108 protein-coding genes, 5 tRNA genes, 1 rRNA gene and 6 pseudogenes (2 of these 120 cut by a window edge) are annotated in these 115343 nt (G+C 35.3%); 62 read left to right on the top strand and 58 right to left on the bottom strand.

The genetic code is table 11. The features are described from left to right. Positions 1 to 322 carry the start of a rod shape-determining protein RodA gene (gene rodA, locus EA652_RS06465; protein ID WP_121721680.1) on the bottom strand. It extends 782 nt beyond the left edge of the window, so 322 of the gene's 1104 nt are visible here — the first part of the coding sequence; it begins with the start codon at positions 320 to 322; its stop codon lies off the left edge, out of view. Positions 323 to 375: 53 nt separating this feature from the next. Continuing rightward, entirely contained in the window at positions 376 to 1842 is a 1467-nt protein-coding gene (locus tag EA652_RS06460) for a proton-conducting transporter transmembrane domain-containing protein (protein WP_006280124.1), read from the bottom strand. Between the two features lie 64 nt (positions 1843 to 1906). On the opposite strand from EA652_RS06460, the gene EA652_RS06455 reads away from it, so the two are divergent. The 3 genes from EA652_RS06455 to virB9 all read left to right on the top strand — a co-directional run bounded on the left by EA652_RS06455 (position 1907) and on the right by virB9 (position 3647). Continuing rightward, positions 1907 to 2221 (top strand): NADH-ubiquinone oxidoreductase subunit NDUFA12 family protein, encoded by a 315-nt coding sequence (locus EA652_RS06455; RefSeq protein WP_007548590.1) that lies wholly within the window; start codon positions 1907 to 1909, stop codon positions 2219 to 2221. A 2-nt stretch (positions 2222 to 2223) separates the two neighbouring features. After that, the gene (gene mlaD / locus EA652_RS06450; protein ID WP_007548591.1) at positions 2224 to 2679 is read left to right on the top strand and encodes an outer membrane lipid asymmetry maintenance protein MlaD; all 456 of its coding nucleotides are present in this window, start codon (positions 2224 to 2226) and stop codon (positions 2677 to 2679) included. A 185-nt stretch (positions 2680 to 2864) separates the two neighbouring features. Further along, on the top strand, positions 2865 to 3647 hold the full coding sequence (gene virB9, locus EA652_RS06445; protein WP_006280123.1) for a P-type conjugative transfer protein VirB9: 783 nt from the start codon (positions 2865 to 2867) through the stop codon (positions 3645 to 3647). A 3-nt stretch (positions 3648 to 3650) separates the two neighbouring features. Here the strand turns inward: virB9 and EA652_RS06440 are convergent, their stop codons facing one another. The 4 genes from EA652_RS06440 to EA652_RS06425 form a co-directional block, all read right to left on the bottom strand. Beyond that, positions 3651 to 4247: a ribonuclease HII gene (locus tag EA652_RS06440; protein WP_012673407.1), complete on the bottom strand. Its 597-nt coding sequence runs from the start codon at positions 4245 to 4247 to the stop codon at positions 3651 to 3653. A 6-nt stretch (positions 4248 to 4253) separates the two neighbouring features. Further along, positions 4254 to 5234 (bottom strand): phospho-N-acetylmuramoyl-pentapeptide-transferase, encoded by a 981-nt coding sequence (gene mraY, locus EA652_RS06435; RefSeq protein ID WP_007548592.1) that lies wholly within the window; start codon positions 5232 to 5234, stop codon positions 4254 to 4256. A gap of 580 nt (positions 5235 to 5814) precedes the next feature. Continuing rightward, complete coding sequence (locus tag EA652_RS06430; RefSeq protein WP_006279362.1) at positions 5815 to 6357, bottom strand: demethoxyubiquinone hydroxylase family protein; 543 nt, start codon at positions 6355 to 6357, stop codon at positions 5815 to 5817. Further along, the gene (locus EA652_RS06425; protein ID WP_369689571.1) at positions 6332 to 6751 is read right to left on the bottom strand and encodes a disulfide bond formation protein B; all 420 of its coding nucleotides are present in this window, start codon (positions 6749 to 6751) and stop codon (positions 6332 to 6334) included. The genes EA652_RS06430 and EA652_RS06425 overlap by 26 nt, the downstream gene beginning before the upstream one ends. Here EA652_RS06425 and EA652_RS07335 point away from each other — a divergent pair. After that, positions 6717 to 6839: a hypothetical protein gene (locus EA652_RS07335; RefSeq protein ID WP_256359309.1), complete on the top strand. Its 123-nt coding sequence runs from the start codon at positions 6717 to 6719 to the stop codon at positions 6837 to 6839. The two genes, EA652_RS06425 and EA652_RS07335, sit on opposite strands and share 35 nt — an antisense overlap. Before the next feature lie 10 nt (positions 6840 to 6849). Here EA652_RS07335 and der read toward each other — a convergent pair whose 3' ends face one another. Continuing rightward, positions 6850 to 8175 carry a ribosome biogenesis GTPase Der gene (der, locus tag EA652_RS06420; RefSeq protein ID WP_012673406.1) on the bottom strand — a complete coding sequence of 442 codons (1326 nt, stop codon included), beginning with the start codon at positions 8173 to 8175 and terminating at the stop codon, positions 6850 to 6852. A 131-nt stretch (positions 8176 to 8306) separates the two neighbouring features. Here der and EA652_RS06415 point away from each other — a divergent pair, with 131 nt between their 5' ends. After that, positions 8307 to 8516 carry a hypothetical protein gene (locus tag EA652_RS06415; RefSeq protein WP_012673405.1) on the top strand — a complete coding sequence of 70 codons (210 nt, stop codon included), beginning with the start codon at positions 8307 to 8309 and terminating at the stop codon, positions 8514 to 8516. A gap of 9 nt (positions 8517 to 8525) precedes the next feature. Here the strand turns inward: EA652_RS06415 and EA652_RS06410 are convergent. Both EA652_RS06410 and EA652_RS06405 read right to left on the bottom strand, forming a co-directional pair. After that, positions 8526 to 9661 (bottom strand): annotated as a pseudogene (locus tag EA652_RS06410) (transposase). A 296-nt stretch (positions 9662 to 9957) separates the two neighbouring features. After that, positions 9958 to 10350 carry a TraR/DksA family transcriptional regulator gene (locus EA652_RS06405; RefSeq protein WP_007548336.1) on the bottom strand — a complete coding sequence of 131 codons (393 nt, stop codon included), beginning with the start codon at positions 10348 to 10350 and terminating at the stop codon, positions 9958 to 9960. 106 nt (positions 10351 to 10456) lie between these two features. Between EA652_RS06405 and EA652_RS06400 the strand changes: the two genes are divergently transcribed. From EA652_RS06400 to EA652_RS06270, 27 genes and pseudogenes are all read left to right on the top strand, one after another. Then, entirely contained in the window at positions 10457 to 11104 is a 648-nt protein-coding gene (locus tag EA652_RS06400; protein WP_007548333.1) for a heme exporter protein CcmB, read from the top strand. A gap of 563 nt (positions 11105 to 11667) precedes the next feature. Next, complete coding sequence (locus EA652_RS06395; RefSeq protein WP_007548332.1) at positions 11668 to 12690, top strand: IS110-like element ISWen2 family transposase; 1023 nt, start codon at positions 11668 to 11670, stop codon at positions 12688 to 12690. Positions 12691 to 12980: 290 nt separating this feature from the next. Beyond that, on the top strand, positions 12981 to 14807 hold the full coding sequence (locus EA652_RS06390) for a phage terminase large subunit family protein (protein ID WP_007548331.1): 1827 nt from the start codon (positions 12981 to 12983) through the stop codon (positions 14805 to 14807). Continuing rightward, positions 14797 to 15021 (top strand): gpW family head-tail joining protein, encoded by a 225-nt coding sequence (locus tag EA652_RS06385; protein ID WP_007548330.1) that lies wholly within the window; start codon positions 14797 to 14799, stop codon positions 15019 to 15021. Before EA652_RS06390 ends, EA652_RS06385 begins: the two co-directional genes overlap by 11 nt. Next, positions 15018 to 15713 carry a glycoside hydrolase family 25 protein gene (locus tag EA652_RS06380; protein ID WP_006280957.1) on the top strand — a complete coding sequence of 232 codons (696 nt, stop codon included), beginning with the start codon at positions 15018 to 15020 and terminating at the stop codon, positions 15711 to 15713. The genes EA652_RS06385 and EA652_RS06380 overlap by 4 nt, the downstream gene beginning before the upstream one ends. After that, positions 15713 to 17143 (top strand): phage portal protein, encoded by a 1431-nt coding sequence (locus EA652_RS06375; protein WP_039963649.1) that lies wholly within the window; start codon positions 15713 to 15715, stop codon positions 17141 to 17143. Before EA652_RS06380 ends, EA652_RS06375 begins: the two co-directional genes overlap by 1 nt. 21 nt (positions 17144 to 17164) lie before the next feature. Next, positions 17165 to 18226, top strand: a complete 1062-nt coding sequence (locus tag EA652_RS06370; RefSeq protein WP_039963648.1) for a S49 family peptidase — start codon at positions 17165 to 17167, stop codon at positions 18224 to 18226. A gap of 112 nt (positions 18227 to 18338) precedes the next feature. After that, entirely contained in the window at positions 18339 to 19802 is a 1464-nt protein-coding gene (locus EA652_RS06365) for an AAA family ATPase (RefSeq protein WP_238514241.1), read from the top strand. A 66-nt stretch (positions 19803 to 19868) separates the two neighbouring features. Further along, entirely contained in the window at positions 19869 to 20240 is a 372-nt protein-coding gene (locus EA652_RS06360) for a head decoration protein (RefSeq protein WP_007548326.1), read from the top strand. A 51-nt stretch (positions 20241 to 20291) separates the two neighbouring features. Then, a complete protein-coding gene (locus tag EA652_RS06355) occupies positions 20292 to 21293 on the top strand; it encodes a major capsid protein (protein WP_007548325.1) in 1002 nt (333 codons plus the stop codon). An 82-nt stretch (positions 21294 to 21375) separates the two neighbouring features. Further along, positions 21376 to 21681: a head-tail joining protein gene (locus EA652_RS06350; RefSeq protein ID WP_007548323.1), complete on the top strand. Its 306-nt coding sequence runs from the start codon at positions 21376 to 21378 to the stop codon at positions 21679 to 21681. A gap of 99 nt (positions 21682 to 21780) precedes the next feature. Further along, a complete protein-coding gene (locus EA652_RS06345) occupies positions 21781 to 22977 on the top strand; it encodes an outer membrane protein assembly factor BamB family protein (protein WP_012673404.1) in 1197 nt (398 codons plus the stop codon). 87 nt (positions 22978 to 23064) lie between these two features. Then, a pseudogene (locus EA652_RS06340) lies at positions 23065 to 23574 on the top strand (phage tail protein). Then, positions 23574 to 23768, top strand: a pseudogene (locus tag EA652_RS06335) (hypothetical protein); the annotation flags it as partial. The pseudogenes EA652_RS06340 and EA652_RS06335, both read left to right, overlap by 1 nt. Before the next feature lie 272 nt (positions 23769 to 24040). Continuing rightward, entirely contained in the window at positions 24041 to 25375 is a 1335-nt protein-coding gene (locus tag EA652_RS06330) for an IS110-like element ISWpi13 family transposase (RefSeq protein ID WP_012673403.1), read from the top strand. Positions 25376 to 25389: 14 nt separating this feature from the next. Then, positions 25390 to 25665: pseudogene (locus tag EA652_RS06325) on the top strand (hypothetical protein); the annotation flags it as partial. Beyond that, positions 25652 to 26116, top strand: a complete 465-nt coding sequence (locus EA652_RS06320) for a phage baseplate assembly protein V (RefSeq protein WP_007548312.1) — start codon at positions 25652 to 25654, stop codon at positions 26114 to 26116. The pseudogene EA652_RS06325 and the gene EA652_RS06320, both read left to right, overlap by 14 nt. Before the next feature lie 135 nt (positions 26117 to 26251). Continuing rightward, positions 26252 to 27084 (top strand): IS5-like element ISWpi1 family transposase gene (locus tag EA652_RS06315; RefSeq protein WP_094189578.1). Its coding sequence is split into 2 segments (ribosomal slippage): positions 26252 to 26621 and positions 26621 to 27084, totalling 834 coding nucleotides; the frame shifts between segments, so codons are not numbered across the junction. Next, a complete protein-coding gene (locus EA652_RS06310) occupies positions 27077 to 27292 on the top strand; it encodes a PAAR domain-containing protein (RefSeq protein ID WP_044471308.1) in 216 nt (71 codons plus the stop codon). The genes EA652_RS06315 and EA652_RS06310 overlap by 8 nt, the downstream gene beginning before the upstream one ends. Positions 27293 to 27294: 2 nt before the next feature. Continuing rightward, a complete protein-coding gene (locus EA652_RS06305; RefSeq protein WP_007548437.1) occupies positions 27295 to 27630 on the top strand; it encodes a GPW/gp25 family protein in 336 nt (111 codons plus the stop codon). A 2-nt stretch (positions 27631 to 27632) separates the two neighbouring features. Then, positions 27633 to 28442, top strand: coding sequence for a baseplate assembly protein (locus EA652_RS06300; RefSeq protein WP_012673402.1), 810 nt, complete (start codon positions 27633 to 27635; stop codon positions 28440 to 28442). Continuing rightward, the gene (locus tag EA652_RS06295; protein ID WP_012673401.1) at positions 28442 to 29602 is read left to right on the top strand and encodes a phage tail protein; all 1161 of its coding nucleotides are present in this window, start codon (positions 28442 to 28444) and stop codon (positions 29600 to 29602) included. Before EA652_RS06300 ends, EA652_RS06295 begins: the two co-directional genes overlap by 1 nt. Before the next feature lie 167 nt (positions 29603 to 29769). Beyond that, complete coding sequence (locus EA652_RS06290; protein WP_007548441.1) at positions 29770 to 30582, top strand: ankyrin repeat domain-containing protein; 813 nt, start codon at positions 29770 to 29772, stop codon at positions 30580 to 30582. A 271-nt stretch (positions 30583 to 30853) separates the two neighbouring features. Next, positions 30854 to 31078 carry a hypothetical protein gene (locus tag EA652_RS06285; RefSeq protein ID WP_238514240.1) on the top strand — a complete coding sequence of 75 codons (225 nt, stop codon included), beginning with the start codon at positions 30854 to 30856 and terminating at the stop codon, positions 31076 to 31078. Next, the gene (locus tag EA652_RS06280) at positions 30987 to 32453 is read left to right on the top strand and encodes a recombinase family protein (RefSeq protein ID WP_244942331.1); all 1467 of its coding nucleotides are present in this window, start codon (positions 30987 to 30989) and stop codon (positions 32451 to 32453) included. The genes EA652_RS06285 and EA652_RS06280 overlap by 92 nt, the downstream gene beginning before the upstream one ends. A 45-nt stretch (positions 32454 to 32498) precedes the next feature. Then, positions 32499 to 33881: an IS66-like element ISWen3 family transposase gene (locus tag EA652_RS06275; protein ID WP_007548562.1), complete on the top strand. Its 1383-nt coding sequence runs from the start codon at positions 32499 to 32501 to the stop codon at positions 33879 to 33881. A 119-nt stretch (positions 33882 to 34000) separates the two neighbouring features. After that, positions 34001 to 34333 (top strand): hypothetical protein, encoded by a 333-nt coding sequence (locus EA652_RS06270; protein WP_039964312.1) that lies wholly within the window; start codon positions 34001 to 34003, stop codon positions 34331 to 34333. A gap of 54 nt (positions 34334 to 34387) precedes the next feature. Here the strand turns inward: EA652_RS06270 and ispH are convergent, their stop codons facing one another. Then, on the bottom strand, positions 34388 to 35317 hold the full coding sequence (gene ispH, locus EA652_RS06265; RefSeq protein ID WP_012673399.1) for a 4-hydroxy-3-methylbut-2-enyl diphosphate reductase: 930 nt from the start codon (positions 35315 to 35317) through the stop codon (positions 34388 to 34390). Between the two features lie 20 nt (positions 35318 to 35337). Between ispH and EA652_RS06260 the strand changes: the two genes are divergently transcribed. Continuing rightward, positions 35338 to 36885, top strand: a complete 1548-nt coding sequence (locus EA652_RS06260) for a peptidoglycan D,D-transpeptidase FtsI family protein (RefSeq protein ID WP_012673398.1) — start codon at positions 35338 to 35340, stop codon at positions 36883 to 36885. Between the two features lie 2 nt (positions 36886 to 36887). Here EA652_RS06260 and EA652_RS07495 read toward each other — a convergent pair whose 3' ends face one another. Next, positions 36888 to 37196, bottom strand: coding sequence for a hypothetical protein (locus EA652_RS07495; protein ID WP_039963709.1), 309 nt, complete (start codon positions 37194 to 37196; stop codon positions 36888 to 36890). Positions 37197 to 37371: 175 nt separating this feature from the next. Beyond that, on the bottom strand, positions 37372 to 38097 hold the full coding sequence (elbB, locus tag EA652_RS06250) for an isoprenoid biosynthesis glyoxalase ElbB (RefSeq protein WP_007548447.1): 726 nt from the start codon (positions 38095 to 38097) through the stop codon (positions 37372 to 37374). A gap of 118 nt (positions 38098 to 38215) precedes the next feature. Between elbB and EA652_RS06245 the strand changes: the two genes are divergently transcribed. Further along, positions 38216 to 39253: a hypothetical protein gene (locus EA652_RS06245; RefSeq protein WP_121721669.1), complete on the top strand. Its 1038-nt coding sequence runs from the start codon at positions 38216 to 38218 to the stop codon at positions 39251 to 39253. Between the two features lie 44 nt (positions 39254 to 39297). Here EA652_RS06245 and EA652_RS06240 read toward each other — a convergent pair whose 3' ends face one another. The 10 genes from EA652_RS06240 to EA652_RS06195 all read right to left on the bottom strand — a co-directional run bounded on the left by EA652_RS06240 (position 39298) and on the right by EA652_RS06195 (position 49060). Continuing rightward, positions 39298 to 39849, bottom strand: coding sequence for a 5-formyltetrahydrofolate cyclo-ligase (locus EA652_RS06240; RefSeq protein ID WP_006280381.1), 552 nt, complete (start codon positions 39847 to 39849; stop codon positions 39298 to 39300). Then, entirely contained in the window at positions 39833 to 40453 is a 621-nt protein-coding gene (locus EA652_RS06235; RefSeq protein ID WP_006280380.1) for a ferredoxin reductase domain-containing protein, read from the bottom strand. Before EA652_RS06235 ends, EA652_RS06240 begins: the two co-directional genes overlap by 17 nt. Before the next feature lie 87 nt (positions 40454 to 40540). Continuing rightward, the gene (locus EA652_RS06230) at positions 40541 to 41686 is read right to left on the bottom strand and encodes a SurA N-terminal domain-containing protein (RefSeq protein WP_007548451.1); all 1146 of its coding nucleotides are present in this window, start codon (positions 41684 to 41686) and stop codon (positions 40541 to 40543) included. 184 nt (positions 41687 to 41870) lie between these two features. Then, a tRNA-Ser gene (locus tag EA652_RS06225) sits at positions 41871 to 41961 on the bottom strand. A 202-nt stretch (positions 41962 to 42163) separates the two neighbouring features. Beyond that, positions 42164 to 42316 (bottom strand): hypothetical protein, encoded by a 153-nt coding sequence (locus EA652_RS07010; RefSeq protein ID WP_153801321.1) that lies wholly within the window; start codon positions 42314 to 42316, stop codon positions 42164 to 42166. 35 nt (positions 42317 to 42351) lie between these two features. Further along, the gene (gene ppa, locus EA652_RS06220; protein ID WP_012673395.1) at positions 42352 to 42867 is read right to left on the bottom strand and encodes an inorganic diphosphatase; all 516 of its coding nucleotides are present in this window, start codon (positions 42865 to 42867) and stop codon (positions 42352 to 42354) included. A gap of 69 nt (positions 42868 to 42936) precedes the next feature. Then, positions 42937 to 44160: a WD1261 family protein gene (locus tag EA652_RS06215; RefSeq protein WP_012673394.1), complete on the bottom strand. Its 1224-nt coding sequence runs from the start codon at positions 44158 to 44160 to the stop codon at positions 42937 to 42939. Positions 44161 to 45109: 949 nt separating this feature from the next. Further along, on the bottom strand, positions 45110 to 46222 hold the full coding sequence (gene mnmA, locus EA652_RS06205; protein WP_007548792.1) for a tRNA 2-thiouridine(34) synthase MnmA: 1113 nt from the start codon (positions 46220 to 46222) through the stop codon (positions 45110 to 45112). Between the two features lie 316 nt (positions 46223 to 46538). After that, entirely contained in the window at positions 46539 to 47615 is a 1077-nt protein-coding gene (locus EA652_RS06200) for a rod shape-determining protein (protein ID WP_007548791.1), read from the bottom strand. Positions 47616 to 47638: 23 nt separating this feature from the next. Further along, the gene (locus EA652_RS06195) at positions 47639 to 49060 is read right to left on the bottom strand and encodes a gluzincin family metallopeptidase (protein WP_007548790.1); all 1422 of its coding nucleotides are present in this window, start codon (positions 49058 to 49060) and stop codon (positions 47639 to 47641) included. A gap of 275 nt (positions 49061 to 49335) precedes the next feature. Between EA652_RS06195 and EA652_RS06190 the strand changes: the two genes are divergently transcribed. The 4 genes from EA652_RS06190 (at position 49336) to EA652_RS06175 (ending at position 53969) form a co-directional block, all read left to right on the top strand. Beyond that, the gene (locus EA652_RS06190) at positions 49336 to 49815 is read left to right on the top strand and encodes an OmpA family protein (protein WP_007548789.1); all 480 of its coding nucleotides are present in this window, start codon (positions 49336 to 49338) and stop codon (positions 49813 to 49815) included. 184 nt (positions 49816 to 49999) lie between these two features. Further along, on the top strand, positions 50000 to 51295 hold the full coding sequence (gene tilS / locus EA652_RS06185; RefSeq protein WP_007548788.1) for a tRNA lysidine(34) synthetase TilS: 1296 nt from the start codon (positions 50000 to 50002) through the stop codon (positions 51293 to 51295). Between the two features lie 12 nt (positions 51296 to 51307). Continuing rightward, positions 51308 to 53146 (top strand): ATP-dependent zinc metalloprotease FtsH, encoded by a 1839-nt coding sequence (gene ftsH / locus EA652_RS06180; RefSeq protein ID WP_012673393.1) that lies wholly within the window; start codon positions 51308 to 51310, stop codon positions 53144 to 53146. 154 nt (positions 53147 to 53300) lie between these two features. Then, entirely contained in the window at positions 53301 to 53969 is a 669-nt protein-coding gene (locus tag EA652_RS06175; RefSeq protein ID WP_007548786.1) for a hypothetical protein, read from the top strand. Here the strand turns inward: EA652_RS06175 and tmk are convergent. Beyond that, positions 53962 to 54552, bottom strand: coding sequence for a dTMP kinase (tmk, locus tag EA652_RS06170; protein WP_015589469.1), 591 nt, complete (start codon positions 54550 to 54552; stop codon positions 53962 to 53964). The two genes, EA652_RS06175 and tmk, sit on opposite strands and share 8 nt — an antisense overlap. A gap of 108 nt (positions 54553 to 54660) precedes the next feature. Between tmk and EA652_RS06165 the strand changes: the two genes are divergently transcribed. Both EA652_RS06165 and EA652_RS06160 read left to right on the top strand, forming a co-directional pair. Continuing rightward, positions 54661 to 55233 carry a thioredoxin family protein gene (locus EA652_RS06165; protein ID WP_007548785.1) on the top strand — a complete coding sequence of 191 codons (573 nt, stop codon included), beginning with the start codon at positions 54661 to 54663 and terminating at the stop codon, positions 55231 to 55233. A 5-nt stretch (positions 55234 to 55238) separates the two neighbouring features. Continuing rightward, positions 55239 to 56957 carry a monovalent cation:proton antiporter-2 (CPA2) family protein gene (locus EA652_RS06160; RefSeq protein WP_010963130.1) on the top strand — a complete coding sequence of 573 codons (1719 nt, stop codon included), beginning with the start codon at positions 55239 to 55241 and terminating at the stop codon, positions 56955 to 56957. A 30-nt stretch (positions 56958 to 56987) separates the two neighbouring features. On the opposite strand, the gene EA652_RS06155 is transcribed toward EA652_RS06160, so the two are convergent. Genes EA652_RS06155 through EA652_RS06140 form a run of 4 tightly spaced genes read right to left on the bottom strand, consistent with a single transcriptional unit; the run spans position 56988 to position 59266 of the window. Further along, entirely contained in the window at positions 56988 to 57605 is a 618-nt protein-coding gene (locus EA652_RS06155; RefSeq protein ID WP_006280475.1) for an SURF1 family protein, read from the bottom strand. Between the two features lies 1 nt (position 57606). Continuing rightward, positions 57607 to 58083: a bacterioferritin gene (bfr, locus tag EA652_RS06150; RefSeq protein WP_121721706.1), complete on the bottom strand. Its 477-nt coding sequence runs from the start codon at positions 58081 to 58083 to the stop codon at positions 57607 to 57609. A 59-nt stretch (positions 58084 to 58142) separates the two neighbouring features. Further along, complete coding sequence (locus EA652_RS06145; protein WP_012673391.1) at positions 58143 to 58628, bottom strand: RDD family protein; 486 nt, start codon at positions 58626 to 58628, stop codon at positions 58143 to 58145. Next, a complete protein-coding gene (locus tag EA652_RS06140) occupies positions 58628 to 59266 on the bottom strand; it encodes an HAD family hydrolase (protein WP_012673390.1) in 639 nt (212 codons plus the stop codon). Before EA652_RS06140 ends, EA652_RS06145 begins: the two co-directional genes overlap by 1 nt. A gap of 167 nt (positions 59267 to 59433) precedes the next feature. Between EA652_RS06140 and EA652_RS06135 the strand changes: the two genes are divergently transcribed. From EA652_RS06135 to EA652_RS06125, 3 genes are all read left to right on the top strand, one after another. Further along, the gene (locus EA652_RS06135) at positions 59434 to 60258 is read left to right on the top strand and encodes a hypothetical protein (protein WP_007549088.1); all 825 of its coding nucleotides are present in this window, start codon (positions 59434 to 59436) and stop codon (positions 60256 to 60258) included. A gap of 857 nt (positions 60259 to 61115) precedes the next feature. Continuing rightward, complete coding sequence (locus EA652_RS06130) at positions 61116 to 61646, top strand: phospholipase D family nuclease (RefSeq protein ID WP_007549087.1); 531 nt, start codon at positions 61116 to 61118, stop codon at positions 61644 to 61646. 109 nt (positions 61647 to 61755) lie between these two features. After that, positions 61756 to 62298 (top strand): hypothetical protein, encoded by a 543-nt coding sequence (locus EA652_RS06125; RefSeq protein ID WP_006279913.1) that lies wholly within the window; start codon positions 61756 to 61758, stop codon positions 62296 to 62298. Between the two features lie 338 nt (positions 62299 to 62636). Here the strand turns inward: EA652_RS06125 and rnc are convergent, their stop codons facing one another. The 18 genes from rnc to EA652_RS06035 all read right to left on the bottom strand — a co-directional run bounded on the left by rnc (position 62637) and on the right by EA652_RS06035 (position 81693). Continuing rightward, entirely contained in the window at positions 62637 to 63335 is a 699-nt protein-coding gene (gene rnc, locus EA652_RS06120; protein ID WP_006279914.1) for a ribonuclease III, read from the bottom strand. A gap of 90 nt (positions 63336 to 63425) precedes the next feature. Then, the gene (locus EA652_RS06115; protein ID WP_007548704.1) at positions 63426 to 64493 is read right to left on the bottom strand and encodes a quinone-dependent dihydroorotate dehydrogenase; all 1068 of its coding nucleotides are present in this window, start codon (positions 64491 to 64493) and stop codon (positions 63426 to 63428) included. A gap of 121 nt (positions 64494 to 64614) precedes the next feature. Continuing rightward, positions 64615 to 64686: transfer RNA gene (locus EA652_RS06110), tRNA-Cys, on the bottom strand. Positions 64687 to 64691: 5 nt separating this feature from the next. Then, complete coding sequence (locus EA652_RS06105) at positions 64692 to 65588, bottom strand: class I fructose-bisphosphate aldolase (protein WP_039963886.1); 897 nt, start codon at positions 65586 to 65588, stop codon at positions 64692 to 64694. A gap of 58 nt (positions 65589 to 65646) precedes the next feature. Beyond that, positions 65647 to 66657, bottom strand: coding sequence for a hypothetical protein (locus EA652_RS06100; protein WP_007548702.1), 1011 nt, complete (start codon positions 66655 to 66657; stop codon positions 65647 to 65649). Between the two features lie 58 nt (positions 66658 to 66715). After that, a complete protein-coding gene (locus EA652_RS06095; RefSeq protein WP_007548701.1) occupies positions 66716 to 69022 on the bottom strand; it encodes an AAA family ATPase in 2307 nt (768 codons plus the stop codon). Between the two features lie 203 nt (positions 69023 to 69225). Continuing rightward, positions 69226 to 70452, bottom strand: coding sequence for a DEAD/DEAH box helicase (locus tag EA652_RS06090; protein WP_039963884.1), 1227 nt, complete (start codon positions 70450 to 70452; stop codon positions 69226 to 69228). Positions 70453 to 70487: 35 nt separating this feature from the next. Continuing rightward, positions 70488 to 70739, bottom strand: a complete 252-nt coding sequence (locus EA652_RS06085) for a cold-shock protein (protein WP_006279919.1) — start codon at positions 70737 to 70739, stop codon at positions 70488 to 70490. A 174-nt stretch (positions 70740 to 70913) separates the two neighbouring features. Further along, positions 70914 to 72248, bottom strand: coding sequence for a TldD/PmbA family protein (locus EA652_RS06080; RefSeq protein WP_010081974.1), 1335 nt, complete (start codon positions 72246 to 72248; stop codon positions 70914 to 70916). Positions 72249 to 72266: 18 nt separating this feature from the next. Next, a complete protein-coding gene (gene atpG / locus EA652_RS06075; protein WP_007548693.1) occupies positions 72267 to 73130 on the bottom strand; it encodes an ATP synthase F1 subunit gamma in 864 nt (287 codons plus the stop codon). Positions 73131 to 73328: 198 nt separating this feature from the next. After that, positions 73329 to 74549, bottom strand: a complete 1221-nt coding sequence (locus tag EA652_RS06070; RefSeq protein WP_007548692.1) for a hypothetical protein — start codon at positions 74547 to 74549, stop codon at positions 73329 to 73331. Further along, positions 74546 to 75277, bottom strand: coding sequence for a hypothetical protein (locus tag EA652_RS06065; protein WP_012673388.1), 732 nt, complete (start codon positions 75275 to 75277; stop codon positions 74546 to 74548). Before EA652_RS06065 ends, EA652_RS06070 begins: the two co-directional genes overlap by 4 nt. Then, the gene (locus EA652_RS06060; RefSeq protein WP_012673387.1) at positions 75270 to 76499 is read right to left on the bottom strand and encodes a lipoprotein-releasing ABC transporter permease subunit; all 1230 of its coding nucleotides are present in this window, start codon (positions 76497 to 76499) and stop codon (positions 75270 to 75272) included. Before EA652_RS06060 ends, EA652_RS06065 begins: the two co-directional genes overlap by 8 nt. 133 nt (positions 76500 to 76632) lie before the next feature. Then, positions 76633 to 77922: a sugar phosphate nucleotidyltransferase gene (locus tag EA652_RS06055; protein ID WP_006280310.1), complete on the bottom strand. Its 1290-nt coding sequence runs from the start codon at positions 77920 to 77922 to the stop codon at positions 76633 to 76635. Positions 77923 to 78034: 112 nt separating this feature from the next. After that, a complete protein-coding gene (locus EA652_RS06050) occupies positions 78035 to 79273 on the bottom strand; it encodes a hypothetical protein (protein WP_012673386.1) in 1239 nt (412 codons plus the stop codon). Between the two features lie 84 nt (positions 79274 to 79357). Continuing rightward, positions 79358 to 79714 (bottom strand): succinate dehydrogenase, hydrophobic membrane anchor protein, encoded by a 357-nt coding sequence (sdhD, locus tag EA652_RS06045; protein WP_007548461.1) that lies wholly within the window; start codon positions 79712 to 79714, stop codon positions 79358 to 79360. Continuing rightward, entirely contained in the window at positions 79711 to 80088 is a 378-nt protein-coding gene (sdhC, locus tag EA652_RS06040) for a succinate dehydrogenase, cytochrome b556 subunit (RefSeq protein WP_007548462.1), read from the bottom strand. The genes sdhD and sdhC overlap by 4 nt, the downstream gene beginning before the upstream one ends. A gap of 100 nt (positions 80089 to 80188) precedes the next feature. Beyond that, positions 80189 to 81693: ribosomal RNA gene (locus EA652_RS06035) — 16S ribosomal RNA — on the bottom strand. 153 nt (positions 81694 to 81846) lie between these two features. Between EA652_RS06035 and EA652_RS06030 the strand changes: the two genes are divergently transcribed. After that, positions 81847 to 82461, top strand: a complete 615-nt coding sequence (locus tag EA652_RS06030; protein WP_007548463.1) for a hypothetical protein — start codon at positions 81847 to 81849, stop codon at positions 82459 to 82461. 801 nt (positions 82462 to 83262) lie between these two features. Here EA652_RS06030 and EA652_RS06025 read toward each other — a convergent pair. The 3 genes from EA652_RS06025 to EA652_RS06015 form a co-directional block, all read right to left on the bottom strand. Then, positions 83263 to 84114, bottom strand: a complete 852-nt coding sequence (locus tag EA652_RS06025; protein ID WP_006279814.1) for a ParB/RepB/Spo0J family partition protein — start codon at positions 84112 to 84114, stop codon at positions 83263 to 83265. Next, on the bottom strand, positions 84111 to 84953 hold the full coding sequence (locus EA652_RS06020; RefSeq protein WP_006280226.1) for a ParA family protein: 843 nt from the start codon (positions 84951 to 84953) through the stop codon (positions 84111 to 84113). Before EA652_RS06020 ends, EA652_RS06025 begins: the two co-directional genes overlap by 4 nt. Positions 84954 to 85043: 90 nt before the next feature. Further along, positions 85044 to 87527 (bottom strand): response regulator, encoded by a 2484-nt coding sequence (locus EA652_RS06015; protein ID WP_121692672.1) that lies wholly within the window; start codon positions 87525 to 87527, stop codon positions 85044 to 85046. 160 nt (positions 87528 to 87687) lie between these two features. Here EA652_RS06015 and hemF point away from each other — a divergent pair, with 160 nt between their 5' ends. From hemF to sucD, 8 genes are all read left to right on the top strand, one after another. Continuing rightward, positions 87688 to 88512: an oxygen-dependent coproporphyrinogen oxidase gene (gene hemF / locus EA652_RS06010; protein WP_007548470.1), complete on the top strand. Its 825-nt coding sequence runs from the start codon at positions 87688 to 87690 to the stop codon at positions 88510 to 88512. Between the two features lie 81 nt (positions 88513 to 88593). Further along, complete coding sequence (locus tag EA652_RS06005; RefSeq protein ID WP_006280457.1) at positions 88594 to 89730, top strand: hypothetical protein; 1137 nt, start codon at positions 88594 to 88596, stop codon at positions 89728 to 89730. Positions 89731 to 89798: 68 nt separating this feature from the next. Next, a tRNA-Glu gene (locus EA652_RS06000) sits at positions 89799 to 89870 on the top strand. 28 nt (positions 89871 to 89898) lie between these two features. Then, a complete protein-coding gene (locus EA652_RS05995) occupies positions 89899 to 90585 on the top strand; it encodes a 16S rRNA (uracil(1498)-N(3))-methyltransferase (protein ID WP_006279818.1) in 687 nt (228 codons plus the stop codon). A 218-nt stretch (positions 90586 to 90803) separates the two neighbouring features. Beyond that, a tRNA-Pro gene (locus EA652_RS05990) sits at positions 90804 to 90877 on the top strand. Between the two features lie 199 nt (positions 90878 to 91076). Continuing rightward, a complete protein-coding gene (gene rpsU / locus EA652_RS05985) occupies positions 91077 to 91277 on the top strand; it encodes a 30S ribosomal protein S21 (protein ID WP_006279819.1) in 201 nt (66 codons plus the stop codon). Between the two features lie 37 nt (positions 91278 to 91314). Then, positions 91315 to 92466 (top strand): ADP-forming succinate--CoA ligase subunit beta, encoded by a 1152-nt coding sequence (sucC, locus tag EA652_RS05980; protein ID WP_007548473.1) that lies wholly within the window; start codon positions 91315 to 91317, stop codon positions 92464 to 92466. A gap of 3 nt (positions 92467 to 92469) precedes the next feature. Beyond that, positions 92470 to 93345 carry a succinate--CoA ligase subunit alpha gene (gene sucD, locus EA652_RS05975; RefSeq protein WP_007548474.1) on the top strand — a complete coding sequence of 292 codons (876 nt, stop codon included), beginning with the start codon at positions 92470 to 92472 and terminating at the stop codon, positions 93343 to 93345. Between the two features lie 8 nt (positions 93346 to 93353). Here the strand turns inward: sucD and dapF are convergent, their stop codons facing one another. After that, on the bottom strand, positions 93354 to 94142 hold the full coding sequence (gene dapF / locus EA652_RS05970) for a diaminopimelate epimerase (protein ID WP_012673383.1): 789 nt from the start codon (positions 94140 to 94142) through the stop codon (positions 93354 to 93356). After that, complete coding sequence (locus tag EA652_RS05965) at positions 94123 to 94710, bottom strand: nitroreductase family protein (RefSeq protein WP_007548476.1); 588 nt, start codon at positions 94708 to 94710, stop codon at positions 94123 to 94125. The genes dapF and EA652_RS05965 overlap by 20 nt, the downstream gene beginning before the upstream one ends. 85 nt (positions 94711 to 94795) lie before the next feature. On the opposite strand from EA652_RS05965, the gene EA652_RS05960 reads away from it, so the two are divergent. From EA652_RS05960 to petA, 6 genes are all read left to right on the top strand, one after another. Further along, entirely contained in the window at positions 94796 to 95323 is a 528-nt protein-coding gene (locus tag EA652_RS05960) for a biotin transporter BioY (RefSeq protein ID WP_007548477.1), read from the top strand. Beyond that, a complete protein-coding gene (locus tag EA652_RS05955) occupies positions 95320 to 95709 on the top strand; it encodes a DUF1284 domain-containing protein (RefSeq protein WP_007548478.1) in 390 nt (129 codons plus the stop codon). The genes EA652_RS05960 and EA652_RS05955 overlap by 4 nt, the downstream gene beginning before the upstream one ends. 168 nt (positions 95710 to 95877) lie before the next feature. Next, positions 95878 to 96753: a tetratricopeptide repeat protein gene (locus EA652_RS05950; RefSeq protein WP_007548480.1), complete on the top strand. Its 876-nt coding sequence runs from the start codon at positions 95878 to 95880 to the stop codon at positions 96751 to 96753. 505 nt (positions 96754 to 97258) lie between these two features. After that, positions 97259 to 97331 (top strand) — tRNA-Val (locus EA652_RS05945). Positions 97332 to 97383: 52 nt separating this feature from the next. After that, positions 97384 to 100092, top strand: a complete 2709-nt coding sequence (gyrA, locus tag EA652_RS05940; protein WP_012673382.1) for a DNA gyrase subunit A — start codon at positions 97384 to 97386, stop codon at positions 100090 to 100092. Between the two features lie 86 nt (positions 100093 to 100178). Next, complete coding sequence (gene petA / locus EA652_RS05935; RefSeq protein WP_012673381.1) at positions 100179 to 100778, top strand: ubiquinol-cytochrome c reductase iron-sulfur subunit; 600 nt, start codon at positions 100179 to 100181, stop codon at positions 100776 to 100778. A gap of 9 nt (positions 100779 to 100787) precedes the next feature. Here the strand turns inward: petA and priA are convergent, their stop codons facing one another. Continuing rightward, positions 100788 to 103130 carry a replication restart helicase PriA gene (priA, locus tag EA652_RS05930; protein WP_007548482.1) on the bottom strand — a complete coding sequence of 781 codons (2343 nt, stop codon included), beginning with the start codon at positions 103128 to 103130 and terminating at the stop codon, positions 100788 to 100790. Positions 103131 to 103274: 144 nt separating this feature from the next. On the opposite strand from priA, the gene EA652_RS05925 reads away from it, so the two are divergent. Both EA652_RS05925 and EA652_RS05920 read left to right on the top strand, forming a co-directional pair. Continuing rightward, positions 103275 to 105059, top strand: a complete 1785-nt coding sequence (locus EA652_RS05925) for a hypothetical protein (RefSeq protein ID WP_012673380.1) — start codon at positions 103275 to 103277, stop codon at positions 105057 to 105059. Between the two features lie 96 nt (positions 105060 to 105155). Further along, positions 105156 to 105988 (top strand): IS5-like element ISWpi1 family transposase gene (locus EA652_RS05920; RefSeq protein WP_094189578.1). Its coding sequence is split into 2 segments (ribosomal slippage): positions 105156 to 105525 and positions 105525 to 105988, totalling 834 coding nucleotides; the frame shifts between segments, so codons are not numbered across the junction. A 55-nt stretch (positions 105989 to 106043) separates the two neighbouring features. Here EA652_RS05920 and EA652_RS05915 read toward each other — a convergent pair. The 4 genes and pseudogenes from EA652_RS05915 to EA652_RS05900 all read right to left on the bottom strand — a co-directional run. Further along, a pseudogene (locus tag EA652_RS05915) lies at positions 106044 to 106903 on the bottom strand (IS630 family transposase). A gap of 99 nt (positions 106904 to 107002) precedes the next feature. Further along, a complete protein-coding gene (gene thyX / locus EA652_RS05910; RefSeq protein ID WP_012673379.1) occupies positions 107003 to 107857 on the bottom strand; it encodes an FAD-dependent thymidylate synthase in 855 nt (284 codons plus the stop codon). A 9-nt stretch (positions 107858 to 107866) separates the two neighbouring features. Then, positions 107867 to 109144, bottom strand: coding sequence for a UDP-N-acetylglucosamine 1-carboxyvinyltransferase (gene murA / locus EA652_RS05905; protein ID WP_007549225.1), 1278 nt, complete (start codon positions 109142 to 109144; stop codon positions 107867 to 107869). Positions 109145 to 109299: 155 nt separating this feature from the next. After that, a pseudogene (locus EA652_RS05900) lies at positions 109300 to 109971 on the bottom strand (lysostaphin resistance A-like protein); the annotation flags it as partial. Between the two features lie 214 nt (positions 109972 to 110185). Between EA652_RS05900 and EA652_RS05895 the strand changes: the two are divergent. Continuing rightward, positions 110186 to 111208, top strand: a complete 1023-nt coding sequence (locus EA652_RS05895; protein WP_007548332.1) for an IS110-like element ISWen2 family transposase — start codon at positions 110186 to 110188, stop codon at positions 111206 to 111208. A 334-nt stretch (positions 111209 to 111542) separates the two neighbouring features. Here EA652_RS05895 and EA652_RS05890 read toward each other — a convergent pair whose 3' ends face one another. From EA652_RS05890 to acpP, 3 genes are all read right to left on the bottom strand, one after another. After that, positions 111543 to 112925 (bottom strand): IS66-like element ISWen3 family transposase, encoded by a 1383-nt coding sequence (locus EA652_RS05890; RefSeq protein WP_007548562.1) that lies wholly within the window; start codon positions 112923 to 112925, stop codon positions 111543 to 111545. Positions 112926 to 113173: 248 nt separating this feature from the next. Continuing rightward, positions 113174 to 114445, bottom strand: a complete 1272-nt coding sequence (gene fabF / locus EA652_RS05885; RefSeq protein WP_007549725.1) for a beta-ketoacyl-ACP synthase II — start codon at positions 114443 to 114445, stop codon at positions 113174 to 113176. 13 nt (positions 114446 to 114458) lie between these two features. After that, positions 114459 to 114719: an acyl carrier protein gene (acpP, locus tag EA652_RS05880; protein ID WP_006279836.1), complete on the bottom strand. Its 261-nt coding sequence runs from the start codon at positions 114717 to 114719 to the stop codon at positions 114459 to 114461. A 145-nt stretch (positions 114720 to 114864) separates the two neighbouring features. Between acpP and EA652_RS05875 the strand changes: the two genes are divergently transcribed. Continuing rightward, on the top strand, positions 114865 to 115343 hold the 5' portion of the coding sequence (locus EA652_RS05875; RefSeq protein ID WP_006280305.1) for a polyprenyl synthetase family protein. The gene runs 313 nt beyond the window's last position; the window shows 479 of its 792 coding nt (coding positions 1-479); the start codon lies at positions 114865 to 114867; its stop codon lies beyond the right edge, outside the window.

Here is a 115343-nt window from a genome sequence, read left to right as displayed (position 1 = left end):
CAAATTCTGATGGTTGCAAACTAATTGATCCAATTCTTATCCACCTTGCTGCACCCATTATGTGTGAGCCAAAAAAATTTACTGCTAATAGTGAAATCGCTGCTGCTATATAAAAAAAGTAGGCGTACTTCAAATAAAAATCTAGCTCTATGAATGACATAGCTATAGCGAGTAGGAAAAAGAAGGAGAATATGATCAGTTGGTGAATCGCAAATGGCACCCACTTTCCTCCAGCAGAAGAGTATTGAACAACAATGCCAACGCAAAACAGCGCTATCACGTTAATGACTAATAACCAATGAATCTTCTTCAGCCTATCCACAATAAAGACCTTATAACCTTAAAGTATAGTAAAATATGAAACAAAGATAAAAATCAAAAAACCAACTTCTCAACTACTAACCGAATTGGAGTGCTATATATTCCAGTTACTACTGTTAAAGCTGCCATAAACAATAGACAGAAAAGCATAGGAAATGGCACATCATTAATTTTGCCTAGTGTCATTCCAGTGCGTGACGTTGCATCATTTTCAAAATACATTTTCTCTACCATCTTCCACATATATATCAATGCAAGGAAAGAGCCAGCAGCAAATGTTACAAGGGAAATCCACGCATGAGATTCAATAATTGCTTTCATTATATACCACTTGCTTACAAAGCCATTTGTTAAAGGCACACCGATTAATGCTAAACTGAGTAGAGTGAACGCAAGTGCTGTATAAGGCATTGATTTCTTGAGTCCCGATAAATTCTCTATTTTTGTTGTATCAAATTTGTAAGAAATACATCCTGCAGCCATGAATAAAGATGTTTTTATTATGCTGTGGTTTACTATGTGAAGAATTGCTGCAAATACACCTGTTTTTGAGTTAAAACTCAGTGCTAAAATTATATAACCAATTTGGCTAATACTAGAGTGAGCAAGCAGTCTTTTTATGTCTTTTGCGGTTATTGCAAATATCGACCCAAATACAATAGCGCAAAGTGCGAGGATAATTATCACATTGTCCAACAGCGGCTTAAACAAGAAAAAATTTTGATGAAAAACAGTATAAAAGATTCTGATGAAAACATATATCATCACTTTTGTCACTGTGCCTGAAAAGAATATGCTAATGAAACTTGGCGCCTCACTATATGCATTAACCAGCCACCTGCTTAATGGAAACAGTGCCATTTTGATTGAGAGACCAACAAAAATGAACAACGTGCCAAGTTTTATGATGTTGTTATCGTATAATGGAACTATTCTTTCAGCCATGTCAGACATATTGAGCGTTCCAGTCATTGAATACAAGAGCCCGATGCCAAATAAATAAAATGTTGCACCTATTGTTCCACTAATTAGATATTCAAATGCTGCAACTAAGGCTTTTTTATCCCTTCCCATTGAAACTAATACATAAGAAGAAAGAGATGAAATTTCCAAGAAAACGTAAAGGTTAAATATGTCGTTTGTTACTAGAATCCCGAGCAGTCCGCTTAAGCACAGTAGAAATAGAGAGTAAAAACCAGTGATTTTGTTTTTGCTAATCTCTTTTTCGTTAATATAAAAGCTATAAAGCACACTAATCAGCGCTATAAAATTCACTAGGGTTAGAATTAAGGAATTTAACACGTCGATTCTTAACTCTATTCCATACGGAGGAGCCCAATTTCCAAGGTGATAAGTTATAATCTCGCCTCTATATGTTTTTATGAGTAGTATTGATGAAATGATAAGAGTGATTGTTGTTGCAATAAAAGAAATAAACCAAGATACCTTGTGTTTCTTGGCAAGAAAGCAAAACATTGATGCAATTATTGGGATAATAACTTGTAAGATTGGTAATTGCATTAAATTGTTGTTAATATATCGTTAAAGTATTAGTATATATAATACTTTTTGTTTTAATACCCTTATGTTATCTAAAATTTGTAATGCAATAAAACGCCTATTACGAAGAGAAGATAAATTTGTAGGAAGAGATGAAAATGGAAATTCTTACTATGAATCAAGTAAAGGAAAAAGGTGGGTTATGTATAGCAGTGTTTCTGAGCCTACAACAGTGCCTCCGGAATGGCATATATGGCTTCACTATACTGATAATGTAGTACCAGTTAATAATAAAAAAAGAAAAGTAAAACATACTCCTAATTTAACGGGTACAAAAGATGCATACTATCCAAACCAAAAAGTGAAAAATTACTATAAAAGCTGGAGTCCTGATAACTAAAGATGCGAAGGTCAAATATACTTGAAATAACCGCTGGATTATTTGTATTAATTTTTACTATTTTTCTGATTTTCTTTGCTATTGATAAGCTATCTTACATAAAGAAAAACTATAAGGATTGCTATAAAATATATGGTCTTTTTGCTAACGCTAACGGTATAGGAGTTGGTGATAGTGTCAAGATCTCTGGTGTAGATGTTGGAAGCATAACTGGTGTATCACTTGACAAAGCTACCTACGTAGCACGAATCGATATGTGTATAAGCAAAGACATAAAATTGCCAATTGATAGTTCAGCTCTGATCACTAGCAGTGGAGTTGTTGGCAGTAAATTTGTTAATATATCACCTGGATCAGATATTAAACTAATCTTGCATGGTGGTAAAATAGAGTATACTCAAGCTGAAGCAAATATGGGTGGAATAATGGACAGAATTCTTGGTATGTTTACAAAGTGAAAATGGCAGGATTCCAAGTATATCCGTTCAGGTAAAGCCTCCTGTAGTTCTAAAGTATTTAAGGAGTTTGCCTTATTTCTTGCCTTTTCTACCGCTTGCTTTGGGGTTTATAGTATAGAAAGTGCCTTAACAGTTGCAGTGCATGTCTATCAATGATAAAATAAAGATTAATTTATTTTGATATTATGATTGGTTTACTGTTTGCCGTACTGTTGTTCCTCTGTGGTAGTGATGCACTTGCAAAACAGGAGCCACGTTCAATAGCTGGAGATAATCACATAAAGGTCATAAATTATAACCCACAAGCCATACATAAGTATACGGGTTTTTATGGTTATCAGTCCAGTATATTGTTTGAACCAGGGGAGGTAATACAAAACCTTTCAATGGGTGATTCAACTGGTTGGCAACTCCTTCCTCAAGGTAACAGATTGTTTATTAAGCCTATAGATGATATTGCCGATACTAACACAACTATAATTACCAATAAAAGAGTTTATTACTTTGAATTTCATGCTGAAGAAGCAACTGGACTAGATGATCCAAGATTAGCATATGAAGTAAGGTTTCTTTATCCACTATTTAGCAGTGATGAGATTTACACAACAAATAACGGTGATATCCTCGAACAAGCTAGTCATACCATTATTCCTGATATAAACGATATTGAAGTTGTAAAGAAGGGTTTAAATTTTAATTATTCCATCTCGCACGTTAAAGGCAGTCAGTCAATAATACCAATCAAGGTTTTTGATGATGGAAAATTTACATATCTACAATTCAATAAAATAAACTCTGATTTCCCGGCAGTTTTTATGGTTGATTCTGCAGGATATGAGTCTTTAGTAAATTTCCGTACAGTTGATAACTACCTGATAATCGAAAGGGTAAGTTCAGTGTTTACCTTAAGGAATGGATCGAGTACAGTTTGCCTATTTAATGAAACCATACCTTTCAAAAAAGGGTAAAGGCTATAATGCCCGAGATATGGGTGCAAAATTTCTTCTATGATGTTCTGTAATTCCATAAAGGCCAATAGCGTTAAGGTGCTCTTTTGTCCCATATCCTTTATTTTTATACCAATTATATTCAGGATGCTTATTGTGCAATTCTTGCATAAGCCGATCTCTCGTAACTTTTGCAACGATTGAAGCTGCTGCAATTGATGTACTCAAATTATCACCATTTACTATGGATTTCACTTGCCATTTCACTTCAGGTGGTTGATTACCATCAACTAGCACATAATCTAATTCTAGGTCCAAGTCTATCAACGCACGTTTCATTGAAAGTTTTGTTGCTTGCAAGATATTGTATGAATTTATTTCTTCTACGCTTGCCATTCCTATACCAAATTTTGCAACGGATATTATTTTTTCATATAGGACTTGCCTACATTGAGGAGTCAACTTTTTCGAGTCGTTGATTCCATCAATAATTGTATTTCTATCAATAAACACTACGGCTGCGGATATTACTGGACCAGCTAGCGGACCTCTTCCAACTTCATCCACTCCTGCTATCACTCCTGATAATTTATTTTCTAATGTAAAGTCTGGGTATTTCATAGGTTTTTATAATAAGAAAGTTATAGTAAAAACTGAACAGATAATAGAAATTATCCAAAATTTCATAACGATTACATTTTCTGACCATCCCTTCTTTTCAAAGTGATGATGCATTGGTGCCATAAGGAAAACTCTTTTTCCTTCTCCATATTTAAACTTTGTATATTTAAAATATGATATCTGAATAATAACAGATAGAGTCTCTATTACAAAAATTATTCCAATAACGGCAAAAAGCATTTCTCTTTTAATTAGGACACTAGTTAACCCTAAGGCTGCGCCTACCGACAAGCTACCAACATCACCCATAAATATTTTTGCTGGATGTGTGTTAAACCACAAGAAACTTAGAATAGCTCCTATAAATGCAATGCAGAATAAAGTAATATTCATATCTGCTTGAGTTATATATGCAATTAGCCCCAAAAAAGCAAAGGAAGTGATGACTTGAGTTGCAGCAAGGCCATCCAAACCATCTGTGAGATTCACAGCATTAGAAGAGCCGACAATTACAAACGCAGCAAACGGAACATATAGATAGCCAAAATCTATTATTACTCCTTTAAATAGGGACGTTTTTGTAAAACATTCAGCAGAGTATAGCTTAAGTATAAACACACCAACCAGAGCAACAATAAACTGAATAAGTATTTTGGTTTTTGCACTTAAACCTCGATAGTGATTTGTCTTCAATTTTAAATAATCATCAATAAATCCAAGTAGAGCAAAAAATAGAGTTATCAATATCAGCAGCAAAATTTCTGGTGTTAACTGAACCCAGAGTAAAATTGGTAATAAAGAAGAAGTCAGTATTATTATTCCGCCCATAGGTGGTACATTCTTTTTTGTTATTAAATGACTTTCTGGTCCACATGATCTAATTGGTTGCCCATCTTTGCTTATTTTTTTTAGAAGCTTTATAAAATAGGGAAAAAGAATAAACCCAAAAACAAATGAGGTAAAAAATACTTTTGTAGCTAAGATCATCTGCTTACTTAAATTGACTGAGTGTCATACCACCTATAGCTAATAAAGTCAACTTCTGTCATCCTATAGCCTGACCCACAACTGTACGAACATTGTGATTTGGGCCCATCAGTAGGGTGTCATCCCAGTCTGGAATCCACAACTGTACGAACGTTGTAGTTTGGACCACCAGTGGGGTGTCATCCCAGTGCCCAGACACTGGTTCTATGCAACTTAATTAAAAACGTTTGTTTTAGTGTAAGACAATTACCTTTAGCTTATCAGCTCAGTTATAAGCAAAATTTCTGGATTCCAGACTGGAATGACACCATTTGCTGTGCAATTTACCTTCAAAAATGAATGTTCGTACAGTTGTGAACCTGTGGCAGGTATTACATAAGAGCATTTCCCTCTTCTAAATTAAAACGCACTTTTGCCTCCTTTGCAGTCTATACTTTAGATGTATTTAATTTACAAATACTAATTATTTATTAATAATGGTGATATGTAAATATAGTTATAAAATAATTGTTACACTTGAATTCCTTCCTGGTTTCTGTTGTTATCAGAACATTTAAAACACTTTAAGAAAGCTGCTTAGTTAAATTAACTTAGACAAGTAAATAGCAGTTTTGCAGCCTGTTTTTATGAATGATGATAAAATGTTGTAGCCAAATGCGCTTTCAGCATTGTGCTGAATTGCAATATCTTTGTGCTCTAACTCCTCGTCGCGAAATTTACTTATAGTTTCTCTTAATTCCCCATCTTCTAAATGTGAAACTTGCTCTTTGTAGTGCTCCCCGATAACTTCTTCAACTGCAGCAGTGCAAGCCATAGCAGCTTTTTTGCCCATAATGGCAGTTGCAACGCCAAGCGACACTCCTAAAACACGCCAAACAGGCAACAAAACAGTAGGACGAACTTTTTGCTCTTTGATTTTCTCATTAAAATAGTGAAAATGCTTTTTTTCCTGCTCTTCCATTTCAATTATTTCATTGATTATAGAAGATTTCTTAAGAATAAATTTTTGACCAGAATAAATGCAAATAGCTCCATATTCTCCAGCGTGATCTACTCTAATTGCCTGTTGCAAGAACTGATTGTTGCTGTACCTTAAATTATTTAGATTTCTTTCTTTCTCCACAATACACCTTACCTGATACGAACAGAGCTACTATGAGATAAATTAGATTCCATGTTGCTAAGGAAACACCTAGAACGTAATGAGGTCTGTCACAAGATGGAGAGTAATTAGGATTTAGTAGATTATTTCTGAGCTCTTCTATACTAACGTTACCACTTGCTTGCTCTGTACAACCTAAAACATCATGAAATAAGTGGAGTTCAAGACCTATATGATAAAAAGATATTACTGCACCTATGAGGTAGCTGCAAAACATTGCATAGATTAGAATTTTGTTGTCTTTAAGCATGCACGCTACTGCAAGTAATCCGGCGATATAGTAAACTATTCGCTCGTATGTACATAACTTGCATGGCAGCATGTTGAAAAAATATTTTAGCACATATGCAAAAATTAGAGCAGCGGCACTCGACAGCAGAAAGATTGCAGGAATTCTGGAATTATTACACATAACTTTAAGTAAATTATCCCTGAAAGTATAAAGCAGAGTATTCATTTTACATAGGGATTTTTATTTTTTTTCAAAAGCAATCTAACTGGCACACCGTCTGCAAAGAAATTTTTTCTGAGATCGTTAATTAAATAGCGTTTGTAACTTTCATCAACACTTTCAGGTATGTTACATATCAAAGAAAAAGCTGGAGGTTTAGTACCAATTTGAGCGATATACTTCATTTTAACTGCTTTGCCTTTTACAAGAGGGTGAGAATGTTTTCCTACAGCATCTATGAGCCACTTATTCAGTTTTGCAGTGCTGATCTTCTTGTTCAAGGATTCACTCACTTCAAGACACTTATCTATCACATCACCGCAGCGCATGCCTTTTAACGCAGAAATTGTTATAGTTGGCACTTCCAAGAATAACCTGGTTACTTCCTGTTGTTTGACAAATTTTATTAACCTGCTTCTGTCATCCTTACCTATTAAATCCCACTTATTTAAAACAACAATAATCCCTTTCCCTCCCTTAATTGCAGCTTCACCAATTGATAAATCCTGCTGCTCAATACCAACTAGGGAGTCTAGCATTAAAACTACCACATGAGAGCGCTTGATTGATTCCATGCTTTTCTCAACAAATCTTGATTCTAAGCCATCTACAACATTCGCCTTTCTGCGGATTCCGGCAGTGTCAATTAGAGTAATTAACTCTCCATCATGATCATATGTAATATCCACAGAATCACGTGTGGTACCTGGCTCTGAACTTGTTATTAGTCTGTTTTCTGCAAGTAAACCATTTAAAAAAGTTGATTTTCCAACATTCGGACGTCCGATGATCGCGATCCTCAGCCTACTCAGTTCATTGTTAGGTAACTCAGTGTTCTCGTTAAAATTTTCAATAACACCAGCTAATGCATCATAAAGATCAACCATGCCAAGATTATGCTCGGCAGAGATATACACCGGGCCAAGAAAATCAAAAAACTGCAAATAATCAACATTTTCGGATTTATGACTCTCGCATTTATTTGCTATCAGTATCACAGGTTTATTTATTTTTCTCTTCAGCCACTTTGCAAACTCTTTATTTCGCTCATTTTGCACTTTTGCGTCAACAAGAAAGAAAATTATGTTTGAACTGGATAAAGAAAACTCTATTTGCTCAATAACTTGCAGTGAAAAACTAGTTTGGTCGTTCCATCCTCCTGTATCTATAACTTTAAACTCCAAATCGCTAATTCTCCCCATTCCCTCTCGCCTATCCCTTGTCACTCCTGGAATGTTACTCACTACTGCTGCTTTTCTTCCTACTAATCTGTTGAATAGGGTCGATTTTCCAGCATTTGGTAGGCCTACTATGGCGATTTTTAGCATAATTCAAGGGCATGTTCTATATGAAGTAAATTATAACCGAAACTTTTCAATTTAACTATTGACTTCGTAGATTATATAAGCATACTACAGTTAGAATTTTTTTATTTCGTTATGTAAAATATGAGGTAGTTATGCTAGTGTCAGAGCAAATAGAGAGTGTAGATAGAGAAGAATTAAAGCAACAAAATCATATACATAAAGATACAGAGTGTTCGGAAGAGACGACAATATATGGGCATATTAATCAACATATGGAAAAAAACATCTCAAATACATTGCATGAAATATATGATGCTCTTATGTCATATAACGAATCGGAACAGCCAATGGCGTCAACTTAAGAACTTTCATTAGCAAACTCTCCTAAAGACATGATGGCGTTTAGGCTTATCTACTTTATTGCGGCTGTCCCGGTCGGATTTTAACTTTAGCGCGTATACTTAAAAAGGGCTTGAAAGTTTTTTGGCGCAATAAGTACCTGATAGAGTTTCTGCCTCATTACACCAAATAAAACTGAAAAATTTAAACGATACTCAGTAATTTGATCTGGGTTCCAAGGCCCTTGTGCATCACATATATGAAGCGATAATATATTGCACATGACCAAGTTTGCCCAAAATTCTTGTAATACAGCCTCTCCAGAAAAATTCTCTAACTCTGCTCCTACTTTGAGTCGTTTCCTCTATGTGCCACCTTAACACATAAGCTTTGCTCCAAAGTCTCGGTCAAAAACTCTGTTTCTCAGTTGGCTAATGTCAGCACTATAACTCTTACTTTCTGTCCTTTCATTTTATTTTTTAGCTTTTCATTTTCTAATATAAAATCAAAATCTAATTCGCCAGCGTTCCCATAGCTTACTATAATTTCTTTTTTGCAAGCGAAAAATAAAATCTACTTCCAAATCATAATGCTGCTGAATGAATTTTACTGAAGACGATCATAGATAAATAATAATTTCTCTTGATTTAATAAACGCATTTGAGTGATAACTTCGGGTAATTGCTCTGCCGCCAACGTTTGTTCACCTATATTCCAAGCTGCAAGACGAGCACTACAAATCAGCGAAGTACACAAATCAACAAACAAATTGCCAATGGTGCCTGTTGTTCCATTTGGTTCAAACTCGGATACAATTTCCCCAGAGCTGGGTAATCTCATACCAGAACCATCTGCTGCAATAAGTCTATAGCCTCTCCAACTCAGGTTCATCCTGATAGGCTGTTTGGATGCTTAAATTCTTGAAAGCCTGTATGGCAAATCTTATACCTTGCTTTAGAAAAAGCTTGCTTTGAGGGTACATGTCAATGGCTCCATAAGTTCACATTCTATTCCCAAACTTTTTTTAACTAACTTTAAAATCATAGAAAATACTGTCGAAAAAGGAAGTTTTCTTGTTCGTGTAAAACTCAACACAATGGATTTTCTGAAAAGTTTTCGAGTATATTATATTTTTAATTTGTAGAATAAGGTTTTTTCCTTTTTGCATATTTCACCTAAAAAAGACACATTTTAAACTTTTTTGTTGCAATAAAATAGAAACAAAAGTGCTGTTTCTTGCACTCTTTGGATAATTTAATGATAAAAAATTTAGAGAGAAATTTTATACACTATCGCTGATATTTTTCCTTAAGTTGACTCCATTGCCTGAACGGATACAACTTAATTTTTAATCTGCAGGAGTCAAGTTGAGAATGTCCAATTTTCCACTTTCTTTATAGCATAACATACTTCAGCGCCTCTTGCTCCTCTTGAAGTCCAATGGGCTCACCACTTATGTGTAAATTAATCGTTAATGTTGTACACGTTCTTTTCTTTTTCTACTCTCTCTTGCTCTTCAATACAATATATAGCAAGCGGATTAGCTTTAAGTCTTTCGACTCCTATTTCTTCTCCTGTTCCATCGCAGTAACCATAAGTGCCTAATTTTATTTTTTCTAACGCCTCCTTAATTTTTTCTTTTCTATCTTTTCGGCGCTTGATTAATTCCTCGTTTCCACTATCTTCATCAGAATAGTATGTATCAATACTATTATCTTCTAGTTCTTGTTTCTCTAACTCAGCGAGTATTGATTGTAACTTTAAGCTGAAGTATTCCAGTTGTTTTACGCTCATATATTCTTCATCTTCTGAAGGATTGTAATCTTCTGGTGACTTTATTTTTGGTAACTTTTCCATAATTGCATTATCAAAAAAATAATAAAACCTATATAACTTATGAACAAAAAATTATACTACCTCAAAGTAAACACTATAATTTATAATAAACATTTAAAAGCCTAGTATGATTGGCTCAGTAAAAAAATTAGTAATAGATAATAAGAACCTTACCTATGTAGTATGTATTTTTATTATAATGTTAAGTTTATCTTCATTTACACTTGAAAACAACAATAAACAAGAAGTTATGTTAACATTAACATGGATATGTGCTACATTTGTTTTGCAGATCTCTACAAATAATTTGTTTACATCTGATTATCATGATGGAATATTAGAGCAAATCTTTGTACAGCCACTTTCTTCTAGGCTTATAGTTGCTTATAAAATTTTCGCTCACTGGCTATTATTTGGATTACCAATTTCAGTGATTTCTTCCATATTCAGCTTTGCAGTTCTATGCAATAGTATTGAACACTCAATAGCAGTTGGAGTGTCTTTATTATTTAATACACTGATAATCATTAATATTTCAGCTACTGGAAATGCATTGATGATTGGTCGAAACAACTTAGCATCAGGAGTATCGCAAATTCTTGTTTTGCCAATGATAATGCCAACCTTTGTGTATTTTAAAATGCTAACTCAATTTGAAAATTTGTCCTTGAATATTTATACACTACTAATCACCATCTTAATTTTTGTCATTTTGATTGTTAACAGTACCATAACTACTCACATGGCACTAAAATTTGCTGTGGAACAGGATTGAAAAATCTTACTGTTATTCAGTAGACTTCTTGCATAACCTAGAAAAAAGGCAAATAGTTATTATAGATTTAGGTTTATCGACAATTTGAAAAACCTTCATTTCAGCATCCTTCCCTGTCATCCAAGTAGCCCTTCGTTGTCATCCCAGTGTCAAAAACTGGGATAACAGCTAACCTGACAACCGTCATCCCGCTACTTGTTAGCGGCTAAGAGATACCGTGACGGTATGACGGTTCGCGGTGGCATGACGATAAGCCTCATCATCCCGCTACGTGTTAGCGCCGCGGCGGTATGACGATTCGCAGCGGCATGACGAGAAAGGGGCTACTTGGATGATACCTTGTATCTTGAAAAAAGCATCTAGTGTTTTTAAGCTTAAGCATTAGGTGGAGAAGGGAAGAACTCTGGAAGATTCCTTAGATATAAAATCTGTAGAAAAGAAAAGAGTTCCCTTCTCAAAAGTAGAGGCTGGACGGTATCGTAGAAAGGCCTAAATGGTTCTAATTCTGTATTCACAAGGTAAGCCTTACTTTTCATTTTTAATAGTAGTATATGGAGTTATATATGATCAACAACTTTTTAGGTATAGATGTTTCAAAAGAACGCTTTGATGTTTCTCTCTCATTCATAAGTAAAAAAGGAAAGCGTGAAACTAGGAAAAGGAAATTTAAAAATGATGATACTGGGTTTCAAGGTCTACTGAACTTTCTACAAAAACATAACGTAGAAGAAGTAAAAGCTTGCATGGAATCCACTGGTTGTTATAGCGAAGCTTTGGCTGAGTTCCTCCACAACGCTGGATATTTCGTTAGTGTTGTAAACCCAGCTTGCATAAGATTTTATGCAAAAAGTAAGCTTACACGACAAAAGAATGACCAGACTGATGCAGAGATTATTGCAGATTATTGTCAAAGACAGGAACCTTCTCGTTGGACACCACCTTCTCCTGAAAAGAAAAAATTAAAACATCTTTATCGTTGCTCAAATGCGTTAAAGGATGAGTTAACATTAGCAAATAATCATTTAGAAAAGAAAGAGAGACTGCCTAAAGAAGTTGCAAATGCTTGGGAAGACCTTGCAATGAACATAGAGCAAAAAATAGAAACAATAAAAAACTCCATACGCGAACTATTAAAACAACACAAAGAATTGTTGGAAGATTTTCAACTCCTATTAACTATTCCAGGAATAGGAGAGGAAACAGCAATAGCTATTTTAGCTGAAATTCCTGGTATAAAAGCCTTTATAAATGCTAGGCAATTGGCAGCATATGCTGGAACTATACCACAAAATATAACATCAGGCTCATCCGTACATGCCAAGCCCAGATTAAGTAAAACCGGTTCACGAACATTACGTAAAGCAATGTACTTTCCTGCTATAGCAGCTAAAAAGCATAATCCTATCATTATGGCTTCTTGCGAAAGATTAAAAGAGAAAGGCAAGCATGCTATGGCCATAGTTGGTGCTGCAATGCGTAAGTTACTTCATATAGTTTTTGGTGTTTTAAGTTCAAAAAAGGCCTTTGATCCAGATCATATCAAGAACTATAGGGCTAAAAGGTTAACTGAAGGTTTAGTACTTTAAAATCAAAAAATGCTTCTAATTCATCTTATGTAAAATGGCATCTTACACAAATTTATTGAATGTTGTTGGTTAGTGGATATGTTGATAAGTAAATTTCTGCTGTTTTATATGTAACTAATTTACTTATCAACATATCCACTAACTATAATCTGTATACTGCTACACAGTTGGAAGTATTTTTTGATTTTATTATGCAATTTGGAGAATTTTTATGACTTTTTTGTTGACTAACAAGACGGTATCTTTTCTCTTAGCTGTGTAAAAGTACAAAAATTGCAGCAGATGGCATTATGATATATAGCAGTAGCTTTTATACAGGGTTAAAGCCAGATCCACTGCTCAAAGTATCAGAGTGGGCAGATAAGAACCGTCAGCTTTCGACGATAGCATCATCAGAACCAGGAAAATGGAGGACAGAGAGAACGCCATACCTCAGAGAAATAATGGATTCACTATCTTCGTCTTCACCGGCTGAAAAAGTGGTATTCATGAAAGGAGCGCAGATAGGCGGAACAGAAGCTGGGAATAACTGGATAGGATATATAATCGACCAAACACCAGGGCCAATGCTGGTAGTACAGCCAACAGTAGAAATGGGCAAGCGTTGGTCAAAGGGAAGATTTGCGCCGCTCATTGAAGATACGCCATGTTTAAGGAGTAAAATAAAAGATCCAAGGTCGAGAGATTCAGGCAACACTGTACAAAGTAAGGAATTTCCGGGAGGAACGGTAGTAGTAACAGGTGCCAACAGTCCAGTGGGTCTGCGCTCTATGCCGGTAAAATATCTTTTTTTAGATGAAGTAGATGCATATCCAGGAGATTCAGGAGGAGAAGGGGATCCAGTTCTTCTCAGTATCGCGCGAACTAATACATTTACGCGACGAAAAATCTTTTTAGTTTCAACACCAACGGTTCACGGAATAAGCAGAATAGAGAAGGAATTTGAGAGTTCAGACAAACGATACTTTTTTGTACCTTGTCCACATTGTGATCACTATCAGGTGCTGAAATGGCCACAGATAAAGTGGAAAGATAAAGATCCCTCAACAGCCCACTACGTTTGCATAGAGTGTAGGGGAGAAATAAAAAATCATCAAAAAACAGAGATGTTAGCTAGAGGTGAATGGAGGCCTACTAATCCAATAAAAGGTGAAAAAAAAGGATTCCACCTTTCAAGCTTGTATAGCCCAGTTGGCTGGTATAGCTGGAAACAAGCAGTAGAAGATTATCTGCATGCAAAGGAAAATGAACAATTACTGAAAGTTTGGATAAATACAACACTCGGAGAAACCTGGGTAGATAAAGGAGAAGTACCAGACTGGAAGCAACTATTTAACCGAAGAGAATCTTATCCGATAGGCATGGTGCCAAAAAGTGGAAAAATAGTATTGACGGCAGGGGTTGATGTACAAAAAGATCGTTTAGAAGTAGAAGTGGTAGCGTGGGGAAGAAACCGAGAAAATTGGTCAATAGACTACCAGGTATTAGAAGGTGATACTGGCAGTGGAGAAGTATGGGAAAAACTGTCAGAGCTTTTGAATCATCATTTTATCGGTGAAAATGGTCTTGAATACATGATAAGCATGATGGCGGTAGATGCTGGGTATGCAACACAAGAAGTATACAACTGGGTAAGAGGTCACCAAGGCTCTGGAAGAGTAATGGCAGTAAAAGGGGCAAACAAAGCGCTAGTGCCACTTAGCAGCCCAAGTAGAGTAGATGTAACAGTTAGCGGACAAAAGCTAAAGAGAGGAATGAAGCTGTGGCCAGTCGGGGTATCGATATTAAAGTCCGAGCTTTTCCAATTACTTAATGTTTTAACAGAAGGGGCGCCGGGGTATTGTCATTTTCCAGAGTATGCACCTGAATATTTTAAGCAGCTAACCGCAGAGCAACTAATTACCAAAGTAGTAAAAGGATATACCAAACAAGAGTGGCAAAAGATAAGAGACCGAAATGAAGTACTAGATTGCAGAGTTTACGCAAGAGCAGCATCAATAGCACTGGGAATAGATAGATGGCCAGAGAGTAAATGGGAGAGTTTAGCAGGTGAAAAGGCTAAAAAGTCAAAAAGAGTGAGAAAGAGCAAGTGGCTAAGCGAGAAAAATGTACAGTGAAGAATACTTAGCACAAGTAGAAGAAGCGATAAAGAAGCTACAGAGCGGGAAACGCGTAGTGTCGATTGCATATGGCGATCACGTGGTTAGGTACGGAGAAGTGCAGATAAATGACCTCTTGAGCTTAAGACAACGCATTAAATCTGAATTGAAAGTCGCAGGTGTGAAGCCGAAGAGAAAGATTGTTATTGCAACTAGTAAAGGAGTTATATGAGAAGTTATATGGTGGAAAATGAGTATCCGGACTTTTTAGAGCATTTAAAGTATATTATAGCTACAGGTAATATGGCATCAGGAAAGTTTATAAATGCAATAGTAGACCTCTCGCATTGGGATAGGAACATAGATTTTAAATTAGCAAAAGAAGATGGGATATTAGGCGTAATTCACAAAGCCACCCAGGGGGTAGAGTACGTAGATCCTGAATATGCAAAAAGGAGAAAAACCGCTGAGGAAGAAGAAATTCTCTGGGGAGCATACCATTTTGGAGTAGGAGAAAACGGCAAAGACCAAGCTGATCATTTTCTCGAAACAATAGGTGATAGTTCGGATGTATTGCTAGCCCTCGACATTGAGGAAAACAAAGGTGGAAAAAGCATAACAGCAAAACAAGCTGAAGACTTTGTTAATCGAGTTTATGTAGTAACGGGACGTTTACCATTAATTTATGGCAGTCCTTATTTTCTGAAAGATTTTGCAACGCCGATTTTAACTGAATGCCCACTATGGTTATCAAAATGGGGAGCAGAGCCAACATTACCAATAGGATGGAAAAAATGGACTTTATGGCAGTATACCGATGGTAAAACAGGTCCTAAACCAAATTCAGTAGAAGGCATAGGACCATGCGATAGGAACAAATTCAACGGAACATTAGAAGAATTAAAAGATTTTTGGATATCATGATGTTATTGAAATCATTCAAACAATTATTTCGGAAACCAACAAAACCAAAAAGTTCAGCATGGGATGCGTCAGGCTCAGGAAGGAGATTATTGCACTTTCAACCAGAGACAGGAAGTATAAATAGCTTACTCTCGCATAGTCTTGAAACTTTAAGAAGTCGATCACGTGACATGGTAAGAAAGAACTCCTATGCAGCAAACATCATCGATACGATAGTGAGTAATTGCGTTGGGACAGGAATAAAACCGCAGTCAAAGGCGAAAGATGCAGAATTTCGGAAAAAAGTGCAAGAATTATGGCTGAGATGGACAGATGAAGCAGACAGTAGCGGAGTAAGTGATTTTTATGGATTACAAACTCTAGTATGTAGAAGCATGATAGAAGGAGGAGAATGTTTTGTAAGACTCCGAACAAGAAAACGAGAAGATGGACTTTGTGTGCCGTTGCAACTGCAAGTACTTGAATCAGAGCATTTAGATAATAAGAGCAATCAAACCCTTGCCAACGGTAATGTAATTAGAAACGGCATTGAGTTCAATAGACTTGGGCAGAGGGAAGCATACTACCTATTTAGAGAACATCCGGGTGAAGGATCATTTGGAGAGTCAGTGAGAGTACCAGCAAATGATGTTTTACATATCTATAGACCACTAAGACCTGGGCAGATTCGAGGAGTACCATGGTTGTCCAGTGTACTGTTAAAGCTCTATGAACTTGATCAATACGATGATGCGGAGCTGGTAAGAAAGAAGACAGCAGCGATGTTTGCGGGATTTATTACCAGACTTGATCCTGAAGCGAACATCATGGGAGAAGGAGAGAGTAATGAACATGGAGTAGTGCTGTCTGGCTTAGAACCTGGGACTATGCAATTACTTGATCCCGGAGAAGATATTAAGTTCTCGGAACCATCAGACGTTGGGGGAAGTTATGAAGCATTCATGAAACAGCAGCTTAGGGCAATAGCAGTAGGCACAGGGATAACTTACGAGCAGCTAACAGGAGATCTAAGTGGTGTCAATTATTCATCAATAAGAGCTGGGTTAATAGAGTTTCGTAGGAAGTGCGCGATGTTACAGCATAACGTGGTAGTATTTCAGCTTTGCCGTCCAGTATGGGATAGGTGGCTAGAATTAGCAATACTATCTGGAGAACTGGACATAGGTGAAAATTGGGCAAAAGAAACAGCAAAAGAGGTAAAATGGATACCGCAAGGGTGTGCTTACGTAGATCCGCTAAAAGACCAGCAAGCACAGCAAATGGCGGTAAGGAATGGGTTTAAAAGCAGGTCAGAAGTAGTATCAGAGCTAGGTTACGATATAGAAGAAATCGACCAAGAAATTGCTGAAGATCAAAGGCGTGCTAGTGAATTGGGTTTAAGTTTTGACTCGGACGTCAGTAGTTTTGATTCTAATACGGAAATAATATAAGTGAGCTGGCTCAATAAACCGATGATGATAGAGCAAAGAAGCTTTGATTTATTGTCATTACATGCAGAGAAGCATCCAACGTTTAAAAATATAAAACATGCAGTAAGAAATAGTGAAAGGGGAATAAAAGTAATACCAATACATGGAATCTTGACGAAGAAGTCAGAGGCTTTTGATGATGTGTTGGGGATGACATCGTATGAGAAGATACGTGAAGAGATAGAAGAAGCTTTAATAGATGAAGAAGTAGAAACAATAATTTTGGACATAGACAGCCCCGGAGGAGAAGTAAACAGTTTATTCGATCTTTCTGACTTTATTTACGAAGCAAGGGGATTAAAAAAGATCGTAGCAATAGCAAATGATGATGCGTATTCTGCGGCGTATGCAATAGCGTCAAGTGCTGAAAAAGTATTGGTAACGAGAACTTCAGGAGTTGGAAGCATAGGAGTAATAGCAAGTCACATTGATCAAAGTGGATTTGATGAAAAGCAAGGGATAAAATATACAACTGTTTTTGCTGGAAGTCGAAAAAACGATTTAAACCCGCATGAGCCAATAACGTCTGAAAGTCTGGAAAGCTTACAAGAGGAAGTAGGCCGCCTGTATGAGATGTTTGTCGAGCTTGTAGCAAGAAATAGGAATCTTTCCACGGAAACAATCAAATCAACGGAAGCAGGGCTATATTTTGGTGAGAAAGCAATAGAGATTGGACTTGCTGATGAAGTAATAACATATTCTGAATTTATAGATAGGAGAAACAATATGAGTAAAGCTGAATTTAACTATAAGGGCCACACCATCGATGCTGATGAGTTAATGGAAGAATCAAAACGAATAGGTTATGAGAGGTGCCGCAAGGAAGTATTAGAGGTAATACGATTATGTAATTTATCAAAGATGCCAGAAAAGATAGGAGAATTTATTGAGCAGGATGTAAATGCAAAACAAGCCCAAGAAATATTAATGTCGATACTAGCAGAGAGAACAAAGAAGACAGAGATTTTGAGTACAATACCGCAAAGTACACCGGAAGACTTGATGATGCAGGTAGCGAAAAGTCGAGCAAAATCGGGCATTTGATGGTAGCCTACTCTTAACCACGGTATATAATGCTAACATACGCCGCGGTAAAATAAAGTTGATCATCTTATAACCGCGGTATATAATGCTAACATACGCCGCGGTAAATTGTATGAGTGAACCAATAATTGGTAGAGAAAAAGAAACAGCGATTCTAGAAAATAAGCTTCTTTCCCAATCAGCCGAGTTTATCGCAGTGTATGGTCGACGTCGTGTAGGAAAAACATACTTAATAAAACAATTTTTTAGCAAGCGAGATGTAGTCCTATTTGAGCAGACAGGCCTTAACAAAGGTAAATTAAAGGCGCAGCTTGAGATCTTCGTAGAATCATTGTCTAGAGCTTTTTACAATGGCATAAGAATGGCTGTACCTAAAAACTGGATGGATGCGTTACATCAATTAACTCTTTCGATTGATATATACAGAGATAAACAAGTTGTGATATTTTTTGATGAGTTGCCATGGCTTGCTGCAAGAAAATCTGGATTCTTAGTAGCACTAGAACACTTTTGGAATGTATATTGGACATACCGGAAAAAACTTATATTGGTTGTTTGTGGTTCAGCAGCTTCTTGGATGTTAGAAAATTTAATATATAATAAAGGAGGATTACATAATCGTATTACTGCAAGAATAGGATTACAGCCTTTTAACTTACGTGAAACTAAAAAGTATTTAAGATATTTAGGAGTCAATCTTAACCATCAGCAGATATTACAGATCTATATGGCAATGGGAGGAATACCACATTACCTAAAAGAAATAAGTAAAGGATTGTCAGCGACACAAAATATTAATGAGATCTGCTTTCAGAAGGAAGGTTTGTTATTTGATGAATTTGATATGCTATTCCACTCTTTGTATGAAGAACCAGAGACATATATAAATATTATTCGCACGATTGCAAAAAAGCCAAAAGGAATCAGCAGAAAAGAACTGATAAAAGCAACAAAAATCACTGAAGGAGGGTACTTAACCACAAAACTAAGGAGTTTAGAAGAAGCGGGATTTATAGGAGATTTTTTACCACTGAATAAAGCAACAAGAGGAGCATATTACAGGGTAATGGACGAATATGTGTTATTTTATCTAACGTGGATTGAACCATTCAGAGAAGTAATGAAAAAGGCAATAACAAGAGATGTTCATTATTGGGAGTTAGCAATAAAAAAACCAGCTTGGCTAACATGGACAGGACAAGCATTTGAAGCAGTGTGTTTTAAACATGCCAATACGATTAGAAGAAAATTAAATATAGAGCATATGGGGTTTATATGTGGAGATTGGCAATATCACTCAGGGAAAAACAGTAAAGAAAGTGGTGCTCAGATAGACTTGGTGTTTGATCGAGAGGATGGATGTACGACACTTTGTGAAATAAAATACAGTGATAAGCCTTATACGATAACAAAAGAATATATAGAACAATTAAGAAAAAAAGAGGCAATTTATAAAGAAAAAACTAGGTCAAAGAAACAAATATTTTGGGTACTTATTGCTGCGAACGGAGCAACTGAAAATCAGTACTTGAAAGATATAATCAATAATGTGATCACATTAGAAGACTTATTTTAATTTAACATCGAAATTTCAGAAAAACTTACACAGCTTTTTTTGAGTAACAAATATAGGAGGGAAAAAATGACAAGTATAACAGAAGGAAATAATTTAGGTGACCTATTAAAGTATGAGGCATCAAATCTATATTCAAGAGACCAAATAACAGTAGCAAAAGGGCAAAATCTAAAACTTGGTACAGTTGTTGGGTGTGATACTAAAGACGGTCTAATTAAGTCCTTAAATCCAACAGCTACAGACGGCACGCAAACAGCAATAGGTGTAATAACAAGTGATGTAAATGCAACGGAAACCACCAAAGCAGTAATCATTACTCGTATAGCAATGCTAGCCGATCATGTGGTTGTATGGCCAACAAATATCACTGAGGAGCAAAAAGCTGCAGCAATAAAGCAACTTGAAGCACGGGGCATCATCATTCGTAAGGGAGTTTAAAACTGCTCAACTGAAGAGCAAAACCAACTTAAAACACTAAAGGGGAAAAACATGCAAAATCCATTTACAAATCCAGCATTTAGTATGACGGAATTAACTAAAGCAATAAACATATTGCCGATAAATTATGGTCGAACAGAAAGCTTAAATTTATTTCCAAGTAGATCGGTAAGATTTCGACATATTACAATAGAAGAGCAAAACGGAGTATTGAGTTTATTACCAACGCAAGTTCCCGGAGCACCAGCAACAGTGGGAAAACGCGGAAAACGAAAAATAAGAACATTTACGATACCACATATTCCCCATGATGACGTAGTGTTACCTGAGGAAGTGCAAGGAATAAGGGCATTTGGGTCAGAGAATGAACTGAAAGCATTGGCTAACGTGGTAACAGATCATCTAGAATTGATGAGAAACAAGCACGCGATAACGTTAGAACATTTGCGAATGGGGGCGCTCAAAGGGATTATTCTGGATGCTGATGGCAGTGAGTTATTAAACCTTTACAACGAATTTGAAATTACGCCAAAAGTAGTAAATTTTGCACTGGGAATAGCAACCACCGATGTAAAGCGTAAGTGTCTGGAAGTATTGAGGCATGTTGAGGACAACTTAAGTGGTGAATATATGACCGGAATTCATGCCTTGGTAAGCCCAGAGTTTTTTGATGCACTAACTTCTCATGCCAAAGTAAAAGAAGCATATGAGAGATGGCAAGAAGGGGCAGCGCTGAGGAACGACATGAGGTCAGGATTTACGTTCTGTGGAATAACATTTGAGGAGTACAGAGGGCAAGCAACCGACCCTGAAGGAAATGTGAGAAGGTTTATAGAAAAAGACACAGGACACTGTTTTCCACTTGGTACAGCAAGCACATTTACTACTTACTTTGCGCCAGCGGACTTTAATGAGACGGTGAATACCCTTGGTCAGCCATTGTATGCAAAACAAGAGCCAAGAAGATTTGATAGAGGGACTGACCTTCATACCCAATCAAACCCTCTACCAATGTGCCACCGCCCAGGTATACTTGTAAAACTTGCTGCATAACAGGTGAGGTAAACAGATTGTTTTTAATACCCCGAACAGGAAGCATTATATCAACTAAAGAATAAAAAGCAACTAAAAAATTATGTTTAGAGATATTAAAAGATTATTTGCAGATTGTTTTGCACATCTAGGAGAGCAAGCGTTGTATGAGTCAAAGGATAAGTCATATATGGTGCAAATATTAAAACAACAGCCAGATAAATTATACGAGATTGGTGAAGGACAATTTGTAGGGGAGATGTTGATTTTGGAGGTGAGTGTCTTTGATATATTGCAGCCAGTAGTAGGAGATATCTTTATTATTGGTGACCGTAGATACAAAGTACACTCACCGCCACTTAGAGATAATTCTGGAATGGTATGGAAAATACATGCAGTGAGAATGTAAAATGGTTTTTAGTGTTAAAATCAAAACTAACGATAGTGAAATTGTTCAATATATCGTATCTTTAATGTGTATATAAAGTGATCTTTCTAGAAAAGTTTTATGAAACTAGCCATTTTTTTTATTGCTTTCTTATTGAGCACAAGTTGTGTTATTGCAAAAGATGGGGTAGAGCCTAGCTTAGAAATAAAAAATAAATATAGGTGTCACCCGTGGAATAATCCAAGTAGAGAGTTTTCTCAAGGTTATATACAACCAATTCCTATACACGAAAGTTATGAGCTAATTATTGGTGGTGATGGGGTATTGTACAACACAGGGTGGTACTGGAAGGATGTAGATTTATCTGGTAGTCATAAAACAATTGGTAGAATGAGTGCTACTTGCAGTGAATATTGTAGAGAAATTTACTTAGCAATAGATAATGTGCTATATGCAATAAATAGAGATAATACACAATATGAAATAAATGAAGACGCAGTTATGTGGAAAAAGGAGTTAAAGTCTTTGGTGAAAGGAAACCCTACAATTTTTAATGATAGAATAGCAATTTTGACTGTAGATAACTATTTATACATGCTGAACATAGAGAATGGTAATACAAGCTGGTTCTATCATATGTCTAATGGTAGTAATCAAATAAATTACATATCTCCTGTGGTTATACACGATAAGCTAATAGTTCCATTTTCAAATGGAGAGTTAGTAGCTTTTGACAAAGATGGGAAAAAGTTGTGGTCTTATAAGTTACCTTCTACAAATATTTTAGACACTCAGCTTGCAGATATCACAACTACTCCAGTAGTAAAGAATAACACATTAATAGCTACAAACAATTCTACCATTGTTGCGATTGATATAGGATCAGGAGATCTTTTGTGGTTAAAGGCCATGGAAGCAAAAAATATCAGTGGTGGTGGGATTATGCCATGGCTGTACCCCGATGATATAAATGGTAACGAATTTTTTGTAGTAAACACAAAGAATGAAGTTATGAAAGTTGCAATACCTGATGGTCAGATAATTTGGAGTACTAACTTAGTGGTAAATGATGAGCTAAATGATAAACTAAAAGACACATATTATGCTAGACCGGTGATAGATGGAAAATTATTTATTGTGAGCAATAAGGGAATCATGTTTCTATTAGATGAGAATTCAGGCATGATAGAAGAGATAGTCAGCATTCCAGAAGATGTGTATCATACGCCTGTAACTGATCTTGGAGTTGGGGATTACTACTTTACAACTGAGAAAAAAGGTGTGTATAGCTGCATTGATCCAAATATCAGCAGATGAAATATTGCAGGTAATAAGGAAGAGATGTGCCATAGGTAGCACCACTTAGGAGGAGTATTGTGGAAAATTCAAGCGTCAGGGGTGTAGATGCGTATTAACATCGAAGTCACCGATAGCATCGAAAAAGTTATGCAAAGCATAGATGCAGAGAAAGCGAAAGTGGAAAAAGCGACGGTGAGGGCATTAAACAAAACAGCACTATGGGTAAGATCGCAAACTGTTAAACAAGTTAGCGAAGAAAAACAAATACCAAAAAAAGCAATGAGAAAAAAGTTAAGTGTGGATAAAGCAAATAGAAAGCGTTTATGGTCGATAGTAAAGCTCAGTTCGCAGTAGATAGGAGTAGCAAAACTTGGGAGTATAAAACAGACAAAGATAGGAGCAAAAGTAGGAAGCCGTACATATGAAGGAGCATTTATAGCAACAATGAAAAATGGTCATATAGGAATATTCAAAAGAAGGTATACCACGTCTTTGCCAATAGATGAAATTAAAATAAACACGCAAGCTCGGGAAACAATGAAAGAGTTAGTTGATAATGAAGTAGAAAGAGTATTTGAGAAGTATTTTGATCAGCAAATGAGTTATATGAAATAATGTTCTGGGGAAATTTACATCAGGCAATCTGTAATAAGCTCAGGGAAGAGATACCAGCAATACAGACATGTGAAGTGTATAGAGCGGTACGTCGAGAAATAATAGCGCCAGCAGTGTTTGTAGAGCTTGCAAGTTTAGAACCAGGGAAAGATCCGGGAACAGAGGAATTAGCACTAAGAGCAAGATTTGAGGCAAGCAACGAACAGATAAAATCTGTTAAACGATGAAGAAACTCCATTACTTATGCTTTTAACAGTCTTTGAGTATAATTTTGTGGAAGCGCTTTTGCAGTTATAACCGGACTATCCAATGGTGCCATAAGTGCCCGCAGGCAAGCATGGTTTTGGAGGAAACGGTTAAACTATTGATGGAGTCTTTTAGACTACCTCGCTTAGAAGATTGTATAATCTAACCGTCCCCAAGCTGAAGCGCTTCTCCATTATAAGTTATATAGGAGGAATTTGACATGACAAAAGCAAAAAGTAAATTAGAAATAGTGAATCCGAATGCATCAGGAATAGACATTGGTTCAGCCGTACACTATGTATGCGTACCTGAGGGAAGAGATAAACAACGTGTTCAGAAATTTGGCTGCTTTACTGCAGACCTTCATAATTTGGCACGCTGGTTGAAGAAGTGCAAAGTTACAACTGTGGCAATGGAATCAACAGGAGTGTACTGGATTTCTTTATTTCAAATACTTGAATCATATGAATTCGAGGTCAAGTTGGTAAATGCACGACATGTAAAGAATGTACCTGGCAGGAAGTCTGACGTTCAAGATTGCCAATGGCTTCAACAATTGCATAGCTACGGATTGCTTCGTGGATCATTTAGACCAGATAATCAGATGTGTGTATTGCGTAGTTATGTGCGGCAACGTAAAAAACTTACTGAGAGTGCATCCACGCATGTTCTGCGTATGCAGAAGGCATTAATTCAAATGAATATTCAATTACACAAGGTTATTAGCAATATTACTGGAGTGACTGGTATGAAAATCATTGAGGCTATAATTGAAGGCGAAAGAAATCCTGAGAAATTGGCTGAATTCAGAAGCTCGAATATAAAGAATGATAAAGCTACTATAGCAAAAGCATTAACAGGAGACTATAGAGAAGAACATTTGTTTGTATTAAAACAAGAACTTGAGCTATATAATATTTACCAGGAAAAAATAGCAGAGTGTGATGAAAATATAGAGAATTACTATAAAACATTTGAAACAAAATTCTGTGGAAATAAGCAATGTAGTAAAATAAAGAATAGGTCTACAAAAAACAGGCCAAACTTTTCTATACATGAGGAATTGCATAGAGTAACAGGTATGGATTTCACTAAAGTTCCAGGGCTTGATGCATTAAGCATACAAACCATAATTTCAGAAACTGGTATAAATCACAATAAATGGCCAACAGAAAAGCACTTTTCGTCGTGGTTGGGACTCAGTCCTGCTAATAAAATTACAGGAGAAAAAGTGTTTAGCACAAGAACGTGTAGAGTCATTAATCGTGCTGCGAATGCATTTCGAATGGCTGCTCACTGTGTATCAAGAAGCAACAGCGGAATAGGTGCATATTGTAGAAGATTAAAGAAACGACTAGGTGCACCAAAAGCGATTACTGCTACGGCAAGGAAATTAGCATGTATCTTTTACAGTATGCTAAAGCATGGACAAGAGTATGTTGAGAAAGGGATTGACTACTATGAGAAACTATATAAGGAGAGAGTATTGAAAAATTTAAGCAAAAAGGCCAGTGAACTTGGTTATGTTTTAACAAAAAAACATGAACTAATATAGGGAGTTTGTTAGAAGTGATAGTTGATGGAACAGTCGAGGATTCCTCGGTGGTTGTAAGGTCACTGGCAGCGGAAATTACAAGGGTAGTGAATAAGAATACTTGGGACGTGGAAAATGTTTCAGCAGGTGAATTTATATCAGCAGGAGGGGATGATTTTAGGCCAGAATTAGATGCATATCTAGTGTGGATGGTTGAATGGGTGCATGAAATCCATGTAGGCAAGTCAATATTTTCAGGCGGAGTTACGCCACATGTTATCGAAATAGGTAAAGCACATGTTAGACCATAATTTTGCGATTGCAGAGCTAAATAGGAAGTTAGCGAATATTATCCGTATTGGGCTTATTAAAGAAGTAGATTATGAAAAGGCAAGAGTAAGGGTAAAGGTAGGGGAATTTATAACCGATTGGCTTCCGTGGATAACGGCAAGAGCAGGAGAAGATAGAAGTTGGTTTGCGCCGAATATTGATGAGCAAGTAGTAATATTTTCGCCATTAGGTGAACTATCGTTAGGAGTTATTTTGGCTGGAATATGGCAACAAAAATACCCTGCTCCGGAAAGCAAAAAAGAGGTAGATTGTTTTTTATTTGAAGACGGAACAAAAATATCATATGACAAGAAAAACCATCATTTGGAAGTATCTGTAGTTGATAAGATTACTTTTAGAGTTGGAGAATCAAGTGTGAAGATTACCAAGAGAGGCATAAAACTCAAAGCAAAGAGAATCGACCTTAATTAAGTATGGCTAAAGCTGTGGTTTGTATAGGGGATTATTGTAGTGGAATACCGGCACATGTTTGTATGAGTGGTAGTAAGAGGTTGTCCGGAAACAAGTAAAAGGCTATAATATCTGAAATTTTAGTACGGGGTAAAGATGAGAAAAAAGTATCCAACAGATCTAAGCGAAAGGGAATGGGCAAGAATAGAAAAACACTTCAGAGTATCATACAAGAAAGGAGGAAGGCCGCCAAAGTATAGCAAAAGAGAAATATTAGAAGCAATTTTCTATGTATTGCGTACAGGGTGTCAATGGCGGTATTTACCAAATGATTTTCCGCTATGGAAGACTGTGTATGAGCAGTTCAGGCAATGGAAGAAGCAGGGAATTTTTGAGAAAATGAATTATGAAATTACAAAATATAGTAGAAGAAAAATAGGAAGGAATGAGCAGCCGAGTGCCTGTATAGTAGATAGTCAATCTGTAAAGACTACAGAAAAGGGGGGATCAAAGGCTATGATGGAAGTAAAAAAGTAAAGGGTAGAAAAAGGCATATAATTACAGACACTCAGGGTTTTATACTAGGTTGTTACGTAGGCGCTGCTAACGAAAATGATAGAGATGGTATTAAAATAGCATTAAACAATATGAGAACAAAATATACTAAAGTTAAAAAAATGTGGGCTGACATGGGATACCAAGGAAGAAATTTAAAGAATCACATAAAGGAAGAATATGACATAGATATTGAAATTGTTAAAAGGCCTCCATGTAGATTTTGGGTGCACAAAGATACGCCACCTGAGCTACTACCAACAAGAGAACAAGGGTTTAAAGTACAGCCAAGAAGATGGGTTGTAGAAAGGACTTTTGCTTGGGTTAATAGGAATAGAAGGCTATCGAAGGAGTATGATTTACTCACAACATCCACTGAGAATTTCATATACCTAGCTATGAGTAGGGTTATGTTAAAGAGGGAATATGCTTGAATTTACTAGTTTCCGGACAACCTCTAACGACGTTTTTGTAAACGGTAGATCTGTGTGTCGAAAAGGAGATATCTTAACTATGGGAGAGACACTAACGCAAGGATCAAACAGCGTATTTGTTAATGATATTGGCATAACAAGAACCGGTGACTTGGCATCGTGTGGTTTTCATGTAATGAGTATTAGCAAAAATGTATTTGCGAGCTAAAAATGCGTGGGATGAGCAATAAAACGGGAAAAGAGCTTGAAGGAATAGAACATTTAAAGCAATCAATTATTGATATATTAACCACGCCGATAGGCAGCAGAATAATGAGGAGGGAGTATGGCTCAAGGTTATTTGAGTTAATTGATCGGCCAATAAATAGAGATTTTTCGTTAGAAATTTATGCAGCAACAGCGGAAGCACTGGGAAAATGGGAAAAGAGATTTAAGTTAGAAAAAGTAAAAATCACAGAAGTAAAAGAAGGGAGAGTAACATTGGATTTAGAAGGTGTCTATCTTTCAGAAGGTAAGTTCATAAATATTAATGGAGTAGTTGTTTAAAAATGCAGCAGCCAGAGATAATTGAAAAACTGAGCTACGAAGAAATATTCTCGAGAATGAAGGAAGAGTTAGTTCTTCGTGACCCAAGCTTTACTGCTCTTATTGAAAGCGATCCAGCAACAAAAATTATGGAAATAGCGGCCTGGAGAGAGCTTTTGCTAAGAAAGAGGGTTAATGAAGCAGCAAAAGCAAATCTGCTCCGTTTTGCAACAGGAATAGACCTTGATCACCTAGCTGAATTTTATGGCGTTGAGCGAAAAGGTGAAGAAGATGATGAACGATTTAGAAAAAGAATCAAGGCAAAAATAGAGGGCTGGAGCACAGGAGGTAGCAAGGAGCACTACCGCTTTCATGCGCTTTCAGCAGATAGCAGAGTTAAGGATGCGCTGGTTGAATCAAAAGTGCCAGGGAGTGTAGAGATCTCGATTTTATCCACGGAGTTATCCACAAATGGCATAGCATCTGAAGAACTACTGGATATTGTAGGAAAGCAAGTCACCAGGGATGATATAAGGGTATTAACAGATACGATAACAGTAGTTGGTTGCAATATTATTGAAATAAATATCCACAGCAGAATTAGTATTAAAAGACCAGATATTGTTGAAACAGTGAAGAAAAGATTTATAGAAAAATTTGAAACAACGAAAAGATTGGGATGGAGTGTAACAAGGGCGTGGATTATAGCAAATCTATTTATAGAAGGAGTGGAAAACGTGGAATTAATAGAGCCAAGAAAAGATGTTGTGGTAATGGGGAATGAGTGCGTTTGTTTAGGCAAGCTAGAAATCGAATTAATGGGCAAAAGCTAATGTTACTTCCACCTAATAGCACAAAAGAAGAAAGAGCCATAGTAGAGGCTATCGATTACAAAGTTGATCCAAGCAGGATAAAAGGATTTAAGTTTAATTCTAAAGATGAAATACTACCGTGGATAATAGAAGAATATGGATTGGGGGAAATTCTGCGTTGGGTAACAGACAAAAGAAAGGCGATAAAAGAAGGGATAAAATTTCAAAGACTGCGTGGCACACCAGAATCACTTAAAATAGCATTAAAATGGGCAAATATAGAAGATATTACGATCATTGAAGAGCCACCCGGTAAACACTTTTTTGAGTTGCAGGTAGGGATAAGAGATGTACCGAATGACTTCTTCGTGGATGCAGTAGTAGAACTAGCAAAACTATCATTGCCAGCAAGATCGAGGCTAATGAGGCTTTTCAATGACCACTATAATATTGGAAGATTTATTTTAGATGAAAGCTTTTTTGGCAGTTTGTTATCGGATTATTCAGGGGTAAAAGTTGAAAAAGATGGACCAGTGTTATCATTTGGAAGAGTAAATTTTTTCAGGTCTAGTGGTCCAGTTATTAGGATTATAGAGAACTATCTACGCGATCATTATGAACAAGCTTTGAGCAATGATATATATCGCCTAGATGTAGCAATACTTGGAGAAACCGAGCCTCACACAAAGAATTACAGAGGTATTTATGAAAGGAATCATGTGTGGTATAACTTCAAAGCGCTATATCCGCTACCACAGAGCTTATTACCGGCAATTAAGTTTGCTAAGGCACAAATAGTATTATCAGATAGCTGGAACTTAGGGGAAATAAACGCATGTTTTCCGGTTACTAGTATAGAAGAGGAAGGGGATAAATTTTTATTGGGAAGTAGCAAACTATCTGAACAACTGTGGAATTTAAAATATAAACCAGTTTTAGAAAGGTTTAGCGTTACTCACCACTACAAGGTAGAAGATTTTACCAACCAAAAAGTTATAAGATTTGGTGTGGCAGAGCACAATGTTCATTTTGAAAGCGATTTAAATTCAGAGCAAAAGGATTCAATACATGAACCGGAAAATTACATTTTAGTGTTTTACCCAGGTGTACTAACATGGCACGAACATCGACATTTGAACAGGTCTTGGAAAGAGACGCAAGTAATATGTTTAATGCGTTAAGCATATATATTTATATCTTCATATACTATATTAGTATTTAGTTAAAAAAGGTGTACTACACGAAAAAAGACTTGCCTTTTTATGCTAAAACACGCATAACTTAAATAGTAGCAAGTAAACATAAGAAATTTATCTTGCGCTAAAAAAGCTAATTTTGTGAGGTACATATGTTATTTACGTTAAACAAAAAACTGGAAAAATTAAAGGAGAATTCATTTCGTGGAATAAATGAAAAAGACGCAGCAGGTTGCACAATATTGCACCGAGCAGCACAAGTGTCAGACCCAGAAGTAATAAAGTTACTGATAGAAAAGGGAGCAAAAACAAATATAGAAAACAAAAGCGGAGAAACACCACTACACCTAGCAGCATTCTATGGAAAGGTAGAGAATGTAAAAGTACTATTGGAGGAAGGAGTAGATGTAAATGCTAGAAACGGTAAAAGAAATACGGCATTACATTATGCGAGTCTAATGGGGTATGAGGAGACGGTAAGGGAGCTAATAAAAGGAGGGTCAAATGTTAATACTGGGAACTACATAGGAAGGACCCCCCTACATGAAGCAGTATTTATGAGGGAAATAGGGAATGTGAGAGCGATATTAGAAGCGGGAGGTGACGTAAATGCGAGAGACCAAAAAGGATATACATCACTGCATATAGCATGCAAAACAGGAGAAGGAAGGATAACAAAAGAGATAATAAAAGAGCTAGTAAAAGCTGGAGCAAATGTAGAGCAAAAGGATAAATTTGGCAAAACAGCAATGTATTATGCGAGAACTGAAGAGTTGCTAGAAAAACTAAGGGAGTTATCGGAGCGGACAGTAGATGCGATATTGAGCCTAAACCTAAAAGAAAAAGGAGAAAGAAGGTTTGAAGAAATAAGGGAAAAGCTAGAAGAAGCACCATTGGTCAAGAAGGCACTGATGGAAGTGGAAAAAGAGCTAGAAGATATGGATGAGAAGATAAAAGAGCTATAAAAAGAGCTTTCTGTAAGAGAAGGGAGTAAAAGGTAGGCTACAAGATAATAGGAATAATATGGAAAAAAAGATCATTAGAGGGAAAAAAGGAGCTTGATGATTTGGGAGAGTGCTCAATTGATGAAAGATAGCGTATGTGTTTCTAAAATTTTGCATAAAAGCTGAGAAAAACAAGGGTTAACAGTTGCGTCTTTTTCGCAAGAGTGACTGATAAATGGATTTATGGAAAAAAAGGAGTGCCCGAACTATAAAAATATTTACAGGAGAAACTATGAGAAAAAAGGTATTAACTGTAACTTGTCGATATGAACCTGATGAGTTAGCAGAGCAACATCTAGCAGACGCTTATGAGCTGTTACTAAGATATGCGGTAAAAAGAAACAACGAAAAGGAGATGAAAGAAAATGACAACAGTAGCATTATATGCGAGAGTTTCATCGAAGAAACAAGCGCAGAACAATACAATAGAGAGCCAAATTGCCGAGCTCAAGTGTAGAATTGCTGCGGATAAACATGAGTTATTAGATGAGTATGAATTTAAGGACAATGGCATTAGTGGGTGGATTTTAGGGCGTGAAGGTTTAGAAGCGTTACGTGATAAAGTAGCAGAAGGTGAAATTGATAAAATTTATATTCATTCACCTGACCGGTTGTCAAGAAAATCTGCACACCAAGTGGTATTACTTGAAGAGTTTGAGAAAGCAGGAGTAGAGGTAATATTCTCAAATCATAAGATTGAAAATAATCCAGAGTCTAAATTATTGCTAGGAATGCAAGGATTATTGTCAGAGTACGAATGTACAAAGACTATGGAACGTAGTCGTAGAGGAAAACGCCATAGGGCAAGAAAAGGTTGTATAAGTGTAATTGGTATTGCGCCTTTTGGTTATAAACGTATGAAGCATGTAGATAGAGAAAAGACAAGTTTTGAAATCAATGAAGAAGAAGCAAAAATAGTAAGGCAAATATTCATGTGGATAGGACAAGAAAGAATAAGTATAAGGGAAGCTATACGTAGACTAAAAGATATGTCAGTAAGAACAAGAACTGAAAAGAAGGTTTGGCGTCCAATAATAATTTGGAAGATGTTAAGAAACCCAGCGTATAAGGGACAAGCAGCGTTTGGTAAGTTAAAAAGGGTTGAAAGAATATCAAGAAAAAAAAGTAAACAAAAGGTAAAAAATGTTTATGTTTATCGTACAGATGAAGAAAGTTGGATTTATATACCAGTACCAAAGATAGTTGATGAAGGATTATTTAACAAAGTACAAAAGCAACTGGATGAAAATAGAAAAAGAGCAAGAATGCAGAGAAGGGAAGAGATAAATCTACTACAAGGTCTAACTATATGTCAAAACTGCAAAAGTACGTATAGTGGTGTGCATCATAGAGATGGGGAAAAAACGTATAGCTATTATCGCTGTAGTAGTATAGTACGTATTACTGATGATGAGGAAAAATGTAACAATAAATTAGTCCGAGCAGATATGTTAGAAATAGCTGTATGGGAAAAGGTGAAAGATGTACTAAAAAACCCAGAGATGATAAAAAAGGAATACCAACGTAGAGTATTAGAAAATAAAAATGATGAATCATCAGAGAAAAAGTTTGCAAGAAGAAAAAATCAAATAAAAGAAGGTATCGAAAAATTAATGGAAGATTATTATAGTCAAGAAAATGCAGGAGAGAAAGGATATATAAGCGAGGAAGAATTTAAACAGACAATGAAAAAAATGAAGGAACGCTTACAAGGGATAGAAGAAGAGAAAAAAAAGGTAGTTGATCAGAAGGCAGTAGAAAAAGGAATAAGTCTTATTATAAATAGTATAAAGAATTTTGTATCCGTTCAGCGGAGTGGCAGAATAAGGTAGACAAGGTGATCTAAAAAGATAATCATAGAGCAAAAGTGAAATAATATGGTAAACCTTTTAGAACTTTGCAAAAATTTACAGCAAAAAATAGAAAGGTTAGAAGCAAAAATAGAAAGATTGGAAAAAGAGAATGAAAGTTTAAAAGCAGAAAATAAGGCTTTAAAGATAGAAAATGCTGAGTTAAGAGAAAGACTCGGTTTAAGCTCAAAAAATTCATCAATACCAAGTTCCAAAGAGTTGTATAAAATAAAAAAGAATAAGCCGAAAAGCGAAAGGAATATTGGCGGTCAGGTTGGTCATAAAGGAAGTTTTCGCGCCAACATGGATGCAGATAAAGTAGTAAAGATAGAGTTGCCTAATACTTGCGAATGCGGAGGAGAAATTGCAATATGTGAAAAACCATATATTCATCAGAAAGTTGATCTTCCAGAAATCAAGCCTTATGTAGTGGAATATCAGTTAGAACATGGCCGTTGTCGGAGATGCGGAAAGAGAAGAAGTAGCAAGTTACCGGAAGGTGTTACGCCAGATACATTTGGTCCAAGGGTTAAGTCAATAATTGCAGCGTTCAGCGGATTCTACAAAAATTCAAAACGCGAAATAGCGAGTGTCGTAAATGATATCTTCAATTTGAACATAAGCGTCGGTAGCATATCAAATAGTGAACATAGAGTTGCTTCAAAATGCAAAAAAATGTATGAGCAGATCGAACAAGAGATAAGTAGGAGTAAAGTTCTACATATTGATGAAACGAGCCATTATAACAAAGGTAAACTCGCTTGGTGTTGGATGTTTGCAAGCAATACGGCAAGTTTTGTAAAATTTACAGAGTCAAGAGGAATGAAAGTTTTACAAAATAGTAAATTCTGCAATCGCAATAGCTTGGTAATAACTGACAGGTATGCAGCATACAATTATTTTGCCGATAAAAACAGGCAAATCTGTTGGGCACATTTATCAAGAGATTTTGAAAGATTAGCACATAGTTGGAATATTGAAGTTAAAGTTCTGGGTTGTTACTTGAGAAACGTGGCCACTGAATTATTTGCACTAAAAAAAGCTTTACTAAAAAGTGAGATAGATGTTTTGAGGTTTGTCAGACGTGCCAGAAAATTAAGAAAACGTACAAAGTATTACTTGAAGGAGATATCTCGTTTACCTGAAGCAATTGGAGCCTCTCGAGTTGCAAAAAATGTTCTGAGATCTGAAAGAATGATGTGGAAATTTTTAGATGACCCAGAAAATATTCCGCTGACAAATAACCACGCTGAACGGCAAATTCGGCATTATGTCGTTTATCGCAAAAACTCATATTTTACACAATCAAAGCGGGGAAATACATTCCTTGAGCGGATAATTTCATTATACTTAACTTGGAAACAAAGGGGTCTCAATCCTTTCCAAAATCTCCTATCTATTGTTTCTTAAACCACTCTCCTGAACGGATACAAATTATTTGTAACCGCTCACACTTAATTCTTCAATCTCACTAATAGAAAGGCCAGTAAACTTGACAATAGTGTTAACATCAACATTATTATCTTGCTTTGTCTACCTTATTTTGCCGCTCCCCTGAACGGATACAGAATTTTTATTCTAGTGTAAAATCGAACCTGGAACAGCTAGATTGGCAAACTAAGCGCGGCATTATTAAAGCATTAATAGGACAAATTAACATTGGTCGTGATCAGGTAGAAGTAGGATTTCAGATCGAAGAACCAGAGCAGGATGGGGGAATTCTTAATTTGTATCATTGTACTACACATCATGATAAGGGGGCTGGCGGAGTTTGTCAAGCAAGTTTTTTCGTTTCTATTTCCAATAAAAGTTCGTTATATGGTTATGCAAGAAGTCTAATGAATCGCGGCATGACGTCTTAGCTATAGATGCTGGTCTGTGTGATTTCAAGAGAAGCTTAGTAGATAAGTTGTGTTTTAAACCAGATTCGGTATTTTAAACTGAACATTTTCAATAATACCACCTGGCATAACTGAAACTTCTACATTCATGCTTACTTTTAGGTAGTCCATTAATTCATCAACTAATATGTCAGGAGCAGAAGCACCTGCAGTGATCCCTATCTTTTCTACGCCCTGAAACCAGCTTTTATTCACACATCTGTAATTATCAATCAAGTAGGCTCTTTTTCCTCTAGCAGTGCACAGATCTAATAAGCGGTTTGAATTTGAGCTATTTTTACTTCCTACAACTAATACCATGTCTACAATTTCAGCTAGCTTTTTAACAGCATTTTGTCTATTTTGCGTTGCATAGCATATGTCCTTTAAATCTGGACCTGTTATGCCTGGAAACCTTAATTTTAGGGCAGCAATAATGTCACGGGTATCGTCGATGCTTAACGTGGTTTGTGTAACATAAGATAAATTATCTGGATCTTTAACCTTTAAATCATATACATCCTGCAAAGTTTGCACTAAAGTGATAGGATTGTTTACTCTTCCCCTAATTCCCTTAACTTCTGGATGGTTTTCATGCCCAATGAGAATTAATTCTTTACCACTGTTTTCATACCTTTTTGCTTCTTTATGCACTTTGTTGACTAAAGGACATGTTGCATCAATCACTTGAATACCCTTTCTTTTTGCCTCATCTTCTATATTTTTTGACACTCCGTGCGCGCTGAAGATCAGTATTCCTCCATTATCTTCAATTTCCTTGATACTGCTTACAAAAACCACTCCTTGTTTCTTAAAGTCCTCTACTATATATTTATTGTGAACAATTTCGTGTAGCACATAAACTTGGCGCTCGTTTTTGTATTTTTCTAAAGTAATAGCTAATATGTCCACAGCTCTTTTTACCCCGGCACAAAAACCTCGTGGTTCAGCTAAGATGATTTCCATTTTTGTCAAATCAAGTAAATATGCAAGCATTACTTAAAAATAAGCTCCGCTCACTGTGTTTTATAGTACCATTATTTATATTTTATATAATAATTATTTTTCGCATATTCTCTTTAACATTTGATCAACTTACTACTTCAGAAAATTTTAGAAAAGATAATATAGTACATAAACAACCCGATATTTTAGATAGAAATGGAGTGGTAATAGCAACAAATGTGCCCACAACATCACTATATATAGATGCAACCAAAGTAAAGAATCCGGAAAGTATAGCAGCACAACTGTGTTCTACTTTGCATGACCTCGAATACAAGAACTTATATAGAGTACTTACTTCAGAAAAGAAATTTGCTTGGATAAAGCGGCACTTGACTCCAAAAGAATTACTAGCGATCAAAAACGCTGGTGTACCAGGAGTAAATTTTTATGACGACATAAAGCGTATATATCCTCACAGTAATTTATTTTCACACGTGCTTGGTTACACTGACATAGATGGCAACGGTATTGCAGGAGTTGAGGCATATATAAGTAAAAATAATGAGCAAGAAAAGCCCATAATACTATCCTTAGATACACGAGTGCAAAGCATAGTGCATGAAGAGCTAACTAAAGCTGTAAGCAGATATCAGGCACTTGGCGGAGTAGGAATTGTTTTAAATGTGAGAAATAGTGAAGTTATCTCGATGGTCAGCCTACCTGATTTTAATCCCAACTTACAGAATAAGGCAGAAGACGTACAAAAGTTTAATCGCGCCAGTCTTGGGGTATATGAGATGGGGTCGGTATTAAAATACTTTACAATAGCCGCAGCGCTTGATGCGAACGCTACAAAAACTAGCGATTTATATGACGTATCAACACCAATCACCATTGGAAAGTATAAAATTCAGGATTTTCATAAATCTAAAATTCCAAAAATTACTGTGCAAGATATATTTGTAAAATCATCCAACATTGGTGCAGCAAAAATTGCAGTCAAACTAGGTATTGAAAAACAGGTAGAATACTTTAAAGCTATGAAGCTATTTTCTCCTTTGAAAATAGAAATACCAGAAAAATCCACACCGATAATCCCGGATAAATGGAGTGAAAACACTTTAATAACAGCATCTTATGGTTATGGCATAGCTGTAACTCCTATACATCTTGCACAAACTGCAGCAGCATTAATCAACAATGGGATATTTCATAACGCAACCTTGATGTTGAATAAAAGAAGTATAGGAGAGCAAATTATCTCAAGAAGAACTTCCAGGGAAATGAGAAAATTATTACGTGCAGCAGTAACAGATGGCACTGGCAGAAAAGCAAAAATAAAGGCATATTCAATAGGAGGAAAAACTGGATCGGCGGAAAAAGTTGTAGATGGTAAATATAGCAAAGATGCAAACATAGCATCATTTATAGGAGTGCTAACTATGCTTGACCCAAGGTACATAGTGCTAATTGCTATTGATGAGCCTCAAGGGATGCACCATACCGGGGGAGTAATTGCTGCGCCTATAGTAAGAAACATTATAAATAGAGTAGCACCTATACTAAATGTTACACCTGAGATGTAAAATTATGATTGCTTTACTATAATTTCAAATTTATCATTACCAAAATCCTTATTAATATACCAAGAACCATCATCTTTAGTTACAAATTCAAGACCTTTAAGGTCTTTTTTTATTGTCTTTCCATTTTGACCATCAATAGCGATATTAATATCGAATGTAATAATGTCTAGATTTATCATAGCTTCTTTCCCGCTGCACGAATTTAGACTGAACTTGCCTAACATGACATCATTAAAACTCACTTCCCCTGTATAGACATCACACTGACCGTCCACACAACACGTAGTTTCAATATAGAAAAGATCTGACATACAAAATACCTTAAAAAAAAGAACTAAACATATATGGCCACTACACCACACCGCTAACAAGTAGTAAAGCGTCGATAAACCTAAGTTACTTTAGCTACGTAGCCATAATACAGCTAGAAATGTAAAATTCAACAGTTAATTGTGTGATTAATAGAGAAGTCTTATTTAGTACACCTTATAGGAATGGCTGTTTAGTTTTTTTGTTAATCTTTTTTACCATGCTGTCAATCATATGCTTTATCCCTTGATATACAGAGTATGTACTTTCGTCGCTACGCATATAAGCAGAACAGGAAAATACATTATGTTCTTCGTCTTCTATTGATAACTCTGTATCGCATTTTATGTGCTCGCCGCCAAGCCTTTCTATCAACTGTTCTCTGTCATCTCCTATAGTTACCTTAACCTTACTTTCTTCTTTACCTATCTTGCTACTTAAAATTGAAACAATGATGGCTGGAGATATGCATATCGCTCCTATTGGCTTTTTTGTAACAAAAAATTCTGAAACTAATCTTTCAAATTCAGGCATTACTGTCACCATGTCTTTACTTTCAGCTAAGTCAGATAAATTTTTCGCAACCCCGTATCCACCAGGTACAACTAGCATGTCAAAATTTTCAGCTTTGGCTTCTTTTAAGTCATATATTTCGCCTCTTGCGATTCTTGCTGCTTCCACAAGTACATTCCTTTTTTCTTTTGTTGCCTCTTTTGTTCTATGATTCATAACTTGTGTGATATTGATATCAGGTGCAAAGCATTTAACATCCACTTCCTGCTGATCAAGCACAAGCAAACTTAAAACCGCTTCTCTTACCTCTACACCGTCAAGGTGACCACACCCTGATAAGACCACAGCAGCTTTTAATTTTTTTTCACCCATAAAGTACCTTGATTTCATATAATCTAGATATTTTAATACAAATTCTATATTTGGAAAGGGGTATGTTATATCAATTATAATATAATTAATGATTAGTATGTATAATTAGGCATATTTATAATCAACGAAGCTGAATATGGAATCTAGCAATAGTATGTTTTTTGACACTGACTATCCAGAACTAAGAAAAGCTATTTCAGATATAATAGAAAGTATTGCACAATCCTCACAAGAGGGGAAAAAAGAGTTATTTACAACCCTATCAGAACAAGTTAAAGGGATGAACCTCAAAGATTTAGGTTTAGCGATTAATGACCAAGGCTTGCAAAAGAAGGTAAATAAAGAATTATTTATAAAACTCATTGAAGAAGCACTTAAAGATTTAACTTCTGAAAATGTTGACTCAAAAATAATAGAAGAGGCGTTAAAATCTGTTAACCAACAAGCAATAAGTAATGTTATAAATAATAATAAAGGTCCACTGGACAATCTAGTCAATTATTTTAAATCAGCATCTGCAAATAAAAAAATTGGAATAGCTTCTGCCGTAATGGTATTAGGAGCAGCATTTTCTCCACTTATTGTGCTTGCTACATTAATAGCGCTTGTAGCTATTGGAGCACGTTATGTAGGAATAGGTATAGGAAGGGCGGGTGAAAAAATAAAAGAAGGTGCGATTGAAACAGGAAAAGCAGTGAAAAGTTCATATAAGGATTTAATAGATAAATTACCTACAGTTCAAGCAAGAGAGAATAACTTTAGCAGATTAAGAACAAACGTGCTTGAAACTATTGCAAACATTAGTCTTAAAGATAACAAAAACGTTGACACTAAAAAAGGTTTTGATGATGGGAAAAAAATATTAGAAATGCTTCAAAATGAAGGGCAGCGATCTGCTATACAAGAGTTAGTAAAGAATGGAACCATTCAAAATTTTTCAAAAGATGATATGAGCAGACTTCTGGAAAAGGGCCTCAGTACTCATGTAGCAGATATGAAAGCACTTAATGACCTTATAAATAAATTTCAACCTGTAATTATGGCAATTGGTAGTGACATAAAAGAGGTAGAACAAAAAGTTAATGAGAAAGCTCAGGAAATGAAGCCAAATTCTCACTTAGGTATTTCAAGTGCTGCACGAGTTAGTGAAGGAGGAATCACAGGACCGAGTTGATGCATTTTTTGACGCAAAAATTACTATCAGAAAGAGGGATTGCGCTACTCCTTTTTATCCACTTTTTTGAGCAATCCACTTTCAAATCTAACACACATTTCAGTGATTATAATATCCAATTTTTGATCATGTTGTTCTACAGGTAGATTTTTACAATATTGTTTCTCATAGGCTACACCTATAAATATTTTTCCAAGCGGCCGTAATTTTTTTATCATTGTATCATACCAACCACCGCCAAAACCTAATCTATTAAAATGATCATCAAAAGCAATAACAGGAGTAATGATTGTGTCAGGAATTACGTCTTCATTTGTTTTGTTCCATTCCTCAAATTTTAGTAACTTATTTTTATTAGGAATTGCTACTTTATAATCTAAATCGAGTAAACTATGCATCAAAGGCACAACATCTATTTCCCCATCCATTGGAATGTAAGCCGCAATTGTTTTGCCTTTAACGTAGCTTAAGTTCTGATTAAAGAGATTAATAAGGGAATTTGCTGCATAACTGGAATAACTTTCATCAATATCTTTTCTTATAGCTCTATATTGCTCTCTTATTTCCTTTTTGTGCTGTTTAATATCTTTGAACATGATCTATCCATTTCGCAGTAAGTTTTTCTTGTAAACTATTTTGCTTCAAGCGCTCACTTAAAAAGTCAAAGTCAATAAACTCCATATCCTGGTCTTGATTACTGCAACTATAAACAAAACTTCTTTCTCCTGTTTCCTTATTTATATGTTGCTGAACACATTGAGCACAGATTTCTTTCATCATACACTGCATAGGAGAATTAACTGACGATATTGCTATATGACTTGACTTCAGATATGGCTTTAAAATTGTTTTTCTAGCTTCATTCACAGCTTTCATCATTTTATCAGAACCAATAGTGATAATTTTATCTATAACGTTCAAATTAATACCTAATCTTCCTTGTTGATAAGAGACTATTGCATCAACTATATTACCATGAAAGGATTTATCTTGATCTCTGCTTGTTTCTATCAATCCTTCTTCACATACCCAAACTACCGCATTTGATGCACGCTCTATCAGTGCTCGTTTAAATACATCACTTAACTTCTTATAGCCAGCGAAGTACAAAACCTTGTTATTATTTTCAAGACATGCCTTCCCTATCGAAAATAACACTGCATTTCCAACTCCACCACCAATTAGCATTATATTCTTCATGTGCTACTTTAACTACATTTGTTCAAATTTTTTGAAATTTTGTAGAACAAAGGCACACAAAGACAGAGACAAGGACACTCTCTGACTTCAACTATACCGATAACTGATAGCTGCATTTTTACGCATATCATCTAATAACAAGTTGCTTTGTATCATAATCTTTTGTTGGTACATTTTCTGTTTGATTGCTTCTATACCCGCTACATTACTCTTGATATCACACAACATCATCAACTTTGCAGTGCCATTTTCTCTCAATTCTACTATTTCATTCACACTTGTTTTACTAAATAAAATCTGTAAATCAGGATTTAAATCTCGCATTTTTATTTCAAATTCTTTTGCGTTTGGCAGCTTAAAATTATCTGCTAATTTATCAAAATTTAAACAATTAACTTTTTGCTCCTTGAGATTATCTAATAAACTTTCTGAACCTTCAACCACAATCTGTTTTAATTTTAAAGTGCTTTCCAGCAGTGCATGATTAAGTTGTACTTTATCTATTACTTTTATAACGGAGTAACCTTCACTGAAACTGAATGGACCTGCTATGTCGCTGGTTTCTAATCCTTCTAAAACGCTCTTGAGTTTTCCTTTTAGCTGACTTAAATTAACTGTTGCTTTACGCATCTTTATTGGAGATTCTGGGTTATTACTGTTGCGTAATTTTTTTACTAAATCTTCAGCTATACCATAAACGTCCTTGTCTTTTTGATCAGGAATTATAAACTCTTGGAACGTGATAAGATAATTCGGCTTTTCTGTTTGCCTTTTTACATCATTTATTTCTTTATCGCTTATATTAATAAATGGCACAATTCTTACTTCAATAATTTTGCTCCACAGTAACTGACATTTTATTTGTTTTCTTAAAATACCAAGATCTATATTATGCTTCTCTATGTATTGATCAACTTCATTAGCCTTAAGTTTAAAACTTTGGGTTAAAAATAACATAATAGCATTATCTAACTCCTCGTTGCTCAATTTTATATTCAGCCTCTGTGCTTCATTGATAATGACAATTTCGTCTATTAGCTCCCTAAGCACTTGAGGCTTTGCTTCTTTTTGATTAACACTTTGAGTGCCAAACAATGAATTTATAAAGTTGATGCGTTTTTCGATATCTAAATTTGAAATTGGTTCACCATTTACATCTGCAACAATTTCAATCTCGGTTGCAAGCAACCTAAGTGGCAACACTATCAACAGTAAAATTAGTATTTTATACATACAAGTAAAGTTGTTTAGTTAATAACCAATTCTATAATAAATACTGAGTCAATGCTAGCCAACTTTTTAATAGTGATCTCAGTGACAATGGAAATAAAAACCATTGCAACAAAATCAGGTACGCTGGTAAATAGGCTAAAAACATGCTAATATAGCGAATTTAAACCGTGCTAAAAACAGTATACGGAAGGAGAGGGATTCGAACCCTCGATACGACTTTTGGGTCGTATAACGGTTTAGCAAACCGCCGCCTTCAGCCGCTCGGCCACCCTTCCAAATTTAGAACCTAAAGATTATATAATACCAAGACCTCTACCACCTGTCTAATGCTTTTAATTGCAATATTTGTATCTGTTCAGATGCATGGCTAATGCTGAAACAAAAATTCCAGTGCTCCCTTTCTTGTCATCCCAGTGCCCAGACACTGGGATCCAGGATTTTGATTAGCACTAAGTTGGTGAGCATATAAGTGTTATGTTAAAATATAACGTTTTTACGGAAAGTCTGGATCCCAGTGTCACGCACTGGGATGACATCATTTACTATGTGCCATATTGCAATGTTCGTGCAGTTGTGCGCGGTATAGATTCCGCTAACACGTAGCGGAATGACGAATTTGTTATTTTTCAAATCGTAGAGCCACTTTAGCTATAAATCAACAAAAACTAATTTCCGCTTTTAATAGAGCTTGCAACAATTTGTTTTGCTTCTTCTACACCAACCCATTCTCCAACTGCTACCGTTTTTCCCTTTTCTAGATCTTTATAATGAGAAAAGAAATGAGTAATTTTATCTAGTAGGCTTTTAGATAAGTCAGAATAGTCCTTTATATTGTCATAATAGCTATCAACACTGGAAACAGGCACAGCTAATATTTTCTCATCTTCTCCTTTTTCATCTTTAGTGAGTAATGCGCCTATTGGACGCACCGATATTAAAACACTAGATGCTAAGGGAAATTGAGTTAGCACCAAAACATCCACAGGATCACCATCACCTGCGCAGGTATTTGGTATAAACCCATAATTGCAAGGATAAGTCATTGAGGTAGACAAAAATCTGTCAACTTGTAACAACCCAAACTCTTTATTAAATTCATACTTTACAGGCTCAGCATTCGCACTTATTTCAATTACCACATTCACCGCATTTGGTCCCGCTGTTATTTTACTTAAATCCATAAATTACCTCTTAACTTAAGAATAAGCATTATACAATATGTACTTTTAAGTTGCTACATTTATGTAGTTCTAAGCTTGTTTTGCATGGAGCGGTCCTAAATTTTCATTCATCATCTTATTGACTGTTGAAAGTGGTGGTTCCTGTGGTGGTTTCAATAATTGAAATAAGGCATATACTATTACGATAGTAAGCACTGCAGCAATTACTAGATTAACAAAATTATCCTGTGGTAGGACACCTTTTATTGGATTAAATAATTTTTGCTCCATAAAGAAATAATCAGCAACGTATAACCCAACAGATAATACAAACATACCTAAAATAAGTTTACAGACTGTGTTTTTATGGTCTTTTTCTTTTTTCTTGCTGGTGATAGGATTTGGCCTACATTCATTCTCTTCTTGCAGCACTGAGTAGTATATATTATCAGGGCTCGTTATTAATTGTTCAAATTCATCACTATTTTGGTTTTTTAACAGTTGCTCTAGGGTGTTTTTTGTATTTATAGGATATATTAATCCATCCATTTTCAATGCTTTCTCTTGCCGATCCACATTCTCATGGTCGATTGTATATTTATCTCTACTTGATAATCCGATCATGTGTAGTTTGCCAGCTAAGAACATTATATAGCTCTCTATTAACTGATTCTCACATATCTCTAATACTTCTCTTTTTACTGTTTTGTTAGATGACGAAAGTTCTTTATAGTGACCACCCAAAGAAAAGAACAATGCTATATCTTTATCTGCTTTTATGTCATGAATGGAATAATAGCTGCTGATAACGCACTTATTTAATGCAAATTCTCTGTCATATTTGTTTAATGTATTTCCTTCACTTAGTAACTTTCTAAGACCAATGAGTACTTTATTTTCAAAATCTTCTTCTGTTTTAAATATTGGTTCTCTCTTTGGATTTGCTAAGATGTTAAGTAAATCTAATTTTCTTCCATCTACTACTTCATTTATATATTCATTTAACTCAGATCCTTTAATAACTTCATATATTTTATCTATGACATCTTTAGTATTCAGGTTATTGTTTTCACTTAGAATTCGATAAGCTTGAGCATAAATTAAAAACAGCCCTTGTAGACTAAATTTTAAGTTAAAATATTTATCTAATGGTTCCTCTTTTTTTCTAATGAATTCAGACAAACCAAAATGATTTCTGTGATCCATAAAACGACCTAAGTCAGCATGTTGAAAGCTACCTAAAAAAATAAATAACGTCTCTAATAAATTACCCTTACCAACAATTTTTATTAGTTCTTCAATTTCTTTTATCATTGCTGAAACCCATAATGTTCTACTTTATAGTATAAGGGATACATGGCAAAATAGCAACAAATGTTATTAGACTTCTTGCATAACCCAAACTAAGTAGAAAAAGGTATAGCTATACCGCCGCGGCACTAACAAGAGATCCCGCTAACACGCAGCGGGATACTATCTACACCGTCATACCGCGATTCATTCGCGGTATCTCTCAACATAGATCCCGCTAACACGTAGCGGGATGACAAGGCTTATCGTCATGCCACCGCGAACCGTCATACCGCCGCAGCGCTAACAAGAGATTCCGCTAATACGCAGCGGGATGACGAGACTTATCTTTATGCCGCCGCGAACCGTCATACCGCGATTCATTCGCGGTATCTCTTAGCCGCTAACAAGCAGCGGGATGACGGTTGTCGTTTAGCTACAAACATTAAGAAATTTACCAAATGAAAAAAAAGGCAAAAGAAGCCCCGTGGTTGGCTAATTACTTACATTATACTTTCAAGTATGGCGTTTTTTTATTCTAAACACTTAATAACCGCGATTTAGCTGCTTTTAAGCCGCAACTAATCTAAATTATAAACGTTAAGAAATTTACTAAACAGAAAAAAAGGCAAAAGAAACCCTAGGGTAGCTAGTTATTCACTATCCATTTTTTAAGTTGGCGTTTTTTAATGTTTTAAATGCTTTATAAGCGTATTTCAGCTTGTGTAGGTAAAAACCCAGAAATTTGATAAAGACATAGAGTGCACATAGTGCAAAAAATTAAACATGAGACGCCAGATACGTGAGTTTTTTTGTCATTTAATCTGTACAGAGAAGATAAATAAATAGCTTCAGTTTCATGATAAGGGGGCTGGCGGAGTTTGTCAAGCAAGTTTTTTTGTTTCTATTCCCAATGTTATATGGTTATGCAAGAAGTCTATTGTATGTTTACACTCTGCATTAAAGCTTTTAGTTAAGAGCATATCCATCCACCGCCGATAACTTGTTCACCTTTATATGCCACGCAGGCTTGACCTGGACTGATGCCAAAGTAATCGTCGTTTAAAATGACACAGGCTTTATTTTTTTCGTCAGTTGAATGTATTGTTGCTAAACTTCCCGCATGTGATGATCTCAGCTTCACAGTTACTTCCATACCTTCCTTTGGTTGTTCTAACCAATTTAACTCCTTGATCAATATTTTTTTTTGCATTAATACGTTGATCGGACCTACTATAACCTCATTATTTTCTGTATTAATTTTTATCACATAAAGAGGTTCATTGTGTGCGATACCCAAGCCCTTTCTTTGCCCCACTGTAAAATTTACTATGCCACTGTGCTCGCCTAGCACTTTTCCATTAACATCCACTATTTTACCTTTCTGTACAGATTGTGGAGCTAATTTAGCTATTGTTTTACTATAGCTTTCGGAAACAAAGCATATATCTTGACTGTCTGGCTTTTCAGAAATTTGTAAACTGAAATATTTTGCTAATTTTCTTATATCACTTTTATAGAACCCACCTAGCGGAAATCGCAAAAGCTTTAACTGCTCTTGAGTTGTAGCAAACAAAAAATAACTTTGATCTTTACTTTTATCAATACTTCTGCACAACTTTACCTCACCATTTTTTTCTAACCTTCTCACGTAATGTCCTGTTACGAGCACATCCGCACCAAGATTTTTTGTAACTTGCAATAGATCACGAAATTTTACCGTTTGGTTACATCTCACGCATGGTATGGGAGTTTCCCCACGCATATAGGTACTCGCAAAATCCTCTATTACTTCCTTTTTGAATATTTCCTCATAGTTTAAAATATAGTGAGGAAAGCCAACACTTTCAGCTACACGCTTAGCGTCATAAATATCCTGTCCAGCGCAGCATGCACCCTTTCTTGCGTTAGCATTGCCATCAGTGCCATATAGCTGAAGAGTTACACCTATCACCTGGTACCCAAGGTTATGTAGCAGTGCTGCAGCAACCGAGCTATCAACTCCCCCGGACATTGCAACAATAGCCTTGATCTGGTGCGGAGCTTTATCTTTTAGCAGAGGTTCAATTTCAAATTCTTTTAGCATAATCGCCTTAATTTATAAACGCAAATCTTGTGTCATTCCAACATACAACTGTGCAAACGTTTTGATTTGGGGGCAATTTACATAGTAGATGATGTCATGAAAGTAGCTGACACTGGAATCTAGCTTCTATTACACAAATTCATTAAAACAGCATATTTATTTGTAATCAAGTTTCCTGGATCCCAGTGTTAGCTACTCGGATGACACCCTTTTCTGCTAGAAGTTGCCTTCAAATTACTTGGTGCATGACACTGGGATCTCATTTATATTACATAATTCCATCAAAACAATTCAATAAACTACCTTCAAAAATAATTTAATCTTGCTTGAATAAAACATGGCCAAAATAATCCATGTTTTCAAGCACTTTTCCACTACCTAAGGCAACACAACAAAGTGGGTCATCTGCAACACGAACCGGTAATTTTGTTGTTTCACTGATAACTTTACCTAGATTACGTAATAATCCACCACCACCGGATAAAACTATTCCTCTATCGACTATATCAGAAGAAAGTTCAGGTGGAGTGCTCTCCAGCGCAGTCTTAATAGCAGAAATTATCTGATGTACAGGCTCTATTAAACTCTCTGCAACTTGGTATTCTGATAAAAGCATTTCTTTTGGCATGCCACTCACTAAATCCCTGCCTTTAATTATCATTCCCTCTTTGTTATTTTCACCTGGCAGACTAGCTGAACCTATGCTTTTCTTAATTTTCTCAGCGGTTGTTTCACCGATTAATAACTTATGATTTTCACGAATATATGATTTTATTGCTTCATCCATAATATCGCCACCTACTCTGGCAGAACGTGAATAAACAATTCCGCCTAAAGAAATAATTGCAACTTCAGTTGTACCGCCTCCTATATCAACGATCATAGAACCCTCAGGTTCAGTAACCGGGAGCCCAGCTCCGATTGCTGCAGCCATTGGTTCTTCAATTAAAAATACTTCATTTGCACCAGCACTTTCTGCTGCATCTTGTATAGCACGCCTTTCAACTGGCGTGGATCCAGATGGAACGCATATGATAATATTAGGTTTATTAACAGTGAATTTTGTGTTTGCACTGCGTATGAAATATTTTAGCATTTCTTCCGCACTTTTAAAATCAGCAATAACTCCATCCTTTAAGGGCCTTATCGCCTCTATTTCTCCAGGCGTTTTTCCAAGCATCATTTTAGCTTTTTTACCAAAAGCATAAGGAACGTAGCTTCCTTTTTCTTTTATTCTTGCTACAACTGAAGGCTCATCAAGCACTATTCCCTGATTTTTCTGATAAACTAAAGTGTTTGCAGTGCCAAGATCTATAGCAATATCGCTAGCAAACAAACCTTTGAAAGTAAAAAGGCTATAAAACTTTCCGGTTAATTTTCGAACAAAATTCATACATAACTCAAGAAAACCATTTATTAAGACAAATTATACTTTTCAGATAAGTAGTAAGTAACACACTCAACGTCTAAACCCTTACCTGTTACTTTTTTTAGCAGTTCCAGGCCACACTTTGCACTGTATACATTTTGAGATAACCAACTGATAAGTAAACTAAAATCTCCTTTTATTATAGCACTTAATGATTCGTAATGATTCTTTTTAACGAAAGAGAAAATCTGCACAGCAGCAATTAAAGCAATAATTTTTATAGGAAAGTAGCCCATAACACCGCTTGCCCAATATTCATCTTGAAAATAAGTGTTTAGCTCATTTTCAGCTTTTACTGGAATTTTATAGTGCTTCATACCTTCCAGCCACGCATCATGCAGGTCTTTGACTTCCAATGTACCATTTATTATATCTTGTTCTAACCTAGTTCTCAACATAATATGAGCTAACAGACTAAATTCATCTGCATTTTTTAAAAAAGAAGAAAGGTTTATTTCATTGAAAATCAAGTACAAATTTTCAACACTGCTAACTTTCTCGTTAGTTTTGCCTTTTATAGCAAATTTCTCTTTTATGTGTGGTTGAATAAACTCAATAAATTCTCTGGATGTTCCAATCATCCTTTCCATGAATAACCCTTGAGTTTCATACATAACATGTCTCGTAATTGGACTACTTATAGAATTTTGCGCTAAACATTTTTGATAAATTGCATAACCACTATGCCGTAAAAGTGAAAATAAACCATAACAAAAATCAGATTCATCATAATCTATAGGGTAGTAATAAGAAGTACGAATCTCATTTAGTGCAATACCCATTTGCTGTAAACATAATGAGCCAAGTTCAATCTGTTTCTGAGTAGCAACTTTTTGTATATTAGTAACCTTATCCTTTTTCTGCTTTTCAATTATTTTATCTACATTTTCGCTAAAAAATTTGCCTACCTTGGGGAATACTTCCCTTATATTCTTTTCTGTGATATCAGAGTCATAGTCAGCAAGCAGTGAGTCGTATTTTGAGCATTTTAATTGCTGCGATTTTATAGAAGCTACTTCGCGAATGAGTGTGATTAAATCAGTAAAACGTTCTTTTAGTTTTTCTAAGTTACTGGTTTCAGAATGAGATAGCTTCCATAAATCTTGGCATTCAACCTTAGCTTTGGATAAAGACTTTACTAAATCAATAGGAACAGCACTGTTGCTTTTATGTATTCTCTCTATTAACTTTAGCTGCTGAGTATTTGCACTTTTTTTGTTACCAAGAGCATCTGCTAATGATTCCTTTATTGCGTCATGAGAGATAATTTCATGTCTGATTTCTTCTAGAAGACTCATTTGTTCAACTTTGTCCTCTATATTCAATTGGCTTTGGTTTAGTACTTTTAGCGTATTTTCGATATTCTTTACCCTATATAATACTTCCTCTAAAAACTTATAAGATTGCATATTTGTTCATTATTTTAGAAAACATCTGTTTAATACCGTAATAGATTAATAATAAAGTTAAAAGTATATTTGCTTAAAGTACAATAAAAAATTGTACTTTTTATTCTTTTATTGGATTTTTCTACTCAGAGTCCAGCATATTATAGGAAAATTAATTGTAAGGTTGTAGAAAAAGTATTTAGTATTTTATTTCTCTTGACTATATTACAATATGGAGAGATATTAGCTACTGAAATTAAAGTTACGCACTATTTAAAATTTATGGAGGTTTAGTAATGTGGAGTAGACTGGTTATAATGTGCTGTTTTTGTTTATTACTTACTGGTGTAAGTTCTTGCCCAAAAAAAGGAGCAAATACAACAAATAAAATAAATTCTGTTGTTAAGCAGATAGGTAATAAAAGAGTTTTCTTTGGTTATGATGAATCTAGTATTGCTGAAGTAAGTGCAGATGCATTACTTGACGTAATGGAGGTGTTACAAGATAACCCTGACGCGAAGGTTACTTTAACTGGTCACACTGACAACCGTGGTTCTCATGAATATAATCTTGCGCTAGGCGCTAGAAGGGCAGATGCAGCTAAAAAATTTATGGTTAGTTGTACACCCTACATAGAAAACAGAATAAAAACTGCTTCTAAAGGTGAAACTGAGCCTTTGGTTAATGTAAAAGATGATTCTAGAAATTCTAAATATGAAAAAGAGCATGCTAAAAATCGTAGAGTGGAATTTTCATTTTCTGGAATAAAGAAATAGTTTCTTGCATTAAAACCTGGATCCCAGTGTCAAACACTGGGATGACATAAAGAAAGGGCACTGGGGTAGACAAAAAAGGACAAACTTGTCATATTTCGTTGCTTGTTAGCGGGATCTATATATACCACAAATAAGTCGCGGTATGACGTAAGAGATCTGACCTGTCTGGCCATCAAGAGACATAATGGAATTAGAGTTATTATTTCAAAATGTGGTTAATAGTTTTGCTTTCTATAACAATCAAGTTGCAGTTGCAGTATCAGGTGGTGTAGATAGTATAGTCTTACTGCACTTAATGACTAACTGGGCAAAAAAAAACAAGCTTTCACTTCCTACAGCATTAACAGTAAATCATGGGTTACGTCCAGAGTCTCAAAAAGAAGCTGATTTTGTTGTAAGTTATGCAAAGGAACTTGGAGCAAAGGAATCGTTCATATTAAATTGGGAGAAGCAAAATATTAAAGGCAATATTCAGTTACAGGCACGAAAAGCACGGTATAAGTTACTAGCAGAGTGGTGTAAAAATAATAATGTTAAATATTTACTTGTTGCTCATCACAAAGATGATCAAGCAGAAACGTTCTTGTTAAGATTAGAGCGAGGTAGTGGCGTAGATGGATTATCATCAATGGACTACAAGTCTTTCCTAAATGGTATTTATATATTTAGGCCATTGTTAAATTTTAGTCGTAGTGAAATAGAAAAGTACGCTAAGCTTCATCGGTTAAAATGGATCGAAGATAGAAGCAACTATGACTTAAAATACAGGCGAACTTTATACCGTAACTTACTTAAAGCAAGTGATAATCAAGAGATTTTAACAGAGCGAATATGCCTCACAGCCCTTCATATGAAAAGAGCTGCAAAAGCGTTGATGCACTACACACGCCTTGCGTTTAATGACTGCGTTAATGTGCATGATCTTGGTTATATTGAAATTAAACTAAGTGAGTTTTATCAATTGCCAGAGGAAATAGCCTTGAGGCTTCTTCTTTACTCCATAATGGCAATTGCCAGTAAACATTATAAACCAAGGTACAACAGCCTTATCGTAATATTTAATAAAATATTGCAAAAGGATAGTAATGTTAATTGTACACTTTCTGGGTGTAAAATAAGAAAACATGGAGAAAATATCTTGATAATTAGAGAATCGTCAAAGATACAAGAAATTACCTTAAACCTACCTTTAAATGAACCTACTCAATGGGATAACAGATTTAGCTGCACAATACTCGGAAATCAAGAGTGTTCAGTTATCATCGCTCCATTAAAAAAAACACAAAAAGTTCCTGAATTTCTGAAGGATTACAACTGCTGCCCTGAAGTTTTCTATTCTTTGCCTGTAGTGCTAAAAGATGGAAAGGTGCTTGCTTATCCTGATGTAAATTATAACGGAAAAAATACCAATGACGATAAGGTTCAATGCATTATTAATAGCACGATAAAACAAAATTTGGTAAGCTTGATTAGTATTTAGTTAGAAATAGAAATGAAAAAATTTTTAGAAGGCTTATTGATCTGGTTAGTAATTATTGTTCTTATTTCAGTTGCTTATATTCAGTTCAGCGGAAATGTAGGTAAAAGTAAAACAATTATACCTTTTTCGGAATTTTTAACTAGACTAGAAGACAATGATGTAGAAAATATTGTCATAAAAAACCAGAGCATTGAAGGCAAGTTCAGGGACGGTTCAAGTTTCAATTCAAGCGGTGTCATATATAGCGACCTAATAAAAAATTTACATGATAGAAAAGTGAGATTCTCCTTTTCAACTGGAGATTCTGCCATGAACGTAATTGGTGGATTACTTATCTCATGGGTCCCAACATTTATCTTTATTGGCTTCTTGCTATTCTTTCTTAAACAAACACAAGCGGGGGGCAACAGAACTATAAGCTTTGGCAAGTCAAGGGCTAGACTCATGACTAGTGGAAAAAAAGTAACATTTGATGATGTTGCCGGAATTGATGAAGCAAAAGAAGAGCTAGTAGAGATCGTTGATTTTCTTAAACAAAGGCAAAAATTTCAAATATTAGGTGGAAAAATACCAAAAGGGTGCCTTTTGATTGGCTCTCCTGGAACTGGTAAAACTTTACTTGCTCGTGCAATTGCAGGAGAAGCTAATGTGCCATTCTTTAGTATTTCTGGATCTGATTTTGTTGAAATGTTTGTGGGTGTTGGTGCAAGTCGTGTTCGTGATATGTTTGATCAAGGCAAGAAAAATGCTCCTTGTATAATTTTTATAGATGAAATAGATGCGGTGGGTAGACATCGTGGCATTGGTCTTGGTGGCGGCAATGATGAAAGAGAACAAACATTAAATCAGTTATTAGTTGAGATGGATGGCTTTGAGTCTAATGAAGGTGTAATAATAATTGCTGCGACTAACCGTCCGGATGTCTTAGATCCAGCACTGCTTAGACCTGGTCGTTTTGACCGACAGATTACTATTTCTTTACCCGATATAAATGGGCGTGAAAAGATATTAAATACTCATATAAAGAAAATATCAATAGCACCAGATGTAAACGTGAAAACAGTTGCAAGAGGAACACCAGGTTTTTCAGGGGCTGATCTAGCAAATTTGGTGAATGAATCTGCACTTATCGCTGCAAGAAGAAACAAGAAGATTGTTACCATGGATGATTTCGAATATGCACGTGATAAAGTGATGATGGGCGTAGAAAGGCGATCTCTCATTATGACAGAAGAGGAAAAGAGACTGACTGCATACCATGAAGCTGGTCATGCGATGATTGCTGTTAATATGCCTGCTTCTGATCCTATACACAAGGCAACAATTATTCCACGCGGTAGGGCACTCGGTTTAGTTATGAGACTACCAGAAACAGATAGAGTGTCCCTCACAAGAGAAAAGATGCTAGCAGATATAACTGTTGCAATGGGTGGAAGAGTGGCAGAAGAGCTAATTTTTGGCTACGATAAAGTCACAAGCGGTGCATCTTCGGATATAAAACAAGCATCTGATTTATCACGCGCTATGGTAACAAAATGGGGAATGAGTGACAAAATAGGCCCGATCTATCACAATCGCGAACAAACCATACATGGTTCTGAGATAATTTCTGAAGATACGTTAAAACTTATAGATGAAGAAGTGAAGAAAGTTGTATCTTCTTGCTATGAAAAAGCAAAAGACATTTTGACCAAGCATAAGAAAGGCTTAGATCTCATTGCCGAAAATCTACTGGAGTTTGAAACTTTAACAGGAGATGAAATAAAGGACATATTAAATGGAAAAAAAATTGTTAGAGAGGAAAATGAGAAGAATGAGAAAATAAAAAAATCCTCTCTCTATGAGAGTTGACCTCATCTTAAAAATGCTAATCAGCTAACGCTGCAATAAAACATTCAGAATTGTAACTGTCAATATAAATTGTATTAAAATATTCATAATATTGCATTTTCATCACAATAATGCTATCATTCAGTTAGTATTAATGTTTAATGAGGTGTGAGTAATGATTGATATAGCTTCTATTGGTGTAAGTACAGTTATTGATCAGAATTATAGAAGAAAAGCACAATTATGTTTATCAGGATTATTTGTAACTGTGTCAATAGCAACTGTTACCTGGTTTATTTTCCCTGCGTCACAAAATGTATTAGCTCCGTTTTTACTTCCGGCTATGTTCTTGCTCTTCACTTTATCGATGGGTTATTACATGTTCATATTTAGTTGTGAAGAAAAATCTTTGGTAAAGAATGTTCTTGGTATGGTTGAACCGGCTGAATCGGTAAAGAGAGTGCATTGCCAAGAAAATATTAAGTCCTTATTAGCAGAAGTGAGAAGTACTACGAAAGATAGGTTTCGTAACGTGCTTGTTAATCTTTGTTTTGAAGATCGTAGTAAAGCACACAAACTTGCATTATATGTGAAAGAAATTGACAATATTGTGTCTTCAATAAAAAATAAAGACCTCTTAGACCATTTTGATCAATTTTTTACTATTACTGAAGTAAGCAATAAAAAAAATAGAAGTGAATTAATGAACCTCGCAAGGGCATATAAGATGATAAGTGAAGAAGATCCAGACAAAATACAGGATTTTTTAGCTACTCAAACAAAAAGTTATTCATATGAAATAATGTTACCTGAAATTGATAATTTTCTATCACAAGCTAGGTGATTTTATCAATAATTTCATTGTGTACGTGATTATCATTTTTTGTTTCAATTCCAGTGATAACACTGCACCTAACGGGCTCTTTTATGGCTATTTCCTGAAATCCTTTTCTGACCTTATTGTAAAAATTAACATCCATTTCTTCATATTTATTCTTGTCTTTTGCTCTATTTAACCCAACTTTAACATCAATATCTAGAATAAATGTAATATCTGGACATTTAATTTCTACTAACTTATGTAAGTCCCTTATTAGCCCTAAATCAACACTAAGCCCATATCCTTGGTATGCAATAGTTGAATCAATAAACCGATCACAAATCACTATTTTTCCTTCTGCAAGAGCTGGTAATATTAATTTTTTCATATGTTCGCGCCTCATCGAAATAAGTAGCAAGAGTTCAGAAATAGGATCAATATTATTCGTTAACAACACTCCTCTTATCTTTTCTGCAAAGTTAGTGCCACCTGGTTCTCGAGTCAATACCACATTATTTTCGCCGTGAATTTGCTTAAAATGATTTGCAAGTAGCTTAGATTGTGTTGTTTTACCAGAGCCGTCTATTCCTTCGAAAGTTATGAACATAAGTTTTATAATTATAATACTAAAAAAGAATATGCAAACAGTATACATAGAAACCGTTTGACATTTAAATAATAAGACCGTAAATTACATGTGGTATAATAATAGTCTATGGTTGCTCTGAATACTCCTAAAGTCGATTTTAGTTTTACTGCAAAAGATTTTAATCTTTTGGGAGTAGACAATAAATACTATACATTAAGTGACTGTTGTGGAAAAAATGGTCTTATTGTAATGTTTATATGCAATCACTGTCCTTACGTTCAGTCAATTATTAGTAATCTGGTAAGCGATGTTGATCAATTGAAAAAAGATTATCAGGTAAACACCATTGCAATAATGCCAAATGATGTAAATGAATATCCAGAAGATTCCTTTGAAAATATGATTAATTTTGCCAAGGAAAATAAGTTTACATTTCCATATTTAATTGATAGTACACAGAAAATAGCTAAAGAATACGGGGCTGTTTGCACTCCTGACTTTTTCGGCTTTAATTCCAATTTAAACCTTTGCTATCGTGGACGTTTTAACGACGCAAAAAAAGAAAAGGTTCAAAGCTATGAAGTAGGAAGTAGTGACTTATTTCAAGCTATGAAATTTATTGCAGAAACTGGTAATTCTCCAATTGACCAAAAATCAAGTATTGGCTGCTCAATTAAATGGTCTAATTCTACAGGTTAAATATCATGCACAGTGGCTCTCAGCATTTGTTTGATATTATAATTTTGCTTTCTGCTGCTGTGTTTATAGTCATAGCATTTTGGAAAATGAATATTAGTCCAGTGCTTGGTTACTTCGTTGCAGGTGCAGTTATTGGTTCTCACGGATTTAATCTGATACACTCAGCTGAAGCAATGGATAATCTTGCAGAATTTGGTGTAGTTTTTCTATTATTCATTATAGGCCTTGAATTGACATTTGAACGCCTGATCGCTATGCGTATTCATGTATTTGGGTTCGGTTCTCTTCAAGTTATAGTTACCATGGTAGCAATATGGTGCATCGCTCTTGCTTTCGGAGTGAATACGAATATAGCAACAGTTATTGGTGGTGGGCTTGCGCTATCCTCAACAGCAATAGTGTTGCAGGTTCTGCAAGAAAAAGGTTCTCAAGCAAGTCAGGTTGGTAGATTGTCGATAGCAGTGCTATTAATGCAAGATTTTGCAGTGGTACCATTAATAGTATTGGTACCTTTACTTACTGGCAATTCTGAGCACAGCCTGATAAGCTCATTGGCAGGTTCATTGGTGCAAGCAGCTATTGCATTAGTGCTGATATTTATAACTGGTAGATTATTGCTTAGACCTTTATTTTCGGTTATTGCTAAAATGGAAAGTAATGAGATCTTTATATCAACAACGCTTTTAATAGTATTAGGAGCAGCATTTATTACTGAGCAATTCCATTTATCGTTAGCATTAGGTGCATTTGTTGCTGGATTGTTAGTTGCAGAAACAGAATATAGACACTCAGTAGAACACGCAGTATTGCCATTTAAAGATTTGTTTCTTGGCTTATTTTTCATGACTGTTGGTATGTCCATCAATACCGAACTTTTACTCAATAAGTTACCACTAATTACTTTATTATCGATTATCCTTATCGTTTTAAAAACATCTATTATATATATATTGTGTAGATTTTTTGGGTTTAAGAGTGCACCTGCTATACAAGCTGGGTTACTGCTTTCACAAGGCGGTGAATTTGCGTTTATTTTATTTCGCTTAGCAGATGAGCTAAATGTGCTACCAAGTGAAATCGCTCAAGTACTTATGATGGTAACTACAGTAACCATGGCTTTCACTCCTCTTTTATCAGGGCTTGGAGATTGGATAGCAAACTCATTTAGCACTGAGAAAACAATATTAGATGATGAAGCTGTTGAAACAGATACACAAGATCTTTATAACCATGTGATAGTTGCTGGATTTGGTAGAGTGGGATATATGGTAACAAAAATGCTTACGGCAGAGCATTTAAGTTACGTTGTTGTAGATATTCAATCGAAAATAGTCAAAGAAGGAAAAAGTGATAGTTTTCCTATATATCTTGGAGATGTTACAAGATGTGAAATTTTAAAATCGGTAGGAATAGAAAGAGCTCAAGCTCTCGTTATTTCAATAAAGAATGAAGTTACTATAAAAAAAGTTGTTTCTTTAGTTGCAGCAAATTTTCCGCATGTAAATATTGTAATACGCTTACCAGATCTGAGTAATGTGGAGGTTTATAGAGATCTAGGAGCTAGTAAAATTATTCCTGAAACATCTGAGATAGGATTGCAGCTAGGTGGAGCTGCACTGAGCCTTAGTGGTATTAGCGAAAGTGGAGTTACGTCTTTAAAAAGTAGATTCAGAAAAGGCAATTACAGTATGTTAAAAGACCTTGGTAGTGATAAAGATGAATAACTACTTCTCTAATTTTATGTACAGAAAGCTTCAAGCTTTATTGAGGTTTTGCCTATGGTAAATTATGCACATAATCAACCAAGTTAAGGAAAGTGCAAACCAAGTGATTGCATATTCCAAATGCTTCATTGGCTGTATAGCTAATTTGCTGCCAAAATTGTTCGGCCACAATATACACTTCTCTAGCTTAATACCTAACTCATTGGAAATTTCCTCTGTACTCAGGGTAAACCATGTATTCGAAGCAGTATCGTTCTTGATAAACCAATTTTTGCTTTTACTGCTATTGCAATATAAAACTCCACCTGCAGCTACTTTTTCAATTTTTGCTCTTTCCTCTTTTTTTTCTTTAACTATTCCTTTGTTCACTAGCATATAATTTCCAGTAGTAAGTAGCATAGGAGATAACACATGATAGCCATGTTGTCCTGCAAAAACATATAGTTCTATGTCACTTAGAATCCCATCAATCTTGACATGCCTATAGTTAAATTTTTCAAGGTCGTTATTGGGCAATAGATGAACAACTGGAAGACTCATATTTTTGATAATATTATTCTTCCAGTTCAATCTGAATACTTGCCATAATCCTAATAAAAAAAGGAGCAAGCAAGGTACAATTAAAATAAATACTATTTTTTTTAACACTCTATATTTGTGTTCTTAAATAGTTTTCAACACCCATTAGTTCAATAAGGTCAATCTGTTTTTCAATCCAATGGAAGTGCTCTTCTTCATTTTTTAACATCTCTTCTAATAACATTACACTAACAAAATCTTTTTCTTTCTCATCGATAGAAATCGTTTCTTTGATATCCTTAATACCTTTTCCCTCTAATTTCAAATTAGCTTCTAAGATTTTCCGTATTGTGTCTTTTGTAAACTTTCCATCATGCTTTGATATTTCGTTTGTATCCTGAAAATTTGGAACTCCTTTGAATAACAAAATTCTTTCTGCCAACTTGTTTGCATGTTCAAGTTCTTCGTTAAGCTCATTTTTTACCTTTTCTGCAAGTCTATTAATTCCATTGTTTTTGAGAATCGCAAAATGCAAAAGATACTGGCGTACAGAAGTCAGCTCATTGGTCAATAATTTGTTCAAATGTTTTACTATCTCTTCATTCATAATCTTCCCTTAGTTCAATTCATCAGCATAATTTATATGATAACGATAGTTATAGCAACTCATTTAATAGTTCCTTTGATAACAACCGTATTAAATAGCATGTCGTGGTATGTCTGTTTTTTCTTAGAGAAGCAAGCAACTAGATACCAATAGAGGGTGAGCAGCACTATCATTACTTTCAATGCACTCAAGACATTCACTAATACTTCCTGATCTTGCAAAAATTCAGTAAGGATAACTGCTACACTGTTTAACAAAGGAAGAAAAAACTGGGAAGTGCTTCTGTCAAACGCTAAATTCAAGTCTATTTTAGAATTATCTAAATTGATAGTATATATATTCAGTAACTGTTGGCCGGGAGTTGCTTGGGCCTTTGAAGATATAAAATATGTGAAGTAACTACAAATTACACACATGTATGATAGATGTAATATCAACGGAGAATCCTCTAATAGCAGTATAATTAATAAAGTTGGAATTAATAAAATTGCTACATCTACTAAATATGCGCAAAAGCGCCTTTTTATGCTGGCAATCTCTGTCATTACCTATCTTCTAAATACTTTATTATAAAATCTGTAAGTTTATCAAAATGTTGAAAACATAACAAATCTTCATAACCGCTTATTGATTGACCGTATATAATAGGTAAACAATTGGCATTTTGTGCACACAGAACATCTGTGATGCTATCACCAACGAAAAACACATTTTCTCTATTTATAGGCAACGTACTCTCTTCTAGTGCAAATAGCAGTGGGGTTGCAGATGGTTTATCTTCCGCGGTATCGCATGACCCAACCACTCTTTCAAAGTAAGAATCTAGTTTAAAATAGGCAACTTCTTTACGTAAATTAGTATTTTTCTTATTACTTACTATTGCTAGATAAACATTGTGGCTTTTCAGTGTCTGCAACATTTCCTCTACTCCTTGATTCAGAGCAATGTTTTGTAATAGCGCATTATCTAAGTATTGTTGATATATCTGATTTGCTTTTTTCCACTGATCGCCAAATAAACTGACCATATAGCTCTTTCTCGACTCATGGGAATTTCTATCAGCAGCTTTATTACTATACCCCATTGAGTTTATGGTATGCTTAATAGCATTAAAAATATTATCTTGAGTGTCAACTAAGGTATTATCCCAATCGAATACTACTGCTAATGAGCTATCTTTCATCTCTTATATAATTATACATTTTAACTTAATAAGTAAATAGCATTTTAATGAAAAAGATATAAATAGGACGCCCTTGATAAACACTTTTTACCACAAGTTATGTTAACTGTTTTTTATATAATTAGCTAATATACTGATTATATGATATGTTTTAATAGGTAACAGGTATGGCCCAGACATCTAAAGAAAGTGTTGAAAAAAAGTTTAAAGATGTTTTTGAACGTTCTCCAGGTGCTTTTCCAGAAGGTACCTCATTAGAAAAGAAGGTTAATTATATCGCAAAAGGAACAAAGGCTCTAAAAGCTGTGAAAAGTAAGGAGCTTGAGAACAAAATGAAAAATGTTGCAGAATTGAGTCAGAAATTTGAAAGTCAAAAAGGACGTGCAGATGAAAAAGTACGTCAAGATTTTGAAAGAATTGCTGAGCTTGACCAACAATATAAAGGGAAGGGCATCTTCACAAGTGAAAAAGTTGCAGAGCCAAAAAGTGACAAAAAACTCCAAGACACTCCGAGAAAAACTACAACAGCAGTTAAAGACCTTGAACATAATACACAAAAAAAGACTACTGAAGCTTCTGTGCAAACAGCATCAGAGCACGATTCACAAACCGTTAATCCCTCAGTGAGCAAGAGTTCTGTAAAAGAGAAGCTCAACACTGAGCCGGACAAAAAAGATAACACGCCTCAACCACAAGAAAATCAAAAAGAAGAAGGGTTTTTGAGTCTTCTGAAGCGCTTTGTTAAGAAAATATTAGAAAAATTTTTAGGTGAAGGTGAAAAGGATGTAGAGAATGCTCGTGGCATGAAAGAAGATGCTCAAAGAGATACGTCAAATAACGAAGAGCAACAAAAGAGTAAGCAGCTTGATGAAATTTTAAAGGACAAAAGTGTAAGCGAGGGTTTGAAGCAGGCAACAAAGCTTGAGAACCCGGCAATAACGCCTGTTAATACTCCTAAAGTGAATGAAGTAAACACGGGTCGTGAAAGGTGATCCGCTTTCAAGCTTCATTATACCGCCACGAACCGTCATACCGCCGCGGTATCTCATCCGCTAACAAGTAGCGGGATGACGATTGTCAGGGTGTCATCCCAGTGTCCCTATGATGTCATCCCAGTGCCCTGACTACTTGGATCTAGCAAGCTTTGCTTGCAAATAAGTCTAATACGCGTCGCGTTTTATGCCAAAACACAATTGGAGTTACATGCAAAATAGATCCCAGTGTCAGCTACTCGGATGACAAAAAAAGGAGCACTGGGATGACATCATTTGTTGTATTTAACAAAGTTCGTACTTAGCTTCATGTTAGCTATAAACATTAAGAAATTTACCAAGCGAAAAAAAAGGCAAAAGAAGCCCCAGCTAATATCTATTTTAGAACATTGGCGTTTTTTAAGTCTTAAACACTGCAATTTAGCTGCTTTTAAATGCAACTCACCTTAGTTTAAATGTTTAAGAAATTTACTAAGCAGAAAAAAAGGCAAAAGAAACCCCGTGTTAGCTAGTTGTCACTCCCTAATCCTGCAAATTGGCGTACTATACTGTCTTAAACGACTTATAAGCGCGTTTCAGCTTGTGTAGGTAAAAACCTAGAAATATTGTGAAGACATAAGGTGCACATAGTGCAAAAAATTAAAAATAAGACGCCAACTACGTTGTTTTCTTGCTGTTTAATCTGCACAGATGAAGATAACTGAATACCTTCAGTTTCATGATAAGGGGGCTGGCGGAGTTTGTCAAGTAAGTTTTTTCGTTTCTAACGGTTGTTGCCAAAAACTATGCAAGAAGTCTATTGACAGGTGATTAAATTATAATGTAGCCTATCGCCGTATATCCGGGGGTGGGTTGTTGTGAGGCTTTTTCACTTTTTATTCTTGTTAATGTGTTTTTCTCTGTATTACTATGCGGGTTTTATATTTTCGCCCTGCCCAAAAGCTACGGTTTGCTTTTCACCTGGAGAAGATTGTGCTGTACCGATAATCAACGTAATAGATCAGTCTAAAAAATCTATCTTAGTTCAAGAATATACATTTACTCTTGGAACAGTTGCAAAATCTTTGATTAATGCTAAAGAACGCGGTGTTGATGTTAAAGTCATCTTAGATAAATCGCAACTCTACTCAAAATATAGTGTTATAAATGAATTATTTTCAGGTGGAGTACCAATTTGGATCGATGATAAGCCAAAGATTGCTCATAATAAGATAATGATTATTGACAATCAAAAAGTCATCACAGGGTCATTTAACCTTAGTAAGACAGCTAAAAAAGGAAATGCTGAAAATTTATTAATTATTACAGATTATCCTGAATTGATTCAGCAGTATGTGAAAAACTGGGAGGCACGAATGTCACAATCTTACAAATACGCTCCCAACTAATCGAGAGCGCTTGCTCAAAATCAGTTTTAAAAACAGCAAGGGAGAGCTTTTTTGATTGATTGGCATAATGATTATGATATAATGAACTAAAAATTTAAGGAATAAAGTAATGGATTATATAAATGATGCTGCCGGTAGCTACACTGCTATTCATGATTTTTTTCAAAACAACGGTGTTGGAGATTACAAAGTTCAATGCAATTATGGTGGGGTGCCGTATGCTACTGATGAGTACGTGCATTCTGGCGATAAATTTTGGAGTAATAATTTCATAGACTCACATTTTGGCAGGGAAATAAAAATGTATCCTCAAAGTGAACTTTTAGCTAAAGAATATGCTGGAAATACGTTGCCAGTTTCAATATCACTAGATAAGGATTTAATAAAAATGAAGGAATGTCAGAAAAAAACGAAATTTGTGGAACTAGAAAGGGAGTCAGGTGATTTAGTGCATGATAAGCAAAAGTATGTAAAGTGTTACACAACAAAGCTATCATATGATGATGTACATATTTACAATAACGATAAAGTTTCAACATTTAGCATAAAATACGACGTGCCAAATGATCCGAAATACAGTTTAAATATAACATTTACAAAGGTTAATGATAATAAACCAGGATTTTGGCAGAAATTTAAAAATATGTTTTAACGTGACCATTCACTGGTTTTTACTCAATCAACCAACAACAGTTAATATCAAATTTTTATAATTAAAAAATATGCTATTTTTTAAAACTTTCATTCTCCTTGACTCTGTCAACTTCACAAAACAACTCTTGGACCAAATGTATCTGGCATAACACCTTTTGGTAACTTGCTACTTCTTTTTTTCCGCATCTCCGACAACAGCCATTGATATTCCACTACATAAGGCTTGATTTTTGGTAGATCAACTTTTTTATGAATAATACTATGCTTCTCCTTAAATTGACCATTTACCCTAAACGCTATTAGCTTCCTTAAAATTTACATTAATGCCTATTTTGCCTAAACTGAAGCGTCTTTTCCAATTTTTTCTAGCATCAACTCAGCAGCTTTTTGTTCAGCAATCTTTTTACTAGAAGCGCATGCAGAAACTTTACCATAATCTTCTATGCAAACTGATATAGTAAATTCAGGATTGTGCGCTGGTCCAGTTTGTTTTACAAGCTCATACTCTGGTAAAGGCAATTTGTTTTTCTGAGTCCACTCTTGCAGTGAGGTTTTAGGATCTTGAGGGGGGTCAAGCATGCCTTTAGCTAGCTTTTCCCAATATTGGATAATAAATTTTTCAACATTTTCAAGCCCGCCATCAATATAAATTGCACCTATTAGTGCTTCAAGCGAGTTTTCTAAATTTTTTAAGTTACATCTCCCTCCATTGCAGCGTTCACTATTATTCATGATGATAAAGCTGCCTAATTTTATTTCTTTAGCAACATTAGCAATGGTGTTGCCACAAACTAAATCCGTCTTTCTTTTTGCCAATGCTCCTTCTTTTTCTTCAGGAAATAGTTTAAACAGTGTGGCAGATACAACCATATTCAAAACACTATCGCCCAAAAACTCTAGTCTTTCGTAGCTTACAATCTGGTTTTTGCTATTCCTTTTATTTACGCTTGGGTGAGTTAGTGCCTCTTCTAATATTGCATAATTTGTAAATTTATAATCAATGATCTTAGATATTGCATCATTCAAACTCTTCATACCAATTATTTAAAAGAAAAGCACTTTCTACCACCTTTATACCAGAGAATTAGTTTTATTTTATTAAAATAATACCACCAACTTCCAAAATTAATGTATACAACCCACCACCTCACTAATGTTACTAAATCCATCTCTCCTTATTAGTTCTGCAAGTTCTAGATTAATTTTGTTTACAACTTGAGGTCCGTGGTATATGAGAGCAGTGTACAACTGCACCAAAGAAGCTCCTGCCTTTATTTTTTTATATGCATCAGCACCACTTGAGATTCCTCCGCACCCTATCAATAATATTTTGCCCTTAGTAAATTTGTACATATCGCCCAATAACTCGGTTGAAAGTTTAAACAGCGGTTTGCCACTCAACCCACCACTCTCATTATGGTGAGAATGCAGATTATCTCTACTTACCGTAGTGTTGCTTACTGTTAATCCGTCAATCTTATATTCCAACGCAAGCTCAGCGATATTTTCTTTCGTTTGCTGATCTACATCTGGTGAGATTTTTAATATTATTGGTATGGATTTAGAATTATCAATTGATTTTCGGGTTAGAGTTACGGATTTCAACAATTCCGATAATTCTTGCTTATTGTGCAGATTGCGTAAATTAGGCGTGTTTGGGGATGAGATGTTCAGCACTATATAATTGCTCTTTCCATATACTATCTTTATTAAGTCAACATAATCGCTGATTTGGTCCTTTGATGTACTGTTTTTTCCTATGTTGATGCCAAAAATGCAGTCATCAAGCTTGGTTTCACCTATTTGTTTAAGAAAATAGTCTATTCCTTTATTGTTAAATCCCAATCTGTTAATTACCCCTTGATCTTTAATTAACCGAAAAATTCTTGGCTTTTTGTTTCCATATTGTGGATTACGAGTTACAGTACCAGTTTCAATAAACCCAAAACCAAATGAGAGCATAGGCCTTATAACTTCTGCATTCTTGTCAAAACCTGCAGCCAGACCTATGGGGCTTCTGAGCTTATTACCAAAAAAATTCACACTCAAAGATTCTGGTAGCTCTATAGGATTCTTATAAGGCATTTTCTTTAATGCCATAATTGCCAAAGAGTGAGCAACTTCGGGCGGTAGTAAAAATAGTAAATTACGTTTGTAAAACACTTTGCTTATTTTTAGTTTATTTTTTACCATGAAACGCTATAAGAGTATAACCATAACTTGAAAAGAAATTGATTTTACTATGGACAAGCTTTCTCTATAGGTTACACACTTAAAGCTACTGTTAACTTTTACTAGATATAGAGAATGAAAGAGGCCGGGACCGGAATTGAACCGGTATAAAAGGATTTGCAGTCCTCCGCATAAGCCATTCTGCCACCCAGCCGTTTTTTATGTGTAGATATCCATTATATCTTTTAGCATAGATAAAGCCTCCTCCCTTTTGCGTTGAAAAGTGTTACGTCCAATGATTGAACCATTACCGCCACCCTGCTTAATTTCTTTCGCTTCATTGTATATGTTATCTACTTCCTTCGATTCACCACCAGAAAAAACTACTATTCTTTTCCCTGCAAAACAAGACCTTTTAACATATTCAATTCTTTTAGATAATGATTCAATATTTTCTGTTTCTATTTTCTCCCTTTCCAAATATTTAGTTGGAAGTTTTACTTTTATTATATTAGCGCCAAGCAAAGCTGCTATGTGTGCAGCATAGGCAATAACATCAACTGCTGTTTCACCTTCTTTGGAAATTCCTTCACCGCGTGGATAAGACCATAGCACTACTGCAAGCCCATAAGATTTGGCTTCAGCTATGATTCCACGGGCTTCCTCCATCATATCGAAACACTTAGCAGAACCAGGATATATAGTAAATCCGACAGCTAAGCAGCCCAAACGCAGCGCATCTTTCACAGAAGAGGTTATTGCCTGATCAGAAGTCAGATTCTTCGAATGTAAAGAGTTGGAACTATTAAGTTTCAAAATAAGTGGGAGCATTCCAGCATAAGTTGCAGCACCAGCTTCAATCATACCAAGTGGAGCAGCATATGCACTTACTCCCGAATCAACCGCAAGCTGAAAATGATAATGTGGGTCATAAGCATCAGGGTTAACTTCAAAACTTTTAATTGGACCATGCTCAAATCCTTGATCTACTGGCAGAATCACTAACTTGCCAGTGCCGCCAAGCTTTCCATGCATGAGAATACGAGTAAGATTTGCTTTTACCCCGGGGTTTTCACTTTCGTAGTGGTTTAAGATTTGTCTTATTTCTTTACTCATTAACGCTATGAAGTTCATTTAAAGTATAGCAAAAACCACAGTTGAAGCAAAGATCTTTTTATGGTTCTTGTCCTGCAGGTGTACCTAAAGATGTAACGTTAGGATTGGTGGTGTGCTGTTGTGGCTTTTTTTGGATTAAATCTCTAAAATACATTTTGACAATAGGAAGAACAAGTGGCATAAGCACTAGCTTGTAGTCATACCATGCAAATTTTTCTTTATAGCTAAATTCTGCATCTTCTTCATATAAGCGCTGAATGCAATGTTCACTATATAGTTCAGATGCCTTTGTAAAAGTTCTAAGTAAAGCAATAAGTAATAAATCCAATGCTAAATTAATCATCAGCATTGTTCCATATTGAGCAGGCCAGCCATTTTGTGCTACCTCTGACACTAGACCACATATAGCAAATGTTGCTGCGATACATATCACATAATTATCAGCAGCAATAAGTAGATTGTATCTTCGATTTAATCTATCCAGATTTTCCTCTTGTGAACCTTTTTGTTTACTTGCTGCATAAATAATACCACAAAAGGATATAATAAATAACAACGGCCAAATCCCTATGCTAAATGCATAAAATTGATAAGCGATGCTTTGCACCGTGCCACTATTAGCAAGTTGCGATAAGCAATACTCAACTTTCAGCGATGGAGTAAACACCGCATTTGCTAATATAAAAAATAAAAGTGCTCTATTTATAGCTTTGCTTCTACGTGATAATATTCCATAAATTTTTGTTTGCCTCCTCCGTTCTTCTTCACTTGATAGCCTTTCATATTGACTAGGAGTTTTTCCTTCTTTTAAAGCGTTGAGATGCTTCTCTAGCTCTTTTTTATCTGCACTAAGTTTTTGAAACTTTTCTGTAGCTATCTTTTTCTTCTCTTCATCTTTTTCTTTGTCAGGGTGGCACTTTAATGAAAGCTTTCTAAAGCTCCGTTCAACTAACTTGAGTATATCGTCAAACTCCTGGCTTATTACTTCTTCTGCTTTTATTTCTAGTCTTGAAAATAAATTCTGTAAATCGCGATTACTGTAATACTGATTTCTAGTTAAACTTGCCACTATAGCCTCATTATTCTTAAAATAAGTATACTATCAGTGTAATAAAAAAACAAGAATTTCAAACTATATCAAAAGCAATTTTATTTTCTACTTTATTCATATAGATTCTTAATTTCTTTCCTTTTATTAATTTACGATTCAGTATTTCTTCCGCTAAGTAACTTTTTATCTCTTTTTCAATAAGTCTCTCTATCGGACGTGCTCCCATTTCCTTACTATAACCTGTTTGTGCAAGATAAGATTTCACTTCATCTTCTACCAAGCAGTTTATGCCTTTTTGCGTCAGCTGCTTTTTCAGTTCCTGAATAAATTTATCTACAATATGCAGAATTATATCCGCATTTAAGTCAGAAAAAGAAATAATCGCATCAAGACGATTACGAAATTCAGGGCTAAAAACCTGTTCTATCGCTTTTTTACTATCACCAGTGTTAAATTTTTTATGCCCAAAGCCAACAAAACTTTTGCTGCGTTCAGCTGCTCCTGCATTAGTTGTCATAATTAAGATTATATTGGAAAAGTTAACTTTACGTCCGTAAGTGTCTGTAACGCAACCATAATCCATAATTTGTAGCAATATATTATAGATATCGCTATGAGCCTTTTCAATTTCATCAAGCAGCACAACACTATATTGATTATTAGATACAGACTCTGTGAGTAATCCACCCTGATCATAACCTACATATCCAGGAGGAGAACCAATCATCCTTGATATCGTATGAGACTCAATATATTCGGACATATCAAAGCGTATAAGATTCATGCCCATGCTTTCTGCTAATTGTTTTGCTAGCTCGGTTTTACCAACACCGGTTGGCCCTGCAAAAAGATAATTTGCTAAAGGCTTATTGTAATTTCTCAACCCAGATTTAGCAATTTTAATAGAATTAACAAGAGATTCTATTGCCTGCTCTTGGCCAAAAATCACCTTCTCTAGATTAGCTTTTAAAGACTTTACTTTCTGCAAATCATCAGATTCAGATCCGCAAGGCACATTTGTAATTCTAGTAATGGTATTCTTAATATCTCTACTATTTACAATTTTACCCCTGTTTCTTAGCAATTTACAATATGCCCCTGCCTCATCAATAACATCAACCGCTTTATCAGGTAATATTCGCCCAGTAATATACTTATGCGAAAGTTCAGCCGCAGACCTAATGGCATTCTTTGTATAATATACTCCATGATACCCTTCATAGTAGTGCTTTATACCATCTAGTATCTTTATCGTTTCATTAACAGAAGATTCTTTAACATTAATTTTTTGAAACCTTCTCGCTAGTGCTTTATCTTTTTCAAAACTAGTGCTGTATTCTCTATATGTAGTTGCACCTATACAACGCAGTGTACCTCTTGCAAGTGCAGGTTTGAGCAGATTACCGGCATCAAGAAAGCTACCACTTGTAGAACCTGCTCCAATGATAGTGTGTATTTCGTCAATAAAAAGGATAGCACCTGGTTTTGCCTCAATCGCTTTTATTATGGATTTTATTCTCTCTTCAAAATCACCTCTGTAGCGTGTCCCTGCAAGGAGTGATCCTAAATCCAAAGCATAAATTATACTGGACCTGAGCACACTCGGAACACTGCCTTCAATGATTTTGAGTACCAAACCCTCAACTATTGTGGTTTTGCCAACACCTGGATCTCCAACATATAAAGGGTTGTTTTTTCTACGCCTCAATAATATTTCTATAGTGCGATTTAATTCATAATCACGACCAATAACATAATCTATTTTTTTGCTTCTTGCATAGTCATTTAAATTTTTACAATAACTTTGTAGAATTTCCTCATCTTTTAGTAGCTCACCTTTATTTACTGTAGTAGGAGCATCATTATTTTTATCAAGTTTTACTTTATGATTAGTGGTGTATTCATCTATATCGTTAGAGTATTTCATGTTAGATATGTGGTAAATCAAATTGGAATCTTTCGCACTTTGTTTCTGCAATAGATCTTCAACGTATAAATCTTGCCCAGACAAAATTTCTACTAGAACACTTGCTCCATTTATTTCTTTTTTCCCCAAGCTATGAGCCCGTATTATTGCTCTGTGTATTATGCATTGAAACATTGAGCTAGGTTTAACTCCACTGATAATCAATTCAGAACTGCTTTGTAAAAACCCTTTTATATTATTATTATAATCATTAGCCTTAATATTGCATCTTGATAGAATGTTATCCATACTGATGATTTCATCGGCTCTGATATTACATCTTGATAAAACGTAATTTACATCCACGTCTTTAGTTAACGCCAGCAATAAATGTTCTACTTTCGCATATTTAAGATTAAAATTAGAAGCAATGAATAGTGCTCTATTCAAACTTGCCTCTAAGTTTTTGGAAATCATCTCCTATTCTCTTTAAAAGTGGGAACTCATATATAATGAATAGCACACAATTATTAAAAAATTTGAAATCCAGCAGTTCGCTGTAGCCAATTTGAATCCCACTCTGGATCTACGTCATAGCACCGCAATATCTCAGCATAGATTCCGCTAATGAGTAGCGGAATGACGAGTTTTACGCTTATCAAATTGTAGGTAAATCCTATTTAATACGCTTTTTCTAGTACTCTGCTTTTCTTCTTAAATGCATTGATCTTTTTTCTACCGTATTTAGTCTTTAACGTACTTGGCCTTTTAAAGACCTTTTTGCTGTTACGTTTTTTAAATTGCACACTACAATCAAAATTTAGCTCTCCTTCTTTGTCTGCCAGTACAGGCAGTCTTCTCTTATCTTGAGGTGTAACAAAAGATAGCGCATACCCTTCAGCTCCAGCGCGTGCAGTTCTACCTATACGATGAATATAGTCAGCTTGCGATTGTGGTGCATCATAATTGATAACATGTTGAATGTGGGGAATATCAAGGCCGCGAGAAGCAACATCTGTTGCAACCATGATTTGATTACGGCCACGACGAAAAGAATTAATGACCCTTTCGCGCTTGTGCTGCCTTAAATCACCATGAATTGCTAAAGCGCTATAGTCATCTTTGTGCAATCTGTGAGCTAGCTGATCCGCTCCTCGCTTTGTTTTGACAAAGATAATGATTGATCCTTCGCGCTGACATAGTTGTGTAACAAGCTTTTCATATTTTTCTGATTCTGATGCATAAACAATTTCTTGCTTAATTTTTACAGAAGTTGTAACCTCACAATCAACAGAAATACGTTCTGGTCGATTAAGGTACTTCTCAGCAAGTTTTACTATATCTCCAGGAAGAGTTGCAGAAAACATAAGAGTTTGCCTTATTTTAGGCAAATGCTTCATAATTTCTTCAATCTGAACTCCAAAGCCCATATCAAACATACGATCCGTTTCATCAAGCACAAGAACGCTAACATTGCGAGTAATCAAAGTTTTACGCTCAATATGGTCTATAATACGACCAGGAGTACCTATTACAATTTGTGGTTTTTTCTGAAGCTGATTTAGCTGCCTAAAAATAGGCTCACCACCAATCAACAAAGCGACCCTTAGTGCAGAATTTTGAGATAAGAGTTTTCTTATCTCATTTGTTACCTGATGCGCAAGCTCTCTGGTTGGCACGATGACTAAAGCTGAACCAGTGTTAGGCTCATTCAGCAACTTAGCAACCAACGGAATAGCAAATGCTAAAGTTTTTCCAGTCCCCGTTTGAGCAGATCCGAGAATATCTTTACCTTGTAGCGCTAAGGGAATCGCTTGTATTTGAATCGGAGTTGGGACGAAAAGATTATTTTTATCTAGAGCTTGTCTAAGCGAAGCTGGGAGACCCATCTCATGAAAATTATTCACAATACGTTAATCCTGTTAAAAGACTTCATAATAGATTAATCTTCCAATCTTAAATTTATTGCAGATTTTTTATCTTCTCCGTTTCTACCGCGCTCCTCTTTAACCTCATAACTCACCCTTTCTCCTTTTATTCCCTTCTCTTTATTCTCTCCTTTAAGTGCCTCAGGTCTTATTCCCGAACGTTCCAATGTGCTAATATGTACAAAAACGTCACCCCCTTTACCTTCTGGCTTGATGAAACCATAGCCTTTTTCGGCATTAAACCATTTTACATTACCAAATTCCATTTAAACAACTCCTAAATTATTAACTAACATTACTAATGTGATGAAAAACTTTGAAATTACGATTGAGAATGCTTTAAGCTTAGCTATTGAAACTAAACCTTTATACTCCATAGTCTATTCTTAACATTACATGACAATAATACACAATTGTTGTACTTGATGCAAATAAATTTTTTAATCGTTAAGCGAACCTGCAACCGTCATTTCGCTAACTTTAATCGTTGGTGAATTAAATTGCCCACAAAAAGTTAGATCATCTGCAACGACTAAATTGCTAAACATATCCTTCAAATTGCTAGCAATGGTAATCTCATGTATTGGATACGTTATTTTTCCATTTTCTATAAAAAATCCGGAAGCGCCTTGGCTGTAATCGCCATTGATTAAATTGACACCAAAACCAAATAAATCAGTTACATATATTCCCTCTTTCACTTCCTGAATTAATTCTTCAAACGATACATCACCATTCTCAATGTAGAGGTTACTAGCTGCAGGAATAACTGCAGCATTACTTGCACGAGTTGCACTTCCGGTTGTTTCTGAGTCTAATTTTCTAGCCGAGTATAAGTCTAAAATCCAATTTTGTAATATTCCGTTTTTTACAAATATATTTTTCTTGCTAGTTATCCCTTCTCCATCAAATGGTCTCGATGCTATGCCTCTTGGCAACAATGGATCATCGATAATATTAATTCTATCGTTGAAAATCTGAGCGTTTAAACTACCCCTCAAGAAAGAACTGTTGCTTATAATACTGCTCCCATTTATAGCAGAAGCAAAACTTTTTACTAGCCCTTTTGCTGCTCTTTTTTCAAAAATAACTGGAAATTTACCAGTTTTCATTGTACGTGAATTCAATTGATCAACTGCTCTTTTTGCTGCTTCTTTTCCCATTAACTCTGGCAACTTTAAATCACTAAAATTACATGCTATATCATAATCGTAACCAACCTTCATTTCACTTTCTCTTCCAGCAACAACAGAGACCTGATTAGCAAAGGTTGATTTACTAAACGAGCCAATAAAACCAGAAACAGTCGATAATACTGTATTCACTAAAGCGTATGAAGAAGAGGCTCCTTCAGAATTAGTGATACTCTTATGTGCAAGGGCTGAATTTTCTGCAGCTTCAGCAATTTCTTTTAGGTTATCAACGGTTACAACATTATTATCTGAGATACTTAAATCTGCAGAAGAGATATAATTACTACCATTTACAGCAAAATTAATGCAAGGATCTTCTGGTGCATTCTTTGCCATTTCTACCACTTGGCTTACTGTATCACTCAGATTATTCAAATCGTTTGTAGAAATATACGCAGCTTTGTTTTTACCTGCTATAGCTCTGATTCCTACAGTGCAATTTTTAGATTGTGATATTTGCTCAATTTTTGATAGACGCTGAGAAACTGAAGTCTTATTAGTTTCATATATTGTAACTTCCGCATCTTGATTTTGCTTTTTTATTAGTTTAGTAATATCTGCTGCAATATTTAATATATTCATTTTCTATTCCTTAGATTTCTATAAAGATTCTGCACCACCTATAACTTCAATTAAATCAGTCGTAATCGCTGCTTGACGAGAACGATTATAAAGCAATGCTAATTTGTTCAGTATCTCTTTAGTGTTTCTGTTTGCTGATTCCATAGCAACCATTCTAGCACTATTCTCACTCGTTGCACTTTCAAGTAAAGCAGAGTAAAGAGCAATTACAACGTAATCTTGAACCAAAGATTTTAAAATAAATTCAATATTTTGTGGTTCATACTCATAGCCGTAATCTGTTATTGGACCAGCCAGAGAGTTATCAATCAAGGATGAGTCTTTACTCCATGGTTTTATTGTTTCCAACATTGGTTTTTGCGTGAAGGTATTATAGAATTTGCTATAAAAAACTTTAACTTTATCGTATTTACTTAGATCTATACCACCAACCAAAGCTTCTACGTGCTTTAACGTGATTCCCTTACTATTTTCAATTTTTAAGATACTTTTAGAGTCAAATCTATTTTTCCCTATATCAAAAGCTTTTTTACCAAGAAATACAATATCTACTTTTTTGCCATTTGTGATTAACTTATTTTGACTAAATTTGACAATAGAAGAGTTAAAGTTGCCGCACAAGCCACGATCAGACGCAACAATGAATACTAGGTAAGAACCGTTGTTACTGACATTTAGAATTTTTGCCAGTAATTCTTGATCAACTGATAGCATTAATGAAGAAATAATGCTATGCAGCTTAGATATATATAATTTTGAATTTGATAATTTCTTTTGGCTTTGTAATAACTTTGCTGCAGAAACCATTTGCATTATTTTCGTGGTTTTCTGTACAGACCTAATATTCTTAATTCTTAAGGATAATTCCTTTAAGCTCTTCATTTTGTATACAACCCTGATTTATTAAAATATATAACTGTTAGTGTCTAAAAGCAAGTTTTTTTGACATTAAAACCAAGTCTAGCTAAGAAACTTGCAGGTTTATTGTTTGGAGATAAGGATTATATTAAGAAAGTGCTCTAACTTCAGCAATATCAATGTGAAAGTAGCCTAATGGTAATTTCTACACTTTGTGGAATTTTATAATATATAATAAACACAATTAAAACTATTACAACTTGAACACTTATGATCCCATTGTTCTAGTTCCCTGTTACAATTTTTACATTTCCAGCCTGGATCAGGCAAAGCTTCTGAGCCCATCTTGTTTAGCCAATAAATTACCTTGTCGTGTTCTTGCAATGTAACCTTGAGTTGTATTACAATAAAGTAGATTGACATGTAATTAGCTTTTTTCATAGCAGTGTCTAAATATTGACTTGCAAGATCATATTTACCTGAACTCATTGAGGACAAAGCAAGTAAACAGTAACTAAAATAATAATCAGGGCGTAAGTTGTATAGTCTTTCAGCACCTTTACTATTTAAATTGATGTACATTTTAGCTGACTGAGGAGTAGGATTTACTGTATACTCTGCCTCTAGCACTGCAGAAGCTTTTCTGATTTTTCCAAGTTTAATATATAATTCTGCCTTTAAATAATTGATGGGCTGAAAAATTGCACTATAACGTTGTGCTCTAAATAAAGACTTTATAGCCTCCTTAAAATTTCCTTTACTTTCATATTGCTTTGCTAAAGCGCAATAAAACACTGCAAACATTTCTTTATGATCAAAGGGGAGAAAAATATTGGACTTAACTGCTTCCTTCAACCTCAAAATTGCATTAATCCAATCTTCTTTCAATATGCAATGCTCTATTTGAAAGGGAATAGATAGCATTTTATCGTTAATTGAACTAGAGCAATATTCTATAAATTTTTGAAAGACTACTTTTTCTTGTTTGAGGTGGACAATCAGCTTATTGGCTAGAAGTAGAGCTAAGTTACGATTTTTATTTGCAATATTTGTTAAACCGTTACTGAAAAAGCTGTAATTTCCCGTCTTACCTGAGTTAAAGAGCTTTATTAAAGACAACCTATCGCTCTCCTCACTCAGACTTTTAACTAGCTTTTGGGCATTCTCTATATTGTCTAAGTCTATGCTAAAGAAAGCTTCAAAGAGAAGCAATTCTTCCCTATCCCTTCTTCTATTTCTTATGTTGGCAAATGTTGATGAAATGGAGGAAAAAAAGCGTACAAGTGTAATTAATAAAAATAATAAAACTACACAAGTAAAAATAATGAAATATAGATCAATACTTATAGTGTAATTGCCTAATTCCAATTTTATTACTTCACCACTTACCTTGACCCATATACCAAATAAAAACGAAAAAGCGAAAATTATAAAATAAATCATGAGATATATTGTAATAAGTGATGATATATTGTTGAAATATTCTTAGAAGCTACAATAAAACCATTCAATTTATTCAGCCATGGCTTGAATTCTGAATGCGTTAAATTGCTTACTGTAACAGTTATATTTTGCCAATCATTATCATTTATTGACTCCTCAATTTCTGCGAATTTTACTCTTAATGGATCATTTCGGTCGTCTACCTTTATCCAGTTTGAAATGATCTTTTTAGACAATGTACTTTTGTTGTAATCGATAGTATCAATAGTTTTTTCAAAAGATAACTTCAATTCGTGTAAGGTATTTATCTCTTTCAAATTTTCTAATTCATCTACTGCATTTTCTATCTCTGGATCGTCAAGCTCTGATATCAAAGGCTTTATTGAATTTATATGGTTATAAAATTTTGCTTCTCGCAATAACGAATTCTTCATTTTAACCACAAGTAATAGCAATTTTGCAAGGTTCTTACATCTTGAGTTATTATCACCTTGCTCACATTGAGTATGCTGACTTCTCTTGAGGTCAAATATCTTTTTTTCTATTCTAGATTGATTAACTTCAAGCAACATTCTAAATTCATCCATGTTTTCCGTTAAAGCTTTCACATTGTTTTCACTCTCTTGCTGATTTATTTTTAAAAAGATTATGTTATTTATTGTGATGTAACCGGTAAATAACAATACAATTAAGAACCAACCTATGTACTTTTGCTGAGTATCATTCATAACGTAGTATCTCCGCAGGATCTTGTGCAGCTGCCTGCAACGCAGGAGCAATTGTCGCTAAAAATGATAAGAGTAACGCAAGTGCAGAAATATTTACTACGTCTTGGGGTACTAATATCACTGGCAAACTTGAAAAAAAGTATATCATAGGATCAAACAGCTTGACGTTAGTAATGTTTTCTAAAAACACTCTAATGCTTTCGATATTGAGAGAAAAAACGACACCTATAATACAGCCAAGACAAGTTCCCGTAAAACCGATTAATAGACCACAAGCGCAAAATATACGCATAATGCTTCCACTTGTTGCACCAAATGTACGCATAATTGCAATCGCGGATTTCTTTTCTTGCACTATCATCATTAAATTTGAGATAATATTAAACGCTGCTACAACTATAATCAAAGTGAGAATTAAAAACATCACATTTCTTTCAGTTTTTAAAGCACTAAAATAATGGCTTTGCTGTGATTGCCAACTTTCAGCTTCCATTCCTATTTCTTTTTCTATAGCATCTGCCAGCTTATCAGCTCTAGTAACGTCGTCTACAAGTACTTCTATATTTTTTATGCTATTTTTATAATTAAAAAAGGCTTGTGCTGATTTTAGAGGCATATATATCAAGGTATTATCATACTCAAACATACCCATATCAAATATTGCTATAACTTTATATTTTTTCATTCGCGGCATTTCACCAAGTAATGCATCAAATTCTTCAGATGATATAAACGTAATTTCGTCGCCATAGTCAACGTTCAAAGCTTCTGCTAAGCGTGCTCCTATTATTATTCCTTCATCAAATTTTTTTACATCACCTATAATTACATTATTTGTAACGGCAGTACTATCAAGCAAGTCTTTAGTTGATACACCTCGCACTACGCTACCTGCAATTTTACCGTTTGCTACAATAATAACTTGATCATTGGTCATAGGAGTAGCTTTTAATATACCAGGAATTCTCTCAATAGATTTTGAAACTGCGTAGTAATCTGAATTTATGTTCCTATCAAAATAAACATTAATATGGCCATCAATGCCAAGTATTGAGTCAAGCAACTTTGCTCTGAATCCGTTCATCACAGACATCACCACTATTAGTGTTGCAACTCCAAGGGCAATGCCGATAATAGAGAACAAAGTCATTATAGAGCAAAATCTGGCATTTTTCGCTCGCAAATAGCAAGCAGCCATAGTAATTTCAAAGGCAATGGACATTACAAAATATTTTGAGGTTAAACATTATATTTTTGAAACTTCGTATAATTGTAGACTTTTCTTTATTTGAAAACTAGAGATTTTTGCTTCCTTAAATTTAGCAGGCTTATAGAGTATCTTTAACATTAGAATTTCAAAATCTTCCATATACATCATCCAACCTCACTATATCATTATCAGATAAATGCTCTCCTATCTGAAATTCAACTATTTCAAGTGGAGAGCTTATGCTTCTATTTTCAATCCTATGGGAAACTTCCCTTGGGATTTCTATCATATGGTCTTTTGCTATAGCATATTCTTTGTCTTCTAAACTAACATACCCAACTCCTGATAGCACTATATGGTATTCATCTCTATAGTGATGGAATTGCTTAGAAGTGCAGCTTAATGGATTTATAAAAAGATATTTTATAAGAAAATTTTCGCTCATTAAAATTATACTACAAAATCCCCATGGTTTAACTTCTTTCCTTATCACCTTTACTTTCTTAACTTTATGAATAAATGAAATTAGACTTTTGTTTGGTTGCTTACAAGCTCCACCCAATAAATTTTTATTACTTTTTGTCGTTGAAACTGGTTCTTTTTCTCTAATCACATGCTGAAATGACACCGGTTCTTTACTAAACTTCTCACTCAATTCTAAAACTGAATTCCAAGTTCCAACATCCAACCAATCGAAATTAGCTTCTATCATTGCAACGTTTTTTGCTTTCTCCATCACCAAGTAATCAATGGATATGCCTTCAATTCCTGCAAAATCTCGTTGTTTTAAATACAGAAATCTCTCTTGCGGTGTGAAATATTTAAAACATAAATTGTAAAGATTCGGGGCAGATTTTTTAATCTCATCTATGTAGCGTTTTGCTTTAAACACAAATATTCCAGAGTTCCAATAATGATCGTTACTTAACTTACGCTCGGGCTTTTCTGTAAAATCTTTCACTATATGACATTTTTCTTTCTGATCATATACTGCATTTATATAGCCGTATTCAGAATTGAATTCATGAGGCTTAACCCCAAAAGTGACTATAGAGTTAGTTTCAGAGGCTAACTTAGACGCTTTTTGAGTAGAAGCATAAAAACTATTCAAATCACCTATAAAATGGTCTGAAGGCAGAATTAACATTGTCTCGTTTTCATTGCAGAGAAGTGCAGCAATTAATATTGCCGCTGCTGTTCCAATTTTCACTGGTTCGAAAATCACTTTATATTCTTGCAGTGCATGCAATTCCTCCATCACTAATGACTCGTACTGTATATTTGTAGCAATTATGGGCGGCATATAATCGCTTTTTAGCCTCAACAAAGTGTTGTGAAACATAGTGTTCTGACTAAATATTTTCTGAAATTGCTTTGGCTTAGATAAAGGCCAAAGTCTGCTACCACTACCACCACACAATATTACAGGGCGCATTTAGTTAAGATATTAATTAAATAATTAATATCTTATACTGAGGGCAAAATACATGCAAGTTTTTGTTGTGGAATAGTTAATAAAGAAAATAAATGTTGATTTAAAGTAATTGCTAATGAGAGTGATCATGTGTAGCGCCTTGCCCTTGCTGTGAATTTCTTCTATTTTGTAATTCCTCAACATGACCTTTTCTTTTATCACTTAATATTTCATTACCCTTATTTTGTTCTTCCTCAGGACTCTTTAGTATTTCATTACTCTTGCTAACTTCTTTATCATCCCCTTGTTTCTTTGGCCTTCTAGCGTTAAGCTCATCCCATGTGCCCACTAGTGAATCACGATTCCCATGATCCGGCTTTAGCCTTTCTTCACCTTTAATAACATTAAAGTCACTTTTTGCTTCTTCCAAACATCCTTTCAGTTGGTGTTTCCACATGGTGTAGTAAGCATCACCATATTTTTTCTCATTTGCTACAAACAATAAAATTGGAGCCTTAAGTATGGTAGCTCCCATATCCACTAAATTTTTTACTGCCGCTGCAGGAGTGAATAAAAGATAACCAAAAGACTTTGCAATTGGGTTTTGTTCGCTTATTAAATGCTCCCCTAACTTTATAGGAAGAGAAGTCAACAATTTAGTACAAACTTTAGCTAAACTTGTAGCAAAAACGATAGGAACAGATATAAGACTTTTATCTAGCTCTAGATTACCATTCTGATCTCTAATTTCTGAAAAATGGGTGCTTAGCTTCTTGTAATCACTAGTGTATAATAATTCTCCATTTCTTCCTTTTTCATCAACAACTTCCTGAACTTTACCTTCTTTATTTTTTACCTCTTTAGTTAGCACAGAAGAATTAGTTAATTCAAATGGATATTGAGGATCCTTAGTTTTTTCAGCTTCAAAAATTGGCACGTGTTTTTTCAAATCCATTCTCGAAAAGCCTAATGGCTCAAAATATGACTTATGCAACTCATTTATCGGAATTTGCTTACCCTGATTGTCTATATAATTGATAGTAAAATAAGATCTATCATTATCTTTATCTTTGGTAACTAAAGATAATCTGAAACTTGGTTGTTCTCCATTCTCATCTTTTTGACCATACAAAAGTTTATAGGTTGGATTTTTATCTTTATCTAGTATAGCATTTCCATGCATATCCCTGTTTTCTATGATTTTAGCAGACTGTACAATTTGATCATAATTTTTTGGATACTGGCATTTCCTTCCATCATACATCATTACCTTTCTAAGGTCTTCGACGTAAACTTGAGATTCAGGTGAAGTAAGCAGACCTTTTGCTTTAAGTGTAAGATCTATTGCTCCCTTTTTTAATGCTTCAAACATATTGTCAAACCAAAATCGCTATAATGCTATAGTTCAATAATAAAACTAGTACACTAATAATATATTAACACAGCACCGGTGATTTTACAAGAAAATACGCCTGTAGAAGATAAAGATTGTAAAAGCGAGGGTTATATAAGTAATGCTTGATAAGTACTTTATGCATGTAATTGTAAAAATCCTCAAAGGTACGCTGTGTATATAATCTTCGCATACTACCTGCATTCCAAGAACTGCGTGCCAAAAAATGCAAAACAACAATACAACAAAAAATAAAAGCTCTAGAGGGTGATTAATAAATTTTTCACTAAAAGACAAAGAGCTATCAGTATAAAATGTGCAAGAAAATGAATAGATAAACCAAGGAAACAGGAACAGTAAAATTACCGCAGAAACACGCTGAACCCACCAATGATGTACTGAATTTCCAGACTGACTCATATAAACATAAATAAAAAAGCCATAGTAGAAAGAAGTAGCGTTACTGTCAGCAGTATAGCACTCCTTGAAACGCCAGTAATTTCTAAATTAAGCCCAGCATCCCACAATAAATGACGAATACCATTAAGAAAATGATATACAAAACTTATAAAACATAAGACATAAGCTAATTTAGCAACAGGAGTGAATAATAATGCATTTAAGTACCTTACTATAAGTAACTCAGGAAAGTAAACATGTAATATGAAATACCAAGAAAGTATCATTAATAAAAGGAATAGCAAGATACCAGTCAATCTATGCATAATAGAGAAAAAACTAGTAACTTGTACTTTATATATTTGTAAATGTGGAGAAAGAGGTCTATCACTCATAAAATTCCGTTATCGGGAAATTAAAATAAAGTAGAAGTAAAGACAGCAGTATAGCACATAACAACACCATCATTAAAAATGGTAAGTTATGCGCAAAGCCTAAGGAGGTAATCCAGCTGCAGATTCCCCTACTGCTACCTTGTTACGACTTCACCCCAGTCACCGATCCCACTTTAAATAACTCCCTCCTTGCGGTTAGGTCGTTAGCTTCGAGTGAAACCAATTCCCATGGCGTGACGGGCAGTGTGTACAAGACCCGAGAACGTATTCACCGTGGCGTGCTGATCCACGATTACTAGCGATTCCAACTTCATGCACTCGAGTTGCAGAGTACAATCCGAACTGAGATGGCTTTTAAGGGATTAGCTTAGCCTCGCGACTTTGCAGCCCATTGTAGCCACCATTGTAGCACGTGTGTAGCCCACTCCATAAGGGCCATGATGACTTGACATCATCCCCACCTTCCTCCAGTTTATCACTGGCAGTTTCCTTAAAGTCCCCAGCATTACCTGATGGTAACTAAGGATGAGGGTTGCGCTCGTTGCGGGACTTAACCCAACATCTCACGACACGAGCTGACGACAGCCATGCAACACCTGTGTGAAACCCGGCCGAACCGACCCTATCCCTTCGAATAGGTATAATTTCCATGTCAAGGAGTGGTAAGGTTTTTCGCGTTGCATCGAATTAAACCACATGCTCCACCGCTTGTGCGGGTCCCCGTCAATTCCTTTGAGTTTTAATCTTGCGACCGTAGTCCCCAGGCGGAATGTTTAACGCGTTAGCTGTAATACAGAAAGTAAAACTTCCCATATTTAACATTCATCGTTTACAGCGTGGACTACCAGGGTATCTAATCCTGTTTGCTCCCCACGCCTTCGCGCCTCAGCGTCAGATTTGAACCAGATAGACGCCTTCGCCACTGGTGTTCCTCCTAATATTTACGAATTTCACCTCTACACTAGGAATTCCTCTATCCTCTTTCAATCTCTAGATTAGCAGTTTTAAAAGCAATTCCAAGGTTGAGCCTTGGGATTTCACTTTTAACTTACTAATCCGCCTACGCGCCCTTTACGCCCAATAATTCCGAATAACGCTAGCCCTCTCCGTATTACCGCGGCTGCTGGCACGGAGTTAGCCAGGACTTCTTCTGTGAGTACCGTCATTATCTTCCTCACTAAAAGAGCTTTACAACCCAAAGGCCTTCTTCACTCATGCGGCATGGCTGGATCAGGCTTTCGCCCATTGTCCAATATTCCCCACTGCTGCCTCCCGTAGGAGTCTGGACCGTATCTCAGTTCCAGTGTGGCTGATCATCCTCTCAGATCAGCTATAGATCATTGCCTTGGTAGGCTATTACTCCACCAACTAGCTAATCTAATATAGGCTCATCTAATAGCAATAAATTTTTCCCCCGTAGGGCGTATACGGTATTAGTTGCCGTTTCCAACAATTATTCCGTACTACTAGGTAGATTCCTATACATTACTCACCCGTCTGCCACTAAGTTATACCATAGCAAGCTACAATATAACTCCGTTCGACTTGCATGTGTTAGGCCTGCCGCCAGCGTTCATTCTGAGCCAGGATCAAACTCTCAAATTTAGACTTCAACCTATAAAAGGTTGAGGGTACATCGGATAAATCCGACAAAAAATAATTTAGCTTAATACTGCTGTCTTTATTTCTACTTTAGAAATATTTTAATCTCCAACTATTCAAACAACCTTAAGAATATTATTATGTGATATAATCACTATGTCAATATGTTTTTGCAAATCAAAAGCATTAATGTATAAATATATAACTATTTGGAATATTACCATGAAAAAATACATCTTTCTGCTTGCACTCGCGCCAATGTTAGTTGGCATCACATTATACTTATTGCGCAACATTGATAACACAAAACAATCTATAACTGCAGGTGACAAGTTTTACGAAGTATTATTCTTAAAAAAAGATAATAAGCCGCTGCTAGAAGAAATAGATTCAAATTGGGAGTATTTAGCAAATTTTGAACGCGCATTCAATCATATCTCAGATTCAATGCCAACAGACACAGCATCTATTTATAATGATTTGGCAGATGATAAAGATGCTCCTGGTGTTTTGCGTGAGTTAGCACAATATTTAGAAGTAATGAGCTTACTTCACTCCAACGGTGAAAAAATAAATAAAGATAAAATTGATAATTTAGAATCAAGTGCAGTGTATCCTTATTCAAGCCAAGAAGCTATCGCTGTAGTAAAGATACACAATAACGACGTTAAGGGTGCAACTGAAATATTGCATTCCCTATTAAATGATAGAAAATGCCCTATCCTAATCAAAGCTAATGCACAAGAATTACTCAGGATATATGGGAGTTAACTCATTGGACTTTTTGCATAGCTTTTGGCAGCGCATCGGATGAAACGAAAAAACTTACTTGACACCCTTCGCCAGCGCCCTTATCATGATAGTGAAGCTATTGTATTTGCTTTCGCCAATCTGCAGATTAAAAGGTAAGGATTACTTAATGTATCGGCGTCTTATGTTCAATTTTTTGCAGTATATAGATACTGTATGTCTTTACAAAACTTCATCTACATCTAGATTTTTATCTAAATAAGCTGAACGCGCTTATAAAGCGTTACAAGACATCAAAAAATGCCAATACTCGACAGAGATAGTAAAAGACTAGCTAACTCGGGGATTCTTTGTCTTTTTTTCTGCTTAGTAAACTTCTTAAACATTTGCAGCGTAAGTTAGTTGCAATTAAAAGCAGCTTAATCTTGCTTGTCAAGCGTTTAAAACATAAAAAACGCCAATATTTTAAAGCGGATAATAACCCCAGGGTTTCTTTTGCCTTTTTTTTTATTTGGTAAATTTTTTAAATATTTATGGCTAAAGATTGCACGAATGTTGCAATTACAAAAACGATTTCTACTAGGGTATCACGCACTGGGATGACACCATTCTTTTTCCTGGATCCAAGTAGTCAGGGCACTGGGATGACAGCTACCCTGACAATCGTCACCCCGCTGCTTGTTAGCGGATACCGCGGCGGTATGACGTAGAAGTTATACTTTTATGCTTACCAACTTAATAAAATTCCTGGATTCCAGTGTCAGCTACTTTCATGACACCAACAGTTGATATTGGTTTGTTGCTTTGCTAGCCAACTACTAGCTATGCCTCAAGTTTCCTATTCAAAATTTTCAATATCAAATCCAATTCATTTGGATTATCATACCGTATCATAACTTTACCCTTAGAATTGTTGTCATTAATTTTGATCTTTAAACCAAGTTGAGAAGATATAGCGCCTTCTATTACTGTCATATCTTGATTTCTAGTATATCTCTGCTCTTTTTGATTGTTGTTTTGATGTAGGTCCTTTATCAGTTTTTCAGTTTGTCTAACGCTTAAGCCCTGAGAAACTATTTTTTCTGCAATACTTTCCGCATTTTCAACATTAATCAACGCTCTTGCATGACCCATAGACAATTTTTTCTCATTGATCATTGTTTTCACCCTATCAGGGAGCAACAACATCCGAATCATATTGGTTATGTGGCTGCGGCTTTTGCCTATAGCTGAAGCTAATTCCTCATGTGTATAGAAAAACTCATCTATCAGTTTTCTGTAAGCTTCACCTTCCTCTATTGGATTAATATCTTGCCTTTGTATGTTTTCAATAATGGATACTTCCAAGCATTCCTTGTCGCTCAGATCTTTTATGATAACCGGTGCACTATCAAGATTTGCAATCTTGCTTGCTCGCCAACGACGTTCTCCAGCTATTATTTCATAACCATCATCATTTGAATCTTTGCGTACCACGATAGGCTGTATAATGCCACTTTTCTTTATCGAATTTGCAAGTTCTCTTAATGACTCCTCGTCAAAATGTTTCCTCGGTTGAAATTTGCTTGGGTGCAGTAATGAAATAGGCAAATGCTCTTGTCGATCTTCTTTATTATCATAATTATCGCCTATGAGACCGGCAAGACCTCTGCCGAGGCGTCTATCATCCTTCATACCACGCCCTCGCTTACTAGCTTCTTCTCCTTACAACTGCTCGCGTGCTTTTTTAAAATTTCCCTTGCCAAACTTATATACGCTTGTGCACCAGGACATTTAAGATCATACACAATAGCAGGTTTTCCATGAGAAGGTGCTTCTGATAACCGTACGTTACGTGGAATAACAGTCTCATACAATGGGATGATAGTTTTGTATACTTTATCATTTAAATACTGACAAATATCGTTTTTAATCTGCTCACTAAGTTTGTTGCGCCTGTCATACATTGTTAACACTATCCCTTCTATTGCCAAAAAAGGGTTTAGGTTATTTCTTTTTATCAGCTCTACAGTTTTAACTAAATGGCTTAATCCCTCCAAAGCAAAAAATTCACACTGAAGAGGGACAATAATAGAATTAGCAGCAGTCAAAGCATTTATGGTCAAAAGCCCAAGTGATGGAGGGCAATCGATGATTATATACTCATAATTATCGCGTATCTTCTCTAATGCGCTTTTTAGCACAAATTTTCCTCGCTCAAGTTGCGATAATTCAATTTCTGCAGCTGATAAATCAACTACTGACGAAATTAGTGATAAATTTGGAATTTCCTTTATATTGAAAATTGCCGATTCTATCAATTTATTTTCGCTGCTTAGTAGTATTTTGTATATATTTTTTTCTTCCCTACTACGATAAGAAATCCCGAGCCCGGTGCTAGCATTTCCTTGAGGATCAAGATCTACCAATAAAGTGCTTTTTCCCACAGCAGCAAAGGCTGTCGATAAATTTATACTAGTTGTGGTTTTGCCAACTCCACCCTTTTGATTTACTATTGCAATAATCTTGCTCACGCCTTTTATCTTATGTATAAAATAATTCTATTGTATATATGCAAGAAACTTTTGCATTAGAAAATTTTTTTGTTGTTAACCACACTAAAATTAGACTGTCTTTTTTGCTTTGTGTAACACACTTTGAACCTTGTTTCCTAATTCATTCAGAGTGAATGGTTTTGGCAAAAAGTGAAAATCTTCTATATTGATGTCATCACTCTTTAAAAAAGCATCTTCTGCATACCCAGAAATAAAAATAACGTTGATATTTGGCCTATGGATCAATGCTTCTTTAACTATTTCTGGGCCGCTCACCTCTGGCATGATTACATCAGTGATTATAAGATCTATATGTTGACTTTTTTTACTGATTATTTCTAGCGCCTCGCTGCCTATGCTTGCTTCTATTACATCAAATCCTTTTCTTTTGAGTGCTTTAGAGATGAATTCCCTTACTGAATCTTCATCTTCGATTAATAAAATTATACCATTACCTTTAATTTCACTTACTACCGGTCTTTCTGTTTCTTCACTATCTTCCTCTCTATCATTTTCATCTGATATGTAAACCATGGGCAAAAATATGCTAAATTTAGTTCCATGATTTACTTTGCTAGCAACATAGATGTATCCTTCAGTTTGTTTAATAATGCCATATACAGTAGAGAGGCCAAGACCTGTACCAGAGGTAATATCTTTGGTAGAAAAAAATGGATCAAAGATCTTTTCAGTTGTATCACTCGTCATTCCACATCCAGTATCAATTACTTCAATCACAACATAATTTCCATGTTCAATCGCTTCCTTGTCTGGAGAAAACATATCCTGAGGTGTAGAATTTAATGAGTCAATCTTTTGATTAAAGGTTCGTATAGTTAATTCTCCGCCCTTTTCCATAGCAGCACTAGCATTGACTGCTAAGTTAAGTATAACTTGCTCTAATTGCCCTTGATCAGCCCTAACAGCACCCAAGTCTCTACCATAATAAATATTAAATTTTATATTTTCACCTATTAATCTTTTTATCATTTCATAAAGATTAGCTATAGTATTATTTACATCAATAATTTTTGGCTGCAAGGTCTGTCTTCTTGAGAAAGCAAGCAATTGTCTTACTAAATTTGATCCACGCTTTGCATTTTGCTGTATCTGTATTATATCTCCAAAAGATGGATCACCAGCTGAATGCTGGAGTAAAAGCAAATCGCAAAATCCTATTATCCCAGTCAATATATTGTTGAAATCATGCGCAATACCACCTGCTAACTGCCCTATAGCTTGCATCTTTTGATAATGCTCAAGCTTTATCTCTAGGTTTTTGTGTTCAGTATTGTCAATAAAATAACAAAGTATGAAGATCATTTTATTATGAAGAAACTTATTGAAATATATTTTTATGTTATTACCGCCGTTGAGCTGTACATCAAAAGACGCATTATTTATTCTATTACTCGAAAAATATTCACGTATTTTCACATGATAACTATCCAATATCAACGTAAAGATTGAATTATTATCTGACCCTGCAAGCTTTATTAGTGCCGTATTTTTCTTTACAAAGTTGCCGTTTATGTCACATTGTGCAATAGCAATTGATGAATTTGCAAAACAAGGGTGTAATTGATAATCAACAATATTTGATTCGGTTGGTGTTATAAAGCCATATATATAGCTATGGTTGTATTTATCACAAAATATAGCAGTGCTCATATAAGCCTTGAATGGAATACCACTTATAGTAAAAAACAAAATTTCATTATCGGTTGTTGTATTGTTATATTTAGATTGAGATATAAAATCACTGATTGAGCTACCTTTTTCCAGTTTTTTTAGTTCAAATATGTCTAAAAATCTTTTATTTACAGATAAAATCACCCCTTTGGCATTTGCAATGTAAGTTCCTATGCTGTGTTTTTCTATTAACTCTTCATATATCTGCTCCTTGTTTATCTGTGTTGCTTTTAATACAAAATACCCATCTGGCCTTGCTATTGGCACTAATGATAAATTTAAAATCTTATTACTATTTATAGCAATTTGGGGATTATCTGGTATTGACTCAAAGAGCAAAAGAAAGTTAGATACTCTATTCTTCTTGTTTAAGGAAATGCATACCTGTACAGAAGAGTTATTTTTTAGTGCATGATAGAGTACTTTTTTGTCTGCTTCTGAAACATCTCCTATTTCAAGAATCTTGCCTAACGTAATGTCATCATCTATTATATGATCTTTAAACCTTTCGTAGAACCTTGCATCAGCATAAATAACACCCTCATCTTTATGTAAAATAAGGCAAAATTCTGTATTATGATTTAGTGCATTTGCAAATATTGCATTTTGAAATTCTATAGTGTTAAGTAGGTATCTGTAGCGTTTTACATTATACATCATAAAGAGAGTTGTTAGAATGCTAACTAATAAATTAATCTCTATATTAATATGCTGACTATATATATCAAAAAAGTAGAGTATCGATATTGCTACTGGAGGTAAGAGCATAATAACTGCCATCACAACAATTGACATTCCATAATTTCTTAGTATGAAGTCAACCCTGTTCTCTTTTTTGTTATCTATGTATCTTTTATTCATTATTGTTACTTGGCATTGTTGTACATACGAAAATGTTCTATTATATTGATTTAATTATTATAGATTTATTAACGTCTTTGATAGATAATTATCATCCAAATCTAATTAAGTTCCTTAAATATCAGATATAACAATGTTAATAAGCTAGCAAGAGGATATTATGGAAAAACAAAAAACACAAGCATTTAAATGGTTCTGTGCACTAAGAGATAAGATCATAGAATCTTTCTTATTAATTGAAAAACAATCATCCGCAGAGCCAAAGATCGAAAAGAGAAAGTGGGATCGCCCAGGTGGTGGAGGTGGTGAATCTACAATTATTTTTGGTAATGTTTTTGAAAAAGTTGGAGTAAACGTTTCAAAAGTACACGGAAAATTTGCAGATTCAGCCATCAATGAAATTCCTGGTGCAAGTGAAAGTAACGGAGAGTTCTGGGCAAGCGGTATATCTTTAGTGTCTCATATGCAATCGCCCCTTATCCCTGCAGCGCATATGAACACAAGGCTGATATATACTTCAAAACAATGGTTTGGTGGAGGAATGGATTTTACGCCAATATATAGAAATGAAGAAGATTGCAAGTATATTCATGAATCAATCAAAATGATATGTGATAGATTTGACACCGGATATTATCCAAAATTTAAAGAGCAATGTGACAATTATTTTTTCTTACAACACAGAAAAGAGCCACGTGGCATTGGTGGTATTTTCTATGATAATCTGAGTTCTGGTAATTGGGAAAATGATTTTGAGTTCACAAAAGCAGTAGGTGAAGCCTTTTTGGAAATTTATTTGCACATCATACGTAAACATATACAAAAATCTTGGACAAAAGAACAACGAGAAAATCAATTAATAAAACGTGGCAGATATGTAGAATTCAATCTGTTATACGATCGTGGCACAAGGTTTGGTTTAATGACTGACGGCAATCCAGATGCAATTATGATGTCAATGCCACCACTTGTTAAGTGGTTATAGAGAGCTGCTATTAGTAGAAAATAAATCATCATAGTTTAAAATTGTACCATGGTAGTGAGCTTTTATATAGGGGGTATAATCATGGGCATAATAGATAATTTTTTAATTAAATCTGTCAAAAACAATGACATAAAAGGTGTTAAACTGACTCTAATTCTCTATGATGCATTAAATAGTTTTAGAAAATTCTTTTCAAAGACTATGTCTCTCAAGAATACAGGATCATTTGATATAAATAATAATCAAGCTTTAAATCAGGCTTTAGGACATGCTACAGATCACAAAATAATGGAATTGCTGATTAATCGTGGAGCTGATATCCACTCAATAGATGAGAATGGAAAGAATGTTATAATTCGTGTTATTGAGAGTTTAGCAGAATCAAAAAATCTAAAATTGGATAGTGAGAAAAACTTACCAGCAGAGATAATTCTTCACCCCACAGTTTCCTTTTTACTAGGAAAAGGCGCAGAGTATTATTCTACAGATGATTTGAATATTGAAGCTATACAACAAAAACCTCCTAGAACTTTTGAGTATAAGTCAAAGAATACTAGCTATGATGCTTTGCCTTCAAAAGAGCCCATTTACGCTGAGGTGTATGATGCTAAGGTTAGTAACTCATTAGGGGAGAATGGTTATTTGAGTGTATCAGAAGAATCTATTTATGCTGAAATATATGATTCACATAAAAAATCCACTGAAAATTTATCATTGGAAGATAGTGGTTATTTGAGTATATCAGAAGAACCTATTTATTGCACTATAGATGATCTTTCAGAACAAAAAAAGCCTACTAGCCTAAAACAGAAAGAGCCAGAACAGTCGTCAGAACCTATTTATGCTAGGGTAGATTTGTCCAAGAAAAGAGCAGAAAGAAAAGCAAAAGACATAAAAGCTAATTCTGGAACTTGCCATGGGTTAGTGCAAGATAAAGTGAATGATTGGCAAGTGAAGCTAAATGAGCTAAGTGCTAATAAGTCGATAAGTCAGCAACAGACTAATGATCAAAAAATTAAGACCAAGGCTGGCTTTAGTGTAGAAGAAATAAGGCAGAAATATGAGCGTAGAGATTCTGGCTACGATTCTGGCTATGATTCCGATACAAAAGTTGAACAACAATTAGAATTAGCTCCTAAATCTGAGATAGGTTCAGTGAGTATTGAGCATGGAGTAATAGGAGGCTGTCGATATAAGATTACTGATATATCCCTCTAACTATGTGATTCAAAATAATTGAATTGACTTTATATATGTAATCGATATAACCTAGTTAGATTCAAGTTGACTCTTTCGTCTAGTGGTTAGGACACCACCCTTTCACGGTGGTAACACGGGTTCAAATCCCGTAAGAGTCACTCAAGTAGAATATAATTAAAGTTTTGAATGGGAAAAATTAGGCTCTATGTTGAAGAAGCTTTATCACAAGGCGTGAGTTTAGCACTTAATCCACAACAAAGTCACTATATTTGCAATGTAATGCGGCTTAAGAAGTATGATAATCTCTCTCTTTTTAATGGAAAAGATGGAGAATGGTTAGGAGAAGTAGTTAATATATCGCGTAAATTGACAGAAGTTACACCCAAAGAATGCACTAAACAACAGCAATATGAGGAAAATTTATACCTGTATTGTGCCATGGTAAAAAGTGCTGCTTTGAACAACATAGTAAGACAGGCAACTGAAATGGGAGTAATCTGCATTCAATTTATTTCAACGGAACGTACAGTGGTAAAAAATATTAACCTAAGTAGAGCAAAATTACAAGCAATCGAAGCAGCGGAACAATCAGGTAGGATAAGTATACCAGAGATTTTGCCTCCTATTAACTTTTGTGAGTTACCTGATTCCCAGAGTAAAAATTTTGTTTTGTGTGATGAAACAGGTAAAGCTGACAAAGTGCTGAAAGGCAAAAAAAATGTTGCTATTATTGTTGGCCCTGAAGGTGGTTTTTCATCTTATGAACTTGATCTTGCCGATAAGTTTTGTCAAAAATTGAGTCTAGGAAAAAGAATTTTAAGGGTCGATACTGCTGTAGTTGCTGCACTCACTTTCACCAATTGGTGTAGCTAGATTTTTAAATATGACTAAGGTTTGGGTCATAAAGAAATCTGGTTCAGTGTTGCGCGCACAAAAACCCTGTAGACTTTCTACGAAGCAGTCTGTTGTTAAAGAGGAGCTAATAAAAAACATATTCTAAGATAATATTAAATCTCATATTATATTTTTTCTAAAGTAAACAAATGAATCTTGCATTTTGCCTGAGTTATTGATACTCTGAGTAAAGAAGTCGGGGCGTAGCGCAGCCTGGTAGCGCATTTGGTTTGGGACCAAAGGGTCGGGAGTTCAAATCTCTCCGCCCCGATGTTAGTACGATTGTAAAAACGCTGCAATATAAGAGCAATCTCCATCAGTAAGCAAGTAGCTGACACTGGAATGACATCATTTACCATGTAAATTGTGGCATATTATATTTTAATGCTCAAGTTTATAAAATAATTGACAATGTTAATTTTCTAATTTATAAATAGATTTTGAAATGATTACCGAAGGAGGTATAGAGTTTGATAGAAGTATCAGTCCATTATGGTGATGTAGACAGAGCTCTTCCAGTATTGAAAAAAACAATTCAAAAGGAAGGAAGAGGGTTGAAAATGAAAAAACAATATCATGAAAAAAAATCAGAAAAAAGAGCTAAAAAGAAAGCTGAAGCTAAAAAAAAGAGGTACCAACAAGAGTGCAGAAGGCAGCGTTATGGTTGGTAGTTTGTACTCAAGTTAATAGTTTATCATTGGTTATTTTATGAATATTCACGAATATCAAGCGAAAGAAGTTTTACATAAATTTAATGTCTCAGTGCCAAAAGGTTTTGTTGCTACATCTGCGGAAGAAGTAAAGACTCAAGTAAGTCAATTAAAATCTGACGTGTTTGTAGTTAAAGCTCAAATTCATGCAGGTGGTAGGGGTAAAGCCGGTGGCGTAAAGCTAGCAAAGTCAGCTGAAGAAGCTCAACAGTTTGTAAAGGACATGATTGGTATGACTTTAGTTACTCATCAAACAGGGCCAAGCGGGCAGCAAGTAAGAAAAGTGTACGTTGAAGAAGGCTCAAGCATTAAGAAAGAGTATTATTTAAGCCTGGTAATCGACCCGAAGCTCAGTAGGCCAATATTCATATTTTCCTCAGAAGGTGGAATGGACATTGAAGAAGTGGCGAAAAATTCTCCCGCAAAAATTGTGAAATTTGATATTGATTCTGCTACAAGTTTTGATAGCAGCAAGTTAAGCAGCAGTTTTCATTTGAGTCCAGAACAAATAGAAAAAATAACAAATGTTGCAAAAAATATATATGATGCGTTTATTGCAACTGATGCGAGCCAAATTGAAATTAATCCACTGGTTGAAACAAGTTCTGGAGATTTTATTGCGCTCGATGCGAAAATTAATTTCGATGATAATGCTTTATATCGTCACCCAGAAATTATGGAACTTCGTGATTATGATGAAGAAGTGAAAGAAGAGATAGAGGCTTCAAAGTATGGGCTCAGTTACATCAAAATGGATGGCAGTATTGGTTGCATGGTAAATGGTGCAGGTCTTGCTATGGCAACAATGGATATAATAAAATACTACGGAGCAGAGCCTGCTAACTTTTTGGATGTTGGTGGTGGAGCGAGTAAAGAAACTGTAACTGAAGCATTTAAAATCATATTGTCTGATAGCAACGTAAAAGGAATTCTGGTTAACATATTTGGTGGTATAATGCGTTGCGATATTATCGCAAGTGGAATTGTTGCGGCTGCAAAAGAAATGAGCATTAAAGTTCCTCTAGTGGTTAGATTATCAGGTACTAATTTTGAAGAAGGAAAAAAAATCTTAGAAGAGTCAGGATTAAATATTATTGCTGCAGATGAACTGGGTGATGCTGCACAAAAGATAGTAAAAGAGGTAAAATAAAGCATGTCCGTTTTAGTAAACAAAGATACAAGATTAATATGCCAGGGTTTTACTGGTGCACAAGGCACATTTCATTCAGAGCAAGCAATTGATTACGGAACGAAAATGGTGGGAGGTGTAACTCCTGGAAAGGGTGGTAGCACTCACCTTAATTTACCGGTTTTTAATACTGTAGCAGAAGCCAAAGAAAAAACCGGTGCAAATGCTACAGTTATATATGTACCTGCTAAATTTGCTGCTGCTGCAATACTTGAAGCAATAGATGCAAAAATAGAATTGATAATTTGTATTACAGAGGGCATTCCTATACTTGATATGGTGAAAGTTAAGCGTGCGCTTATCGGCTCAAAAAGTCGATTGATTGGTCCCAACTGCCCGGGAATTATTACACCTGAAGAATGCAAAATAGGAATTATGCCTGGCCATATCCATAAGCGTGGACACATAGGAATTATGTCTCGCTCCGGAACTTTAACTTACGAGGCAGTAGCACAAACAACCGCTGTTGGTCTTGGTCAATCCACGTGTATCGGAATTGGGGGGGATCCAATTCATGGTATGACATTTGTCGACTGTATGGAGCTCTTTTTAAAAGATAACGATACTCATGGTATTGTAGTTATTGGTGAAATAGGTGGAAACGAAGAAGAAGATGTATCACATTTTGTGAAAGCAGAAAAAACTAAAAAGCCAATCGTTGGTTTTGTAGCAGGCCAAACGGCACCTCCAGGAAGACGTATGGGACACGCTGGAGCAATCATTTCTTCCAGCGGTGGAAGTGCTGGTGCAAAACTAGAAGTTATGCGGAGTGCCGGGATTGCAATTGCTGAAACCCCTGCAGTAATTGGTAAGAAGGTATTGGAAGTAATGCATCACTAGAATTAGGGTCACAAAAACCCTATATCACCGGTCATGAATACGTTATTTGCCCATTCGATTAATAACTTCCCTCCTGGTAAATTTACTGAAGTCTGTTGGACAGTCAGATATCCACGTAGTGTGGATGTAACAAGTGCTGCACAGGCTGCACTACCGCATGATGCAGTAATGCCTGTACCTCTTTCCCAAACTCTTAAAGCTATTTCTCCAGACTTTTCAACTTGTGCAATACTAATATTAATTTTCTGAGGAAATAATGCGTGATTTTCTAGCTTTGGTCCTAAACTTTGCAATGGTATTTCATTTACACTATCAACAAAAAAAACTATGTGAGGATTACCAATATTTACTGCAACAGGATCTTTTAGCATTTCAAGCTCTATAGGTAAGTGAAGAGTGTCACACTCAGTAGACAAGGGAATTTTATGCCATTTTAGCAAAGGTTTACCCATGTTAACCTTTATGGATTTATCACCCACTTTAAAACACTCTAAAATGCGTTTGTTTACCAGCTCAATAGTGATATACTCAGTACCTTTTTCTGACATTAGCAAATATCCAACGCAACGTGCTGCATTTCCGCACATTTCAGCTTTGCTACCATCAGCATTATAGATATGCATAAAGCAATCGGCTAAACTGGAGTTTGTTATCACTATGACTTGATCGCAACCGTTTTGGTTAGCAATTTTTTTATAGTTCCAATTTAAATCATTTGCTGAACATGAGTCTATGATAACGAAGTTGTTACCAGTTCCGTGCATTTTGATAAAATTTTCAGAATTTTGGCCACTCATCATAAAAAAATATTTCTTCTATTGGTCTTCTTTTCTTCTTACTTGTTTCAGCACCCTCTTCTTCGTAACCAACCGCTATCACTGACATTACGTTAAAGTCATTGGGTATATTGAACTCTTTCACTATTTTATCTCTATCAAATCCACCCATTTGATGGGCCATTAAGTTCATAACTGCAGCTTGTAACATAAGTCCATAATTTGCTGCACCAGTATCATGACTAGCCCAAAGATTTTCTCCTTTACCTTGTTTACGGAAGTTTTTAGCACTTAAAGATATGATTAACACTTGTGCATCTTTTGCCCATTTTTGATTAGATTCATCAAGGCAATTTAGCAGCTTTTCCCATGCGCTTTGATTGTTCTGTTTGTTGCATATTACGTATCTCCAGGGTTCATCACCAAAACATGAGGGAGTCAGCCTTACAGCTTCCATTAAAATATCCATGTCTTCCTGAGATATTGCTCTTGTAGGATCGTATGAACGTCCGCTGTGTCTTGCTTTCATCAACGATAATAGATCTTGTTTACTCATCATTTTTAATTTAATAGTGCATAAATAATTCATTGTAGCACAATATAAGCAAAATTTAAATTGCAAAACCTCTCATACACATATATTACATTTAATAAGTTATTTTTATTGGGAAGGTATGTTTATAACACAATCTAGCAGCAGATCAACACTGGCTGAAATATTGTCTTGCGTTTTACTTTTATTCTTGATGGCTCAAATAAGTATACCATTGCAGCCTGTGCCTATCACATTGCAAACTTTAGGAGTAATGCTTATTGGGCTTAAATTTAACCGCAGAACAGCATTCTATTCTGTGCTTACATATCTATCACTTGGTGCAGCAGGATTGCCTGTTCTTGCAAATTTTTCTGGTGGTTATCACGCTCTCCTTGGACCAACAGGTGGATATTTAATTGGCTGTTTAGCTGCTGTTATGGTAATGAGCAAAGTAAATGAATTACTGAACTCTAAGTATAAATCATTTGTATGTAATTCTTTAAGTTGTCTGGCTGGTACAGTTGTAATCTTTATTTGTGGTGTTAGTTGGCTTGCTGTTTACTTGGGTCTGGAACAAGCAATAATGGTGGGTGTTTTACCATTTATCCTTCCTGGTTTGGTAAAAATTTTTCTACTTGTAGCGGCTTTGCAATATTTGAAAAAATGATAAAGTTTCGCCCTCATCATTTCATGTGCACCCTCGCGTTTCGGGGATATGGGTATTCTCAGGGTTTTGTAGAAAATTATAGGAAGATAGCAAGTGAAGTGGTTAGTACTCAAATCGAAGTAGTTGGTAACCTTGATAGTATCTGTAGTGCTTGTCCAAATCAGACTAAACAAGGTAAATGCACCACACAAGCTAAAGTTTTAGAGCTAGATAGAAGGCATATGGAAATTTTAGGAGTAAAAATTGGCGAGACTTTAACTTGGAATGAGGCAGTAAAAAAGATTAGAGAGAAAATGTCTTTAGAGAAATTCGAGTACGCATGTGAGGGGTGCAATTGGCAGCCATATGGAATATGTAAAAATGCCCTTTTAAATCTACAAAGGTAGTTGACAAAATGTTAAGATAAATCGAAGCATTTTTGTGGAAATAAAGCGAAATATGGAAGACAAAAGATAAATGCATTCTGAAAGGCTACACAGCATGTTCGTCCCGCTAATTAATAATATCTTTATTATTGTATGAGATAGGTAATTTAGCATTTATGAATTTGTAATGTGTTGCATATAGCTCAAAGAAATAAGGTTTACTGGTTACACGCTGCAGCCAATGCCACAACACTAGGACCTATGTTTATCTGCATGTTAATTTGCGTTGTGATTTTATGGAGGTCTTCTGTTACCTATGCTAGTGAAAATTTGGAGATACAGAAGGCCTTTGATAGTGTTGTCAAGCATATAAAAGCTGATAAAAAATATAAAGATCTTGATGTTATTGAGAGAAAAAGTGATAAATTTAACATCAAAATTGCACAGAATTCTGGCAAGAGTTTTGACATATACTCTACTTTAAAAAAAGCAAAAGATTCCTTTGAATCAGGAGATAATGAAACAGCTATTTCTCTCCTTAATCAGATCATTGCAAAGTTTCCTTATCATAAAAATGCTTTAATTGGATTGGGAAATATTTATTACGCTAATAAAGAATACAAAAAAGCTGTAGAGATTTACACAAGACTGTTAAAAGAACACCCTAGTAACCCTTACATATTAAAAAATTTTCTGACGATAATCTCACAATATGATCCTGATCTGGCGTTGAGTGAAATGTTAAAATTGTATGATATACATAAAAATTATGCTCCTTTATTAGCAAATTTAGGTCTGATCTATATGAAAAAGGAGGATTATGTAAAAGGTAAAGAGTATATGATAACTGCTATTTCCCTCGATGAAAACAATATTTTTTATACTTATAATTTAGCTGTTATTCTAGATAAACTTTCAGATTTTCAAAATGCTACAATATTCTACTTAAAGTTGTTAAACATGGCTACAACTTCGAAAGATGTGAGTGAAAAAATACCTTTATACAAAGTGACAGCAAGACTAAAATTTATAAAACTCCACAGCACGCACCCAAAGATTTCATAAAAGCTTATAGCTTACCTAAATCTAATTTATCGTATCTGTTCAAGGGAGTGGCTAATGTGCAAATATTGAAGCAAAGTGTGTGACACACAGCTGTACGAACATTTGTTTGCAAAGGTAATTTGCACAACAAATGCATAACTGTACGAACATTGTGATTTTGGCCCATCAGGAGGGTGTCATCCCAGTGCTTGACACTGGGATCCAGGAATTTTATTAAGTTGGCGAGCATAAAAATAGCTGTTTTATGTTAAAATACAACGTTTTAATGATTATGAAAAAGCTGGATTCCAGTGTCAAGCACTGGAATGACACCATTCTTTTTTCTGGATCCCAGTGTCGGCTACTTGGATGACACCATTTATTGTAAGGACTTACCTCACATTTACTCTATGATTATCTTTTTAGATCACCTTGTCTACCTATTTTGCCACTCTGCTGAACGGATACAATTTATTGCTATTTTTGTTTACAATAATAATATTGAGCTATAGAATTAGATCTAAAGGGGCAATTAGCTCAGCTGGTAGAGCATCTCGTTTACACCGAGGAGGTCGGCAGTTCAAGTCTGTCATTGCCCATTTGCTTAACTGAATGTTAGTATTATTAATTACTTCAATTAAAGTATAGAAAATGCAGGATAATATAGTACCAATCTCAATAGTAAAAGAGCTGGAAGATTCTTATCTTTCCTACGCAATGAGCGTTATCATAAGCAGGGCTATACCTGACGTGCGGGATGGATTTAAACCTGTTCATAGGCGTATATTATATGCAATGTCGAGAGCTGGATTCGATGCCGGTAAGCCATATAAAAAAGCGGCTCGTATAGTTGGGGATGTAATGGGGAAATATCACCCACATGGTGATGCAGCTATTTATGATTCCTTGGTTAGGATGGCCCAAGATTTTTCTCTTCTTTTACCACTTATTGATGGGCAAGGTAACTTTGGTTCGATAGATGGAGATCCACCAGCTTCAATGCGATACACAGAAGCAAGACTTCAAAAAGTGTCGCACTTTTTACTGAATGATATTGATGAAGATACAGTTGATTTTAGGCCAAACTACGATGGAAATGAAACAGAGCCTGTTGTGTTGCCTGCAGAGTTTCCGAATCTATTGGTAAACGGTGCAAGTGGTGTTGCAGTTGGTATGGCAACCAATATTCCTTCTCATAATCTTGGAGAAATAATAGATGCTTGTATGTTATATGTAGATAATCCTGAAGTGACTTTGGATGAGTTACTTGAAGTGATGCCAGGGCCGGATTTCCCAACTGGGGGAACAATTCTTGGCAGGTCTGGAATAAGATCAGCGTTTGCCACAGGTCGTGGATCAATTGTTGTGCAAGGCAAGACTCACATAGAAGATCTGCCACAAGATAGGCAAGCAATAGTGATTGATGAAATACCTTACCAAGTAAATAAAGTAAAATTAATTGAGAAGATAGGTGAGCTTGTAAAAGAAAAAAGAATTGATGGTATAACAGAAATTAGGGATGAGTCCGATAAGTCTGGTATTAGAGTAGTAATTGACCTCAGAAGAAATGCTGAGGCAAGTTTTATACTTAATCAAATATTGGGGCTAACTCCACTAAGAAGTAGTTTTAGTGTTAACACTTTAGTGCTCAATAACAACAGGCCTGCTTTGATGTCATTAAAAGAAATCATAGAGGCCTTTATTGATTTTAGAAAAGAAGTATTAATCAGGAGAACAGAATTTCGTCTAAGAAAAACGAGAGAAAAAGCTCATATATATATAGGGCTCTACATTGCGGTCCTCAGCATAGATGAAGTGATAAAAATCATCCGCGGTGCAAAAGATCCTGCGGAAGCAAGTAGAGAACTTTTAAATAAAGAATGGAAAACTTCGAATGAAATCAACACTATTATCGAGTTGATTTCAGATAGCGCAAGCTTTTTGAAAGATGGAGTGTATAGATTAACTGAGCTACAAATTAAGGCTATCCTTGATATGAAACTGCAGCGTTTAACAGGCCTTGAAAAAGACAAATTAGAAGCTGAGCTAAGTTCAATGATCAACCTGATAAAAGAATATATCGCTTTTCTTGGCTCAGGAGAGAAGTTGATGAAAGAAATAAAAAACAATCTACAAGAAATAAAGAACAGATTTGCTGTGCCGCGAAAAACTTCAATAGAGGAATCAGATACGGACATTGAAGCTGAAGATCTAATTCCACAAGAGGATATGGTGATAACCGTAACTATGAATGGTTATATCAAGCGTGTGAAGCTTTCTCACTACAGAACTCAGCGTCGTGGTGGAAAAGGAAAGCTAGGACAGGGATTAAAAGAAGAAGACGTAATTACAGAATTATTTGTGACAAATACTCACACTAGCGTTTTGTTCTTCTCTAACATTGGTCGAGTTTATAGATTAAAAGTTTATAAGTTACCTCTTGCAGAGCCAACTGCACGTGGAAGAGCGCTTGTTAATATATTCCCTCTTGCTGAAGGTGAAACTATAACTAATATCATGCCGTTACCAAGTGAAAATGACGAAAATCAAAACATAGTTTTTACTACTGCCTATGGAAACATAAGGCGTAACTCTTTAGCGGACTTTCACTATATTCCAAGCAATGGAAAAATAGCAATAAAGCTCGATGAAGGAGACAAATTAATATCGGTTAAAGTATGCAATGAAATTGATCATGTTTTTCTTTCAACAAGATTCGGCAAAAGTATCAGATTTGTTGTAAGTGATGTGCGTCAATTTAAGAGTCGCAATTCAGATGGCGTAAGAGGTATCAAACTTGCAAAGAATGACAGCGTGATATCCATGACCATATTAAATGGGATAGGTGTAGCAACAGAAACAAAAGAACTTTACTTAAAAGTTCCACTTGCAAAAAGACTGGGAACTGCAATTAATAACTCCATTGATTCTAAATTGGAAAAGACTTTGAATGATTTAGGAATAGATAACGAATTATTCTTAAAACTTGCAGTGAATGAGGAGTTTATATTAACTATTACCGAAAATGGCTTTGGTAAAAGAACTTCTGCGTATGAGTATAGAATAACTAACAGGGGTGGTGTTGGTATCACCAATATTCTTACTACTAGCAGAAACGGTAATGTTGTTGCTAGTTTTCCAGTTGAGCAGGGTGATAATATAATGCTTATTACAGATAAAGGAAAGTTAATTCGTATTTCAGTAAATGATATCAGAATTGCAGGACGTAGCACTCAAGGAGTCACTCTGTTTAAAACAGAGAGTAGAGAAAAAGTGGTGTCAGTAGCGAAAATTGAAGATCCTGATTCCACTGAAGATAGTATTTCTGAAGTTGAAAACTCTATCTCTTCTCAACTGTAGTACAGATTAAACAAAAAGCGCAAGTTTTTGTTGATTAATACGCAGTATTTAATTTAAAATATATACTTATGGCTGAGTAAAGATCAATGGACAAAAAATTGACTAAAAATAAAAAACCACTGGCAAACAAAGAGGATAAAAAAACACCTCCCGTTAAAGATCTTACTAAAAATAAGAGTAGGAGAGATTTTATAACATTAACTACATGCGCTATGGCAGGTATAGGAGCTGTAAGTGGGCTTTGGCCACTGGTTAAATCTATGAATCCTTCTGCTGAAGTTCTAGCAACTTCCACAGTGGAAGTGAATTTGTCTGGAATTCAGGAAGGACACGGAGTAAAAGTAAAGTGGCAAGGTAAACCAGTATTCATTCGTAGACGCACAAAGCAAGAAATTGAGGCTGCAAGAGCTGTGAATGTGAAGAGCTTGAGGGATCCTCAATTAGATGAGCAGAGAGTATACGAAGGAAAAGACGAATGGTTAATCATGATCGGAATATGTACACATCTTGGGTGTGTACCGGTTGACCACGCTACAAGAGATGGTAATGGTTGGTTCTGTCCTTGCCACGGTTCATATTATGACACATCAGGCCGAGTGATTGGGGGTCCTGCACCAAAAAATATGGTTGTACCTGACTATTTTTTTCCCAGTGAGAATGTTGTAGTAATTGGCAAGAAGGCTTAACGGAACTCGTTAAAAAAAACTCACAGGATCAACATCTATTATCACTGCAATACTCGAATTCAAGTTACAATTTTTAATCCAATATTTCAGCTTTTTTTGTATAGATAAACTGTGTTTATTGTGTATTTTTAATAATACCCTATACCGATACTTATTATTTAAAAAATTTATTGCTGCTGGTGATGGGCCAAGAATTTCAAATTCCTTTTTGTCTGCACTGACATTTTTTTCCTGGATACAAGTAGTTGAGCTACTTGGATGACAAAGAAGAGATTTTACTATTTCATTCGCTGCTTTTTGTGTTGCAATCCGATTCTTACCACAAATGATAAGCGCTATTAATCTGCTAAATGGTGGCATTTTGGCTTCACGTCTTGACTTAAGTTCGATTTCATAAAATGAGTCTCTTTTTTGATGCAGCAATGCTTTTATTATTGAACTTTCAGGATTATTAGTTTGCACTATTACCATTCCTTTTTCATTAAACCTTCCTGATCTGCCTGCAACTTGGTGCAATAATTGATACGTCTTTTCCGCTGCTCTTAAATCAGAATTTTCGAGGCTCAAATCTGCATTTATTACTCCAACCAAAGTTAATTTGGGAAAATTGTGCCCCTTAGCAATTATCTGTGTGCCGATTATAATGTTCACCTCTTCCTTTAACACTAAATCAATGATGTTACTAACCGACTTCTGATCGCTGCTTATCATCGCAGTTTTTGCGTTTGGTATTAATTTCACCATTTCTTCAAGTAACCTTTCAATTCCTATGCCGTAGAGGGACAATGGCTGTTCACTTTGGCAATTAGAGCATTTTTCTGGAAGTTTCAATTGATAAGAGCAGTGGTGGCACAAAAGAGCATTTTTTTTCTTGTGATATGTAAGCCAAACAGCACAATTTAAGCAGGAAATTTTATATCCACACTTTTTACAAATTGCCAGTTGTGCATACCCTCTGCGGTTTAGAAAAAGCATAACCTGCTGTTTTTTCTCTATGGTTTGTTTGATGCTTTCAAAAAGCTCAGAGGAGATCCATTGCTTGTTGTTCCTCATATCTACTACTTTAATGAGTGGCAATTCTGCACCACCAAATCGCTTAGTTAGCTTTACATGATTGTAATTCCCGTTTTTAACATGATGAATCGTTTCAAGCAGTGGAGTAGCTGATGATAAAATAATCGGAATATTTTCAAATTTGGCTAAGATTATCGCCATATCTCGAGCATTATATATAATTCCCTGTTCTTGTTTAAAAGATGAGTCGTGCTCTTCATCAACGATAATCAATTTTAGGTTTTTATAAGGCAAAAAAAGCGCTGACCGTGCACCAATAATTATCTGCGCATTTCCATTTGCTATATTGAGCCAATTATTCCGGCGAGTTTTTGGAGTGAGCCCTGAGTGCCATTCAACTAAGTTTTTTGATATCTGACCGCGAACACGATTTACCAATTGTGAAGTTAAAACAATTTCAGGTAGGAGGATTAAAATTTGTGTATTACCTTCTCCTGATGTCATTTCAACATATTCTGGTGTCATACTAGTACGTGGCAAAGACGGTATGCTAAATGTTACAGTGGGTTTTGCCTTGAGTATAAAGGTGTCATTCCAGTGCTTGACACTGGAATCCAGGAATTTTGATTGTAAATTAGGTATTGGTTTTAAGTTAAAATAAACATTTGTAATGAGGTTATATGAAAAACTGGATCCCAGTGTCAGGCTACTCGGATAACACCCTCTTGGTAGACCCAAATTACAATGTTCGTACAGTTGTGTCTCTGGGCACTGGGATGGTAAAGTCTGAGCAGCATTTGGAACGGCAGTGTAATTCTTAATCAATTGTGCAATCACAGAGAGATAAACTTCGGTTTTTCCAGATCCTGTCTCACCGTCAAGCAAAGTCACTGAATACTCGTTCAAATTGCTTATTATTTTATCACTAGCTATCTGCTGTTCAGGGCTTAATTGGCAACTTATTTCACTTGTTTCCTGCTTTTGTTCAACACAAACCAATTTATCTATGTGATTTACTTTTAACACTCCTCCCATTATCACTTTGGCAAGCATACCAATAGGTATTAAATTGTATTGTGCAACCCACTCTGCAAATGCAATCAATTTTGGTCTAATATTTGGTAAATCGATTTTTTGCTCAATAAATTTTAATTCTCGGTTACTTTTATCACTGTATTTCCAAACTATTCCGATTAAGCGTTTTTTGCCAAATGGCACCACTACGTAATCTCCAAGTAAAATCTCAGTATTTTCCTCAATTGCATATGAAAATAACTGATCAATTGGAAGTGATAGTAATACGTCAACTGTTTTTGCCATAGTGATTGAGTTTAACATTGTTTTAAAGAGCTTGTAACTTTATTAAGCCTGGCAATATAGATGAATCGGTACAGAGAAAATCTTAACGTTTAACACATTTTTCATATTACAGACCGTATGATTGATAAATAAAATGATTTATAGAATTTGTGGAGGCTACCAATGGTCAACGACAAGATTACTTTGAACTTTGAAATAGAAAAAGGCGAACCTATAGATCGATACTACTTTTCTGCACATATAAAGCTTACAGATGAAAGCAAAAATCTTTTGCGGGAGAAGCTTGGCAGTACAATTCAATTCGATAATCTAGATGATCACTTCAATCTTAACCATGAGAATTTTTATATCTACTACAACAAATATAGTGAGCACAATGGTAGAAGTGAGCTACACGTTAGGGATGATAACGGTAAATATTTAACCTCCAATCTTCCACTTAATTACTATGGATTCTCAATGGAACTATCACCTGACGGAGCGTCAATTGCAGATTATGGTTTTTATCCTCTGTATGCAATCTATAACCCAAATCACTATAATAAAGCAAAGGAAAAAGTATTTGATGATCACGGTGAATTGTCACCAATTGCATCAAATGTGTTAGATAATTTTTTAAGCAACACAAATAGCTTAACCACACAAGATATATTACAAAATGTATTCTCACAACTGCAGAAGAAAGCTGATGAAGAAGCAGAAAGATTGGCAAGAGAAAGAGAAGCAGAAAGACAAAGGGAGGAAGAGTTAAATGAAAAGAACGAGGAGTTAAAAGAACTTGTAGAAAAGGATGAGATTAAAATATTCAAAGTGGTAAAAGGTAATGATTTAGGTAATGGGCATTCAGCAGTAGTTTTACAACTTGATGGGGAAGAAGGTGACAAGATACCTCTCGACTCTAGTAAATACTACATAGCAGAGTATAGACACCACCCAGAATGGGAAGGCGATGAATATTTAAATTTTGTTAGCCCTGATAGTGATATGCTGGTTAATTATGAAAACTTATTTTTTGTGCTCAATCAAAGCTCCTACTCAGACTTTGAAAGTGGGTTTTATTCAGAAAACAGAACCGATCCCCATAATTATGCTAAATATTCAAAGGAACCATATTTGAGTGGTGACCAGCTATCTGAAAAATTATCTAATGAATTGGAGGAAGATAGCAATCAGATAGGTACTGAATTTACAATTGATGATGAGCAAGTAGACGAAGAAGTTGTGGTAGAGAGTGAAGCCAAGTCTGGGGAGAAAGGAACGGTTGGTGAGGATAACGCAAAAAATACTATACAGGAAGAAGAATCTAACTATATAGATCAAATGCAAGCGGATGATAGCAGCAGTTATAAACCAGCTTTGCAAAGCAATCGTGATGATTATGCTGATACGAAAAAAGCTCTGCAGGAAAAATTGCATGGAGATGAAATACACAAGCAAAGTAATGAGAAAGCTCAAAAAGATATAGAAGTAAAAAAAGTAACTGTGGAAACTGACAGTAGCAGTAATAAGACTGAAAAACAAACAAAACCAACAGAAGATGAACAAGAAACTGTTATGGCAAGTGTGATAGAAAATATGGATAAAAATTCTGATATTGAAGCAGAAACTTCTAACAGTGTTGCAAATTCACAACATCCCTTAAAAATAAAGACAGGAAGTTCTCTTGAAGTGGGAAAGTATAAGGTGGAGCTGCAAGTGACATATGATGATGTAAAGAATTTTTATGATACCGTACGTGGTAAATATCATGCTGGCGATGGATATAACTACGAACAAGTAATGGTTTTATATAATGAAATTGTTAGGCCCGCTCACAATCATCATTACGAGCTGTTTACTCTTGATGAAGCACATGTTGCTAATGATCACCTGTTTATCAAGGGTCAGGATTTTGGAACTCTAAATGATTTTAATGAGATGTTCTATAAAAGTGATGAGTTAATGTGATGTAAAAAGCAAGATTCAATCTGGTGAACGAGAGTTAGAGGTTGTCCGGAAACAAGTAAAAGGCTATAATATCTGAAATTTTAGTACGGGGTAAAGATGAGAAAAAAGTATCCAACAGATCTAAGCGAAAGGGAATGGGCAAGAATAGAAAAACACTTCAGAGTATCATACAAGAAAGGAGGAAGGCCGCCAAAGTATAGCAAAAGAGAAATATTAGAAGCAATTTTCTATGTATTGCGTACAGGGTGTCAATGGCGGTATTTACCAAATGATTTTCCGCTATGGAAGACTGTGTATGAGCAGTTCAGGCAATGGAAGAAGCAGGGAATTTTTGAGAAAATGAATTATGAAATTACAAAATATAGTAGAAGAAAAATAGGAAGGAATGAGCAGCCGAGTGCCTGTATAGTAGATAGTCAATCTGTAAAGACTACAGAAAAGGGGGGATCAAAGGCTATGATGGAAGTAAAAAAGTAAAGGGTAGAAAAAGGCATATAATTACAGACACTCAGGGTTTTATACTAGGTTGTTACGTAGGCGCTGCTAACGAAAATGATAGAGATGGTATTAAAATAGCATTAAACAATATGAGAACAAAATATACTAAAGTTAAAAAAATGTGGGCTGACATGGGATACCAAGGAAGAAATTTAAAGAATCACATAAAGGAAGAATATGACATAGATATTGAAATTGTTAAAAGGCCTCCATGTAGATTTTGGGTGCACAAAGATACGCCACCTGAGCTACTACCAACAAGAGAACAAGGGTTTAAAGTACAGCCAAGAAGATGGGTTGTAGAAAGGACTTTTGCTTGGGTTAATAGGAATAGAAGGCTATCGAAGGAGTATGATTTACTCACAACATCCACTGAGAATTTCATATACCTAGCTATGAGTAGGGTTATGTTAAAGAGGGAATATGCTTGAATTTACTAGTTTCCGGACAACCTCTTATAGCATTTCTTATAATAGTCCGAACAGGTCATAGGAAGGCAGAATCAACAGCACGACGAAAGGATTCGAATAGAGGAATGTTTTTCCTGGCTCTGTTTTTTATAGCAAATCAATGATGCTCAATTTTGTTGAAATCTGGAGAATAAGGCGGCAGATACAAAATTTCTGCACCAACCCCTTTAGCAAGCTCGATAATCTTATCAGACTTATGAAAAGTAGCATTGTCAAGAATGACAGTCTGTCCAGGTTCCAAGATCGGTGTCAAAAATTGCTCAAACCATCCATTAAAAACATCCATATTACAGTGGCCTTCAAAGGTTAACGGAACAACTATCTTTCTTCCACTTAAGGCTGCAACCATACTGATTCGTTGAGTTTTCTTTCCAGATTTTAAGGCATAAAACCGCTGTCCTTTCTGGCAATATCCGTAGGGGTAGTCTTCGGTGTTATCAATGCCAGACTCATCTATATACACTAAGTTTTTAGGTTCTTTTGTCGCTATAATTTTCAAAAATTCAGCACGTTTTTCTTCGTTTCTTTCCTTGTATCCATATGTCTTTTTTTGCGCGTAAATCCAATTTTTTTAAGGGCTCGATAGATCGTTTGGATACTAACGTTGTTCCAAAGTTTAGCCATTTCCGATAGAGTCTTTCCTCCGTGTTCTCTGGCAAATTTGGCAAAGGTATCCCAGTCGGTAATTTTGTGATTGTAACCCCCATTTCCAAGTTTTTTTGATTGAAAGTCTCCTGTTTCTTTTCTTCTTTGCTGCCACTCCCATAAAGTAGTTCGTCCAATCTTAAATCTTGCTGCCACTGTTTCTCTGCTTTCTCCTTCGTCTAGCGCTTCCATTGCTTTTTTTCTTAAATCATAACTATATGCTGCTGGCATTCAACCTCCTTATCATCATCTACCCTTATCCTATCACATCCGGACTTTTATGGAAAGAGCTATAACTGACAGAGGAGATTGACACGTATGCCTTTATCTTTAAGATTGTTTATCAAGTATAGACATCAGCTCGCCCCATTCTCTTTTACCAATATTACTTTCTTTTCTAGTAACGTTTTCCCCTTTAATTAATTTGCGAATTATTTCTAGACCAGTTCTTGAAATACAGGCTGATTCTAGGCAATATTCAACAAAGGCATTGTAGGCCAGTGGAACCCATTTTTTTATTATATCCAGCATAACTTCTGCATAAACTCTGATTTCATATTGGGCATGCTTATCAGCTCTAAGCTTCAAAAAATGAAGGAGATTATGCAGATCTATTTTCCAATAAAATTGCGTGTAGTAATTAAGCATTAGGTTAGTTCTGGCAATTTCTCTTGCAAGCCCCTGCTCAATAAATTTTTCATAATGAGAATATACTAAATTAGAGTCATTTGTTAGAGAATCTATTATTTCCTTTGAGGTATCTGGATCAAAAGCTTCCCCGCTACCTTGTTTATTATTGTCAGATTGTTTTGCAACTTGTTCTGGTTTAGGTGTATAAAATTCATCATCAAGTATTGAATACCTTGCTGAATATTCATTCACATTTGCAGTTCTATGCCTTATCCATTGCCTTGCAACAAAAATTGGAAGTTTCACGTGAAACTTAATTTCACACATTTCAAATGGAGTTGTATGATGATGTCTCATTAAATACTTTATAAGTGCTTCATCCTGACTTATCTGTTTTGTTCCCTTGCCATAAGAAACACGAGCAGCTTGAACTATAGCGCTATCAGAGCCCATATAATCCACTACTCGAATAAATCCATGGTCTAATACCTTATGTTCTTCATATAAGATTGCATCTATTTCTTTTACTATAGTTCGTTTGGTTGCTTCATTCATAAAATATCCTCAAGACGAAATGGAGATATCAGCTCCACATGAATTGAGTTTTTCATGCATTGCTTCATATCCTCTCCATAAATGATGTGAATTGTTTATTATAGTTTCTCCACCGGCTACCAAAGAAGCAAGCACCAAAGCTGCTGTTGATCTTAAGTCAGTAGCATATAGATTAGCTCCAGATAAGCTTTTTATTCCACTTATAGTAGCTTTGCTTTTCTCGATGCTGATATTAGCACCTAACTTTCTCAATTCATCTGCATGTGTAAATCTGTTTTCAAAAATGTTCTCTTCAATTACTGATATCCCATCAGCGATGCACATTGCAGACATCAGTTGTGGTTGCATATCACTGGGAAAATTGGGATATGGATCTGTCGCAACGTTAGCAGACTTAATAGAGCCATTTTTTCTGGAAATAACAATGCCTCCATCATACAGTTCAACCATAGCTCCTATAGTCTCCAACTCATTTGTAATACACCTTATATCAGATAGATTTATTCCTTCCAACTCCAACTTACCACCGGTTATTATAGCAGCTAGTGCATAGGTGCCTGCTTCTATGCGATCTGGTATTATTTTATGAACACATCCATTTAGTGCTTCAACTCCTGTTATTACGACCTTTGTATTATCAATTTCAATATCAGCACCCATTTTCTTCAGAAAATCTATTAAATCAAGAACTTCCGGCTCAGTTGCAGCATTGTTTATTGTTGTCACTCCTTCTGCAAATGTTGCTGCCATTATTACATTTTCTGTTGCGCCAACACTTATTTTCTCAAATGTGATTTCTTTTCCTTGTAGCTTTCCTTTCACTGTTGCAATTATATTATAGCCGTCAATTTCAATTTTAGCTCCCATTTCTTCTAATGCTTTAATATGCATATCAACGGGACGCTTTCCAATGTTGCATCCACCAGGAAATGCTGTTCTCGCTTTGCCAAATCTGCTAAGCATTGGACCCAATATTAGAAAAGAAGTTCTTAGCTTACTTGCGGTTTTATATGGCATCACGTGATTGTTGATATTGCTGCAGTCAATTTTCAAAGTATGGTTCGCTTTATAATTTTTATTGTGCATAAAGTTCACTTCTGCTCCAAGACTTTCAAGCAACTTAGACATTAGATGCACATCAATTAAATCAGGCACATTATGCAAAATTACCGGGGAGCTACTTAATAGACTTGCTGCCATTATTGGTAAAACAGCATTTTTTGAGCCATTAATCTTGATTTTTCCGACCAAAGGTTTGTAGTTATTTCTTATTAATATCTTGTGCATTTAATTAGATATAAAGTATAATTCATTAGTTTATTGAAGTCTTACTAAGTATAATAGATTGACCGTAAAAGGCAAAATTTGCTTTTTCTTCCTCATCATCCCAGTGTCATGCTACCTGCATGACACCTGATGCGAATTGCCCCCGAAATTTTATACTATGAATTACTCAAATGACGCTCTCGAGCTTTATCAAACCAAATAACACCAATTGCAACAATGAAATAACCAGCTGCTCCTAATGTAAGGCGAATTACTGCATCGAAAGTTGACAGAGGAGGAGACGGCATTAGAATGCTCAAAACACTATACACAAGATTATTTGTTGCATGAGCAATAGTTACTGGCCAAATCGAGTTGTCTTTTTCAAACAACCAGGTAAACATTATAGACATTGCACAAATATAAAGGGTATAAGCACAAATAGTCGGGAATGTAAAGCCATCCTTCCACAAAGCTGAGCCAGCAACCACATAAGTTGGTATGTGCCATACTGACCAAATAATACCGACAATAATTGCTCTGATATAAAAATTTGATATTTTGCTTTTAAGATTTTTCAAAAGATAGCCACGCCAACCGATCTCTTCACCAAGAGACATAATGATCCACATCACAAAGGTTGATAATAAAACAAATAACATCACTAATGGACTCAAAACTGCACTCAAATCCTTTACACGGTCTAACGTAAAAGACTCTCGGAAAAATGAAAAACCGCAGTAAATTGACAAAAGACCATTGGAAATTAGCATACTTACCAGAATAAGTATAAACCCTAATAGACAGTTTTTTGGCGAACTAAGTTTAAAAAGATCCCTTGTATCTTGAAAAAAGCATCTAGTGTTTTTAAGCTTAAGCATTAGGTGGAGAAGGGAAGAACTCTGGAAGATTCCTTAGATATAAAATCTGTAGAAAAGAAAAGAGTTCCCTTCTCAAAAGTAGAGGCTGGACGGTATCGTAGAAAGGCCTAAATGGTTCTAATTCTGTATTCACAAGGTAAGCCTTACTTTTCATTTTTAATAGTAGTATATGGAGTTATATATGATCAACAACTTTTTAGGTATAGATGTTTCAAAAGAACGCTTTGATGTTTCTCTCTCATTCATAAGTAAAAAAGGAAAGCGTGAAACTAGGAAAAGGAAATTTAAAAATGATGATACTGGGTTTCAAGGTCTACTGAACTTTCTACAAAAACATAACGTAGAAGAAGTAAAAGCTTGCATGGAATCCACTGGTTGTTATAGCGAAGCTTTGGCTGAGTTCCTCCACAACGCTGGATATTTCGTTAGTGTTGTAAACCCAGCTTGCATAAGATTTTATGCAAAAAGTAAGCTTACACGACAAAAGAATGACCAGACTGATGCAGAGATTATTGCAGATTATTGTCAAAGACAGGAACCTTCTCGTTGGACACCACCTTCTCCTGAAAAGAAAAAATTAAAACATCTTTATCGTTGCTCAAATGCGTTAAAGGATGAGTTAACATTAGCAAATAATCATTTAGAAAAGAAAGAGAGACTGCCTAAAGAAGTTGCAAATGCTTGGGAAGACCTTGCAATGAACATAGAGCAAAAAATAGAAACAATAAAAAACTCCATACGCGAACTATTAAAACAACACAAAGAATTGTTGGAAGATTTTCAACTCCTATTAACTATTCCAGGAATAGGAGAGGAAACAGCAATAGCTATTTTAGCTGAAATTCCTGGTATAAAAGCCTTTATAAATGCTAGGCAATTGGCAGCATATGCTGGAACTATACCACAAAATATAACATCAGGCTCATCCGTACATGCCAAGCCCAGATTAAGTAAAACCGGTTCACGAACATTACGTAAAGCAATGTACTTTCCTGCTATAGCAGCTAAAAAGCATAATCCTATCATTATGGCTTCTTGCGAAAGATTAAAAGAGAAAGGCAAGCATGCTATGGCCATAGTTGGTGCTGCAATGCGTAAGTTACTTCATATAGTTTTTGGTGTTTTAAGTTCAAAAAAGGCCTTTGATCCAGATCATATCAAGAACTATAGGGCTAAAAGGTTAACTGAAGGTTTAGTACTTTAAAATCAAAAAATGCTTCTAATTCATCTTATGTAAAATGGCATCTTACACAAATTTATTGAATGTTGTTGGTTAGTGGATATGTTGATAAGTAAATTTCTGCTGTTTTATATGTAACTAATTTACTTATCAACATATCCACTAACTATAATCTGTATACTGCTACACAGTTGGAAGTATTTTTTGATTTTATTATGCAATTTGGAGAATTTTTATGACTTTTTTGTTGACTAACAAGACGGTATCTTTTCTGCATTATTGATCTTTATTCATAAATTGTCAATAAAATACTTCTTCAGGGATGAATAGAATATTTGTATCCGTTCAGGAGAGTGGTTTAAGAAACAATAGATAGGAGATTTTGGAAAGGATTGAGACCCCTTTGTTTCCAAGTTAAGTATAATGAAATTATCCGCTCAAGGAATGTATTTCCCCGCTTTGATTGTGTAAAATATGAGTTTTTGCGATAAACGACATAATGCCGAATTTGCCGTTCAGCGTGGTTATTTGTCAGCGGAATATTTTCTGGGTCATCTAAAAATTTCCACATCATTCTTTCAGATCTCAGAACATTTTTTGCAACTCGAGAGGCTCCAATTGCTTCAGGTAAACGAGATATCTCCTTCAAGTAATACTTTGTACGTTTTCTTAATTTTCTGGCACGTCTGACAAACCTCAAAACATCTATCTCACTTTTTAGTAAAGCTTTTTTTAGTGCAAATAATTCAGTGGCCACGTTTCTCAAGTAACAACCCAGAACTTTAACTTCAATATTCCAACTATGTGCTAATCTTTCAAAATCTCTTGATAAATGTGCCCAACAGATTTGCCTGTTTTTATCGGCAAAATAATTGTATGCTGCATACCTGTCAGTTATTACCAAGCTATTGCGATTGCAGAATTTACTATTTTGTAAAACTTTCATTCCTCTTGACTCTGTAAATTTTACAAAACTTGCCGTATTGCTTGCAAACATCCAACACCAAGCGAGTTTACCTTTGTTATAATGGCTCGTTTCATCAATATGTAGAACTTTACTCCTACTTATCTCTTGTTCGATCTGCTCATACATTTTTTTGCATTTTGAAGCAACTCTATGTTCACTATTTGATATGCTACCGACGCTTATGTTCAAATTGAAGATATCATTTACGACACTCGCTATTTCGCGTTTTGAATTTTTGTAGAATCCGCTGAACGCTGCAATTATTGACTTAACCCTTGGACCAAATGTATCTGGCGTAACACCTTCCGGTAACTTGCTACTTCTTCTCTTTCCGCATCTCCGACAACGGCCATGTTCTAACTGATATTCCACTACATAAGGCTTGATTTCTGGAAGATCAACTTTCTGATGAATATATGGTTTTTCACATATTGCAATTTCTCCTCCGCATTCGCAAGTATTAGGCAACTCTATCTTTACTACTTTATCTGCATCCATGTTGGCGCGAAAACTTCCTTTATGACCAACCTGACCGCCAATATTCCTTTCGCTTTTCGGCTTATTCTTTTTTATTTTATACAACTCTTTGGAACTTGGTATTGATGAATTTTTTGAGCTTAAACCGAGTCTTTCTCTTAACTCAGCATTTTCTATCTTTAAAGCCTTATTTTCTGCTTTTAAACTTTCATTCTCTTTTTCCAATCTTTCTATTTTTGCTTCTAACCTTTCTATTTTTTGCTGTAAATTTTTGCAAAGTTCTAAAAGGTTTACCATATTATTTCACTTTTGCTCTATGATTATCTTTTTAGATCACCTTGTCTACCTTATTCTGCCACTCCGCTGAACGGATACGAATATTTTTTCTTTTTGAATTGCTATTGATAGTTTAATTTTTATATGTATTCCCTTTCACAACCGTTTGTCATCCCAGTGTCACGCGCTGGGATGACAGTAGGAGAGCTGCTTGCATGACAAGAGGAGGGTACTGGAATGACAAGAGGAAGACACTGGGGTGACATCAACTAAACTTGTCCAAAGATGAGAGATGCATTAGTGCCACCAAAACCAAACGAATTAGAAAGTGCATATTGAATTTTATGCTCTTGAGCTTTAAGCGGTACAAAATTTAAATCACATCCTTCTGAAGGTTTATGTAAATTTAAGGTTGGCGGAATAATTCCATTATTTAACGCAAGAATACTGAATATTGCTTCAACGCTCCCTGCAGCACCAAGTAAATGTCCTATAGAAGATTTAGTTGAAGAAACAGGTATTTTATAAACGTAGTCACCAAATAACTGTTTCATTGCTATTACTTCAATTTTATCTCCAAGTGGCGTTGAAGTTCCATGTGCATTGATATATCCTACTTGATTTGGATTAATTTGCGCACTTTTTAAGGCAAGCTGCATTGCCTTAAATGCGCCTCTTCCTTCTGGATGTGGTGCTGTAATGTGGTGTGCATCTCCTGTCAGTCCGTACCCAACCAGTTCAGCATGTATTTTTGCTCCCCTTTTTTTTGCATGTTCGTATTCCTCCAGCACCAATATACCTGCTCCTTCACCCATAACAAAACCATCGCGTTCTGCATCCCATGGCCTTGAAGCTTCTTCCGGTTTATCATTGAATTTAGTTGATAATGCCTTCATAGACGCAAAACCTGCAATTCCAACTCTACACAGTGCACTTTCTGCTCCACCTGCAATCATAACATCCGCTTCACCAAGTTTTATAGTTCTTGCTGAGTTTATGATTGCATGCGCACCTGTTGCACATGCGGTTACTGCTGAATCGTTTGGACCTGTAAATTCGTATTTAATAGAAACATGGCCAGATATCAAATTTATTAGACTTGCAGGGACAAAAAATGGACTGACACGTCTGGGCCCTTTTTCCTGCATGGTAATAACATTTTCCTGAATTGACGGAAGACCACCTATACCAGAGCCAATAGTCACACCAACACGTTCCCGATTGATATTTTGGCTTTCCAAAATTAATGAATCATCTACTGCCTGAATAGCTGCTGCAATACCGTAATGGATAAAACGATCTGTCCTTTTTGAGTCTTTCTCAGAAATATAATCTAGTGGATTGAAATGGTGCTCAATGTTGTCTGATTGCAACGGCACCTGCCCTGCAATTTTGCAAGCAAGATCAGAAGAGTCAAATCTATCCGTATTGATTGCTTTTATGCCAGACTCACTTTTTATTAGCCTTGACCAAGTGTTGTCAACATCTGCCGCTAGTGGAGTGATTAAACCAACACCAGTGACTACTACTCTTCTGCTCATTTAACACTAACTATTAGCCTTTTTTATTATTAATGTACTCAACTATTTGCTCCATAGTTTCCATTTTTTGTGCGTCTTCATCTGGAATTTCTATTCCAAACTCTTCTTCTGCTGCCATGATGATTTCAACTGCATCTAAGCTGTCTGTACCATGCTCCGAAAGCTTTGAAGAGCTGTTGAATTTCTCTACATCCTTACTAATATGCTCTAGTATAATCTTTTTCACTTTTTCTTCTATGTCTTCTCTAGTGCTCTTTGCTAGTTCGCTATTCACATTTCTTACCAAAAAAATAACCTATTCTTTGATGTTATAAAAAATTTTTATGTTTGCAATATCTTTTATAACTGGTAAACTACAGTAAAGTTTTCTACTGCCCTAGCTGGCTAGCGTTACGTGCTAAACAATTAACAATTCAAAAATGCTAGACGAAACAACAAAAAATTTGCTTATTGTAGAAGTAAATAAACTCTTACCCGAAAATAGCGAGAATAAGCTTATATCAGCTATGCGTTATATACTCCTTGCTCCTGCAAAACATATACGCTCCTTTTTAGTCGTAGCTTCATCGCGAGTGTTTAACGCGGAAGCTAAAAAAGTAATATCAGTTGCTGCAGCAATTGAATTTGTTCATGCTTACTCTCTAATTCACGATGATTTACCGTGCATGGACAACAGTGATACTCGCAGAAGCCAGCTAAGCTGCCATAAAAAATTTGATGAAGCAACAGCAGTGCTTGCCGGAGATGCACTACTTACTCTGGCTTTTGAGGTATTATCTTCGTTAAATGAGAAACGCTGTGAGATCATAAAAGTGCTCTCTCAAGCAATAGGAATTAGGGGAATGGTGGGAGGACAGGCTTTAGATATTGACACAGATTTTAACAAAATAAAAGAAAT

It is taken from the genome of Wolbachia endosymbiont of Drosophila ananassae, from assembly GCF_008033215.1.
Classification (GTDB): Bacteria; Pseudomonadota; Alphaproteobacteria; order Rickettsiales; family Anaplasmataceae; genus Wolbachia; species Wolbachia pipientis.
This window is presented reverse-complemented; position numbering and strand designations above follow the sequence as displayed.

Excerpts from the sequence above, each read along its gene's own strand:
- atpG (WP_007548693.1), bottom strand. The coding sequence starts at position 73,130 with ATGAAGAGCTTAAAGGAATTATCCTTAAGAATTAAGAATATTAGGTCT.
- EA652_RS06275 (WP_007548562.1), top strand. The coding sequence starts at position 32,499 with ATGGTAAACCTTTTAGAACTTTGCAAAAATTTACAGCAAAAAATAGAA.
- hemF (WP_007548470.1), top strand. The coding sequence starts at position 87,688 with ATGGAAAAACAAAAAACACAAGCATTTAAATGGTTCTGTGCACTAAGA.
- EA652_RS06235 (WP_006280380.1), bottom strand. The coding sequence starts at position 40,453 with ATGAAGAATATAATGCTAATTGGTGGTGGAGTTGGAAATGCAGTGTTA.
- EA652_RS06050 (WP_012673386.1), bottom strand. The coding sequence starts at position 79,273 with ATGTTTGAAGCATTAAAAAAGGGAGCAATAGATCTTACACTTAAAGCA.
- EA652_RS07335 (WP_256359309.1), top strand. The coding sequence starts at position 6,717 with ATGTTGAAAAAATATTTTAGCACATATGCAAAAATTAGAGCAGCGGCA.
- virB9 (WP_006280123.1), top strand. The coding sequence starts at position 2,865 with ATGATTGGTTTACTGTTTGCCGTACTGTTGTTCCTCTGTGGTAGTGAT.
- EA652_RS06080 (WP_010081974.1), bottom strand. The coding sequence starts at position 72,248 with ATGAATATATTAAATATTGCAGCAGATATTACTAAACTAATAAAAAAG.
- fabF (WP_007549725.1), bottom strand. The coding sequence starts at position 114,445 with ATGAGCAGAAGAGTAGTAGTCACTGGTGTTGGTTTAATCACTCCACTA.
- EA652_RS05890 (WP_007548562.1), bottom strand. The coding sequence starts at position 112,925 with ATGGTAAACCTTTTAGAACTTTGCAAAAATTTACAGCAAAAAATAGAA.
- EA652_RS06300 (WP_012673402.1), top strand. The coding sequence starts at position 27,633 with ATGCAGCAGCCAGAGATAATTGAAAAACTGAGCTACGAAGAAATATTC.
- EA652_RS06365 (WP_238514241.1), top strand. The coding sequence starts at position 18,339 with ATGAGTGAACCAATAATTGGTAGAGAAAAAGAAACAGCGATTCTAGAA.
- ispH (WP_012673399.1), bottom strand. The coding sequence starts at position 35,317 with ATGGAAATCATCTTAGCTGAACCACGAGGTTTTTGTGCCGGGGTAAAA.
- EA652_RS06160 (WP_010963130.1), top strand. The coding sequence starts at position 55,239 with ATGCACAGTGGCTCTCAGCATTTGTTTGATATTATAATTTTGCTTTCT.
- EA652_RS06200 (WP_007548791.1), bottom strand. The coding sequence starts at position 47,615 with ATGAATTTTGTTCGAAAATTAACCGGAAAGTTTTATAGCCTTTTTACT.
- EA652_RS06140 (WP_012673390.1), bottom strand. The coding sequence starts at position 59,266 with ATGAAAGATAGCTCATTAGCAGTAGTATTCGATTGGGATAATACCTTA.
- EA652_RS06135 (WP_007549088.1), top strand. The coding sequence starts at position 59,434 with ATGGCCCAGACATCTAAAGAAAGTGTTGAAAAAAAGTTTAAAGATGTT.
- EA652_RS06105 (WP_039963886.1), bottom strand. The coding sequence starts at position 65,588 with ATGAGTAAAGAAATAAGACAAATCTTAAACCACTACGAAAGTGAAAAC.
- EA652_RS07495 (WP_039963709.1), bottom strand. The coding sequence starts at position 37,196 with ATGTCAGATCTTTTCTATATTGAAACTACGTGTTGTGTGGACGGTCAG.
- petA (WP_012673381.1), top strand. The coding sequence starts at position 100,179 with ATGGACAAAAAATTGACTAAAAATAAAAAACCACTGGCAAACAAAGAG.
- EA652_RS06125 (WP_006279913.1), top strand. The coding sequence starts at position 61,756 with ATGGATTATATAAATGATGCTGCCGGTAGCTACACTGCTATTCATGAT.
- EA652_RS06290 (WP_007548441.1), top strand. The coding sequence starts at position 29,770 with ATGTTATTTACGTTAAACAAAAAACTGGAAAAATTAAAGGAGAATTCA.
- EA652_RS06065 (WP_012673388.1), bottom strand. The coding sequence starts at position 75,277 with ATGAATGATACTCAGCAAAAGTACATAGGTTGGTTCTTAATTGTATTG.
- tilS (WP_007548788.1), top strand. The coding sequence starts at position 50,000 with ATGGAATTAGAGTTATTATTTCAAAATGTGGTTAATAGTTTTGCTTTC.
- EA652_RS06320 (WP_007548312.1), top strand. The coding sequence starts at position 25,652 with ATGTTAGACCATAATTTTGCGATTGCAGAGCTAAATAGGAAGTTAGCG.
- mnmA (WP_007548792.1), bottom strand. The coding sequence starts at position 46,222 with ATGCTAAAAGAATTTGAAATTGAACCTCTGCTAAAAGATAAAGCTCCG.
- EA652_RS05995 (WP_006279818.1), top strand. The coding sequence starts at position 89,899 with ATGGGAAAAATTAGGCTCTATGTTGAAGAAGCTTTATCACAAGGCGTG.
- ftsH (WP_012673393.1), top strand. The coding sequence starts at position 51,308 with ATGAAAAAATTTTTAGAAGGCTTATTGATCTGGTTAGTAATTATTGTT.
- tmk (WP_015589469.1), bottom strand. The coding sequence starts at position 54,552 with ATGTTCATAACTTTCGAAGGAATAGACGGCTCTGGTAAAACAACACAA.
- EA652_RS06400 (WP_007548333.1), top strand. The coding sequence starts at position 10,457 with ATGATTGGCTCAGTAAAAAAATTAGTAATAGATAATAAGAACCTTACC.
- EA652_RS06175 (WP_007548786.1), top strand. The coding sequence starts at position 53,301 with ATGATTGATATAGCTTCTATTGGTGTAAGTACAGTTATTGATCAGAAT.
- EA652_RS06025 (WP_006279814.1), bottom strand. The coding sequence starts at position 84,114 with ATGAAGGATGATAGACGCCTCGGCAGAGGTCTTGCCGGTCTCATAGGC.
- EA652_RS06305 (WP_007548437.1), top strand. The coding sequence starts at position 27,295 with ATGCGTGGGATGAGCAATAAAACGGGAAAAGAGCTTGAAGGAATAGAA.
- sucC (WP_007548473.1), top strand. The coding sequence starts at position 91,315 with ATGAATATTCACGAATATCAAGCGAAAGAAGTTTTACATAAATTTAAT.
- EA652_RS06055 (WP_006280310.1), bottom strand. The coding sequence starts at position 77,922 with ATGCGCCCTGTAATATTGTGTGGTGGTAGTGGTAGCAGACTTTGGCCT.
- EA652_RS06405 (WP_007548336.1), bottom strand. The coding sequence starts at position 10,350 with ATGGAAAAGTTACCAAAAATAAAGTCACCAGAAGATTACAATCCTTCA.
- EA652_RS06240 (WP_006280381.1), bottom strand. The coding sequence starts at position 39,849 with ATGTTCAAAGATATTAAACAGCACAAAAAGGAAATAAGAGAGCAATAT.
- der (WP_012673406.1), bottom strand. The coding sequence starts at position 8,175 with ATGCTAAAAATCGCCATAGTAGGCCTACCAAATGCTGGAAAATCGACC.
- EA652_RS06395 (WP_007548332.1), top strand. The coding sequence starts at position 11,668 with ATGATCAACAACTTTTTAGGTATAGATGTTTCAAAAGAACGCTTTGAT.
- EA652_RS05925 (WP_012673380.1), top strand. The coding sequence starts at position 103,275 with ATGGTCAACGACAAGATTACTTTGAACTTTGAAATAGAAAAAGGCGAA.
- EA652_RS06190 (WP_007548789.1), top strand. The coding sequence starts at position 49,336 with ATGTGGAGTAGACTGGTTATAATGTGCTGTTTTTGTTTATTACTTACT.
- EA652_RS06415 (WP_012673405.1), top strand. The coding sequence starts at position 8,307 with ATGCTAGTGTCAGAGCAAATAGAGAGTGTAGATAGAGAAGAATTAAAG.
- EA652_RS06370 (WP_039963648.1), top strand. The coding sequence starts at position 17,165 with ATGATGATAGAGCAAAGAAGCTTTGATTTATTGTCATTACATGCAGAG.
- EA652_RS05960 (WP_007548477.1), top strand. The coding sequence starts at position 94,796 with ATGTTTATAACACAATCTAGCAGCAGATCAACACTGGCTGAAATATTG.
- mraY (WP_007548592.1), bottom strand. The coding sequence starts at position 5,234 with ATGATCTTAGCTACAAAAGTATTTTTTACCTCATTTGTTTTTGGGTTT.
- ppa (WP_012673395.1), bottom strand. The coding sequence starts at position 42,867 with ATGGATTTAAGTAAAATAACAGCGGGACCAAATGCGGTGAATGTGGTA.
- EA652_RS06390 (WP_007548331.1), top strand. The coding sequence starts at position 12,981 with ATGATATATAGCAGTAGCTTTTATACAGGGTTAAAGCCAGATCCACTG.
- EA652_RS06440 (WP_012673407.1), bottom strand. The coding sequence starts at position 4,247 with ATGAAATACCCAGACTTTACATTAGAAAATAAATTATCAGGAGTGATA.
- EA652_RS06005 (WP_006280457.1), top strand. The coding sequence starts at position 88,594 with ATGGGCATAATAGATAATTTTTTAATTAAATCTGTCAAAAACAATGAC.
- EA652_RS06385 (WP_007548330.1), top strand. The coding sequence starts at position 14,797 with ATGTACAGTGAAGAATACTTAGCACAAGTAGAAGAAGCGATAAAGAAG.
- EA652_RS06115 (WP_007548704.1), bottom strand. The coding sequence starts at position 64,493 with ATGGTAAAAAATAAACTAAAAATAAGCAAAGTGTTTTACAAACGTAAT.
- EA652_RS06260 (WP_012673398.1), top strand. The coding sequence starts at position 35,338 with ATGCAAGCATTACTTAAAAATAAGCTCCGCTCACTGTGTTTTATAGTA.
- gyrA (WP_012673382.1), top strand. The coding sequence starts at position 97,384 with ATGCAGGATAATATAGTACCAATCTCAATAGTAAAAGAGCTGGAAGAT.
- mlaD (WP_007548591.1), top strand. The coding sequence starts at position 2,224 with ATGCGAAGGTCAAATATACTTGAAATAACCGCTGGATTATTTGTATTA.
- EA652_RS06360 (WP_007548326.1), top strand. The coding sequence starts at position 19,869 with ATGACAAGTATAACAGAAGGAAATAATTTAGGTGACCTATTAAAGTAT.
- EA652_RS06375 (WP_039963649.1), top strand. The coding sequence starts at position 15,713 with ATGTTATTGAAATCATTCAAACAATTATTTCGGAAACCAACAAAACCA.
- EA652_RS06280 (WP_244942331.1), top strand. The coding sequence starts at position 30,987 with ATGACAACAGTAGCATTATATGCGAGAGTTTCATCGAAGAAACAAGCG.
- priA (WP_007548482.1), bottom strand. The coding sequence starts at position 103,130 with ATGTTAAACTCAATCACTATGGCAAAAACAGTTGACGTATTACTATCA.
- EA652_RS06380 (WP_006280957.1), top strand. The coding sequence starts at position 15,018 with ATGAGAAGTTATATGGTGGAAAATGAGTATCCGGACTTTTTAGAGCAT.
- EA652_RS06165 (WP_007548785.1), top strand. The coding sequence starts at position 54,661 with ATGGTTGCTCTGAATACTCCTAAAGTCGATTTTAGTTTTACTGCAAAA.
- EA652_RS06230 (WP_007548451.1), bottom strand. The coding sequence starts at position 41,686 with ATGTATAAAATACTAATTTTACTGTTGATAGTGTTGCCACTTAGGTTG.
- EA652_RS06330 (WP_012673403.1), top strand. The coding sequence starts at position 24,041 with ATGACAAAAGCAAAAAGTAAATTAGAAATAGTGAATCCGAATGCATCA.
- EA652_RS06355 (WP_007548325.1), top strand. The coding sequence starts at position 20,292 with ATGCAAAATCCATTTACAAATCCAGCATTTAGTATGACGGAATTAACT.
- EA652_RS06310 (WP_044471308.1), top strand. The coding sequence starts at position 27,077 with ATGCTTGAATTTACTAGTTTCCGGACAACCTCTAACGACGTTTTTGTA.
- EA652_RS06295 (WP_012673401.1), top strand. The coding sequence starts at position 28,442 with ATGTTACTTCCACCTAATAGCACAAAAGAAGAAAGAGCCATAGTAGAG.
- murA (WP_007549225.1), bottom strand. The coding sequence starts at position 109,144 with ATGCACAAGATATTAATAAGAAATAACTACAAACCTTTGGTCGGAAAA.
- EA652_RS06245 (WP_121721669.1), top strand. The coding sequence starts at position 38,216 with ATGGAATCTAGCAATAGTATGTTTTTTGACACTGACTATCCAGAACTA.
- sdhC (WP_007548462.1), bottom strand. The coding sequence starts at position 80,088 with ATGAGTGATAGACCTCTTTCTCCACATTTACAAATATATAAAGTACAA.
- EA652_RS05895 (WP_007548332.1), top strand. The coding sequence starts at position 110,186 with ATGATCAACAACTTTTTAGGTATAGATGTTTCAAAAGAACGCTTTGAT.
- EA652_RS06460 (WP_006280124.1), bottom strand. The coding sequence starts at position 1,842 with ATGCAATTACCAATCTTACAAGTTATTATCCCAATAATTGCATCAATG.
- EA652_RS06195 (WP_007548790.1), bottom strand. The coding sequence starts at position 49,060 with ATGCAATCTTATAAGTTTTTAGAGGAAGTATTATATAGGGTAAAGAAT.
- EA652_RS06455 (WP_007548590.1), top strand. The coding sequence starts at position 1,907 with ATGTTATCTAAAATTTGTAATGCAATAAAACGCCTATTACGAAGAGAA.
- EA652_RS06095 (WP_007548701.1), bottom strand. The coding sequence starts at position 69,022 with ATGATTTCCAAAAACTTAGAGGCAAGTTTGAATAGAGCACTATTCATT.
- bfr (WP_121721706.1), bottom strand. The coding sequence starts at position 58,083 with ATGAATGAAGAGATAGTAAAACATTTGAACAAATTATTGACCAATGAG.
- EA652_RS06345 (WP_012673404.1), top strand. The coding sequence starts at position 21,781 with ATGAAACTAGCCATTTTTTTTATTGCTTTCTTATTGAGCACAAGTTGT.
- dapF (WP_012673383.1), bottom strand. The coding sequence starts at position 94,142 with ATGAGTGGCCAAAATTCTGAAAATTTTATCAAAATGCACGGAACTGGT.
- sucD (WP_007548474.1), top strand. The coding sequence starts at position 92,470 with ATGTCCGTTTTAGTAAACAAAGATACAAGATTAATATGCCAGGGTTTT.
- elbB (WP_007548447.1), bottom strand. The coding sequence starts at position 38,097 with ATGAAATCAAGGTACTTTATGGGTGAAAAAAAATTAAAAGCTGCTGTG.
- EA652_RS06350 (WP_007548323.1), top strand. The coding sequence starts at position 21,376 with ATGTTTAGAGATATTAAAAGATTATTTGCAGATTGTTTTGCACATCTA.
- sdhD (WP_007548461.1), bottom strand. The coding sequence starts at position 79,714 with ATGAGTCAGTCTGGAAATTCAGTACATCATTGGTGGGTTCAGCGTGTT.
- EA652_RS06285 (WP_238514240.1), top strand. The coding sequence starts at position 30,854 with ATGAGAAAAAAGGTATTAACTGTAACTTGTCGATATGAACCTGATGAG.
- EA652_RS06085 (WP_006279919.1), bottom strand. The coding sequence starts at position 70,739 with ATGGAATTTGGTAATGTAAAATGGTTTAATGCCGAAAAAGGCTATGGT.
- EA652_RS06060 (WP_012673387.1), bottom strand. The coding sequence starts at position 76,499 with ATGTCCATTGCCTTTGAAATTACTATGGCTGCTTGCTATTTGCGAGCG.
- EA652_RS06070 (WP_007548692.1), bottom strand. The coding sequence starts at position 74,549 with ATGATTTATTTTATAATTTTCGCTTTTTCGTTTTTATTTGGTATATGG.
- EA652_RS06215 (WP_012673394.1), bottom strand. The coding sequence starts at position 44,160 with ATGATAAAAGAAATTGAAGAACTAATAAAAATTGTTGGTAAGGGTAAT.
- EA652_RS06030 (WP_007548463.1), top strand. The coding sequence starts at position 81,847 with ATGTCAATATGTTTTTGCAAATCAAAAGCATTAATGTATAAATATATA.
- EA652_RS06015 (WP_121692672.1), bottom strand. The coding sequence starts at position 87,527 with ATGAATAAAAGATACATAGATAACAAAAAAGAGAACAGGGTTGACTTC.
- EA652_RS06145 (WP_012673391.1), bottom strand. The coding sequence starts at position 58,628 with ATGACAGAGATTGCCAGCATAAAAAGGCGCTTTTGCGCATATTTAGTA.
- EA652_RS05965 (WP_007548476.1), bottom strand. The coding sequence starts at position 94,710 with ATGAATTATTTATGCACTATTAAATTAAAAATGATGAGTAAACAAGAT.
- EA652_RS05955 (WP_007548478.1), top strand. The coding sequence starts at position 95,320 with ATGATAAAGTTTCGCCCTCATCATTTCATGTGCACCCTCGCGTTTCGG.
- rnc (WP_006279914.1), bottom strand. The coding sequence starts at position 63,335 with ATGAAGAGTTTGAATGATGCAATATCTAAGATCATTGATTATAAATTT.
- thyX (WP_012673379.1), bottom strand. The coding sequence starts at position 107,857 with ATGAATGAAGCAACCAAACGAACTATAGTAAAAGAAATAGATGCAATC.